104 protein-coding genes, 1 tRNA gene, 1 pseudogene and 1 riboswitch (1 of these 107 running past the window's edge) are annotated in these 112,172 nt (G+C 66.0%); of the genes and pseudogenes, 63 read left to right on the forward strand and 43 right to left on the reverse strand.

Features of this window, described 5'->3' with window-relative positions:
• Nucleotides 1–10: 10 nt before the first annotated feature.
• The 4 genes from atpD to ACV959_RS16840 form a co-directional block, all read right to left on the reverse strand.
• Entirely contained in the window at nucleotides 11–1,447 is a 1,437-nt protein-coding gene (atpD, locus tag ACV959_RS16825; protein WP_475737694.1) for a F0F1 ATP synthase subunit beta, read from the reverse strand.
• 25 nt (nucleotides 1,448–1,472) lie between these two features.
• A complete protein-coding gene (locus tag ACV959_RS16830) occupies nucleotides 1,473–2,354 on the reverse strand; it encodes a F0F1 ATP synthase subunit gamma (RefSeq protein ID WP_475737695.1) in 882 nt (293 codons plus the stop codon).
• Nucleotides 2,355–2,420: 66 nt separating this feature from the next.
• Nucleotides 2,421–3,953: a F0F1 ATP synthase subunit alpha gene (gene atpA, locus ACV959_RS16835; RefSeq protein ID WP_475737697.1), complete on the reverse strand. Its 1,533-nt coding sequence runs from the start codon at nucleotides 3,951–3,953 to the stop codon at nucleotides 2,421–2,423.
• Complete coding sequence (locus tag ACV959_RS16840; RefSeq protein WP_475737698.1) at nucleotides 3,953–4,516, reverse strand: F0F1 ATP synthase subunit delta; 564 nt, start codon at nucleotides 4,514–4,516, stop codon at nucleotides 3,953–3,955. The genes atpA and ACV959_RS16840 overlap by 1 nt, the downstream gene beginning before the upstream one ends.
• A 246-nt stretch (nucleotides 4,517–4,762) precedes the next feature.
• Between ACV959_RS16840 and ACV959_RS16845 the strand changes: the two genes are divergently transcribed.
• Complete coding sequence (locus ACV959_RS16845) at nucleotides 4,763–5,644, forward strand: S-methyl-5'-thioadenosine phosphorylase (RefSeq protein ID WP_475737699.1); 882 nt, start codon at nucleotides 4,763–4,765, stop codon at nucleotides 5,642–5,644.
• Here ACV959_RS16845 and ACV959_RS16850 read toward each other — a convergent pair.
• Entirely contained in the window at nucleotides 5,636–5,803 is a 168-nt protein-coding gene (locus ACV959_RS16850) for a hypothetical protein (protein WP_475737700.1), read from the reverse strand. The two genes, ACV959_RS16845 and ACV959_RS16850, sit on opposite strands and share 9 nt — an antisense overlap.
• Before the next feature lie 128 nt (nucleotides 5,804–5,931).
• Nucleotides 5,932–6,213, reverse strand: a complete 282-nt coding sequence (locus ACV959_RS16855) for a hypothetical protein (protein ID WP_475737701.1) — start codon at nucleotides 6,211–6,213, stop codon at nucleotides 5,932–5,934.
• A 154-nt stretch (nucleotides 6,214–6,367) separates the two neighbouring features.
• Here ACV959_RS16855 and ACV959_RS16860 point away from each other — a divergent pair, with 154 nt between their 5' ends.
• The 9 genes from ACV959_RS16860 (at nucleotide 6,368) to ACV959_RS16900 (ending at nucleotide 12,683) form a co-directional block, all read left to right on the forward strand.
• Nucleotides 6,368–6,895, forward strand: a complete 528-nt coding sequence (locus ACV959_RS16860; RefSeq protein ID WP_475737702.1) for an adenine phosphoribosyltransferase — start codon at nucleotides 6,368–6,370, stop codon at nucleotides 6,893–6,895.
• A 63-nt stretch (nucleotides 6,896–6,958) separates the two neighbouring features.
• Complete coding sequence (locus tag ACV959_RS16865; protein ID WP_475737703.1) at nucleotides 6,959–8,488, forward strand: L,D-transpeptidase family protein; 1,530 nt, start codon at nucleotides 6,959–6,961, stop codon at nucleotides 8,486–8,488.
• Between the two features lie 65 nt (nucleotides 8,489–8,553).
• Nucleotides 8,554–8,865 carry a hypothetical protein gene (locus ACV959_RS16870; RefSeq protein WP_475737704.1) on the forward strand — a complete coding sequence of 104 codons (312 nt, stop codon included), beginning with the start codon at nucleotides 8,554–8,556 and terminating at the stop codon, nucleotides 8,863–8,865.
• A 245-nt stretch (nucleotides 8,866–9,110) separates the two neighbouring features.
• Complete coding sequence (gene rplU, locus ACV959_RS16875; RefSeq protein ID WP_475737705.1) at nucleotides 9,111–9,413, forward strand: 50S ribosomal protein L21; 303 nt, start codon at nucleotides 9,111–9,113, stop codon at nucleotides 9,411–9,413.
• 57 nt (nucleotides 9,414–9,470) lie between these two features.
• Complete coding sequence (rpmA, locus tag ACV959_RS16880) at nucleotides 9,471–9,737, forward strand: 50S ribosomal protein L27 (protein ID WP_475737706.1); 267 nt, start codon at nucleotides 9,471–9,473, stop codon at nucleotides 9,735–9,737.
• Nucleotides 9,738–9,931: 194 nt separating this feature from the next.
• Complete coding sequence (locus tag ACV959_RS16885) at nucleotides 9,932–10,534, forward strand: GNAT family N-acetyltransferase (protein WP_475737707.1); 603 nt, start codon at nucleotides 9,932–9,934, stop codon at nucleotides 10,532–10,534.
• Between the two features lie 7 nt (nucleotides 10,535–10,541).
• On the forward strand, nucleotides 10,542–11,603 hold the full coding sequence (obgE, locus tag ACV959_RS16890; RefSeq protein WP_475737708.1) for a GTPase ObgE: 1,062 nt from the start codon (nucleotides 10,542–10,544) through the stop codon (nucleotides 11,601–11,603).
• A 61-nt stretch (nucleotides 11,604–11,664) separates the two neighbouring features.
• A complete protein-coding gene (locus ACV959_RS16895) occupies nucleotides 11,665–12,057 on the forward strand; it encodes a DUF2946 family protein (protein ID WP_475737709.1) in 393 nt (130 codons plus the stop codon).
• A gap of 173 nt (nucleotides 12,058–12,230) precedes the next feature.
• Nucleotides 12,231–12,683 carry a hypothetical protein gene (locus ACV959_RS16900; RefSeq protein WP_475737710.1) on the forward strand — a complete coding sequence of 151 codons (453 nt, stop codon included), beginning with the start codon at nucleotides 12,231–12,233 and terminating at the stop codon, nucleotides 12,681–12,683.
• Between the two features lie 46 nt (nucleotides 12,684–12,729).
• Here ACV959_RS16900 and ACV959_RS16905 read toward each other — a convergent pair whose 3' ends face one another.
• Nucleotides 12,730–13,392: an O-methyltransferase gene (locus ACV959_RS16905; RefSeq protein WP_475737711.1), complete on the reverse strand. Its 663-nt coding sequence runs from the start codon at nucleotides 13,390–13,392 to the stop codon at nucleotides 12,730–12,732.
• Nucleotides 13,393–13,598: 206 nt separating this feature from the next.
• On the opposite strand from ACV959_RS16905, the gene ACV959_RS16910 reads away from it, so the two are divergent.
• On the forward strand, nucleotides 13,599–13,967 hold the full coding sequence (locus tag ACV959_RS16910) for a hypothetical protein (protein WP_475737712.1): 369 nt from the start codon (nucleotides 13,599–13,601) through the stop codon (nucleotides 13,965–13,967).
• An 84-nt stretch (nucleotides 13,968–14,051) separates the two neighbouring features.
• Here ACV959_RS16910 and ACV959_RS16915 read toward each other — a convergent pair whose 3' ends face one another.
• On the reverse strand, nucleotides 14,052–15,887 hold the full coding sequence (locus ACV959_RS16915; RefSeq protein WP_475737713.1) for a M3 family oligoendopeptidase: 1,836 nt from the start codon (nucleotides 15,885–15,887) through the stop codon (nucleotides 14,052–14,054).
• Nucleotides 15,888–16,170: 283 nt separating this feature from the next.
• Between ACV959_RS16915 and ACV959_RS16920 the strand changes: the two genes are divergently transcribed.
• The 3 genes from ACV959_RS16920 to ACV959_RS16930 are packed head-to-tail and all read left to right on the forward strand — an operon-like array spanning nucleotide 16,171 to nucleotide 18,476.
• Nucleotides 16,171–17,673 (forward strand): sigma-54-dependent transcriptional regulator, encoded by a 1,503-nt coding sequence (locus tag ACV959_RS16920; protein ID WP_475737714.1) that lies wholly within the window; start codon nucleotides 16,171–16,173, stop codon nucleotides 17,671–17,673.
• 42 nt (nucleotides 17,674–17,715) lie between these two features.
• Nucleotides 17,716–18,195 carry a glutathione peroxidase gene (locus tag ACV959_RS16925; protein ID WP_475737715.1) on the forward strand — a complete coding sequence of 160 codons (480 nt, stop codon included), beginning with the start codon at nucleotides 17,716–17,718 and terminating at the stop codon, nucleotides 18,193–18,195.
• On the forward strand, nucleotides 18,192–18,476 hold the full coding sequence (locus ACV959_RS16930) for a hypothetical protein (protein WP_475737716.1): 285 nt from the start codon (nucleotides 18,192–18,194) through the stop codon (nucleotides 18,474–18,476). The genes ACV959_RS16925 and ACV959_RS16930 overlap by 4 nt, the downstream gene beginning before the upstream one ends.
• Nucleotides 18,477–18,479: 3 nt before the next feature.
• Here ACV959_RS16930 and ACV959_RS16935 read toward each other — a convergent pair whose 3' ends face one another.
• On the reverse strand, nucleotides 18,480–20,600 hold the full coding sequence (locus ACV959_RS16935; protein ID WP_475737717.1) for a carbohydrate porin: 2,121 nt from the start codon (nucleotides 20,598–20,600) through the stop codon (nucleotides 18,480–18,482).
• 234 nt (nucleotides 20,601–20,834) lie between these two features.
• Here ACV959_RS16935 and ACV959_RS16940 point away from each other — a divergent pair, with 234 nt between their 5' ends.
• The 3 genes from ACV959_RS16940 (at nucleotide 20,835) to ACV959_RS16950 (ending at nucleotide 24,250) form a co-directional block, all read left to right on the forward strand.
• Nucleotides 20,835–22,250: a circularly permuted type 2 ATP-grasp protein gene (locus tag ACV959_RS16940; protein WP_475739703.1), complete on the forward strand. Its 1,416-nt coding sequence runs from the start codon at nucleotides 20,835–20,837 to the stop codon at nucleotides 22,248–22,250.
• 131 nt (nucleotides 22,251–22,381) lie between these two features.
• Nucleotides 22,382–23,329, forward strand: a complete 948-nt coding sequence (locus tag ACV959_RS16945; protein WP_475739704.1) for an alpha-E domain-containing protein — start codon at nucleotides 22,382–22,384, stop codon at nucleotides 23,327–23,329.
• Between the two features lie 96 nt (nucleotides 23,330–23,425).
• Nucleotides 23,426–24,250, forward strand: a complete 825-nt coding sequence (locus tag ACV959_RS16950) for a transglutaminase family protein (RefSeq protein WP_475737718.1) — start codon at nucleotides 23,426–23,428, stop codon at nucleotides 24,248–24,250.
• Nucleotides 24,251–24,259: 9 nt separating this feature from the next.
• On the opposite strand, the gene ACV959_RS16955 is transcribed toward ACV959_RS16950, so the two are convergent.
• Nucleotides 24,260–24,610: a transposase gene (locus ACV959_RS16955; protein WP_475737719.1), complete on the reverse strand. Its 351-nt coding sequence runs from the start codon at nucleotides 24,608–24,610 to the stop codon at nucleotides 24,260–24,262.
• Nucleotides 24,611–24,964: 354 nt separating this feature from the next.
• Between ACV959_RS16955 and ACV959_RS16960 the strand changes: the two genes are divergently transcribed.
• The 3 genes and pseudogenes from ACV959_RS16960 (at nucleotide 24,965) to ACV959_RS16970 (ending at nucleotide 27,598) form a co-directional block, all read left to right on the forward strand.
• Nucleotides 24,965–25,039: transfer RNA gene (locus ACV959_RS16960), tRNA-Thr, on the forward strand.
• 206 nt (nucleotides 25,040–25,245) lie between these two features.
• A pseudogene (locus ACV959_RS16965) lies at nucleotides 25,246–26,514 on the forward strand (IS701 family transposase).
• A 235-nt stretch (nucleotides 26,515–26,749) separates the two neighbouring features.
• Nucleotides 26,750–27,598, forward strand: coding sequence for an ABC transporter permease (locus ACV959_RS16970; protein ID WP_475737720.1), 849 nt, complete (start codon nucleotides 26,750–26,752; stop codon nucleotides 27,596–27,598).
• Between the two features lie 114 nt (nucleotides 27,599–27,712).
• Here the strand turns inward: ACV959_RS16970 and ACV959_RS16975 are convergent, their stop codons facing one another.
• Genes ACV959_RS16975 through ACV959_RS16985 form a run of 3 tightly spaced genes read right to left on the reverse strand, consistent with a single transcriptional unit; the run spans nucleotide 27,713 to nucleotide 29,829 of the window.
• On the reverse strand, nucleotides 27,713–28,819 hold the full coding sequence (locus ACV959_RS16975) for a GSCFA domain-containing protein (protein ID WP_475737721.1): 1,107 nt from the start codon (nucleotides 28,817–28,819) through the stop codon (nucleotides 27,713–27,715).
• A gap of 12 nt (nucleotides 28,820–28,831) precedes the next feature.
• Nucleotides 28,832–29,584 (reverse strand): hypothetical protein, encoded by a 753-nt coding sequence (locus ACV959_RS16980; RefSeq protein WP_475737722.1) that lies wholly within the window; start codon nucleotides 29,582–29,584, stop codon nucleotides 28,832–28,834.
• Nucleotides 29,581–29,829 carry a hypothetical protein gene (locus tag ACV959_RS16985; protein WP_475737723.1) on the reverse strand — a complete coding sequence of 83 codons (249 nt, stop codon included), beginning with the start codon at nucleotides 29,827–29,829 and terminating at the stop codon, nucleotides 29,581–29,583. Before ACV959_RS16985 ends, ACV959_RS16980 begins: the two co-directional genes overlap by 4 nt.
• A gap of 146 nt (nucleotides 29,830–29,975) precedes the next feature.
• Between ACV959_RS16985 and ACV959_RS16990 the strand changes: the two genes are divergently transcribed.
• Together ACV959_RS16990 and ACV959_RS16995 are read left to right on the forward strand one after the other, a co-directional pair.
• Entirely contained in the window at nucleotides 29,976–31,103 is a 1,128-nt protein-coding gene (locus ACV959_RS16990) for a class I SAM-dependent methyltransferase (protein ID WP_475737724.1), read from the forward strand.
• Complete coding sequence (locus ACV959_RS16995; RefSeq protein WP_475737725.1) at nucleotides 31,100–32,089, forward strand: alginate O-acetyltransferase AlgX-related protein; 990 nt, start codon at nucleotides 31,100–31,102, stop codon at nucleotides 32,087–32,089. The genes ACV959_RS16990 and ACV959_RS16995 overlap by 4 nt, the downstream gene beginning before the upstream one ends.
• Here ACV959_RS16995 and ACV959_RS17000 read toward each other — a convergent pair.
• The 3 genes from ACV959_RS17000 to ACV959_RS17010 form a co-directional block, all read right to left on the reverse strand.
• Nucleotides 32,065–32,373, reverse strand: coding sequence for a DUF2513 domain-containing protein (locus tag ACV959_RS17000; RefSeq protein ID WP_475737726.1), 309 nt, complete (start codon nucleotides 32,371–32,373; stop codon nucleotides 32,065–32,067). The two genes, ACV959_RS16995 and ACV959_RS17000, sit on opposite strands and share 25 nt — an antisense overlap.
• Before the next feature lie 87 nt (nucleotides 32,374–32,460).
• The gene (locus ACV959_RS17005; protein ID WP_475737727.1) at nucleotides 32,461–35,598 is read right to left on the reverse strand and encodes an efflux RND transporter permease subunit; all 3,138 of its coding nucleotides are present in this window, start codon (nucleotides 35,596–35,598) and stop codon (nucleotides 32,461–32,463) included.
• Nucleotides 35,599–35,611: 13 nt separating this feature from the next.
• Nucleotides 35,612–36,769: an efflux RND transporter periplasmic adaptor subunit gene (locus ACV959_RS17010; protein WP_475737728.1), complete on the reverse strand. Its 1,158-nt coding sequence runs from the start codon at nucleotides 36,767–36,769 to the stop codon at nucleotides 35,612–35,614.
• A 357-nt stretch (nucleotides 36,770–37,126) separates the two neighbouring features.
• Here ACV959_RS17010 and ACV959_RS17015 point away from each other — a divergent pair, with 357 nt between their 5' ends.
• The 5 genes from ACV959_RS17015 (at nucleotide 37,127) to ACV959_RS17035 (ending at nucleotide 41,411) form a co-directional block, all read left to right on the forward strand.
• A complete protein-coding gene (locus ACV959_RS17015) occupies nucleotides 37,127–37,423 on the forward strand; it encodes an HdeA/HdeB family chaperone (RefSeq protein ID WP_475737729.1) in 297 nt (98 codons plus the stop codon).
• Between the two features lie 21 nt (nucleotides 37,424–37,444).
• A complete protein-coding gene (locus tag ACV959_RS17020) occupies nucleotides 37,445–37,738 on the forward strand; it encodes an HdeA/HdeB family chaperone (protein WP_475737730.1) in 294 nt (97 codons plus the stop codon).
• 118 nt (nucleotides 37,739–37,856) lie between these two features.
• The gene (locus tag ACV959_RS17025; RefSeq protein WP_475737731.1) at nucleotides 37,857–38,885 is read left to right on the forward strand and encodes an AraC family transcriptional regulator; all 1,029 of its coding nucleotides are present in this window, start codon (nucleotides 37,857–37,859) and stop codon (nucleotides 38,883–38,885) included.
• A 253-nt stretch (nucleotides 38,886–39,138) separates the two neighbouring features.
• Nucleotides 39,139–39,960: an outer membrane protein gene (locus ACV959_RS17030; protein WP_475737732.1), complete on the forward strand. Its 822-nt coding sequence runs from the start codon at nucleotides 39,139–39,141 to the stop codon at nucleotides 39,958–39,960.
• Nucleotides 39,961–40,181: 221 nt separating this feature from the next.
• Complete coding sequence (locus ACV959_RS17035) at nucleotides 40,182–41,411, forward strand: patatin-like phospholipase family protein (RefSeq protein ID WP_475737733.1); 1,230 nt, start codon at nucleotides 40,182–40,184, stop codon at nucleotides 41,409–41,411.
• A gap of 310 nt (nucleotides 41,412–41,721) precedes the next feature.
• Here the strand turns inward: ACV959_RS17035 and ACV959_RS17040 are convergent, their stop codons facing one another.
• On the reverse strand, nucleotides 41,722–43,773 hold the full coding sequence (locus ACV959_RS17040) for a methanol/ethanol family PQQ-dependent dehydrogenase (protein ID WP_475737734.1): 2,052 nt from the start codon (nucleotides 43,771–43,773) through the stop codon (nucleotides 41,722–41,724).
• Nucleotides 43,774–44,227: 454 nt separating this feature from the next.
• Here ACV959_RS17040 and ACV959_RS17045 point away from each other — a divergent pair, with 454 nt between their 5' ends.
• From ACV959_RS17045 to ACV959_RS17070, 6 genes are all read left to right on the forward strand, one after another.
• Entirely contained in the window at nucleotides 44,228–45,220 is a 993-nt protein-coding gene (locus ACV959_RS17045; RefSeq protein ID WP_475737735.1) for a helix-turn-helix domain-containing protein, read from the forward strand.
• Nucleotides 45,221–45,379: 159 nt separating this feature from the next.
• On the forward strand, nucleotides 45,380–45,778 hold the full coding sequence (locus ACV959_RS17050; RefSeq protein ID WP_475737736.1) for a hypothetical protein: 399 nt from the start codon (nucleotides 45,380–45,382) through the stop codon (nucleotides 45,776–45,778).
• 75 nt (nucleotides 45,779–45,853) lie between these two features.
• Complete coding sequence (locus tag ACV959_RS17055; protein ID WP_475737737.1) at nucleotides 45,854–48,292, forward strand: TonB-dependent receptor domain-containing protein; 2,439 nt, start codon at nucleotides 45,854–45,856, stop codon at nucleotides 48,290–48,292.
• A 27-nt stretch (nucleotides 48,293–48,319) separates the two neighbouring features.
• Complete coding sequence (locus tag ACV959_RS17060) at nucleotides 48,320–49,090, forward strand: class I SAM-dependent methyltransferase (protein WP_475737738.1); 771 nt, start codon at nucleotides 48,320–48,322, stop codon at nucleotides 49,088–49,090.
• Between the two features lie 127 nt (nucleotides 49,091–49,217).
• Nucleotides 49,218–49,889 carry a class I SAM-dependent methyltransferase gene (locus ACV959_RS17065; protein WP_475737739.1) on the forward strand — a complete coding sequence of 224 codons (672 nt, stop codon included), beginning with the start codon at nucleotides 49,218–49,220 and terminating at the stop codon, nucleotides 49,887–49,889.
• Nucleotides 49,886–51,211, forward strand: a complete 1,326-nt coding sequence (locus ACV959_RS17070; protein ID WP_475737740.1) for an APC family permease — start codon at nucleotides 49,886–49,888, stop codon at nucleotides 51,209–51,211. Before ACV959_RS17065 ends, ACV959_RS17070 begins: the two co-directional genes overlap by 4 nt.
• Here the strand turns inward: ACV959_RS17070 and ACV959_RS17075 are convergent.
• The 6 genes from ACV959_RS17075 to ACV959_RS17100 form a co-directional block, all read right to left on the reverse strand.
• Nucleotides 51,180–52,907, reverse strand: a complete 1,728-nt coding sequence (locus ACV959_RS17075; protein WP_475737741.1) for a PepSY domain-containing protein — start codon at nucleotides 52,905–52,907, stop codon at nucleotides 51,180–51,182. The genes ACV959_RS17070 and ACV959_RS17075 overlap by 32 nt on opposite strands.
• A gap of 172 nt (nucleotides 52,908–53,079) precedes the next feature.
• Complete coding sequence (locus ACV959_RS17080; RefSeq protein WP_475737742.1) at nucleotides 53,080–54,150, reverse strand: cytochrome-c peroxidase; 1,071 nt, start codon at nucleotides 54,148–54,150, stop codon at nucleotides 53,080–53,082.
• Nucleotides 54,151–54,154: 4 nt separating this feature from the next.
• On the reverse strand, nucleotides 54,155–54,877 hold the full coding sequence (locus ACV959_RS17085) for an SCO family protein (protein WP_475737743.1): 723 nt from the start codon (nucleotides 54,875–54,877) through the stop codon (nucleotides 54,155–54,157).
• Complete coding sequence (gene mtoX, locus ACV959_RS17090) at nucleotides 54,874–56,172, reverse strand: methanethiol oxidase (protein ID WP_475737744.1); 1,299 nt, start codon at nucleotides 56,170–56,172, stop codon at nucleotides 54,874–54,876. Before mtoX ends, ACV959_RS17085 begins: the two co-directional genes overlap by 4 nt.
• A gap of 28 nt (nucleotides 56,173–56,200) precedes the next feature.
• Nucleotides 56,201–56,470, reverse strand: coding sequence for a DUF4242 domain-containing protein (locus ACV959_RS17095; protein ID WP_475737745.1), 270 nt, complete (start codon nucleotides 56,468–56,470; stop codon nucleotides 56,201–56,203).
• A 69-nt stretch (nucleotides 56,471–56,539) separates the two neighbouring features.
• The gene (locus tag ACV959_RS17100) at nucleotides 56,540–57,118 is read right to left on the reverse strand and encodes a TetR/AcrR family transcriptional regulator (RefSeq protein WP_475737746.1); all 579 of its coding nucleotides are present in this window, start codon (nucleotides 57,116–57,118) and stop codon (nucleotides 56,540–56,542) included.
• Between the two features lie 195 nt (nucleotides 57,119–57,313).
• Between ACV959_RS17100 and ACV959_RS17105 the strand changes: the two genes are divergently transcribed.
• The 7 genes from ACV959_RS17105 to ACV959_RS17135 all read left to right on the forward strand — a co-directional run bounded on the left by ACV959_RS17105 (nucleotide 57,314) and on the right by ACV959_RS17135 (nucleotide 66,330).
• Nucleotides 57,314–58,483: an isovaleryl-CoA dehydrogenase gene (locus tag ACV959_RS17105; protein ID WP_475737747.1), complete on the forward strand. Its 1,170-nt coding sequence runs from the start codon at nucleotides 57,314–57,316 to the stop codon at nucleotides 58,481–58,483.
• Nucleotides 58,484–58,519: 36 nt separating this feature from the next.
• Entirely contained in the window at nucleotides 58,520–60,127 is a 1,608-nt protein-coding gene (locus tag ACV959_RS17110; RefSeq protein WP_475737748.1) for a carboxyl transferase domain-containing protein, read from the forward strand.
• 6 nt (nucleotides 60,128–60,133) lie between these two features.
• Nucleotides 60,134–60,925 (forward strand): enoyl-CoA hydratase-related protein, encoded by a 792-nt coding sequence (locus ACV959_RS17115; RefSeq protein ID WP_475737749.1) that lies wholly within the window; start codon nucleotides 60,134–60,136, stop codon nucleotides 60,923–60,925.
• A 1-nt stretch (nucleotide 60,926) separates the two neighbouring features.
• Nucleotides 60,927–62,909, forward strand: a complete 1,983-nt coding sequence (locus tag ACV959_RS17120) for an acetyl/propionyl/methylcrotonyl-CoA carboxylase subunit alpha (RefSeq protein WP_475737750.1) — start codon at nucleotides 60,927–60,929, stop codon at nucleotides 62,907–62,909.
• Nucleotides 62,906–63,868: a hydroxymethylglutaryl-CoA lyase gene (locus tag ACV959_RS17125; protein ID WP_475737751.1), complete on the forward strand. Its 963-nt coding sequence runs from the start codon at nucleotides 62,906–62,908 to the stop codon at nucleotides 63,866–63,868. The genes ACV959_RS17120 and ACV959_RS17125 overlap by 4 nt, the downstream gene beginning before the upstream one ends.
• 26 nt (nucleotides 63,869–63,894) lie before the next feature.
• The gene (locus tag ACV959_RS17130; RefSeq protein WP_475739705.1) at nucleotides 63,895–65,034 is read left to right on the forward strand and encodes an acyl-CoA dehydrogenase family protein; all 1,140 of its coding nucleotides are present in this window, start codon (nucleotides 63,895–63,897) and stop codon (nucleotides 65,032–65,034) included.
• A 105-nt stretch (nucleotides 65,035–65,139) separates the two neighbouring features.
• Nucleotides 65,140–66,330, forward strand: coding sequence for an acetyl-CoA C-acyltransferase (locus ACV959_RS17135; protein ID WP_475737752.1), 1,191 nt, complete (start codon nucleotides 65,140–65,142; stop codon nucleotides 66,328–66,330).
• Between the two features lie 17 nt (nucleotides 66,331–66,347).
• Here the strand turns inward: ACV959_RS17135 and ACV959_RS17140 are convergent, their stop codons facing one another.
• Nucleotides 66,348–67,451: a Glu/Leu/Phe/Val family dehydrogenase gene (locus ACV959_RS17140; protein WP_475737753.1), complete on the reverse strand. Its 1,104-nt coding sequence runs from the start codon at nucleotides 67,449–67,451 to the stop codon at nucleotides 66,348–66,350.
• A 209-nt stretch (nucleotides 67,452–67,660) separates the two neighbouring features.
• Here ACV959_RS17140 and pdhA point away from each other — a divergent pair, with 209 nt between their 5' ends.
• Genes pdhA through ACV959_RS17155 form a run of 3 tightly spaced genes read left to right on the forward strand, consistent with a single transcriptional unit; the run spans nucleotide 67,661 to nucleotide 70,822 of the window.
• A complete protein-coding gene (pdhA, locus tag ACV959_RS17145) occupies nucleotides 67,661–68,752 on the forward strand; it encodes a pyruvate dehydrogenase (acetyl-transferring) E1 component subunit alpha (RefSeq protein ID WP_475737754.1) in 1,092 nt (363 codons plus the stop codon).
• On the forward strand, nucleotides 68,745–69,725 hold the full coding sequence (locus ACV959_RS17150; protein WP_475737755.1) for an alpha-ketoacid dehydrogenase subunit beta: 981 nt from the start codon (nucleotides 68,745–68,747) through the stop codon (nucleotides 69,723–69,725). Before pdhA ends, ACV959_RS17150 begins: the two co-directional genes overlap by 8 nt.
• Nucleotides 69,722–70,822, forward strand: a complete 1,101-nt coding sequence (locus ACV959_RS17155; protein ID WP_475737756.1) for a dihydrolipoamide acetyltransferase family protein — start codon at nucleotides 69,722–69,724, stop codon at nucleotides 70,820–70,822. The genes ACV959_RS17150 and ACV959_RS17155 overlap by 4 nt, the downstream gene beginning before the upstream one ends.
• A gap of 112 nt (nucleotides 70,823–70,934) precedes the next feature.
• Here ACV959_RS17155 and ACV959_RS17160 read toward each other — a convergent pair whose 3' ends face one another.
• From ACV959_RS17160 to ACV959_RS17180, 5 genes are all read right to left on the reverse strand, one after another.
• Nucleotides 70,935–73,823, reverse strand: coding sequence for a hypothetical protein (locus tag ACV959_RS17160; RefSeq protein ID WP_475737757.1), 2,889 nt, complete (start codon nucleotides 73,821–73,823; stop codon nucleotides 70,935–70,937).
• A 210-nt stretch (nucleotides 73,824–74,033) separates the two neighbouring features.
• Nucleotides 74,034–74,972 (reverse strand): hypothetical protein, encoded by a 939-nt coding sequence (locus tag ACV959_RS17165; protein ID WP_475737758.1) that lies wholly within the window; start codon nucleotides 74,970–74,972, stop codon nucleotides 74,034–74,036.
• A 74-nt stretch (nucleotides 74,973–75,046) separates the two neighbouring features.
• Nucleotides 75,047–75,280, reverse strand: a complete 234-nt coding sequence (locus tag ACV959_RS17170) for a hypothetical protein (protein ID WP_475737759.1) — start codon at nucleotides 75,278–75,280, stop codon at nucleotides 75,047–75,049.
• Between the two features lie 447 nt (nucleotides 75,281–75,727).
• The gene (locus ACV959_RS17175; protein WP_475737760.1) at nucleotides 75,728–76,012 is read right to left on the reverse strand and encodes a hypothetical protein; all 285 of its coding nucleotides are present in this window, start codon (nucleotides 76,010–76,012) and stop codon (nucleotides 75,728–75,730) included.
• Nucleotides 76,013–76,073: 61 nt separating this feature from the next.
• Nucleotides 76,074–76,352, reverse strand: a complete 279-nt coding sequence (locus ACV959_RS17180; RefSeq protein ID WP_475737761.1) for a hypothetical protein — start codon at nucleotides 76,350–76,352, stop codon at nucleotides 76,074–76,076.
• A gap of 238 nt (nucleotides 76,353–76,590) precedes the next feature.
• On the opposite strand from ACV959_RS17180, the gene ACV959_RS17185 reads away from it, so the two are divergent.
• On the forward strand, nucleotides 76,591–76,836 hold the full coding sequence (locus tag ACV959_RS17185) for a hypothetical protein (protein ID WP_475737762.1): 246 nt from the start codon (nucleotides 76,591–76,593) through the stop codon (nucleotides 76,834–76,836).
• 39 nt (nucleotides 76,837–76,875) lie between these two features.
• On the opposite strand, the gene ACV959_RS17190 is transcribed toward ACV959_RS17185, so the two are convergent.
• Both ACV959_RS17190 and ACV959_RS17195 read right to left on the reverse strand, forming a co-directional pair.
• Complete coding sequence (locus ACV959_RS17190; RefSeq protein WP_475737763.1) at nucleotides 76,876–80,760, reverse strand: translocation/assembly module TamB domain-containing protein; 3,885 nt, start codon at nucleotides 80,758–80,760, stop codon at nucleotides 76,876–76,878.
• Nucleotides 80,757–82,691 (reverse strand): autotransporter assembly complex protein TamA, encoded by a 1,935-nt coding sequence (locus ACV959_RS17195; RefSeq protein ID WP_475737764.1) that lies wholly within the window; start codon nucleotides 82,689–82,691, stop codon nucleotides 80,757–80,759. The genes ACV959_RS17190 and ACV959_RS17195 overlap by 4 nt, the downstream gene beginning before the upstream one ends.
• A gap of 435 nt (nucleotides 82,692–83,126) precedes the next feature.
• Here ACV959_RS17195 and ACV959_RS17200 point away from each other — a divergent pair, with 435 nt between their 5' ends.
• Entirely contained in the window at nucleotides 83,127–83,735 is a 609-nt protein-coding gene (locus ACV959_RS17200; RefSeq protein ID WP_475737765.1) for a PilZ domain-containing protein, read from the forward strand.
• A gap of 69 nt (nucleotides 83,736–83,804) precedes the next feature.
• On the opposite strand, the gene ACV959_RS17205 is transcribed toward ACV959_RS17200, so the two are convergent.
• From ACV959_RS17205 to ACV959_RS17225, 5 genes are read right to left on the reverse strand one after another with little or no spacing between them, the layout of a single operon-like run.
• Nucleotides 83,805–84,713, reverse strand: a complete 909-nt coding sequence (locus ACV959_RS17205) for an SDR family NAD(P)-dependent oxidoreductase (protein WP_475737766.1) — start codon at nucleotides 84,711–84,713, stop codon at nucleotides 83,805–83,807.
• A gap of 10 nt (nucleotides 84,714–84,723) precedes the next feature.
• Nucleotides 84,724–86,118 (reverse strand): thiamine phosphate synthase, encoded by a 1,395-nt coding sequence (locus ACV959_RS17210; protein ID WP_475737767.1) that lies wholly within the window; start codon nucleotides 86,116–86,118, stop codon nucleotides 84,724–84,726.
• 28 nt (nucleotides 86,119–86,146) lie between these two features.
• Nucleotides 86,147–86,953, reverse strand: a complete 807-nt coding sequence (locus ACV959_RS17215) for a thiazole synthase (protein ID WP_475737768.1) — start codon at nucleotides 86,951–86,953, stop codon at nucleotides 86,147–86,149.
• Nucleotides 86,950–87,147, reverse strand: coding sequence for a sulfur carrier protein ThiS (thiS, locus tag ACV959_RS17220; protein WP_475737769.1), 198 nt, complete (start codon nucleotides 87,145–87,147; stop codon nucleotides 86,950–86,952). Before thiS ends, ACV959_RS17215 begins: the two co-directional genes overlap by 4 nt.
• A complete protein-coding gene (locus tag ACV959_RS17225) occupies nucleotides 87,116–88,126 on the reverse strand; it encodes an FAD-dependent oxidoreductase (RefSeq protein WP_475737770.1) in 1,011 nt (336 codons plus the stop codon). Before ACV959_RS17225 ends, thiS begins: the two co-directional genes overlap by 32 nt.
• A 312-nt stretch (nucleotides 88,127–88,438) precedes the next feature.
• Here ACV959_RS17225 and ACV959_RS17230 point away from each other — a divergent pair, with 312 nt between their 5' ends.
• A complete protein-coding gene (locus ACV959_RS17230) occupies nucleotides 88,439–89,005 on the forward strand; it encodes a hypothetical protein (RefSeq protein ID WP_475737771.1) in 567 nt (188 codons plus the stop codon).
• Between the two features lie 136 nt (nucleotides 89,006–89,141).
• Here ACV959_RS17230 and ACV959_RS17235 read toward each other — a convergent pair whose 3' ends face one another.
• From ACV959_RS17235 to ACV959_RS17245, 3 genes are all read right to left on the reverse strand, one after another.
• The gene (locus tag ACV959_RS17235; protein ID WP_475737772.1) at nucleotides 89,142–90,386 is read right to left on the reverse strand and encodes a phospholipase effector Tle1 domain-containing protein; all 1,245 of its coding nucleotides are present in this window, start codon (nucleotides 90,384–90,386) and stop codon (nucleotides 89,142–89,144) included.
• A 246-nt stretch (nucleotides 90,387–90,632) separates the two neighbouring features.
• Entirely contained in the window at nucleotides 90,633–91,016 is a 384-nt protein-coding gene (locus tag ACV959_RS17240; protein WP_475737773.1) for a cell division protein ZapA, read from the reverse strand.
• A gap of 2 nt (nucleotides 91,017–91,018) precedes the next feature.
• Nucleotides 91,019–91,318: a DUF4164 family protein gene (locus tag ACV959_RS17245; protein ID WP_475737774.1), complete on the reverse strand. Its 300-nt coding sequence runs from the start codon at nucleotides 91,316–91,318 to the stop codon at nucleotides 91,019–91,021.
• Nucleotides 91,319–91,597: 279 nt separating this feature from the next.
• Here ACV959_RS17245 and gap point away from each other — a divergent pair, with 279 nt between their 5' ends.
• The 5 genes from gap to hspQ all read left to right on the forward strand — a co-directional run bounded on the left by gap (nucleotide 91,598) and on the right by hspQ (nucleotide 94,938).
• Nucleotides 91,598–92,605 (forward strand): type I glyceraldehyde-3-phosphate dehydrogenase, encoded by a 1,008-nt coding sequence (gene gap / locus ACV959_RS17250; protein WP_475737775.1) that lies wholly within the window; start codon nucleotides 91,598–91,600, stop codon nucleotides 92,603–92,605.
• Nucleotides 92,606–92,623: 18 nt separating this feature from the next.
• Nucleotides 92,624–92,947 (forward strand): hypothetical protein, encoded by a 324-nt coding sequence (locus tag ACV959_RS17255; RefSeq protein WP_475737776.1) that lies wholly within the window; start codon nucleotides 92,624–92,626, stop codon nucleotides 92,945–92,947.
• Nucleotides 92,948–92,996: 49 nt separating this feature from the next.
• Entirely contained in the window at nucleotides 92,997–93,323 is a 327-nt protein-coding gene (locus ACV959_RS17260; RefSeq protein WP_475737777.1) for a hypothetical protein, read from the forward strand.
• On the forward strand, nucleotides 93,320–94,513 hold the full coding sequence (locus tag ACV959_RS17265) for a phosphoglycerate kinase (RefSeq protein ID WP_475737778.1): 1,194 nt from the start codon (nucleotides 93,320–93,322) through the stop codon (nucleotides 94,511–94,513). The genes ACV959_RS17260 and ACV959_RS17265 overlap by 4 nt, the downstream gene beginning before the upstream one ends.
• A 92-nt stretch (nucleotides 94,514–94,605) precedes the next feature.
• Entirely contained in the window at nucleotides 94,606–94,938 is a 333-nt protein-coding gene (hspQ, locus tag ACV959_RS17270) for a heat shock protein HspQ (protein WP_475737779.1), read from the forward strand.
• A gap of 128 nt (nucleotides 94,939–95,066) precedes the next feature.
• Here hspQ and ACV959_RS17275 read toward each other — a convergent pair whose 3' ends face one another.
• Complete coding sequence (locus tag ACV959_RS17275; RefSeq protein WP_475737780.1) at nucleotides 95,067–95,783, reverse strand: invasion associated locus B family protein; 717 nt, start codon at nucleotides 95,781–95,783, stop codon at nucleotides 95,067–95,069.
• A 324-nt stretch (nucleotides 95,784–96,107) separates the two neighbouring features.
• Here ACV959_RS17275 and ACV959_RS17280 point away from each other — a divergent pair, with 324 nt between their 5' ends.
• The 8 genes from ACV959_RS17280 (at nucleotide 96,108) to ACV959_RS17315 (ending at nucleotide 103,938) form a co-directional block, all read left to right on the forward strand.
• Nucleotides 96,108–97,952, forward strand: a complete 1,845-nt coding sequence (locus ACV959_RS17280) for an extracellular solute-binding protein (RefSeq protein ID WP_475737781.1) — start codon at nucleotides 96,108–96,110, stop codon at nucleotides 97,950–97,952.
• Complete coding sequence (locus ACV959_RS17285) at nucleotides 97,949–99,010, forward strand: AMP-dependent synthetase (RefSeq protein ID WP_475737782.1); 1,062 nt, start codon at nucleotides 97,949–97,951, stop codon at nucleotides 99,008–99,010. The genes ACV959_RS17280 and ACV959_RS17285 overlap by 4 nt, the downstream gene beginning before the upstream one ends.
• Nucleotides 99,011–99,084: 74 nt before the next feature.
• Nucleotides 99,085–100,071 carry an SPFH domain-containing protein gene (locus ACV959_RS17290; protein WP_475737783.1) on the forward strand — a complete coding sequence of 329 codons (987 nt, stop codon included), beginning with the start codon at nucleotides 99,085–99,087 and terminating at the stop codon, nucleotides 100,069–100,071.
• A gap of 51 nt (nucleotides 100,072–100,122) precedes the next feature.
• Complete coding sequence (locus ACV959_RS17295; protein WP_475737784.1) at nucleotides 100,123–100,608, forward strand: NfeD family protein; 486 nt, start codon at nucleotides 100,123–100,125, stop codon at nucleotides 100,606–100,608.
• A 34-nt stretch (nucleotides 100,609–100,642) separates the two neighbouring features.
• Nucleotides 100,643–102,460: a DNA mismatch repair endonuclease MutL gene (mutL, locus tag ACV959_RS17300; RefSeq protein WP_475737785.1), complete on the forward strand. Its 1,818-nt coding sequence runs from the start codon at nucleotides 100,643–100,645 to the stop codon at nucleotides 102,458–102,460.
• 71 nt (nucleotides 102,461–102,531) lie between these two features.
• Nucleotides 102,532–103,083 (forward strand): peptide-methionine (R)-S-oxide reductase MsrB, encoded by a 552-nt coding sequence (msrB, locus tag ACV959_RS17305; RefSeq protein WP_475737786.1) that lies wholly within the window; start codon nucleotides 102,532–102,534, stop codon nucleotides 103,081–103,083.
• 10 nt (nucleotides 103,084–103,093) lie between these two features.
• Complete coding sequence (gene msrA / locus ACV959_RS17310) at nucleotides 103,094–103,777, forward strand: peptide-methionine (S)-S-oxide reductase MsrA (protein ID WP_475737787.1); 684 nt, start codon at nucleotides 103,094–103,096, stop codon at nucleotides 103,775–103,777.
• Nucleotides 103,774–103,938, forward strand: coding sequence for a hypothetical protein (locus tag ACV959_RS17315; protein ID WP_475737788.1), 165 nt, complete (start codon nucleotides 103,774–103,776; stop codon nucleotides 103,936–103,938). The genes msrA and ACV959_RS17315 overlap by 4 nt, the downstream gene beginning before the upstream one ends.
• A gap of 17 nt (nucleotides 103,939–103,955) precedes the next feature.
• Here the strand turns inward: ACV959_RS17315 and ACV959_RS17320 are convergent, their stop codons facing one another.
• Nucleotides 103,956–105,989 carry a hypothetical protein gene (locus ACV959_RS17320; protein WP_475737789.1) on the reverse strand — a complete coding sequence of 678 codons (2,034 nt, stop codon included), beginning with the start codon at nucleotides 105,987–105,989 and terminating at the stop codon, nucleotides 103,956–103,958.
• 158 nt (nucleotides 105,990–106,147) lie between these two features.
• A riboswitch (glycine riboswitch) is annotated at nucleotides 106,148–106,237 on the forward strand.
• 180 nt (nucleotides 106,238–106,417) lie between these two features.
• Between ACV959_RS17320 and gcvT the strand changes: the two genes are divergently transcribed.
• The 4 genes from gcvT to gcvPB are packed head-to-tail and all read left to right on the forward strand — an operon-like array spanning nucleotide 106,418 to nucleotide 110,825.
• Nucleotides 106,418–107,551: a glycine cleavage system aminomethyltransferase GcvT gene (gene gcvT, locus ACV959_RS17325; RefSeq protein ID WP_475737790.1), complete on the forward strand. Its 1,134-nt coding sequence runs from the start codon at nucleotides 106,418–106,420 to the stop codon at nucleotides 107,549–107,551.
• 10 nt (nucleotides 107,552–107,561) lie between these two features.
• Entirely contained in the window at nucleotides 107,562–107,936 is a 375-nt protein-coding gene (gene gcvH / locus ACV959_RS17330) for a glycine cleavage system protein GcvH (RefSeq protein WP_475737791.1), read from the forward strand.
• Between the two features lie 22 nt (nucleotides 107,937–107,958).
• Nucleotides 107,959–109,299 (forward strand): aminomethyl-transferring glycine dehydrogenase subunit GcvPA, encoded by a 1,341-nt coding sequence (gcvPA, locus tag ACV959_RS17335; RefSeq protein WP_475737792.1) that lies wholly within the window; start codon nucleotides 107,959–107,961, stop codon nucleotides 109,297–109,299.
• Nucleotides 109,299–110,825, forward strand: a complete 1,527-nt coding sequence (gcvPB, locus tag ACV959_RS17340) for an aminomethyl-transferring glycine dehydrogenase subunit GcvPB (RefSeq protein ID WP_475737793.1) — start codon at nucleotides 109,299–109,301, stop codon at nucleotides 110,823–110,825. The genes gcvPA and gcvPB overlap by 1 nt, the downstream gene beginning before the upstream one ends.
• 58 nt (nucleotides 110,826–110,883) lie before the next feature.
• Here gcvPB and ACV959_RS17345 read toward each other — a convergent pair whose 3' ends face one another.
• Both ACV959_RS17345 and ACV959_RS17350 read right to left on the reverse strand, forming a co-directional pair.
• Complete coding sequence (locus tag ACV959_RS17345; protein ID WP_475737794.1) at nucleotides 110,884–111,951, reverse strand: cytochrome-c peroxidase; 1,068 nt, start codon at nucleotides 111,949–111,951, stop codon at nucleotides 110,884–110,886.
• A 67-nt stretch (nucleotides 111,952–112,018) separates the two neighbouring features.
• Nucleotides 112,019–112,172, reverse strand: the end of a protein-coding gene (locus ACV959_RS17350) for a S24 family peptidase (RefSeq protein WP_475737795.1). Its footprint extends 488 nt past the window's final position; the window shows 154 of its 642 coding nt (coding positions 489–642); its start codon lies beyond the right edge, outside the window — the gene reads right to left on this strand; the stop codon is at nucleotides 112,019–112,021.

Consider the following 112,172-nt stretch of genomic DNA (forward strand, 5'->3'; position numbering starts at 1 on the left):
TTTCATTGGCTCAGGCCGCTTCCTTGGCGAGCTTGGCGGCCTTTTCGATCGCCTCCTCGATGGAGCCCACCATATAGAAGGCGGCCTCCGGAAGATGATCGTATTCGCCCTCGACGAGTCCCTTGAAGCCCTTGATCGTATCGGAAAGGGCGACCAGCTTGCCCGGCGAGCCGGTGAAGACTTCGGCGACGTGGAAGGGCTGCGACAGGAAGCGCTCGATCTTGCGGGCGCGGGCGACGACCAGCTTGTCCTCTTCGGAGAGCTCGTCCATGCCGAGGATCGCGATGATGTCCTGCAGCGACTTGTAGCGCTGAAGGGTCGACTGCACCTTGCGGGCGACTTCATAATGCTCCTCGCCGACAATCGCCGGCGACAGCATGCGCGAGGTCGAGTCGAGCGGGTCGACGGCCGGATAGATGCCCTTTTCCGCGATCGAGCGCGACAGAACGGTCGTGGCGTCGAGATGGGCGAAGGAGGTGGCGGGCGCCGGGTCGGTCAGGTCGTCGGCCGGCACGTAAATAGCCTGCACAGAGGTGATCGAGCCCTTGGTGGTGGTGGTGATGCGCTCCTGCAGCGCGCCCATGTCGGTCGCGAGCGTCGGCTGATAACCCACGGCCGAGGGAATGCGGCCGAGAAGCGCCGACACTTCCGAGCCCGCCTGGGTGAAGCGGAAGATGTTGTCGACGAAGAAGAGCACGTCCTGGCCCTGGTCGCGGAAGTGCTCGGCGACGGTCAGGCCCGTCAGGGCGACGCGCGCGCGGGCGCCCGGCGGCTCGTTCATCTGGCCGTAGACAAGCGCGGCCTTGGAGCCAGCCGCGGAGCCGTTGACGGGCTTCTTGTTGACGCCGCCCTCGATCATCTCGTGATAGAGGTCGTTGCCCTCGCGGGTGCGCTCGCCGACGCCGGCGAAGACGGAGTAGCCGCCGTGGGCCTTGGCGACGTTGTTGATGAGCTCCATGATGAGCACGGTCTTGCCGACGCCCGCGCCGCCGAACAGGCCGATCTTGCCGCCCTTGGCGTAAGGCGCGAGGAGGTCGACGACCTTGATGCCGGTCTCGAGGATTTGCGCCTCGGTGGCCTGCTCCGAATAGGACGGGGCGGGCTGGTGAATGGCGCGCCGGTTGGCGGTGACGAGCGGGCCGGCTTCGTCGACCGGCTCGCCGATGACGTTGATGATGCGGCCGAGGCACTCGTCGCCGACCGGAACCGAGATCGGCGCGCCGGTGTCGAATACTTCCTGGCCGCGGGTCAGGCCCTCGGACGTGTCCATGGCGATGGTGCGCACGGAATTCTCGCCGAGATGCTGGGCGACTTCGAGAACAAGGCGCTGGCCTTGGTTCGTGGTCTCAAGCGCGTTGAGGATCTCGGGCAGGTGGCCGTCGAACTTCACGTCGACGACGGCGCCGATGACTTGGGTGATGCGGCCCGTGGGCTTGTTGGCGGCCATTTTACGTCCTCGTCTATTTTAACGATCAGAGCGCTTCGGCGCCCGAGATGATTTCGATGAGTTCCTTGGTGATCATCGCCTGGCGCGACCGGTTGTAGAGGGTCGTCTGCTTGCGGATCATGTCGCCGGCGTTGCGCGTGGCGTTGTCCATCGCGCTCATGCGCGCGCCCTGTTCGGAGGCGGCGTTTTCGAGCAGCGCGCGGAACACCTGCACCGAGATGTTGCGCGGCAGGAGATCGGAAAGGATCTCGTCCTGGCCCGGCTCGTATTCGTAGGACGGCTGCGGACCTTCCTGCGCTGGCGCGTTCTCATTCGCGGCGATCTGCGCCGGGATGAGTTGCTGCGCCGTCGGGATCTGCGCGATCACCGACTTGAACTTCGAGAAGAACAGCGTGGCGACGTCGAACTCGCCCGCTTCGAACATGGCGATGACCTTCTTGCCGATCTCGTCCGCGTTCTCGAAGCCGATCGTCTTCAGGCCGCGCAGCTCGATGAGCTCCACGATCTCTTTCTCGTATTGGCGTCGAAGCTGGTCATAGCCCTTCTTGCCGACGCAGAGAATTTTCACCGTCTTGCCCTGGCCCTGAAGGCGCTGGGCGTGATCGCGGGCGAGTCGAACGATCGAGGAGTTGAATGCGCCGCAAAGGCCGCGCTCGGCCGTGGCGACGACGAGGAGATGCACGTCGTCCTTGCCATTGCCCGAAAGCAGCTGCGGACCGCCGGTGGAGACGCCGGCGGCGAGATTGGCGAGCACGGATTCCATGCGCTCTGCGTAGGGACGCGCGGCCTCGGCCGCTGTCTGCGCGCGGCGCAGCTTCGCCGCAGCGACCATCTGCATGGCCTTGGTGATCTTCTGCGTCGCCTTGACGGAAGAAATCCGGTTTCGAAGATCCTTCAACGAGGGCATGAGCGTGCTTCTTGTCTGGAGGCCGTCGCGCGCCCGCTAATGGGCGCGCGAACCGTCAGCATCGGATCAGGCGAAGGACTTCGCGAAGGTCTCGACGACGTTCTTGAGCTTCGCTTCCGTCTCGGCGGGAAGATCCTTTGTCGAACGGATGCTCTCGAGAATGTCGCCGTGCTGCGAGCGCAGCAGGGCCAAAAGGCCGTCCTCGAAGGCGCGGACGCGGTTGACCGGCAGCGGATCGAGATAGCCGTTGACGCCGGCGTAGATCACGCAGGTCTGCTCTTCCATCTTCAGCGGCGAGAACTGCGGCTGCTTCAGGAGCTCGGTGAGGCGCGCGCCGCGGTTCAGCAGACGCTGCGTCACCGCATCGAGGTCGGAGCCGAACTGGGCGAAGGCCGCCATTTCGCGGTACTGGGCGAGCTCGCCCTTGATCTTGCCCGCGACCTTCTTCGTGGCCTTGGTCTGCGCGGACGAGCCGACGCGCGACACGGAGAGGCCGACGTTCACGGCCGGACGGATGCCTTGATAGAAGAGGTCCGTCTCAAGGAAGATCTGGCCGTCGGTGATCGAAATCACGTTCGTCGGAATGTAGGCCGACACGTCGTTGGCCTGCGTCTCGATGACCGGCAGAGCCGTCAGCGAACCGGCGCCGCGATCGTCATTGAGCTTGGCCGCGCGCTCCAGAAGACGGGAGTGCAGGTAGAAGACGTCGCCCGGATAGGCTTCGCGGCCCGGCGGACGGCGCAGCAGCAGAGACATCTGGCGGTAGGCGACGGCCTGCTTGGACAGATCGTCATAAATGATGACGGCGTGCATGCCATTGTCGCGGAAATATTCGCCCATGGCGCAGCCGGCGAAGGGCGCAAGGAACTGCATCGGGGCCGGGTCCGAGGCGGTCGCCGCGACGATGATCGAATATTCGAGCGCGCCGCGCTCTTCGAGCACCTTCACGAACTGGGCGACGGTGGAGCGCTTCTGGCCGACGGCGACGTAGACGCAATAGAGCTTCTGACTCTCCGGCGCGCCTTCGACGTTGAGCGGCTTCTGATTGAGGATCGTGTCGAGCGCGATCGCGGTCTTGCCGGTCTGACGGTCGCCGATGATCAGCTCGCGCTGGCCGCGGCCGATCGGGATGAGCGCGTCGACGGCCTTGAGGCCGGTCGCCATCGGCTCGTGCACCGACTTGCGCGGAATGATGCCGGGCGCCTTGACGTCGACGCGGGCGCGCTGCGTCGCCTTGATCGGACCCTTGCCGTCGATCGGATTGCCAAGCGCGTCGACGACGCGGCCGAGAAGCTCCTTGCCGACCGGAACGTCGACGATGGCGCCGGTGCGCTTGACCGTCTGGCCTTCCTTGATGTCGCGGTCGGAGCCGAAAATGACGATGCCGACGTTGTCGCTTTCGAGGTTCAGCGCCATGCCGCGGACGCCGTTCTCGAACTCCACGGTCTCGCCGGCCTGGACGTTGTCGAGGCCGTAGACGCGGGCGATGCCGTCGCCGACGGACAGAACCTGGCCGACCTCGGTGACCTCGGCCTCATTGCCGAAGTTGGCGATCTCGTTCTTGAGGATCGCGGAAATTTCTGCGGCGCGGATATCCATCAGCCGACCTCTTTCATGCGTGTGCGGATTGAGTTGAGCTTGGTGCGGACGCTAGCGTCGACCATGCGCGAGCCGAGTTTGACGATGATGCCGCCGACGATGGCGGGATCCGTCCTGACGTTGAGGCTGATCGACTTGCCGCCGGTGACGCCAGCGAGCGCCTGACGCAACGCCGACTCATGGTCGGGACGCAGCGGGGCGGCGACGGTCACGTCGGCGCGCACGAGGCCCTTCGCCTTGTCGTGGAGCGCCTGATAGGCGGCGATCATGTCGGGAAGAACGAAAAGGCGGCGCTTGGAGGCGACGAGACGAATGAAATTCGCCGCAATGCCGGTAATCTGCGCCTTGTTTAAAATGGCGTCGAGCGCCTTGACCTGCTCTTGCGCCGTGAAGACGGGGCTCCTCACCAGGCGCTTGAGGTCCGCGCTCTCGTTGACGAGACTCTGGAACGCGGCGAGGGCCGCGGCGACCTCGTCGGCGGCGCTCTTTTCGGACGCCAGTTCGTAGAGGGCGGAGGCGTAGCGTCCTGCGACGCCGGAAGGCGAAACCCCGTCTTGAGCCACTTGGATCGCTCGTCAAAATGCGCATCGTTCGAAGCGCCGCCCGCGACGCTAGCGCGCATTCGCGGCAGATAACGGTTAGCTTCGAGCGACGGATGCTGTAGGAACAAGGAACAGGAGCGGCAGCGCCCCAGTCCCGAGGCGTGCGGTCCCTAACACAGCAGATTTTGCGGCGCAACCCGTCATGGCGCCGCGCGGCGCGCGAATTTCGAGCGACGGCTGCGACATTTCATGAAGGAGAAACCGCCCATGACCAAAGCTGTCGTCGGAATCATCGGCGGCTCAGGCGTTTACGATCTCCCCAGCGCCGTCGACGTCCGGCGCGAGCGCGTCGCGACGCCGTGGGGCGATCCGTCGGACGAGTTCGTCATCGGCGAGATCGGCGGCGTCCGGGCGGTGTTCCTGCCGCGGCACGGACGCGGGCACAGGCTCTCGCCGTCGACGATCAACTACCGCGCCAATATCGACGCCATGAAGCGCCTCGGCGTCACGGACATCATCTCCGTCTCTGCCTGCGGTTCTTTCAAATCGCAGTTTTTTCCTGGCCTTTTCGTGCTCGTCGACCAGTTCGTCGATCGCACCTTCGCGCGGCAATCCTCTTTCTTCGGAGACGGCTGCGTGGCGCATGTCTCCATGGCGCATCCGATCGCGCCGAAGCTCTCCGCGCGCATCGCGAAGGCCGCGCGCGACGAGGGAATCGAGATCGCCGTCGGCGGAACATACGTCTGCATGGAGGGGCCGCAGTTCTCCACCTACGCCGAATCGCTGCACTACAAGGCCTGCGGCTTCGATCTCATCGGGATGACGGCAATGCCGGAGGCGAAACTCGCGCGCGAGGCGGAGATCTCCTACGCCACGGTCGCCATGGTCACGGATTTCGACTGCTGGCATCCCGAGCACGACCATGTGGACGTGGCGTCGGTGATCGAGATCGTGCGCAAGAACTCGGCCGCCGCCGCGCGTCTGATCGCGCGCGTGCTGAGGGATTTTCCGCCCGAACACGAACCCTGCCCCGTGGGCTCGGACCGCGCGCTCGACAACGCGATCCTCACGGCGCCCGACGCCCGCGACCCGGAATTGATGAAGAAGCTGGACGCGGTGATGGGGCGGCTGAACGCCCGGTCAGGCTGACCGGACCCCGCCCGGCGGGCAGACGCCGGCGGTTTCGACGGCCGGTTGGAGAGCCGCTTCCGTGACAGCCGGCGCGGCCTCCTCGACGGCGAGCGCGGACGACAAAAGGGTGACGAGCGCAAGCAGGCGCAGAAGGGGGAAGAGAAAAAGCGTTTTCATGCGCGCATTACCGCCCCGCCCTGCTTTCGAAAATCTTAGGGAAGGCGGTTGCGGAAAATTAATCGGGACTCACGCCTAACGGGGCGTTTCGGGCGCTGGGCCCCGCCGGCGGCGCGCAATCGCGCGGCTCAGTAATACCACCAGCCGTTCCGCCACTGGCCCTGCAAACGCAAGGGCGGCGCAGGGCGGCGGACGCCGGCGCCGCCGCCGTAATAATCTCCCGAATAGCTACAGCCGATGCAGCCCCCATAGCCCGGGAACCCCGGCGGCGACGGCGGGAATGGCGGGAACGGCGGCCGCCCCCCGGGGCCTGGGGGAACCGGCGGGACGACGCGCCAGGCGCCGGATTCGTCCGCGCGCGCGGCCATTGCGAGCAGAACGCCCGACAGCAGGCAGATGCGAAAAATCATCGGCGTCATCCCCGGATCGGCGTCATCCCCGGACGGCGGCGGCCGCCTTATCGACGCCGAGTCTCGGCGGCCGGGATTGTCCGAAACTGACGCGGCGCGAGCCGGCCCGAGTTGTGCTATGAGCGCGCATCGCCACGAAGTTCACAGGGGTCCAATGCCGCTTCGCTCCGCCATCCGCACTATTCCGGACTATCCCAAGAAAGGCATTCTCTTCCGCGATATCACCACGCTGCTCGGCGACGCCAAGGCGTTTCGCAAGGCGGTGGACGAGCTGGTGCAGCCCTGGGCGGGGACCAAGATCGATAAGATCGCGGGCATGGAGGCGCGCGGCTTCATCCTCGGCGGGGCCGTCGCCCATCAGCTCTCGGCGGGCTTCATCCCGATCCGCAAGAAGGGCAAATTGCCGCACAAGACCGTGTCGGTCTCCTATGCGCTGGAATATGGGACGGACGAGATGGAGATGCATGTCGACGCCGTCGCGCCGGGCGAGCGGGTGATCCTCGTCGACGACCTGATCGCAACGGGCGGGACGGCCGAGGGCGCGATCAAGCTCCTCCAGAAGATGGGCGCGAAAGTGGCCGCCGCCTGTTTCGTCATCGATCTGCCGGACCTCGGGGGCGCGAGGAAGATCGAGGCGCTCGGCGTGCCGGTGCGCGCCCTCGTTTCCTTCGAAGGCCATTAAATCGGCGAAGTTCGAGTCGAATTTGCAAAGCCGACGGCCTGTTCCGGGTTCGACGCATCTCCAATGTCGCTTCGTCCTTCTCATTTCCTGTTCGTCGCCGTCGCCCTCGCCGCACTCGGGGGCGGCGTCGCATTTCTGCGCTTCATGCCCGGCGCGGGCGGACGGCAGGCCGGCCCCGCCACCGGCAAGGTCGCGACGGTGCGGGCCGGGCATCCGGCCGGCGGCGCCATCGTGCCGGGTCTTCGCCGCGCGGCGGCGCCGTCCGTCGTCCCGGCCCCTCCCGCCGCGCTGGCGCGCCAGGCGCCCCCGCCCGCGATGCTCGCGCAACAGCCGCTGACGACGTCGGGGCCCGGGCCCGCCGCGGCCGCGCCGGAACAACAAGCAATGGGGCTGGAGGGCGTCGTGTCCTTCCCGCCGCAGCCCGCGGCCGCGCCCGCCCCGCCGGCCCGTCCGACGGAAATGGACGCAGCCGACGCGCGCGTCCCCCTGCCGCCGTCGCGGCCGGCCGATCTCGACAAGCTTGCCACGCTCGCGACGCCGGCGGAGCCGCCGGCTCCGGCGCCACAGCCTGCGCCCCCCGCGGCGGGCCCGGCGGCGCCCGCCTCGCTGTCGCCGTCCGCCGGATCGACTTGGTCGATCCCGCAAATGCCCTGGCATCAGCCAGTCGGCGCGTCGCCGACCGCCCCGGAGGCCGCGCCCCAGACGGCGGAGGCCACCCCCGCGCCGGTCACGCCGGTCTATGTCGACGAGCCGCTGCCGCCGTCGCGGCCGGCCGATCTCGACAAGCTTGCCGCGCTCTCCGCCCGCCAGCCGCAACCCGAGCAGGCTCCGGCGGCTCCGCCCGCCGAAGCAGCGGCCGGCGCCGCCGCGCCGCAAGGCCAGCAGGTCGCCCGGCTGCCGGAGCCCACGCTGCGGCCGGCGCCCGACGACGCCTTTCAGGCCCCGCCGCCAAAATTCGGCATGGGCGATCCCGTTTTCGTACGCATTTTCAAACAGGAAGGGCAGCTCGAGCTGTGGCTGAAAAAGAACGGCCGCTACGCGCTCTACAAGACGTTCCCGATCTGCAAATGGTCCGGCAGGCTGGGACCGAAGCTCAAGGAGGCCGACTACCAATCGCCGGAAGGCTTCTACAGCGTCTCCGCCAAGCAGTTGAACCCGCACTCGAACTATTATCGCGCGTTCAACGTCGGCTATCCCAACGCCTTCGACCGTCAGAACGGCCGCACGGGCGGCCTCGTGATGGTGCATGGCGCCTGCAAGTCGGTCGGCTGCTTCGCCATGACGGACAAGGGCATCGAGGAGATTTACGGCTTCGTCGAGGCCGCGCTGAAGGCCGGCCAGAAGGAGGTCCCCGTTCATATTTTCCCCTTCCGCATGACCGAGCACAATCTCACGCGGGAGGTCGGCGGCGGATGGCTCGCCTTCGTCGGCGGGGGCGGCGGCAATGCGCAATGGGCGGACTTCTGGAAGAACCTCAAGCAAGGCTATGATCTTTTTGAACAGACCGGCGAACCGCCCGTCGCCTTCGCCTGCGGGGATCATTATGAATTCGGCGGGGGCTCGGCCTCCTGCCGTCGCGTCGCGGGCTGGTAGCGTTCAGCTTCGCTTAAGCCCGGCGCGGGCAGGATGCGCGGGTCCGAGCCCAGAGAGAGAACTTCATGCCGACGTTGAAAACCATCCTCGCCGCCGCCGGTTTTTCCGCCGCCCTTTTCGGCGCGGCCGGAGCGCGGGCGGGCGGCCCCAACGCGCCGCTGTGCTTCGCCCTCCAGAACAATTTCAACCAATGCATGCTGCAGCAACAGCGGCTCAACGCCCGGAACGCCTACGCCAACAGGTGGGACGACTGGGAGGGCTGGGACGATCCCTACGCCTACGAGCGGCGGCGCTGGCGTCACCAGCGCGCGGTGAACAAGCAGGCCGAATGCGCACGCTGGCTCTATGCGATCCAGCAGAATAACTGCGTGCAGTGACGCCGACGCTTCGGCCGCCCGCCCCTCGATCTGGGCCGCCATTGACAATTGCGCCCCCGCCGGTTAGCTCTGTCCTTGCTTCGTCGCGGCGGCATCGCCGCGTTTTTCTTTTCGGGAAGCGAAGCGCAACCGGTCAACTGCCAAAAAGCCGGCCCGCAACGCATCGCGTAGAAAAGCCGCAGGCCTTTTCGTGTCGCGCGATGCGCAGAAAACGCGAGAGCCGGGCTCGAACACAGGAAAAAACGATGTTCGCAGTCATCAGAACCGGCGGCAAGCAATACAGCGTGTCCGCCGGAGATATCATTACCGTCATGGCGCTCGACGGCGCGCCGGGCGACAAGGTGACCTTCGACGAGGTGCTGATGATCGGGGGCGACTCCCCCAAGATCGGCGCTCCCACCGTCGCAGGGGCAGCGGTTTCGGGCGAGATCGTCGAACAGACGCGCAGCGCCAAGTCGATCGCCTTCAAGAAGCGCCGCCGCCAGAACTCCAAGCGCAAGCGCGGTCATCGCCAGGATTTGACGCGCGTCAAGATTCTCGCGATCTAAACATCGGAATTCGCGGCGGCCCGCAGCCGCCCTAAAGGACCAGTTCGGAGCAGGACAATGGCTCACAAAAAAGCAGGCGGTTCGTCTCGCAACGGCCGCGACTCGGACGGCCGGCGCCTCGGCGTCAAGAAGTTCGGCGGCGAAGCCGTCGTGGCCGGCAACATCATCGTGCGTCAGCGCGGCACCAAGTGGCATCCCGGCCGCAATATCGGCATGGGCAAGGACCATACGCTCTTCGCGCTCGTCGACGGCGTCGTGGAATTCAAGTCCACCCGCGGACGCTCGAGCGTATCCGTAGTTCCGGCCGCTCAGGCCGCAGAGTAAGGCGGACGGGATCGTCGACGACCCTCCGCCGGCCCTTCCCCGGCGGACTGGTCGTCTGACCCCGCGCAAGGAGCAAAAGGCTCCCTAGCGAAAGTCCGGAAATGGCCTAACTGGGCTGCCAGGGGAATGCGGCCGACGCTTTCCCCGAGTCGTCCTCGCCGGGGCCGCAGCCGGTCATTCGCTTGGAGCCTTTTATGTTTCCGGAAATTACCCACGACGACGTTTTCAGGCTGGAAACCGAGCGGATGTGGTTGCGCTGGCCCCGCATGGCCGACGTCGACGCCTTCGTCCGGCAGGCCGGCGACCCGGAAGTTGCGCAGCAGACATCCGCCATCCCGCATCCTTACGATATTCGCGACGCAGAGCAGTTCATCCGTCGCGCCCGCGCGGAGAACGAGTCGGGACAGGGCCTCGTTCTGGCGCTGGCCTTCAAGCGGCGGCCGAACGAGGCGATTGGCGTCATTGGCGCGCATGGCTCCTCCTTTCGGGGAACCGCCCGTCTCGGCTATTGGCTCGGGCGCGAGTTCTGGGGCCAAGGATTGATGACGGAGGCCGCCCGCGCTTTCGTCGACCTCATCTTTGGCGTCTCGTCGCTCGGCGAGATCGTCTGCGACGCGCTGCCGGACAATCTCGCCTCACGCCGCGTGCAGGAAAAACTCGGCTTCGCCAGTCTCGGCGCGATGGAGATAGACGCGCCCGCGCGCGGCGGGCGGGTCACGGTGGAGCGCACCCGCCTCACTCGCGGCGCGGCGCACACCGCTTTCGGGGCGCGACGCCCCAGACTGACCTCGACGTGAGCATAGAATGAAATTTCTGGATCAGGCCAGGGTCTACGTCCGTTCCGGCGACGGCGGCGCCGGTTGCGTGTCGTTCCGGCGGGAAAAATTCATCGAATTCGGCGGGCCGGACGGGGGCGACGGCGGCCGCGGCGGGGACGTCGTGGCCGAATGCGTCGACGGGCTCAACACGCTCATCGACTATCGCTACCAGCAGCATTTCAAGGCCAAGACCGGTATGCACGGCATGGGCAAGAACCGCGCCGGCGGGCGCGGCGCCGACGCCGTGCTCAAGGTGCCGGTCGGCACGCAGATCTTCGAGGAGGACGAAGAGACGCTGATCGCCGACATGACCGAGGTCGGTCAGCGCGTCGTGATCTGCAAGGGCGGCAACGGCGGCTTCGGCAACGCCCATTTCACAACGTCCACCAACCGCGCCCCGCGCCGCGCCAATCCCGGCCAGCCGGGCGAGGAGCGCACCATCGTCCTGCGGTTGAAGCTCATCGCCGACGCCGGTCTCGTCGGCCTCCCCAACGCCGGCAAATCCACTTTTCTCGCCAGCGTGACCGCGGCGAAGCCGAAAATCGCGGATTACCCCTTCACCACCCTCCACCCCGGCCTCGGCGTCGTTCGCCGCGACGGGCGGGAGTTCGTGCTTGCCGATATCCCTGGCCTGATCGAGGGCGCCCACGAGGGCCACGGCCTCGGCGACCGCTTCCTCGGCCATGTCGAGCGCTGCCGGGTGCTGCTGCACCTCGTGGACGCCACGGGCGAGCACGCGGGCAAGGACTACAAGACCGTTCGGAGCGAACTCGCCGCCTATGGCGCCGGTCTCGACGAAAAGCCGGAAATCGTGGCGCTCTCGAAGATCGACGCCGCCGATCCCGAACATCTGAGGAAGCAGCGGGACCGCCTCAAGCGCGCCATTGCGAGCGCCGGCCCGCCGCCGGAACGGCGCGGCCCGCTTCTGACGCTCTCGGCGGCCGCCAGCCTGGGCGTGACCGAAGCGCTGCGCGCCGTGGGCGCGGCCATCGACGCGTCCCTCTCGCAAGAAATCGCTGAGAAAATCCCGCAGGAGTGGCGTCCCTGAGCCGATGGCCGGGCGGATGCGCCATTGACCTTCAGGCCGGCAATGAATAATTTCCGCGGTCATGACGGCTCGGAGCGACAGGACCAGACATTTTGGCTCGGCGGCGGCGACGCTGCTCGTGGCCTATTTGCTTGTCCTGCAAGGCATCGCCGCCGGCGTCGTCACCAGCGCGCGCGGCGCGGCGCTTTTCGCCGACGCCATCTGCCTGAGCAAGAGCGCCGGGCCGCTGGAACATACGCCGGGAACGCCGATACGGCCCTCCCGTCATGCGGACGCCTGCTGCGTCTTCCATTGCGCGTCCCTCGGCGGCGCGGCGAGTCCCTCGCCGTTCGTCGGCGAAACGCCGCCGCCCCTGTCCTATGTCGAGGCGAAACTCGCCTTCGACCACGCCCTGCCGAACGCCGGGGCGGCGACCCCGCCTCTCGGCTCTCGCGCGCCCCCCGCCCTGATCTGAAGCTGGCCGCGGCCTGCGGCTCGAACGCCCGTTCCATCCTCGGGAACGGGTCTGTCCTAGTAGCGTCTCCATCGGAAGTTGAGCTTTGAGCAACAGAGCTATCGAAGGGCGTAGGCCCGCCGCAACGATCGTTCGTCGACGATCGTCTGGAGCGCATTCAGTGACGTCGGATCATGGAACAGAAATCGCAGCCGGCGCGAAAGCCGGTCAAAACGGTCGCACGCATTTCGTCACGTGAGCGCCGCTGCTCGCAGAAGGGCAAACTGACAGCCAGCGTCGAAGGCGCCATCCGCATCGGCGCCGGGACGGAGGCGGGCGCGGAAACGCCGTCGAAGCGGGTCGTTGAAGTCGTCGAGATGTATTTCGACGCGGAAGGGCGACCGATCAAGCGCAAGGGGCTCGGCGCGGCGCGCGTCGCCCGCGCCTATGACGCACAGGGAAATCAGGTCGAGGAGGCCTATTTCAACGCCGGAGGCAAACCGACCGTCCCCAAGGACGTCGGCGCGGCCCGCATCGCCTGGCGATATGACGACAGCGGCCGCCGGATCGAAGCCGCCTTCTTTGGCGCCGACGGGGCGCAGATCCATCGCCCGGCAAGCTTTCGCAAGCGCGCCGCCGAGATCTGACCCCGGCCGCCCTCCCGCGCGTCGCCGGCGCGCGGGAGAGCCGCCGCTACCTCACGGCGGCCAGCAAAAAGCCGTCCCAGCCCTTGGAGCCCACCGTCTGAATGGCGGTCGCCGACACGCGAGGCTCCGCCGCGACGCGGTCGAAGAGCTTCCGCGCCCCGAGCCCCCCATCCTCCCTCGTTTCCGGATCGGCCACCGCCCCTTCCCGCACGACATTGTCCACGACGATGAGCGCGCCCGGCCGCGAGAGCCTCAGCGCCCAGCCGAAATAAGCGGCGTTGTTCGCCTTGTCGGCGTCGATGAAGGAGAAGTCGAAAGGCCCGCCCCCTTCCGCTTCGATCGCCGGAAGGATGTCGAGCGCGGCGCCGACGCGCAGGTCGACCCTTTCGGCGAGCCCTTCCCGCGCGATGTTCCGGCGCGCGACTTCGGCATGTTTCGGGTCGCACTCGATGGTGACCACCTTGCCGCCGTCGCGCAGCGCGCGCGCCAGCCAGATCGTCGAATAGCCGCCGAGCGCGCCGATTTCGAGAATCCGCCCGGCGCCGATGGCCGACGCGAGCAGATGCAGGAATTTGCCCTGCGGCGCCGAGACGTCGATCGCCGGCAGCCCCGCCAGCGCATTCGTCTCGAGCGTCGCGTCCTGCCGCTCCGACGCGACAATCAGCCGCGCGCCGATGTAATCATCCACTGATCGCCAGTCTTTCGTCATGTCACTGTCTCCCCTCCGAGCCTGCGCTTGACGGTTTCTTCTCCAAAACCATTTGACGTCCATCGACGCTTCATGCGAAGTGCCGATGGTTCAAGCGCGCCTCGCGCGCCGGAACGAAGAAGGCTTGATGGCCGGATGTTTCGCGCCTCAGTCTTCCTGTGGCCGGCGCCGCTCCCGTCGAGCCGGGATTTATGGGAGTGAAACAGATGATCAAGCTTGTTTTGACGACGGCCGTTGCGGTCGTGGCCTTCAGCGCCTCGGCCTATGCTGCTGGTTTCTCCGTCACGGAAATCGCCGCCTCGGGCATCAAGCGCGCCAATGGCACCTGGACGCTCAAGACCGAAGGCGACAAGGTCACCGGCAAGGCCGACATGCAGCTCGACAACGGCACGGTCATCACCTACACGCTCGACGGCAAGATCGAAGGCGGCGTTTACACGGTGAACCTCAACGATCGTACCGACGGCAAGAAGGATTGCGTCTGGACCGGCACCGCGAAAGAAGGCGCCAAGGTCTATGAAGGCCCGGTCACCTGCGGCAGCGAGAAGTTCGTGATCCGCGCCGGCGTGCAATAAGCCGCTCGCAGTTTGGAAAGACCAAGCGCCGGCCTGAGGCCGGCGTTTTAATTTTGACTGCCAGGCAGCGTGGAAAGAGGCCTCTCAAGCCTCCTCCATCGCCTCCAATTCGCCGATCAGCCCCTCGATCATCTCGAGGCCGATGCTCCAGAAGGCGGGATCGCGCGCATCGAGGCCGAAGGGCCTCAGCAGCTCGTCATAGGGCTTGGCGCCCCCGGCCTCCAGCAGGGCAAAATAGCGCTCCGCGAATCCGTCATGGGCTTTCTGGTAGACGCCGTAGAGCGAATTCACGAGGCAATCGCCGAAAGCGTAGGCATAGACGTAGAACGGCGAATGGATGAAATGCGGGATGTAGGCCCAGAAGGTCTCGTATCCCGGCCCGAGCCGGATCGAGGGCCCCAGGCTGTCGCCCTGCACGCTCATCCAGATGTCGCAAATCTGATCGGCCGTGAGTTCGCCGTTGCGGCGCTCCATATGGACCCGACGCTCGAAGGCGTAGAAGGCCATTTGCCGCACGACGGTGTTGAGCATGTCCTCGACCTTGGAGGCGAGAAGCGCGCGCCGTTGCGCCGCGTCCCCGGCCTGGGCCAGCAGGGCGCGGAACGTCAGCATCTCGCCGAAAACGGACGCCGTCTCGGCAAGCGTCAGCGGCGTCGGCGCCATCAGCGCGCCCTGCCGCGCCGCGAGCACCTGATGCACGCCATGGCCGAGTTCATGCGCGAGCGTCATAACGTCGCGCGTCTTGCCCTGGAAATTGAGCAGCACGTAGGGGTGCGCCGAAGGCACCGTCGGATGCGAGAAGGCGCCCGGCGCCTTGCCCGGCCGCACCGGCGCGTCGATCCATTTCTTGTCGAAAAATTCGCCGGCGATCTGCGCCATGCGCGGCGCGAAGCCGTCGTAGGCGGACAGCACGATGCTGCGCGCCTCCTCCCACGAATAGCGCTTGCCGGGCGTCGCCGGCAGCGGGGCGCTCCGGTCCCAGTAGTCAAGGGCGTCCTTGCCGAACCACTTGGCCTTCAGCCGGTAATAACGATGCGACAGACGCGGATGCGCCTCCGTCACCGCCTTCGCCAGCGCCTCCACCACTTCGCGCTCGACCCTGTTGGAGAGGTGACGCGAATCGGCGACGTCCCGGAAGCCGCGCCAGCGATCGGAGATTTCCTTGTCCTTTGCGAGCGTATTGGTGATGAGCGAGAAAACGCGGAGATTGCTGCGCAGCGTTTCGCCGATCGCCAGCGCCGCCTCCCGCCGTTTTTCCTCCCGCGGATCCTGCATGAGGTTGAGGACCGGCTCGATCGCCAGTTCCTCGCCGCCGACCCTGAAGCGCAGCGACGCGATGGTTTCGTCGAAGAGCCGGTTCCACGCGGCCGCTCCGGAAATGTATTTCTCGTGGAACAGCTCTTCCAGCTTCTCATCGAGTTCGTAGGGCTTTTCCTTGCGGATGTCCTCGAGCCACGGCTTCCAGCGCGAAAGCGGCTCCTTCGCCGCCGCGGCCATGAGCACGGCGTCGTCGAGACGGTTGAGTTCGAGCTGGAAGAAGAGAAGCTGCGCCGAGGCGTTGGTCACCTTCTCCTGAACGTCGCCGTAGAACTTCGCACGCGCCGGATCGGTCGTGTCGCCGCTGTAAAGCAATCCGGCAAATGACATGAGTCGCCCCAGAAGATCCTGCAGCGCCTCGTAGCGGGCCACCGCTTCGCCGAGCCTAACGCTGGCGTCGGCGCTGGACGCGAGTTCTGCGAGTCGCCCGCGGTAGTCCTTGCCGAATTGGGCGACCTCTTCCGCGGCGCGGGCGAGATCGGCTTTCAGCCGCGGCGAATCGGTTCCCTCGTAAAGATCGGCGAGGTTCCACTCAGGCAAGGTCTCTGATAGCCCCGCCGCGGCCTCCGCCGGCGAAGCTGTGACAACGGAAATGAAGCGCATGGCGAAAACCATCGAGAGTTGCGGACGCCTTCGGGCGAACCCCGCTTCATATGGTCAAAGCCCAAGCGCGATCAACCCGCGCGAGATGGCCGCCGCGCGCCCCCGCCACGCTCTGCGACGATAAAAACTTTCTAAATTTCATCAGGGGTTATGCTCCATAATGACGCGTCGGAGGGCTGAAATTAACCACGCCTTTACACTGTTTCGCAACGATGAGCGCGCTGACAAAAATCGTTCCGGCTCGGGCGCTGCTGATCGGGGAACCGGAACATTCAGGATCAAGATGACCTCCATTATTCTGATTGCCGACGACGATCCGGTGCAACGCCGCCTCCTCGAAACCATGGTGCGGCGCTTCGGGTATGAGGCGGAAACGGTCGAGGGCGGCGAAGAAGCGCTCGCCCGTCTCACGAAACCCGGCGCGCCCGCCGTTTCGCTGCTCATTCTCGATCTCGTCATGCCCGATCTCGACGGGATGGGCGTGTTGACCCGGATGCGCGACGCGAAGATCGCGACGCCCGTCATCGTGCAGACGGCGCACGGCTCGATCGAAACGGTCATTTCCGCGATGCGCGCGGGCGCGCATGATTTCGTCGTGAAGCCCGTTGGCGCGGAACGGCTTCAGATTTCCATCAAGAACGCCCTGTCGGCGGACGCGCTCGCGGGCGAAATCCGGCGCATCAGCCGCCGTGCGCAGGGTCATCTCACCTTCAAGGATCTCGTCTCGCGCAGCCCCGACATGGCGCGCGTGATCCGCCTCGGCGAACGCGCGGCGAACTCCAATATTCCCGTGCTCATCGAAGGCGAATCGGGCGTCGGCAAGGAGCTCGTCGCCCGCGCGATCCAGGGCGGCTCCGACCGCAAGGGCAAGCCCTTCGTCACCGTGAACTGCGGCGCGCTGCCGGCCAATCTCGTCGAATCGATTCTTTTCGGCCACGAGAAGGGCGCGTTCACCGGCGCGACCGAAAAGCACAGCGGAAAATTTGTCGAGGCCAATGGCGGCACGCTTTTTCTCGACGAGATCGGCGAACTGCCGCTCGACATTCAGGTGAAGCTTCTGCGCGCGCTGCAAGAGGGCGAGATCGATCCCGTCGGCGCCAAGCGCCCCGTCCGCGTCGACATTCGCCTCATCTCGGCGACGAACCAGAACCTCATCGAACTCGTCAAGCGCGGACAGTTCCGCGAAGATCTCTTTTATCGGCTCAATGTCTTTCCAATCAGCATTCCGCCGCTGCGCGCGCGCCGCGAGGACATCGCCGATCTTGCGAGGCGCTTCGCCGCGCGCTTCGCCGCGGAAGAGGGTCGCAACATTCGCGGCATTTCCGCCGAGGCGCTTTCGCTTTTGACGAGCTACGACTGGCCCGGCAATGTCCGCCAACTCGAAAACACCGTATTTCGCGCCGTGGTGCTCGCCGACGGCGACGAGCTGACGGTGGCGGAATTTCCGCAAATCGCCGCGCATGTCGCAGGCTTCGACGTACGCGTGCCGCCTGTTCCCGCGACGGCGGCGCCTGCCGCGGATGCGCCGCGCGAACGCGAAATCGTGCGCGTCGAAATTCGCGATCCCAACGTCCTGCACCTGCTCGGCGCCACGGGCGAAATGCGCAAGCTCGACGAACTGGAGAGAGAGACGATCCGCTTCGCGCTGACGCATTACCGCGGACAAATGTCGGAGATCGCGCGCAGGCTCGGCATCGGCCGCTCGACGCTCTATCGCAAGATGAAGGAATATGGCCTCGAGGAAAACGGCGCGGAAGCGGGCGGCGCAGACAGTCTGGTGGCGTGACGCCGAAAATTGTGCGAGCCTCCCTGAAAAATGGAGGCGCGCATGACGACGCTTTACGACATCCAGGCGAAGACGATCGACGGCGAAACGAAATCCTTGCGGGATTATGCGGGCAAGGCGCTGCTCATCGTCAATGTCGCGAGCAAATGCGGCTTCACGCCGCAATACGCCGGGCTCGAATCGCTCCATAAAAAATATGCGGAGCGAGGGCTCGTCGTTCTCGGCTTTCCCTGCAATCAATTCGGCGCGCAGGAGCCTGGGTCCGAGAGCGAGATCGCCTCTTTCTGCTCGACGGCCTATGGCGTGACGTTTCCCATGTTCGCCAAGATCGACGTCAACGGCGACAAGGCGCATCCGCTCTACAACTTCCTGAAACAAGCGGCGCCGGGCATTCTCGGCTCCGAGGCGATCAAATGGAACTTCACGAAATTCCTCGTCGACAGGAACGGCAATGTCGTGAAGCGTTATGCGCCGACGGATACGCCGCAGTCGCTCGAAAAAGACATCGAGGCCGTGCTGTGAGCGCGTCGATCGACGTCGCGCGCGTCAGGGACGCGGATCCGCTCGAATTCGAGGTGACGGTGCGGGAAGGACAGGGCGAGACGCGCCATCGCGTCACCCTCGCGCAGGCGGATTTCGTCCGCCTCAGCGCGGGCGGCGCGGCGGAAGGCACGATCGAGGCGGCCTTCCGCTTCCTGCTCGACCGCGAGCCGAAGGAAGCGATCCTCCGCCGCTTCGACGTAAGCGTCATCTCGACTTATTTTCCGGAGTTCGAACAACGCCTGACCGATTATCTTGCGTAAGGCTCAAAAGGCCGCGCGCAGCCTCAGGCCGAAGACGTTGACCGGCCCGCGCGCGGCGTTGTGCGCGGGATTGACGAGAAGCTGATAATCGAAGGTCGCGTCGAGATCCTTGCCGAAGCCGAGCTTGTAATAGGCTTCTATGTTCTTCTCTCCGGCGTAGCTCAATGCGCCGTCGCCGATATAGACGCTCGTTCCGCCGAGCGCGAAATAACGGACGCGATCGCCGTGCAGGCCGCTCAGGGCGCCGGCGAGCCCAATTTCATCGTCCTCGCGGCCCCATGACTCGCCCGCCGCGACGAAACCCATGGAAAGCTGACGATCGACGTCCGTGTAGTCGACCGTCTCGTAGCGCCCGTCGGCCATGCTGGCGCGCAGGAAAAAGCCAAGGTTCGGCGCGATCTGCTGCTTGACGTTGATCCCGCCGCCAATCTTCACGGCGCGACGGCGCGCCGTGTCGAAACGCGGCGGAAAATCGCCGGTCAGGAAGGAGTAGTCGATCGCGTCGCCGAGCTTTGTGAGGCAACCATTGTCGCCATAGAAAAGGAGTTTGACGGCGCCCGGCTGGCCGAAAAGATCGTAGCGCGCCTCCAGTTCGCCAATTCCCATGAACTGACGGAACAGCTGCGGCTCGATGTCGAGCCCATTGGGGATGGTCGACAGCTGAAAGACGCCGCCGCGCGCCGTCCACCAGTCCTGTTTCCACTCGACCGCGAGGCCATGCGTGTATCCCCAGGAGTCGGCGGCGTAATCCAGAGCCCCCATGGAATTGAACGCGAAATTTAGAAAACCCGTCGTCGGATCGTGCGCGTAGATATTGTCGTCGAAAACGTCGCCCACGGCGAATTTGCCGAGCGTGACGATGATGCGGTCCTTGTCAACGAGGCCCGACACCTGGTTCTGCACCGATTCGAGCACCTCGCTACGCGAACCCACGTCCGGGTCGCTTCCGCGTTCTCCGCCGCTGTCGAGACCGATGATCTGGCGTAGAAAATACCGCTGGAACCGCATATAGGGCGCGGCGCGGCCGACCTTGGCGACCGCGCCGTTGACATAGGAGGCGGCGCCCACCGAATCGGCGAGTCCGTAACCCACGTCGATCTCGGGATTGAGATAGACGGCGCCGCCGTCCCAAAGCCTGAGACCCGCGAATATATTTGTCGTCGAACCGAAGTTCGCTTTCCCGCCCGACGGGAAACTGTTCGGGCCGTCATACCGGGCGGGAAAACGAGGATAACCCTGGACGACGTTCGTCGTCTGGGCGTGGATACTGTATTGCTCTTCCTTGGGCGGGCCTTGGTTCGCGCCGCCGTTCCCCGTCTGGCCGTATTGGATCGCGCCGGGGATTTGGTTCCTCTCGCCGAAGTGATAATTCACGCCAAAGCGCAGTAAGTGATTTTCGTTGCGAATGCGGGAAGCGTAAGTGAATCCCGCGCCATCGTCGAAAGTCTGCGTATTCAGCGATTGGCTCAGGAACAGATATTCCGCGCGCGCCGACCAGTCGCTGGCGAAGGCGTATTCGACGCCCGCGCCGAGGGCGAATTTCATCCGGGAGGATTGCGACCATGGAGCCGAGAAGGTCGCGCCCGCGATCGACAGCGTCGCCGGTCCTCGCGCGCCGCCCGCCGCAACGCCGCCGGTGAAATAAAAGAGCGCGCGATCGACGGCGACGCCCGCACGGCCGCGAATGGTCGCAAAGAAATTCGCGCTCGAATTGGAAAGGATCGTGAAGACCGGCGCCGGATAGGCGGGCGACGCGACATAGGCGCCGCTCGGACCGCGGCGGCCGTCGAGCAGGCCGAAATCCGTCTCGACGCCCCAGACCCACGGACCGCGACGCCAGTTGTAGCCCGCCTGCGCGCCCGCGAGCGCGCCCGGCCGCGTGACGGAGCCCGGATAGAGGTCGAACGCCGGCGAGCCGAAGCCGCTTCCCGCCTGAAGCCGCTCCCCGCCATGGAGCGGGAAACCAGCGCCGAAACTCGCGCCGACGTAAAGACCCGCCCAGTCGAAAGCCGGCGGGTCTTGCGCACAGGCAGGCGCGGCGGCGGACGCCCAGACGAGCGCCGCCGCGAAACCCCTGGCGCAGGCCTCGCCCGCGGATACGGCTTGTCGTCGCGAAGCTTTCATGACCGCGCTCTGGCGCAGGATTCGAACGAGGGACATGGCGCAGGGAGTGAACGCGCCGATTCGGCTCCGAGTAAAGGGCCAATGTGTGAATCCTGTGACGGTCTCGGCGCGCGCGGCTGGCACGCTTTTTGTGTAGCTCCTTGCGGCGTAAGGCCCCGACGCTCGCAAATATGGGCGCGGCGGCGAAGAGAGGAGCGTCGACAGTTGGACCAGCGCGTGACGCAATTCGATGAAATGAGCGGCGCAAATGGCGCGACCCGCGCTCCTTACGCCAAGCTTTCGCAATGGCTCGCCAGCGCGCCGCCGGAACTCCTCGACTCGCGGCGCGAACAAGCCGAATTGCTCTTCCGCCGCATCGGCATCACCTTCGCCGTCTATGGCGCGCAGGAGGCGACCGAACGACTGATCCCCTTCGACATCCTCCCGCGCATCATCGCGCGCAGCGAATGGAACGCGCTGGAGCGCGGCCTCGTGCAGCGCGTCACCGCGCTGAACCTTTTTCTCAAGGACATTTACGGCGCGGGCGAAATCCTGAAGGCCGGCGTCGTCCCGAGCGAGCTCGTCTACCGAAATCCCGGCTATTGCCCGGAAATGGCGGGCCGGCGCGTGCCGCACGACGTCTTCGTGCATATCGCCGGCGTCGACATCGTGCGCACGGACGATCACGGCTTCTACGTTCTGGAAGACAACGCCCGCACGCCCTCGGGCGTCTCCTACATGCTCGAGAACCGCGAAGTGATGATGCGGCTGTTCCCCGATCTCTTCTCCATGCACCGCGTGGCGCCGATCGAGGATTATCCGGACGAGCTGCTCGCGACGCTGCGCTCGGTCGCGCCGCCGCGCGCCTCGAGCGATCCGACGATCGCGCTGATGACGCCCGGCCAATACAACTCCGCCTATTACGAGCACTCCTTCCTGGCCGACAAGCTCGGCGTCGAACTCGTCGAAGGGCGCGACCTCTTCGTGAAGGACGACGTCGTCTACATGCGCACGACGGAGGGCCCGCGCCGCGTCGACGTCATCTACCGCCGCATCGACGACGACTTCCTCGATCCGCTGACCTTCCGGCCCGATTCCGCGCTCGGCGTCGCAGGACTAATGGGCGCCTACCACGCGGGCAATGTGACGCTCGCCAATGCAGTGGGCACTGGCGTCGCCGACGACAAGGCGATGTACACCTACATGCCGGACGTGATCCGCTTTTATCTCGGCGAAGAACCCCTGTTGCAGAACGTTCCCACCTGGCGCTGCCGGGAGCCGGTGGCGCTTGCTTACGTTCTCGACCATCTCGAGGATCTGGTGGTCAAGGAAGTCAACGGCTCGGGCGGCTACGGCATGCTCGTCGGCCCGCACGCGTCGAAAGCGCAGGTCGAGGAGTTCCGCGCGAAGCTGAAGGCGCATCCCGACAATTTCATCGCCCAGCCCACGCTGGCGCTCTCGACCTGCCCGATTTCGGTCGCGCAGGGAATCGCGCCGCGCCATGTCGATCTGCGTCCCTTCGTGCTCCAGGGCGCGCATGGGGTGCGCGTCGTGCCGGGCGGCCTCACCCGCGTCGCCATGACGGAGAAATCGCTCGTCGTGAACTCCAGCCAGGGCGGCGGCACCAAGGACACATGGGTCATCGACGACGCCATCATGGGGCAGGCCTGATGCTCGACGCGCTTTCTTCCTTCGAGGACTTCGACCGACGCGGCCACGCCGAGCCCGCCGCGCCTCCTTCCGCCGCTTTCGCGAGAATCGAGCAGGATATCCGGCGCGACCGCGCCAAGACGGAACGCCCCATGCTTTCAAGCACAGCCGACAATCTCTACTGGCTCGCGCGTTACATGGAGCGCGCGGATTTTCTCGCCCGCGCCATCGAGGCCTCGCGCCGCCTCGCCGCCCTGCCCCGGACCTATGGCGGCGCCGACACGGAATGGGAAAGCGTTCTCCTCTCGGCCGGCGCGGCGGCCGCCTTCGAACAGACGGGCAAGCCGGTCAACGAGGCGAGCGTGATCGAATTTCTCGCCTTCTCCCGGGAAAACCCCAGCTCGATCCGCAATTGCATCGAATTTGCGCGCGCCAACGCCCGCGCCGTGCGCACTGCGCTCACGGTGGAGATGTGGGAGGCGATCAACGGCGCCTATCTAGAAATAAAGGCGATGGAGGCCCGCCGCGGCGCCTATTCGTCGGACGAGCTCGGCCGCTTCCTCGAATTCGTGAAGCAGACTTCGCTCACCTATGACGGCGGCGCCTATCGCACCATGCTGCGCAACGACGCCTACTGGTTCTCGCGCGTCGGCCTCTTCGTGGAGCGCGCGGACAACACGGCGCGGCTCCTCGACGTGAAATACCACGTGCTGCTTCCCGAGAAGGAGGTCGTGGGCGGTTCGCTCGACTATTTCCAGTGGGCCGCGATCCTGCGCGCCGTTTCGGCGCACACGGCCTATCACTGGGTCTATCGCACCAGCATGAAGCCCTGGCTCGTCGCCGACCTGCTGATCCTACGACCGGAGATGCCGCGTTCGCTCATTTCCTGCTACGAGAGCATCGTGCGCAATCTCGACAATCTCGCCCGCGCGCATGGACGCCAGGGCGCCGCGCAACGGCAGGCGCGCAGCGTTTATGGCAGGCTCGAGACCCTGACGATGGAAAGCGTTTTCCAAGGCGGTCTACACGAATTCGTGCAGGGCTTCATAGGCGAGAACAACAGGCTCGGGACGCTGATCTCGGAGCAATATCTTTTCTAGCCGCCCGCGCCCTCCCATGACGGCATGGCGAGGGTTGGCCCCGCCGCGCGCCCCGCCCCTCGGCGCGCGGCGGCTTTCCTTTCCGATGGACCGCTCATGCGCATCCGCATCCGTCACGAAACCACCTACCGCTATCTCGAACCCGCCAAATTCGCGATTCAGCAGGTGCGGCTCAGTCCGCGCAATTACGACGGCCAGCATGTGACCGACTGGCGCATCGACGTGGACCGCGACTGCCGGCTGCTGCAAAGCGAGGACGCCTTCGGCAATATTGTGCATCGCTTCACGGCCGACGGGCCTCTGGAGTCGATCACAACGCTGGTCGAGGGCGACATCACCACCTTCGACACGGCGGGCGTCGTCTCCGGCGCGCTGGAGCGCTTTCCTCCCGCGCTCTATCTGCGGCAGACGCCGCTCACGGCGCCGAGCGCCGCCATTCTGGACTTCGCGCGCGAGACGACGGCGCCCGAGAAGGGAACGCTCGCGGCGCTTCACGCCCTGCTCGGGGCGCTATACGAAAAAACGACCTTCGACGCCGACGCGACCCATGCGGCGACGACGGCGGCGGAAGCCTTCGAACAGGGCAAGGGCGTCTGCCAGGACTTCGCCCATCTTTTCATCGCCTGCGCGCGATCCATCGGCGCGCCGGCGCGATATGTGAGCGGCTATTATCTGAGAACGGACGGCCCGGAGCAGGTCGCCGGCCACGCCTGGGCGGAGGCCTTTGTCGAGGATTTGGGCTGGGTGGGGTTCGATCCGGCGCATGGCGTCTCTCCAAGCGAACGCCATGTGCGGCTCGCCGTCGCGCTCGACTATCTGAGCGCCGCGCCGATCCGCGGCGCGCGCACCGGCGGCGGCGGCGAGTCGATGGAGGTCAAAGTTCGCGTCGCCCCGACCCAGAGCCAATCCCAAACGCAGTGACGGGCCGGTTCAGGCCGCCGCCTTGCCCGACGGCGCGTGGGTCGTCTCCTCGCCCGCCGACGCCCAGCGCAGTCCTTCGCGGCCATAGAGCAGGTCGGCCATGCCGCGGCTTTGCAACGTCTCGATGACGCGCGGCCACACGCCCTTCTGCTCCCAGCGATGGTAACGCGTATAGGTCGTGTACCATTTGCCGAATTCCGGCGGCAGGTCCCGCCAGGGCGACCCCGTGCGGGCGATCCAGAACACGGCTTCCAGGAAGAGACGGTTGTCGCGCCCGCTGCACCCCGGATCGCCGGCCTTGCCCGGCAACAACGGCGCGACAGCCGCCCAGAGTTCGTCGCTCAAAATTCGATCACCCACCCCAGCCTCCATCGACATGTCGTCCGGGCGCAGGACGGGCTTCTGGCCCGTGGAAACGAGCGCCCGCCGGTCCGAAGTCCGGCGTCGGCGCCGCCCGCGGCGGCGGCCGGTTCGGTCCAAGGCGGAAAAATCCTACCTAAGGTTGTATCAATTGGCAACGCAACCTTTACCGTGACGCAGGCCTCGCGAAAGCCTCCGCCGCGGCGCGGCGCTGGCGACAGGCAGACGGGCCGACGCGCCCCCGGGCGCCCCGGCGGGGCGCGCAGCCGTCAAGGACCGCTTGCGACTTGCGCCGCAGTGTGGCACAAGGCGCTCGTTTTCCGCAGCCGCGACGGCGCGGGGAATGAAACCGGCGCTGCAGTAGCTCAGTGGTAGAGCACTCCCTTGGTAAGGGAGAGGTCGAGAGTTCAATCCTCTCTTGCAGCACCATTATTTTCAAAGACTTGCGAAGAGCCTGGCAGGCGGCGTGGATCAAACACCCACTTAACGCCCGATTTGGCGTCCTCAAAACCCTATTTATGCACCTAGGAACCGCGTGTTATGGTCGGCGCATAGATTGAGGGCCTGATTATGGACGGGAAACTTCTTAGCATTACAGTTGCATTATATTTGGAGTTCTGACTCGATGGGACGCCATGATTCGGCAAGGGGATCATGGGATGTCGGGAGCTTCGATCGAAACGACGCTGGAGTTGTGGGCGTCGTCTCTGCGTGACGTGAAGCGTCGGATGCGGCCTCTGTTCACGCAGGAGCGCGTGGCGCGATTGGCGGAGCGCTTTCTGGACGGGTTGCTGGGCGAAGAGCGGCGCAAGACGGGCTGGATGCGCGCCGAAGCGGCGGGCGATCCGGGACCGTGGCGGCGGCAGGCAATTCTGGGTCGCGCGCGCTGGAGCGCGGATGGGCTGCGCGACATTGTGCGCGATTATGCGCTCGAAGCCTTGGCGGACGAAGATGCGGTTCTCCTTGTCGACGAGACGGGGTTTCTGAAGCAGGGTAAGGCCTCCTGCGGCGTCGCACGGCAATATACAGGCTCAGCGGGGAAGATCGCGAATTGCCAGATCGGCGTTTTCGCGTGCTGCGCCACAGAGCGCGGCCATGCGTTCATCGACCGCGAGCTTTATCCGCCCAAGAGCTGGACCGAGGATAAAGCGCGCATGGCCAAGGCGCATATTCCGCAGGAGATCGTCGACAGCGCGTCTGGCGGCTTTGCGACCAAGCCGGCGCTGGCGCTCGCTATGATCGAAAGAGCGATCAAAGCGAAGGTCCCATTCTCCTTCGTAGCGGCCGACACAGTCTAGGGCGTCGGCGATATCGAAATGGCCTTGCGGCGCGCTGGCAAAGGCTACGTGCTGGGCGTCAAATCCAACGAGCCGTTCCACTCCTGGGGCAAGTCGAAATTGATTTCGGGCGCAGCCAAAGAAATTGCGGACGGCTTGCCGGCCTCCGCCTGGCGCCGGCTCTCGACGGGCGCGGGGACGAAGGGCGAGCGCCTGCGCGACTGGGCCTATCTCGAACTCGCCGACCTCGACGCGGGCGATTACAACGATGCGCTTGCGGGCGTTTCCTGGACGCGGGGACTTCTGATCCGTCGCAAAATCGCCGACGGCGATCTTGCCTTTTTCACGACATGGGCCCCGAGCGGAACCTCAATCGAAAGGTTGACGAAAATCGAAGGCCGTCGTTGGGCGATCGAAGATAGCTTTGAAACCGCCAAGAACGAACTCGGCCTCGACCACAACGAGACGCGCTCCTGGCGCGGATGGCGCCGTCATGTTTCGCTCGTCATGCTGGCCTTCGCCATGATGGCTGCGATCCGCGCTCACGCCAATGCCGTTGCGCCGCCCCCAAAAACAATCCGCCGCACAAAGACAAGCGCGCGTCGCTTGTCGTCGAAGATTCCCTGATCCATTGGTCGATGCAGGAAATCCGCCGCTTGGCGACGCCCTTGGCGAGAAAACGCATTCGACCCGAGTTTATCATCGCCTGGTCGCTCTGGAGACGAGCCCATCAGGCCCAAGCAAGACGCTCCCATATCAAAATGCAACTGTCATGCTAGAACGCTTTCGCCATGGTCTGGCCGCGATTGTCGTTTTTGGATTTCTTTCGACCGCATGATCACCCCGGTCCGAGCGTTGTCCCATGGCGTTTTACGAGCCCTTCTCCAATCCATTTCCGACCAGACAATCCATCTGGTCGAGGCTGGATGTAGCGCGGTCCAAGGCGCGGCTTTTCGCGCATCTGGTCAGCGTCGTATTGCTGCAGGATATGCGCACCCGGTTCGGCGGAAGCTATCTTGGCTATATCATCGCGATTCTATGGCCTCTGACGCATTTAAGCGTCCTCGTCGCCGCCTATTATCTCCGGCACACGATATCGCCCATCGGCGATAGCCCGACCATTTTTGGAGCGACGGGCGCCGTTCCGTACATTCTCGTGCTTTACCCTGCGCGAATGATGGGATCGACGATGACGCAGAATTTTCAGCTGCTCAACATTCCCCTGCTTCGGCCTCTGCACATTATTGTCAGCCGTTCGATTCTCGAAACATTGAATGCGCTGGTGGTGCTTGCGCTTTTCCTCTTCGGGTTGTCGCTTGCGGATACCGCGATCGAGCCCGCTGAACCCGTAGAGGCAGCAGAAGCGATCCTCGCCGCGACCTATCTCGGCATTGGCCTTGGTTTTCTGAACCTGCTCTTCGCGCGCGTTCTTGGCGCGTTTTCGCTGATCTTTTTTAACCTTCTCATTATCGGGTCTTATCTCTTCTCCGGCGTCTATCTCCCCGTCAGCGCGATGCCGGAAAATATGCGCGACTACGTCCGTTACAATCCAATCTACATTATCGTCGAATGGATGCGGTCGGCCTATTACCTCGGCTATGAGGCGGAGCCGGTGAACAAACTGCTGGTCATCGGCGTTGCGACCGTGTGCCTCGCGATCGGGCTCGTCGGGGAGCGTTATCTGCGGGGAAAGTTCGTGAGCGCGATATAACCCTGGCGCTTCCCTTCGCGGCTTCTGCCGCCGACGTCGCCGCGCAAAATCACAACGACAGTCCGAGCCGCCTCGGCCGCGCTATGCCGCTCGGTTCGACGAAGGAGATCGGGGCTAAACCTCGCTCTCTCCGGGTCTGCTCGTCATATCGAGAGCCTCTTCATCGCACATGAGCCTCATCGCGGCGGCGATCGCTTCCGTTTCCGGCGTGTGGCCGGGCGTTACTGCTTCCCTCGCGCGGCGCAACGCTTCCTCCATGAGCGTGCGCCGAATGAAGTGGCGATCGAAAACGCGCATGACGTGGGCGACGCCCTCCGGCGTGACGCTGCGCCGGTCCGCGGCGAAATAATCCGTTCCCGAAAATCCGCCTGCGACGATTTCGTACGAGGGGAAATAGGCCGTCTGCGCCGCGCGGCGCGTAATTGCGTCGCAGGCGACCCGCAGCACGGATTTTGAATAGACCGTCGAGACCATCACATGGCGTGGTTCCGCTGTCGCGGCCAGCGGGACGGGCGATACGGTGAGAATCATGCGCGCCGACGGATTGACGCCCCGCAGCCGCTCAAGAAACGCCAGCATGTCGGAAACGACGTCGTCGACGCCGAGATTGAGAAACACGTGGCGCGTCTCGGAATAGTCTCCGCCCGCGACGCCCGGGCAGAGCGGAAAGACCGCACCGTCCTCCCGCGACGCCCAGGCCTCCGTCAGCCCGAGCGTGAAAATAAAGACGTCCAGTGTCTCGAAGGCTTCCCGCACGGCTGCGAAATGTCTTTCGCGATCGAGTTCGAGTTCGCGCTCGGAATTGAAGGCGCCGGGCTGGATTTGCGGGCGGAAGGGATCGACCGCCACGCCCGCGCCCTCGCGCCAGCAATTCTCTTTGGGCGTGAAGCGGCCATAGGCGCGGTCGAAGAGCTGAAGGAGCTGACGGCTGGTGTAGACATTTCCGTAGCGGGCTGAATAAACCCCGTAGTTGAGCGCCTCCGCGGCTTTGACGCCGATAAAGGGATGGGGCTTTTCGGCGACCAGAAAATTGCAGCCGCAGCGGTCGAGATAGCGGCCGATATGCTGGGCGAAGCAGCTCCCGGCGGTTGCGACCTTATCACGCAGCCCAAAACGGAACGGCGGCTCGGTCATCGGATCGATCGCTTCCGGCGCGACCTCCGCCACGGCGCGTCGCCAATAGGCGTGGGGCGGTAGCTTCGCGTAGGGGGTCGTTTTCATTTCCGCGCCTCGTCACGTCCGCCGCTGCGCGATGCGGATCGTCTGGTCGACCATGGCTTCGCCGAAAAGCGGGTTGGCGTGCGTGGCGTCGGCGCCCCAGGCCTCTTCCGCCAGAACGCCGGGCGGGACGATGAAACAGGCGGGCGCGGGCACGAAGGTCATGCCATGCCTGACGCAGATTTCTCGATAGAGACCGCTCTGCACGCGCCAGACCTTGTATCTGAACGTCTCGGACGACAGACGCGCCACGTCGACGGCCTTTTTGAAGAACTCCCCCGGATAGGCGACGATCCGCGCGTCCGGCAGCGGCGGCGGGGATTCCAGGCAGAAGACCGGGACCGTGACGACGCGCCGCAGAGCGTCGCAGATGCGAAAGGTTTCCGCCATTTTCTCGCGCAACGTTTCCCGCACCGCCGCCTCGGTCAGCGGCGTCGCGCCGGCCTCGAACGGAAGGTCGGGACTCTCGCCGAGGATGAAGTCGACAGGGTCGCGCGGCCGCATGATGGAGAGGGCGACATGCTCGTTCCCGTGGACCGAGAGCAGGACGCAGTCGGGACGCTCCTGCCGGAGGATGTCGACGAGCCGCGGATTGAGACGCGTTTCTACTCCCTCGCCGACGAGCGCGGGCGCGACCTCGGGGTCGTAAAGATATATAAAGCGCGAAGAAAGCGCGGCGCCCGCGACCCTGACGCCTCTGTCTTGCAGCGCGTAGCAGCCTTTCGCGACGGCGACGATGTGGCTGTGCCCAAGGCCGAGAATTTTCATTCGCCCGCGCGTCGCTCTCCGTCGCCTGTCTCGACGCCGATCGGTTCGCCCTTTTGAATCGGCCCGGAAGCCTGCCGCAAAACGCCGAGCACCCAATGCGCCCCCTCCGGCGTCCGGATGGCGCGGCCAATGAGTTCCCTGCCGCCCGCCGACATGGCGAAGGGCGCGCGAATCGCGATCATGTCGCGGCCGCGGTGGCCGTAGCGGTAGAAGACCTCGACTGGAATGGGTTCTTCGGCGGACATGACGCTCCTGCACATGGCCAAGCCGGCCGACGGCGGTCCATGACGATATAACTCCGTGGGGCGAAGGCCAAGCGCAGGCCGCGCATTTCACCGGGGCGGCGAGTCGTGCTAAGCCTTGCCCCATCCTCGAACAACGCTTCGTCATGATGAGCAATCCCTTCGAGACGGCGTCGCTTCAGGAGACGCCGACCGCCGAAACATTCGACGAGGCCTGTTATCTCGCCGCCAATCCCGACGTGGCCGAAGCGGTCAGGAGCGGCCGGCTGGCGTCGGGCCGGGCGCATTTCATGAAATTCGGGCGCGTGGAGGGGCGCCGTCAGAAAGTCTCGGAGGACGAAAACGTTACGGAGGAAAACCTCGACGAAGCGCGTTATCTCGCGGCGAATCCCGATGTCGCCGCCGCGGTGCGCGAGGGACAGTTCGTCTCCGGCCGCGCGCATTTCGAGCGTTTCGGAAAATTCGAGAACCGCCGCCAGAAGCGTCCGAGCCCGCTCGCGGCCATTCGCGCGCGAAAGCTCGCCCGGCTGCGGCCCCTCCTCCTCGATCCGCAGCGGCCGCTCGGGGCGAACGGCAAGTTTTCCTTCCTCGACGCGGAGACGCGCGCGCGCGACAATCTCGACGACGAGATTCCCGTCAGCGACAACGGCTACGACGACGAGACCGTCGCCCTCGTCGAGCGCTGCGCTGACGGGCTGATTCTCGACGTCGGCGCCGGCTTTCGTCCCGTCTACTACAGCAATGTCGTCAATCTCGAGGTGAAGGATTATCCCACGACGGACGTCATCGCAGCCGCCGACCGACTGCCGTTCCGGGACGCTTCTTTCGAAGGCGTGATTTCGATCGCCGTGCTCGAACACGTCAAGGATCCGTTCCAATGCGCGCGGGAGATCGCGCGCGTCCTGAAACCAGGCGGCTGGCTGAAATGCTGCGTGCCCTTTCTCCAGCCCCTGCACGGCTACCCGCACCATTATTTCAACATGACGCATGAAGGGCTGCGCGCCTTGTTCGAACCCCATCTCACGATCGAGCGCCAGGAAGTGAATCCGGCGACGCATCCGGTCTGGGCCATCGCCTGGCAATTGCGATCCTGGGGGGAGGGCCTTCCGCCCGCCGCGCGCAAATCCTTCATGCGCCTGCGCGTCGCCGATCTCGTGGGCTTCCCCGGCCCGATGCTGCAACAGCCCTGGGCGCGGGAGCTGCCGGTCGAGAAGCAGTTCGAACTCGCCGCCGCGACCATCCTTTTCGCGCGCAAGCCGGCCGGGCGCGCGCCATGAGCCAGGCGAGTCTCGCCGTTCACCGGGGTCAGGACGGGTGGCTTTTTCTCACGGGCGGCTCCAATTTCGTCACGACGCTTTATCAGCGCGAGGGCGGCCATCTGCCGGACGCCGCGCTCCTGCGCTGGCGCGACGCGATCCTCGCGCGTAAGGCGCGCTGCGATGCGCTCGGGACGGTCTATGCGCATGTCGTCGTGCCGGAGAAGCTCACGATCTACGGGCACAAGCAGGCGGAGCCGCTCGTCGATCCCGACCTCGCGCCGGCGCTCCGCCTCATGCAACTCTTCGAAGAAGGGCCGCGCGCGGCCGGCTATGTCGATCTCGTGGGTCCGATGCGCGCCTATCGCGACGAGACGGATCTCTACTGGCGAACGGACACGCATTGGACGCCGCTGGGCTGTCTGCTGGCCTATGAAACCCTGTGCGAGGCGCTGGGGCTCGAACAGAATCCCGAGCTGGTCCGCCGCCCTTTTCACGACGTGAAGCGGCCGATGGATCTCGGCTCGAAGCTCGAACCGCCGATCTGGGAGAAAATCCGCGAGGTCGCCTGGCTGAAGGACGCGCGCCGCATCTATCAGAACTCGGTGGTGCGCCTGCTCGAGACCCATGAATATGGGGGCGAAATTCACGTCGGCTGCCATGCGCGCTTCGAAAATCCCACGGCGCCGAACGCCCGCAAGGTCATGCTGTTCGGCGATTCCTTTTCCGGCGTCAGTCCGTTTCTGTTTACTGCGCTGATGGCCGAGACCGTGGCCGAACTTGACTTCGTCTGGTCCGCGAACGTCGACTGGAAGCTCGTCGAGCGGTCGCGTCCCGATATTCTCGTCACCGAGATCGCGGAGCGCTATATGGCTCTTCCCCCCAACGACCGCTTCAATTTGCGCGTGACGGAGTTGCGGCAGGCCATGCTCGGGCGCCGCCGCCGGTTCGAAGCGTGGTGGCGCGCGCGCCGCGCGGCGCGTCAGCGCTCCAGCAAAACGCCGTAGGCTTCCTTTACCTTGTCCCACTCGTTCGCGTCCCGCACCGCCGCGGCGAGCTGCGCGCCCCGGCGCGTCAGCTTGCGAAAGAGCCAGTCGTCGCGATAGGCGCCGGGCCCCTCGATGAAGTCGAGCTCCGCGAGAAGATCGAGCGCCGCGACGATCTCCTGGGCGCTCCTGTTCAGCGTGCGGGCGTAGTCCCCGACCGGCGCGAAGAACGCCTCCGGCGGCGATCGCTGGTCCCTTTCGAGCTCCAACAACAGGAGCCGCAACAGCTCGACGTCCCGCGCCATGTCTCCGTCGTCCCGAGTGTCGAAGCGCCGATCAGAAACCGAAACGCGGGCCTGCGCAAGTCAGGCGCGCCCGGCGTCGCGGGCGCGTCAGCGCCGGAACCTCCGCGCGAGGCCGCGCGAGAGCACGTAAAAGATCGGCGTGAAGACCAGGCCGAAGAAGGTGACGCCGAGCATTCCGCTGAAGACGGCGACGCCGAGAGACTGGCGCATCTCGGCGCCGGCGCCGTGAGAGATCGCGAGGGGCAGCACGCCAAGGATGAAGGCCAGCGAGGTCATCAGGATCGGCCGCAGGCGGGTTCGCGCCGCCTCGATCGCCGCCGCGAAACGGTCCTTGCCCTCGTCCTCGCCTTGGCGCGCGAATTCGACGATCAGAATGGCGTTCTTGGCGGCGAGGCCGATCAGAACCACGAGGCCGATCTCGACGAGAATGTTGCGATCGAGCCCGCGCAGCGCGACGCCGCTCATCGCCGCGAGGATGCACATGGGCACGATGAGAATGACGGCGAGCGGCAGGACGACGCTTTCGTAGAGCGCCGCGAGCAGCAGGAACACGAAAACCACCGCGAGGCCGAAGGCGATCATCGCCGTGTTGCCGGCGAGTTTTTCCTGAAGCGCGATCTCCGTCCACTCGAAGCCGAAGCCTTGCGGCAGGTTCTGGGCGGCGAGCGCCTCGATCATGGCGATGCCCTGACCCGACGATACGCCGCGCTCGAGATTCACCTGCACTTCTGCGGCGGGATACAAATTGTAGCGCGGCACGCGGAAGGCTCCCGTCGTGTCGCGGAAGGCGGCGATGGCGCCGAGCGGGGTCATTTCGCCCGTGGCGCTGCGCGTCTTGAGTTCCGAGAGATCGCGCAGCGTGAGACGGTGCGGATTGTCGGCCTGCGCCATCACGCGGTAGGTGCGGCCGAGGATGTTGAAGTCGTTCACGAAGACGGAGCCGAGATAGATCGACATGGTCTCGAAGACGCGCGAAATCGGCACGCCGATCATTTCGGCTTTCGTGCGATCGATGTCGGCGAAGATTTGCGGCGTGCGCGTGTTGAACAGGGTGAAGGCCTGCGAGACGCCGGGCATGCGCATGGCCGGTCCGGCGACCGACCAGGCGGCGGCTTCAAGCGCCGGCAGGCCCATGCCGCCGCGGTCCTGAACATAACCCTTGAGGCCGCCGCCCGTGCCGATGCCGGGGACGGCGGGCGGCTCCAGCACGAAGACGAAAGCCTCCTTGATCGGGGCCAGGGCGGCCCGGACGTCGTCGCGGATGGCGGTGGCGGTCAGGCCGTTTCTGTGCCGCTCCTCGAAGGATTTCAGCGTCACGAAAATGACCCCGGCGTTCGGGGCGTTGGTGAAGGTCGCGCCGTCGAAGCCGGTGAAGACGACGCTCGACTGCACGCCGGGGCGCTTCAAAATGATGTCCGCCGCCTGACGCATCACCGCATCCGTGCGGTCGAGGGAGGCGCCGGGCGGCAACTGGAAGGCGGCAATGAGATAGGCGCGGTCGAGCGTCGGCACGAGGCCCGTCGGCGTGCGGCGCAAAAGCTCCAGTCCCGCGCCGATGAGCGCGCCATAGACCGCGAGCGACACGAGCCCCATGCGCACCACGCGCGCGGTGAGCGCGCCGTAGCGCTCCGACAGGCGGTCGAAGAGATGGTTGAAGCGGTCGAAGAGGGCGCGCAACGGATAGCGCAGGGCGGCGAGACCGTGATCTTCCTCATGCGCCGCGTGCGGCTTCAGCAGGATGGCGGCGAGCGCCGGAGAGAGGGTGAGCGAGACGAAGGCCGAAATGAGCGTCGCCGAGGCGATCGTGATGGCGAACTGCTTGTAGAATGCGCCCTGAAGGCCGGTGATATAGGCGACGGGAATGAAAACGGCGCAAAGCACCAGCGCGATGGCGATCAGCGCGCCGCCGACTTCGTCCATTGTCTTGTGCGCGGCCTCCTTCGGGCTCATGCCCTGGGCGAGATAACGCTCGACATTTTCGACGACGACGATGGCGTCGTCGACGACGATGCCGATGGCGAGCACGAGGCCGAAGAGCGAGAGGGTGTTGAAGGTCAGGCCGACGAGCTTCATCACCGCGAAGCTGCCGACGAGGGAGACCGGAATGGCGACGACGGGGATGATCGCGGCGCGCCATGTCTGGAGGAAGAGGATCACGACGAAAATGACAAGAACGACCGCCTCGCCGAGCGTGCGCACGACCTCGTCGACGGACTGCTGGATGAACTCCGTCGGATTATAGACGATCGAGTAGTCGAGCCCGGTCGGAAACTGCTTCCTGGCCGCCGCCATCGCCTCCTCCACCGCGGCCGACGTCGCGAGCGCGTTGGAGCCGGGCTTCTGGAAGATGACGATGGCGGTGGCGGGATCGCGATCGAGATAGGCGTTGACCGTATAATCCTGCGCGCCGATCTCGACGCGCGCCACGTCGCGCAGCCGCACCTGTCCGTCGGCGTCCGCGCGCAGCACCACGTCGGCGAATTGCGCGGGATCGGAGAGGCGGCCGACCGTCCGCACGGAGAGTTGAAAGGCGCCCGGGGAGGCGGCTGGCGGCTGGTTGATGGCGCCGGCGGCGACCTGAAGATTGGCCGCGCGCAGGGCGGCGATCACCTCGCCCGCCGTCATGCCGCGCGCCGCCACCTTGTCGGGATCGAGCCAGACGCGCATCGAATAATCGCGCGCGCCGAAGACGCGCACGTCGCCCACGCCGTCGAGGCGCGCGAGCGAGTCCCGCAAATAGAGCGTCGCGTAATTGGAAATATATTGCTGGCTGCGCGATCCGTCGGGCGAGCGCAAATGCACCACCATCATCAGATCGGGCGAGGCCTTCTTCACCACGACGCCGAAGCGCTGCACTTCCTCGGGCAGGCGCGGCGTGGCGATGGCGACGCGATTCTGCACCAGAACCTGCGCGAGATCCACGTTGACGCCGGTCTTGAAGACGACGTTGATCGTCAGAAGCCCGTCGCCCGTCGATTGGGAGGCGATGTAAAGCATGTCGTCGACGCCGTTCACCTCCTGCTCGATGGGGGAGGCGACCGTCTGCGCAATCACTTCCGCCGAGGCGCCGGGATAGGTCGCGGCGATGGTGACGGTCGGCGGCGCGATGTCGGGATCTTCCGACACGGGCAATGAGCGCTGTGCGATCAGGCCTGCGATGGTAAGCAGCAGCGAGAGAACGGCGGCGAAGATCGGCCGTTCGATGAAGAAGTGTGGAAAGCGCATGTCGGCTTTCGAACTAGTTGGCCAGAGCGGCGATCGCGCCGTCCGTCGGCGCCACGGTCGCGCCGGGCCGGACCATCGGATTGGCGAGGCCGGCGGTGATCACGCGGTCGTTTGGATCGAGGCCGGACATCACGACGCGCAGTCCCTTGTAGAGCGGGCCGAGAATGACCGGCTTCGCCGCCACCTTGTTGTCCGGCGTGACGACGAGAACGATCTTGTTCGTCTGGTCCGAGGAGATCGCGGCGTCCGGCACGAGTAGGGCCGCGAAGTCGCCGCTGTTGACGCGCACGCGGCCGAAAGCGCCCGGCGTCAGGAAGAGATCCTTGTTGTCGAGAACGGCGCGGGCGCGGATCGTGCCCGAATGCGCATTGAGCTGGTTGTCGAGGAAGTCGATGGTTCCCGAGCGCTTCCAGTCGGTTTCGTCGGCAAGTCGCACGAAGGCCGGCGTCGGCTCCGTCTTTTGCCGTCCCGCGCCCGTGCGCGCGTAATGCAGATAATCGGATTCCGACACGTCGAATTCGAAATGGATCGGGTCGAGCTTGACGATCGTGGTCAGCAGCGTCGCGCCCGCCTGAACGAGATTGCCAGTGTCGATGCGCCGATCCGACACGCGTCCGGCGATCGGCGCGCGCACCTGCGTCCATTCCAGATTGAGCTCGGCGTTGCGCAGCGCCGCCTCGGCGCCCATCAGCTGGGCGCGGGCGGAGTCCGAGCCGCCGCGGCGCTGGTCCATGTCCCGCTTGGTGATGGCGCCGCCGCCGACGAGCGATTCGCCGCGCGCGACGTCTTTCGAGAGCATCGTCGTCTGCGCCTGCATGCGGGCGACCTCGGCTCGGGCGCTGTCGACGGCGATCTGATAGGGCCGCGGGTCGATGGTGAACAGCAGATCGCCCGCCTTGACGATCTGGCCGTCGGTGAAATGAATTTTATCGATCGCGCCGGAAACCCGCGGCCGCACTTCGACGCGCTGAACGGCGACGAAGCGGCCGGTGTATTCGTCCCAGTGGGGAACCGTCCGGGCGAGGGGCCGCGACACTGTGACGCCAGGCGCCGCCGGGGAGCCGTCCTGCGCTTCGGCGCCGCCGGGGAGGGCGGCGGCGGCCAGAACCGCAACAATTGTCGAGAAGAGCCGCGCGGTAAGCCGATTAGCGCGCTTTCGCGTCCGATCCATCTTGATGCTCGTCATGTCGGAGGGGGCGGCCGAGCCTGGGCCTCGAATTAAGTTAGAGCGCCGCGGCGGGCGCGTCCACAGCCGGCGGCGGCGAAACGGCGACTTTCCCGGCGCCGCGAACCATTTGAAAGACCGTGCGCTTTCTGCGAAGCCCAGAAAATAGCTCGTAAAAGTTTATTGCCACGTTCTGGGCAAACCTTGGACTTGTATACAATTTGTGGCAATGTCCGCCACGCGAGGGTTAATTTCCCGACTTCTACTCGCGCCAGGGTTGCATCTCTTGCCGACCGGCCCGGGCGCGTGGACGATTTTCCCGGGGCGAGCCCGGTCGCTGAAACGTTTATCGGAGGAGTGCTGATGAAGAAGCTAATATTCGCGCTGGCCGTGGCGGGCGCCCTCGCGCCGTCGCTGTCGCAGGCGCAGGTCAATATCGACATGTCGAGAGTCACCTGCAGCCAACTGCTGGCGATGCCGGCGGACGATCAGGCCGATTTCGCGGCCTTCATGAGCGGCTGGTTCGCTCAAAGGCGCGGCCGCACATTTATCGACATGGGCCTCTTCCTGAAGAATTCCGCAAGCGTGAAGGATTGGTGCGCCTCCAATCCGTCCGAGTCCGTCATGGCCGGTTTGCAACGCGCTTTCGACCAGAAATAACCAGAAGGGACGGCAACTCACATGATCCGCAAGCTCGTTTTCGTCGGCGCCGCCGCCGCCTTCGCCTTCGCCGCGCCGGCCTCGGCGCAGGTCACGATCGAAATGTCGCAAATCACCTGCAAGGATTTCGCGGGATACGACGACGCCACGAAGGATTTTATCGGGAACTGGATGAGAGGCTACTTCATGTCCTCGAGGAATCTCACCGTGATCGAGTCCCGCTATGTGAAGCGCAACACCGCGGTGATCGCGCGCTACTGCAAAAAGCGGCCGAAGTCCCCGCTGATGGAGGCGATTCAAAAAAACGCGCGTTGATTCGGAGAGCCCGGCCGCCGGTCGGGCTCTTCTTCGCCGCGGCCCGGCCGGGCTGCGCCGCAGGCGCCGCCGGATCTCCGGCGCAGAGCGAGGCCGACGCTTTTCAACCGAGAGCACAATGGACGTGCGCGCAAACGGCGTCAGATCGCCCCCCGGTTCTGTCAAAGTCCGCAGTCTTTCCGCCGTCCCCGGCGCGCTCGACGAAATGGGCGTCTCCCCCGCCGACGTGCTCGCGAGAGCGGGCATGCCTCCCACTCTCTTTTCCAACCCCGAGGAACTTGTCAGTTACGTCGCTCTGGGACGTCTCCTGCGGGGATGCGTCGAGGCGACGGGCTGCGATCATTTCGGCCTGCTCGTCGGAATGCGCCAGTCGTCTCCGGTTCTCGGGCTTGTCGGCTATGTCGCCGTGAACGCCCCCACTGTGCGGGCGGCGCTCGAAACCATCATTTCCTCGCTGAAGCTGAACGACACGGGCGGGCGTCTCGGCCTCGCCCTCGACAAGGGTTTCGCGACCCTGAGCTGGCTGGTCGCCGAGCCCCGGATCGACGCCGTCGAGCAGATCGAGGACGCGGCGATCGCCATCGCGTGCAACGTCATGCGAAGCCTGTGCGGCGATCAATGGCGTCCGACGGAAGTCTTCCTTCCGCGCAAGCGTCCGGCGAAAGGCGCGGCTCCCTATCTCAAATTCTTCAACGCGCCCGTGCGGTTCGAGACCGATCCCGCCGCGCTCGTCTTCGAAGAGACGAACCTCGATCGGACGATCGCCGGCCGCGATCCGGTTCTGCACGGGATTCTCTCGCCTTTGCTCGAAAAGGCGATGGAGCGGGACATCGAACGCAGCTTTCAGGAGGAGGTCTGCGCCATTCTGCGCGTCCAGGCGCTCAACGGCCCGCTGACGCCCGACCGGGTCGCCGCGTCGCTCGGCGTCAGCGTGAGAACGCTGTCGCGCCGCTTCGCCGCAGAGAACGTCACCTTTTCGGAACTGGCGCAGCGCGTCCGGTTCGAGGCCGCGCAACGGCTGCTGCGCACCGAAAAAAGCGTCGCCGACGTCGCCTCCGCGCTGGGTTACTCGGATCCTTCGGCCTTCATCCGGGCGTTCAAACAATTTTCGGGCCAAACCCCTGCGCGGTGGCGGCGGTCTCTGTAACTATGGTCAAGTAAAAGTAAAGAAAAGTAGACATCAGTCGTCAGCATGTCCTTCGACCCGGATGTTGTTGTTGTATTTTGGCAACAATGATAGGAAACCTATTGGATGAAGCCAGTTTTGGCTCGTGATGCCGATTTTTTGACGGTCGCTGCCGATCGGCCCCGGCGCGCCAATGATAGTTTCCCGGCGTGGAAATAACGCCGCTCGGACCCCAGGCTACCGTCCGAAACCAATGATGCGTAAGGATCCTGTCATGAAAAAGCTCGTTCTGGCGGCGGCCGTGTCGCTCGCCGCTCTCGGTTCCGCCCTCGCGGCGGACCTTCCTTCTCGGAAGGAAGCGCCGGTCTACGTTCCCCCGCCGCCTCCGCCTCCGATGTGGACCGGTTTCTACGCCGGTTTGAACATCGGCGGCAGCTGGAGCGCCAATAGCGTCAATCCGAACAGCCTCGCCCCCTACGCCAACAATGTGACCGGCGCGATCACCTTCCTCCCAGGCAATAACTCGGGCGGCAACACCGCCGGCGGCGTCAGCGGCGGCGGCCAGATCGGCTACAACTATCAGATGGGCGCCATCCTGCTCGGCGTCGAAACCGACTTCCAGGGCACGAGCATGAACTCCGGCGGCGCGAACAATTACGCCGTCTATCCCGGCGACGGCGCGGCTTTCGGCCCGCTGGGCAGCTTGTGGGTTCCGCTCACCTCGGGCGGCAATAACGGCGTCAGCCTCAACTGGTTCGGCACGGTTCGCGGCCGCGCCGGCTATCTGTTCACGCCCACCCTGCTCGCCTACGCCACGGGCGGCTTCGCCTATGCCGGCCTCTCGGCCAACGTCAACGGCTACAGCAACACCCGCACCGGTTGGACCGTCGGCGGCGGCGGCGAGTGGCTGTTCATGCCGAACTGGTCGGCCAAGGTGGAGTATCTCTACACCCAGCTTCCCGGCGGCGGCACGCAGGGCGCGTTCGGCTGGACCTGGGGAACCAACCGCATCACCCCCAGCTATCACACCGTCCGCGCGGGCGTGAATTATCACTTCAACTGGGGCTCGCCCGCTCCGGTCGTCGCGAAATACTGAGCGCGGCCGGCGGCGTTTCAGCCTCGCGCCGCCTCGCAAAGTTACGCAGAAAGCCCGGCGATCGTCGCCGGGCAATTCTTTTCATGGCGGCTCGGAGGGGGGCCGTTTGTCAAACTTCGGCGCTTGTGGTTTCTGCGCGCCAGGCCAGAAAACTGCGGCGCATTCCCAAAAAGCCTGGCGGCTCTCGCAGAATGCGCTTTGAAACAACTGAAGAGTGCGTCATGCGCCAATTGTCGACAGGTCCGTTCAAGCGCGCCGCGGCTCTCGGAACGCTGCTTGCCGGCGCGGTTCTGCTGCTCTCCGCCTGCGCCGCCGTCGGCCCGCGCGCGGTGGTTCCGCTCTCGGAGCGAAAGCATACGGTCGTTCTCGGCCTGCCCAATGCGCGCTTCTTCGTGGACGATCCGGCGGCGATGGCCGCAGAGCAGGCTCTGGCGTTGAAGCGCGAGGCGCAGTCGCTGGGGATCCCGCGCGGCGGCATGTTGCCGACGGCCTATCTCCTGTCGCTCTCGGGGGGCGGGGACAACGGCGCCTTCGGAGCCGGGTTGCTCAACGGTTGGACCGCGCACGGCGATCGTCCAAAATTCAAGCTCGTCACCGGCGTCAGCACGGGCGCGCTCATCGCGCCTTTCGCCTTCCTCGGCCCCGAATATGATTCCGCGCTCGCCGACGTCTACACGAATATCGATCCGTCCAAAGTCTATGAAAAGCGGTTCCTTCCCTATGCCGCGCTCGCAGCGGACGCGCTCTCGGACTCGGCGCCGCTTTTCGATACGATTTCCCGTCATGTCGACGCGGAGATGCTCGCGCGCATCGCCGCAGAATATGAAAAAGGCCGCCTGCTGCTGATCCAGACGACCGATCTGGACGCCGGGCGGCCGGCGATCTGGAACATCGGCGCGATCGCCGCGAGCGAACATCCGGGCGCGGCCGATCTGATCCGCCACATCCTGCTGGCGTCGGCGTCGATTCCCGCCGCCTTCCCGCCCGTGCTGTTCGACGTCGAAGCCAATGGCAAGCCTTATCAGGAATTGCATGTCGACGGCGGCGCGGTGAGTCAGGCTTTTCTCGTCCCACCGTCGCTGAACACGCGCGCGACGCTAGAACGTTCGGGCTACAAGAGGAAATCGGTCGAAGCCTATATCATCCGCAACTCGCGCCTGACGACCGAGTGGAGCGACGTCGACCGCACAACGCTGCCGATCGCGCAAAAGGCCGTGTCGACCATGATCAACTATAATGGCGTCGGCGATCTCTACCGCATGTATCTCGTGACGCAGCGCGCGGGCTCCTCCTTCAACGCCGCTTATATCGGAGAGGATTTTCAGGCGCCCCACCCGGAAGAGTTCGACCAGGGCTACATGCGCGCGCTCTATCGCTTTGCCTATGACAAGGCGGCAAGGGGCTACCCCTGGGTTCACGCGCCGCCCGGCTTTCAGCCCGGCCAGCGCTGAGAGACGGGAAGGCCCGAACAAACGATGGGCATGACACGGCAGTTCGCCAAGAGAGCGGCGGCGTCGCACGCGAACGACGCCGATCCAGGAGATTTCTGGCGGACGACCCCGTATCGGCGCGTCAGATGGAACGCCGGTCCTGCAGCGCGGGCGGGCCCGCGCGCCGTCAACTCACAGCCGGACCGGCGGAACCACGGCGGCGCAATGAAAAAAGGACGGCGAAACGTTTGTCTCGCCGTCCTTTTTTCAAGCCCTCGTTCTCTGGTTCAGAGAACTGTCCGATCGGACCGGCGGCCGTTGTCCGTCCTGTTTAGTTAGGCAGGGCGAAGACGGTCAGCACGCCGCCGAGCGCGGTGTAGTTGGCGAGCGAGGCGTAGTTGCCCACGGCGCCGAGGCCTTCGTTGGACTTGGACAGTCCGGCCGCGAGGCCGATGCCGGCCCAGCCGCCGACGCCGGACAGAACCGCGACATACTGCTTGCCGCCCGACTCATAGGTCATCACATTGCCGATGATGCCCGACGGAGTCTTGTATTTATACAGCTCCTTGCCGGTCTTCGTGTCCACCGCCTTCAGATAGCCCTCCAGCGTCCCGTAGAACGTCACGCCGCCGTCCGTCGACACCGCGCCGCCCCACGCCGAGAACTGCTCCTTGTTCGACCACACGATCTTGCCCGTCTTGGCGTCCCAGGCGATGAAATTGCCCGTGTGGTTCGTGCCGTCGCCCAGAACCTTGCCCGCCGGGAACATTTCCAGCGTCGCGCCCACATAGGGCTGGCCCGCCGTGTAGCTCACGCGGAACGGCTCATAGTCCATGCAGACGTGGTTCGTCGGAACCAGGAACAGACCCGTCGCCGCGTCATAGGACGCCGGCTGCTGGTCCTTCGAACCAAGAGCCGCCGGGCAGACGTTCTGCGTGTTCACGTCCTCGCCGTTGTGCTGCGTCGAATATTTGTCGACAACCAGCGGACGCCCATAGGTCTTCGACGACTTGTCCATGTCGACCTTGGTCGCCCAGTTGGTCGCCGGATCATATTTCTCCGCCACCAAAAGCTCGCCGTTCGTCCGGTCCAGCGTATAGGCGAAGCCGTTGCGGTCGAAGTGGACCAGCGTCTTGACCTTCTTGCCGCCCATCTCCTGGTCGGCCAGGATCATCTCGTTGATGCCGTCATAGTCCCACTCGTCGTGGGGCGTCATCTGATACAGCCATTTCACCTTGCCGGTGTCCAGGTCGCGCGCCCAGATCGTCATCGACCAGCGATTGTCGCCCGGACGCTGAACAGGGTTCCACGTCGAGGGGTTGCCAGAGCCGTAATAAACCAGGTTCAGCTCGGGATCGTAGCTATACCAGCCCCAGGTCGTGCCCCCGCCCGTCTCCCACTGATTGCCTTCCCAGGTCGTGATCCCCGAGTCCTTCTCCACCGGCTTGCCCAGATGCGTCGTCTTCCCCGGCTCGATCAGCGTGTCGGCGTCCGGGCCCATCGAATAGCCGCGCCACACCTGCTTGCCGTCCTTCACCGAATAGGCCGTAATGTGGCCGCGCACGCCGAATTCGCCGCCGGCAATGCCCACGAACACCTTGTCCTTGAACACATGCGGAGCCGCCGTCGACGTCTGGCCCTTCGACGGATCGCCGTTCTTCACCGACCAGACCACCTTGCCCGTCTTCGCGTCGAGCGCCACCAGCGTCGTGTCCGCCTGAGCCAGGAAAATCTTGCCGTCGCCATAGGCGAGGCCACGGTTCACCGTGTCGCAGCACATCACCGGAACAACCGACGGGTCCTGCTTGGGCTCATATTTCCACAAAATCTGATGCGCCGGGTCCTTCGCGTCCAGCGCATAGACAATGTTCGGGAACGGCGTGTGAAGATACATCACGTCCGTCGTAATCGTCTTGCCCGACGAATCCGTCACCTGCACATTGTTCAACACCAGCGGCGCGCCTTCATGGCCGCGCAATACCCCCGTCGAAAACTGCCACGCCGGCGCAAGCTTCCCAACATTCTCCGTCGTAATCTGCTTCAATCCAGAATGACGAAGATTCCAGTAGTCCCCCGTCGGCAAAGCCCATTGCGCGGGGTCTTTTTGCAGCGCGAGAAGTTCGTCGTCCGACGCGGCGGAGGCCGGGGCGGGGCTCGCCGGCTCGGCCGCGGGAGCCGGAGCGGCCGGCGCCGCCGCAACCTTTTCGGCGGCCGGAGCGGGCTCGGCGGCGGTCTTGGCCGGAGACGCCTCTCCGCCCTCGGCCTTCTCATGGGCCGGCGGGGCTTTCGCGCCCGGCAGGGAGGAGCCTAGATAATAAAGGCCCCCGCCGGCAAGCCAGATGACCGCCGTCGTGGCGAGCAGATTGCGCGTATCCGTCTTCATTCCTCTCCCTCCCTGTCAAACAAGCGACTTTTCCCACGCTTTGGCGAACGACCGCTCGCCTTGCGCGTTCCTTCGGCCCGAAGGGTCCGCCGTCGCAGCCTCGCGCGTTTTCGCATTAGTGGATCGGCCCCAGGATAAGCGATCCAGCAAATAAGAGCACTCGGCGCGTTGTCGCGGTCTGGCAAACCGCCGGCGGCGTCCAACCGTCGGGGGTCTACAACAGGGCGCTGCTGCGGTCGACCCGTAAGAAACGTCCGGGTTCGCCGGAGGCGCGAGACGCCGGGTCGCGCAAGAGTTGTATGAAGGAGGCGCTGCGCGCAACGCACTCGCCCGGCGTCGGCCGGAAGGATCTGGTCCATCTTCACCGAATGCGCCGGGGAGGCTATGGTCACGATCTCGGGTCAAGGAAGCCGCGCTGGTTGCGCGCATCGAGGACGGCTGGTCAGATCGAGCGATGACAAGCACCAGACTGCCGCAGCTGGCGTTCGGCGAGAGGGTCGCGCGACGCGTGGATCGCGCCAGCGACGCGGCGGCGCAATCGACCGCCACCGTCTCCTCGCTGAAAAAATATGAGCCGAAAGGCGGGGAAACCGATTTTCGCGGCAAAATTTCCAATCTTCTTCTGCGCGATCTCGCGCTTCACGCCAATGCGTCGGAGCCGGTTCGAGCGGAGATGGCGCCGTCGGACGGCCTGTTTTTCATCATGACCCTTCACGGCGTCTGCCGAACCGAGGTCGAGGGGCGAAAGTATGAAGTTGTCCCGAATCACAAGGCGTTGCTGCTCACCGAACGCCAGGTCCGCTATGGCGAATCGGAGACGCGATCGATCCTGGTCGCGCGTCTCGATCCCATGCGGCTGAGCGAAACGGCGCGCGCCATGCGCGGGGACAGGCCCGGCTCGGGGGCGCCGCGGCCTGAGGAGACATCGGCGCGCGCCATCAATTTGCGGTTCGGCGCGGTCGATCACGCCGCGTCTATGCGCTCGGTCCTCGGAGTGATCGATTCGCATCTCGACAATCCGGCCGTCCTGGACGCTTTGGGTTTGGACGATCTTCTCTATCGGCAAATCGCGCTGATGACGTGGCCCGACCTTTTTCTGGATGCGTCGGAGCGCGTTCCGAACAGTCGATCATTTTCAGTCCTGGACGACCTGTGCGAGCTGATCAGGAGTCGTTCGGGTCGCCTTCTCACGATCACGGAGATGGAGAAGTTCACGGGGCTGTCCGGCCGGACCCTCCAATACGCCTTCAACAAGCGATTTGGCTGTTCGCCGATGGAATGGCAGCGGAGAGAGCGTCTCCGCCTGGCGCATGTCAGGCTCACCGCCGGCGACGAACCGATAAACATCGCCGCCCTGTCGGCGCAGCTCGGATTTTCTTCTCCATCGAGATTTGCGCGCTATTACAAATCAATGTTTGGCGCGTGTCCGTCCGAGCGCAAACGATAGCGCCGCGTCGACAGGCGAGGGCGCGGCCGGAAAGGCCCGTCGTTTCAATGTGGCATTTCTGCAACATGCTTTTTTTGATCGTCAGCTTTTCGGAATCGGCCCATGGCCTTGCGCAAAGCGTGTTGACGCTCTCGCTCCCACTCTTTTAACAGATCGTTCATGAGGAGAATCAAACGAACAGAGGGATGGCGCGTCCTGCGCATGGCGATCGTCGCCATGTTCGCCTGTCTGTTCGTTTTCCAAAATCTCTCCAGCGCGATCGGCAACGGCGGCGCCGCGGCGGCGAGCGCGATTCAGGCGCAAGCCGATTGCGGGGCGCAGCCTGAGGAGCATCCGGTCAAGAAGGACTCCCACGCGTCGCATTGCTGCCTTGCGGGTTGCGACCGTCACAGCGGCAGGATTCTCCTTTTCATCGCCTCCGCTCTTGCGAGCGTCATAGACGAATTGACGCCGGGCGACGACGCGCATGCTGTTTACAGGACGCCGGGCGACGATCCTTTTCCGACCAGCGGATGGGCGACGTCCTGGGCTTCCAGAGCCCCTCCAGTTCTCTCCTGATCGAGCGTCGCGCGGCCGCTCGCCGCGCAAGCCGTGTCCAACCGCGCGGATGGTCTCCGCGTCAGGAGAGAACCTATGTCCCGTACCAACCTCATGCGAGGCGTTTGCCTCGCCACGATAGCGCTTTGCGTTTCGCAGGCGTATGCACAGCAGAACCTTCCGACGATCGATATCGGCGGCGCCCGGACGCAGGCGTCCGCGCCCTCGCGCGCTTCGACGCGGGGGCCGGTTGAGGCTCGAGGGGCGTCTCCCGCAGCCGCGTCGCCGCAGCCGAGAAGCCCGATTCTGCGCGCCTCGGTCTTCGACCAGCCGACAGGGCAGGCGGTCACGAATCTGAACACGCCTTTCATGAAATATATCGGCCAATCGCCGCAGTCGGGGCTTGGCGACCTGCTGCGATTCTCCCCCGGCGTCGCCGTGACGACGCTCGGCCAGGGCGGCGAAGCGATCATCTCCATCCGCGGCTCGGCCAACAACCCGAACGCGCGCGCGATCGGACGCAACTTCGCGCTGCGGGACATTGTCGTCCTGTCGGATGGTTTCCCCGTCACCTCGGCCGACGGCTTTACCCGCACCGCCGCCCTCGATCCCCACGCTTTCGGCGGCGTCGAGGTCTATCGCGGCGCGTCTTCCGCGCTTCTCGGCAATTTCGCCGTCTTTGGCGGCGTCGACTTCAAGTCCTACACGGGCGCGCAGCTCGACGGCGTGGAAATCGGCTCGGAGGGCGGCAGCTTCGGCTACGTGAAGAATTTCGTGCGCGCGGGAAAGCGCGTCACGACGCCGGCCTATGGCGAATTCGACGTCTCGCTCTTTGCGTCGGACAACCGCTCCGATGGGTTTGTTCCGCATCAGAACTCCGAGGCGCAGACGGTCAATCTCCTCGCTAAATGGGCGCCGACGGCGACGGATCGATTCACACTCAAATATATGTTCAACAATACCTTCGGCGACCAGAACGGCCCGTTCTCCCTGCTGCAGTTTTACGCTAACCCGTATCAATACGGCTACGGATGTCCGCTCGCGGCCGCTCTGAACAGCCCCTTCTGCGTCTTGCGCACCGCGCCGCGAAACGGCATTTGGGGCATACCGAACCAGCCGAACAACCCCAATGGGTTGCGCCCGCAGAGTTACGAGTCGCTTGGCATCCACGGCCACACGCAGCAGCACATCGTCGGCGCGCGCTACGAGCACGACTTCGGCCAGGGCACGACGGTGCGGGCGCAAGGCGCGTTCAACTTGCGCGAGATTCTCGCCGGCGCCCAGCCCCCGCCGGCCGGCAATTATGGCGCGCCCGTCGATCTGATGGGCGGCACGAACAATTGGGACGCGCGCCTGGACCTCACCCATCACGGGGCGATCTTCGGCATGCCCTCGCTGAGCTATCTCGGCTTCATCTACAACGAGAGCAAGCAGTCGGACATTCAGCACGCGCGCGTTCCAAACGCTTGGCATTACGGCGTGCGCGGCGCCTGGGCGGGCGAAGTCGACGCCCATACCCGCAACCTCGCCCTGCGCGCGCGACAGGAAATCGAATTCGGCCACGGCCTGACGGGCGTCGTCGGGTTCAGCTCGAACTGGAACCGGGTCTATGGCGACATTCGCGTCAACCGCTATACGGCCGCGGGCCTTTGGCAGCCGCCGACCATGTTCGCCGTCGACAACGAATATTGGAACACGGCGCCGGAAGCCTCGCTCACCTGGCGATATAGCCCCGAGTGGCAGTTCCGCGCCCGCTATGCCGTGGGGTACGGGACGCCGCCTTTCGACAGCCTGACCAATACCCCCACCGGCGCCGGGCCGAACACGGCCCTGAAGGCGCAGACCAATATGGGCGCGGACGCCTCGGTCGAATGGACGCCGAACGAAACCCTGACGGCGAACGTCACCTTCTACAACGAATGGTACCGGAACGAGAACTTCTCTCAGGTTGGGCCGGCGCCGCAGCTGCAGAACTATGTGACGAACATCCCGGCCTCGATCCACCGCGGCGTCGAGACGGCGATCGACTGGCGGCCGATCGAGGGATGGCGGTTCTTTGCGGCGCATACCTATTACAGCCACTTCTTCACGAACTTCCAGGACTCGGTCACCGGCGGCTATGTCTTCGACCGCTCGGGCAAGCGCATTCCCAACGTTCCGGCGCACACTTTGACGGCGCGGGCGGGTTATGACGTTCCGGCCGGGCAAATGAAGGGGCTAGGCGCCTATGTGGAATATGTCTTCCGCTCGGCGCATGCGCTGAACCCTTATAATACGATCTGGTCGCCCGGTTACGGCCTCGTCAATGTCAACCTGCACTATGACAGCGATTGGGGCTATGGCTGGGCCAAAAGCTTCAGCGCCTATGTCGAAGGGCGCAACCTCATCGACACGCCCTACGCGGCGGCCTCCTTCGCCATCAACGACACCGTCACCAACGGGGTCATCACGCCTGCCGGGTTGCGCGTGACGGACGGCAATATACTGCCCGGTCAGCCGCGCGCCATCGTCGCCGGCATGAAGGTCAAGTTCTGAAATTTTCGCGCCAAGGAGGAAAAGCGAATGAAAAAGACGATCTCTGGCCTCGTCCTCGCCCTGACGCTGGGCGGCGGCGCGGCCCTCGCCCAGGCGCCCGCCGAGGCGCCCTCCATGCCGAAGATGGAGCATAGCGGCATGAATCACGGCGGCATGGATCACGGCGCGATGGGCGGCCACAAAATGGGCGACCAAAAGGGCATGAGCGGCGACGGCGGCTATCATCACCGTTTCGAGGACGCCGACAAATGGGCCAAGCAGTTCGACAACCCGCGGCGCGACGAATGGCAGAAGCCCGATCAGGCGCTCGATGCGCTCAAGCTGGCGCCGAATGCGTTGGTCGCCGACATCGGCGCCGGCACGGGCTATTTCAGCGTGCGCATCGCAAAGCGCGTCCCGCAGGGCAAGGTCTACGCGGCGGACATAGAGAAGGACATGGTCCGCTATCTCGGCGAGCGCGCGAAGAAGGAAGGCCTCGCCAACATCACCCCGGTGCAGGCCGCGCCGGACAGCGCCAATTTGCCGGAATCCGTCGACGTGATCCTGCTCGTCGACGCCTATCACCACATCGGCAATCGCGTCGATTACTTCAAAAGGCTGCAGGGCTCGCTGAAGCCGGGCGGAAAGCTCGTGATCATCGACTTCCGCATGGAGAACACGGATGGTCCGCCCAAGGAGCATCGCGTGTCGATCGAGAAGGCGACCGAGGAATTGAAGGCCGCGGGTTATTCGCTCGTCGAGACGCAGGATTTCCTTCCGCGGCAATATCTCGCCGTCTTCAAGAAGAGCGGCGCCTAACGAGCTCTATGGTTCTAGAGCGACGGCGCTCTGTTGAGCTTCAGTAGCGCCGTCGGCGCGCCGTTGCCGAAAACATCCAGCCGCCCGAATTCTGGCCGCCCGGCCCCTGGCCAAGGAGCATGGCTCTATGCGCGTTCATCGCAGAACGATCCTCCTCGCTCTTGGCTCGAACCTGGTCGCATCTGCAACGCAGGCGCAGAACGAGTCGCCGTCCTGGGCGCCGGCGCGCGATTTCAAGGACACGGCGAAATGGTCGGCGGCGCTCGACAATCCGGAGCGCGACGCCTGGCAAAAGCCGGATCAGGTCATCGACGCCCTCAAATTGCCCAAGAACGCGCGCGTCGCCGACATCGGCGCCGGCACGGGCTATTTCAGCGTGCGCCTCGCCCGCCGTCTGCCGGAGGCAAAGATTTTCGCGGCCGACGCGGAGCCAAAAATGGTCGAGTTTCTGGCCGAGCGGGCGAAACGCGAGAATCTGCCCAATTTGATCGCCACGCCGGTGACGATCGTCGATCCGCAATTTCCCGAGCCGCTGGACCTTGCGCTTTTCGTCAACGCCTATGGCCAGTTCCCGGATGCGGACGCCTACTTCACGAAGCTCAAAAAACAGCTGAAGCCGGATGGCCGCGTGGCCCTCATCCTGGCCCGGCCGGACGAGCGGATGGGTCCTCCCAAGGATCGCCGTCCATCGTTTGAAAAATGCGTGGAGATCATGCAGAAAGCCGGCTTCGCGCTCGTCGCGGCGCCAGACTTTCTGCCCCGTCAGTTCATCGCCATTTTCAAGAAGAGCGCGCAATGACGCATGAACCCGCGCCGCGCGAGCGGTTGCTCGACGAGCGCGGCGCGATCGCGCTAATCGTCGCCAATACGATCGGCACGGGGGTGTTCACCACCTCCGGTTTCGCGCTCGCCGATCTCGGCGCGCCTTCCTACGTCATGGCCGCCTGGCTGATCGGAGGGCTTTACGCTCTCGCCGGGGTCGCGATCTACGCCGATCTTGCGGCGCGCTACCCGCAATCGGGCGGAGAATACGCCTTCCTCAGACATACGCTTCATCCCGCGCTGGGAACTGCCGCGGGATGGGTTTCTCTCGTCGCCGGCTTCACGTCTCCGATCGCAGCCGCGGCGCTCGGCGCTCAGCTCTATTTCGCGCGCGTCGTTTCAGCGCCGTCGACTGCGCCATGGGTCGCGTCGCTCCTGATCGTCGGCCTCGGGCTGACGCACGCCTTTGCGCCGCGCGCAGGCGTGCAATTGCAGAATGTCGCCGTCGCGATCAAGGTTCTCGCAATCGCGATCTTCATCGCCTTCGGCGCGCCCCATGTCGTGCGGGGGATCGGCGGCGCGGCGGCGCCGGGGGGCGCGCCTTTCTCGCTTCTCGCCTTCGGCGGATCCCTCGTCTGGATCTCCTACGCCTATTCGGGCTGGAACGCCGCCGTTTATGTGACCGGCGACGTCGAGGGCGGCGGCGCGGCGGTGCGCCGCGCGCTTTATGCGGGGACCGTGCTCGTCATTGCGCTCTATCTCGGCGTCAGCGCCGCGATCCTGTATAGCGCGCCCATCGACGCCCTGGCCGGGGTCGCGGAGTCCGGAGCCGTCGCGGCGCGGGCGCTCGGCGGCGTTCAGGCGGAACGGGGATTGAGCGCGCTCATCGCGCTCGCGCTCGTCACCTCGGCGTCCTCCATGCTCATCAGCGGTCCGCGCGTTTATGCGCAGATGGCGCGCGACGGCGCCTTGCCGGCGATTTTCGGCAGGCTGCATGGCGATCATCCGCGCACCGCCATACTCGCCCAGGCGGCCGTGTGTCTCGTCGTCATCTGGAGCGCCGGGCTTCGCGACCTGCTCGAATTCGTCGGCGTCACGCTCAGCCTTTCAGCGGCGGCGGTCGTCGTCGGCTGGCTGAAGCAGGAATTTGCGCGGCCGTCGCGGCCTAGGTCGACTCTTCTCGGCGCCGCGATCATCTTTCTCGCGGCGACGGCCGCCATCGCCGTCGCCGCCGTCGTCATGCGGCCAGGATCGGCGCTCGCGGCGCTGATCCTCGTCGCCTTTGGCCTTTGCGCGCATTATGCCGGCGCAAGAACGAAGCAGGAGCCTACATCCACTTCTGGCGCTGCCAGCGAATAACGCCCGTCAATGTGAGAAACACGGCGAGCGTCGCGAAGAGGTCATTCACCCAGCGCCATTCCGACCAGAACAGCATCCCCGTGTGGACGCCGCGCAGCCACATGAACATAGGAACGCCGGGCGCGTCCGGTTGCGCGGCGTCAAGCGTCTTCAGGCGATTGCCGTCGACGTCCGTCAGGACAAGACCGGCCGCGGTGCGCCACAACAGCCCGCCCTCAAAGGCGGAAACGTCGGAAGGCGCGAAAAGACGGGCGTCCATGCCGCCGCCCGCGATCATGCGCATGGGCGGGCCCGCAGGCGCGCCTTCGCCGCCGGCCCGCGCCATCGGCTTCGCGCCCATGCCGTCGGCGGGCGCGAGCGACGCCTCGTGGAAGGAAAAGTCGTCGCCGCGAATGAGGGCGGTCGTTGCATTGCCCGCCATGATCGCGACGCGGTCGCCGATTCGACGCATGCGGCTTGCGCCGCCGATGGGCCTTCCATGTCCGTCTTCCTCGCGCGCCCAGCTCTTGCCGCCATCCGCCGTGGTGAACATCCCGTACATGTTGCCGACCGAGAACGCGCCGGGCGCGTCCGGATAGCCAATGAGCGCGTCGATCCGCTCATCCCACGACGCGAGTTTGAAGGCCGGCGTCAGCATCGCCTTTGGCGTCACGATGCTACGCAGCCATCCGCCGAGTTCCCTGTCGTGATCCATTACGACGCCGGTGAGCGCGAGATAAAGCAGGATGGGCGAACAGACGATCCCGATGGTCGCGGCGTGCGTGCGATAGAGCCAGGCGGTCGTCGTGCGTTTGGCCTCCGGCGTCATGCCGCGCGCGCCGGCCTTCGCCTGCATGCGCCACCACTTGCCAAATCCCCAATAGAGAAGCCCCGTGATCGCCAGCGTGAACATCGCCAGTCCGCCCGCCTCATTGACGAGGCGCGACGTCGGGGCCTCGAAGAGGCCGCGCCCGAAATGCAGCGAGCGCAGAAATCGGTGCAGACGGATCTCCGTCGGCCGCGCCTCTTCCGGCAAGGGTGCGAGAGCGAGCGTTTCGGCCTTCGACGGCGCGTCGGGGTCGAATCGGAAGACCTTCGTCTTATCGATGACGCCGAGCATTTCCGCCGGGGCCGCGCCGCGCGAGAGCGCGGTCACCCGTTCGCCGGCGAGTCCCGCTAGCGTCGCGGTCTCGCCGCGATCGGTCGAGACGTAGAGCCCCTCGTCCGAACCGATCCAGAGCCGGCTCCAGCCGAGCGCCGGATCGGCTTCGATTGCGAATATTTGGGGGCGCGCGTCGTCCTCGAACCGCGTCGGGGTCCATGCCGCGCCGCCATCCGTCGTCCGCCAGAGGCCGCGGGGACCGGCGGCGATGCGCAACGCGCTATTTTCCGGGTCGATCTGAAGCGCGCGTATGACGTTCCGGGCCGCGTTTTGCGCGAGCTGCGACGATGTCAGCGAAGAAGGGGCGCTGGCCTGTTGCAGCCATCGCCATCCGTCGTTGCTCAGGAAAAAGCCGGTGAGCCCCAGCACGGCGAGCCAGGCTGCGCCGAACAGCCCCGCCCATTTGTGAATCGTGAAAGCCCAGCGATAGAGCGGCGAATTTCGCCCCCGCTTTCGCGTCGGACGCACATCGTTCAACGGGGACTTCCGATTTGTAGCGCGTTCCGGAATGGGGTGGTTGTCGCGCGGCAGCGCGATGCGGGGCTGTTCGTTCATAGGGCCTCCTTCGAATCTCGAAATCGAACCGCCGCTCCGCCCGCGCGCGGCTCGATCTGGAAGGATTTCCTTTTACCGCCGCGCTCGCGGATCGCATAGCGCCCGGCTGATGTCATCGCTCGGATCAGGACGCGCGCGACGACCGGCGACGGACGACGCGCGCCCTGCCGGTTCAAAGCGATTTGAGAAAAGCGACGAGCGCGGCCTTCTCGCTCTCCGAAAGGCCGAGCGGCCTGATCTTCGGATCGAGCGCGGGATTGGAGCCGCCGCCGCGATCATAGAAGTCGACGACCTCGTCGAGCGTCTTCAGGCTGCCGTCGTGCATATAGGGCCAGCTGTCCTTCACGCCGCGCAGCATGGGCGTCGCATAGGCCCAGCGGTCGGCGGGGTCGTTCGTAATCTCGAAGCGTCCGACGTCGTTGCGCGGCGCGGACTGGCCGAGGCCGATCGCCAAAAGGCTCACATCCTTGACGACGCCGGGAGACAGCTCGACCTTGATCCGTTCAGAGCCGCCGCGCTCCCGGAAGGCGACGCCGGTATTGTGGAAGGATTGATCCGTGAAGAGCGCGCTCTCGGCGCCAATCGCGTGGCAGGCGGCGCACCCGCCCTTCGTGACGAAGACGTCGTAGCCCTGCCATTCCTGCGCCGTCAGCGCCGATCTGTCGTCGCCGAACAGCGCGCGATCAACACGGCTGTCGCCCCGCAACAAGCTCGATTCATAGGCCGCGATGGCGCGGCCGAGCGTCGCCATCGTAACGCCTTCTCCGGGAAAGGCGGCGCTGAAGGCGGGGCCGTAATCGGGGTCTTTGCGAAGCCGTTCGAGGAGCGGTCCGATTCCCGTGTTTCCCATCTCGTCGGGCGCGAGGAGAGGCCCCCAGACCTGCGCGGCGAGATCGGTTTCGCGTCCGTCGTGAAAGAGGAAGCGCTTGAAAACGACGTTGTAAAGCGACGGCGCGTTGCGCCGAAGAGAGCGTCCTTCCATCCCGATGGAGAGCGCGCTCTGGTTTGATGCGAAGCCCTGCGCGGGTATGTGACACATCGCGCAGGACAGCGTGCCATTGACGGAGAGGCTGCGATCGAAGAACAGCTTTTCGCCGAGCGCCCGCATGGCGGGAGAGCCGGCGATTGCGGCCGGAACGGGCGGCAGGCCGCGCGGCGCGACGATCTCTTGCGCTTCCGCGAATCCGCGCCCTGCGAACAGGCACGCGAGGAGGAGGAAGAGATAGCCGCGCCCCGTCGCCATCGCGTCACTGCTCCTTTCGCCCGGCGCGCGCGTCAGGAAATGAGAGCGCGACCGTGAGGGCGTCGTTCAAGAGGTTTTCCGGGGTGAGAAAGGCCGTGCTGTAGATCTCGCGAACCCATCCGTCGGGGTCGATCAGGAAGACCTTCAGCATGTGATTGATCGCGCCTGTTCGCCGTCCCGCGCCATCGCGTTCGTAGTCAATGTCCTGCCCCATCGCTCGCAGGAGCGGCGAGAGACTTTCTTCGGATTTCGCCGTCAGGAAGAACCAGGGCGGCGCGCCGTCGTCTTTTTCCGCCGATTGATAGAGTTTCAGAACGGCGGGCGTATCGCGCGACGGGTCGAGGCTCACGAAGACGAGGCGCAAATTTCGCGCGAGCAACGGATCGGCCGCCGCCGCCTTTCTTGCCGCCTCGAAGGTCGACCATGCGACGGGACAACCGGCCGCGTCTTCGCAATGTCCGTAAAAAAAGCCGAGCGCCGTCACCGCGCCGGTCACGTGGCTGGACAGGTCGACCGAACGTCCGTCGCCATCGAGCAATTGCGCGTCGGGGGCGCGTTGAATGCGATGCAGCACGTAGGTTCCGGGCGCGGGCAGATTGGCGACGGCCGGGGCTGCGGATTCTGCGGCCCGAGCGGAAACCGCCGCCGTATCGCAGGCGAATATCGCCGCACAGAGCAGAACGAAGAGCGCATGCGCGCTCTTCGCTTTGTGGCCGGGCGTCGTCACGGCAATTCCGCCTTCTGCGCGCGCGCAGTAAACTTCATGTGATGCGCTCGTCCGAGTCCCTCCTTGTGGAAGTCGACCATGAAATCTTCCTTCAGCTCCTTGCCGTCCCAGGAATAGGCCTTCAGGAATTGCTCATTGTCGGCGCCCTTCTTGTCCCAGTTGGCGAGAAGCGAGGTGGTGAAATAGACGCGCTTCCCGTCCCAGCTTTGCGAGACCATGTTCACCTGCGCGCCGATTTTCTTGGAATAGACCTGCTTCGGCGCCTCGGGATTGGAGAGATCGAAGAGCCGCGCCGTGCCGTCCATGAAAGTGTTGACCCAGAGGGACGAGGCGTCCGAGGAGATCGAGATGTCAACGGGCAGCGGAATCTTCGCCGGATCGCCGATATCGGCCACGGGCTTCGCCTGCCACTGATGGTTCTCGTCCTGCTTGACGAGATAGAGCTTCGAGGTCAGCGCGCCGGCGGTGATCGCCCAATCCGCGCCGGGCTTCAGCGCCCAGCGGATTTCCAGCGGCGCGCCGGGGACCGAGAAGATCTTTTCGGGCTTCATCGCCTTCAAATCCCACAACACCATTGAGTTGCCGAAATTCTTCATCGCGGAGCCGTCCTGGATAAGCTGGGACAGATCCATCATGTAATTTGTCCAGCCCGTGAAGCTCGAGGTGAGCATCCGGTTCTGACCGGGATTGATCGCGATGTCGTAGCCGTAGCCGTCGCCGCCATTGTTCAGCGGCATGGGCGTCGTCGCGACGAGATCGCCGGCGTTGTTGTAGGTGATCAGGCCCGTCACGCCGCCGTGATCCTTCTTGTTGGACAGCGCCTGCACGAGCATGCGGCCGGGCAGGGCGTAGAACGTATGCGGGCCGACATAGCCGGTGCTCTCGGCGAGGTTGTCGATCGTCTTGACGAGCTTCGGCCTGGCGGGATCGGAGCCGACGTCGAAGATGAAGATCTTGCTGTCGTCGAGCCGGCCGGCCCAAAGATATTTGCGGTCGTCCGTGAAGCCCATGTGATGCGCCTCTCCGCGGCCGCCGACGGAAAGCGTGTGGATGACCTTGCCGTAAGTGGGCGAACCGGGAATGACGTCGATCGTCACGAGCTTGTCGGACTCGTCGCCAACCCCTTTTTCGCCGAGCGTCCAGACGTGAAGAAACTGTTCCTGACCCTTGATGAGGCCGGTCATGAACGGCGAATTGCAGGTCTCGTCGGCCCGGGCGGACGCGACGGCGCCCGTGATGGCCAAGGCGCTCAATGCGCACAGTCCCGATGCGGCGCGGTTCGTTCGGGTTTTCATTTTCTCCTCCCTCTCTTGCGTCCGTCGCCTAAACGGCGGCAGGGTCGATGATCGTTCTGATTTCGCTAATGCGGTTGACGGGGAAGCCGCCGAGCGCTGCGTGTTCGCGAATGAGGTCGGCATTGGCGGCGATGTAGATGCAGTAGAGCTTGTCGTCGGTGACGAAGCTTTCGATCCACTGGAGGTCCGGTCCGATCCTTTCGACGACCGAGCAGGACTTCTGGGACATGGCGCGCAGTTCCGAGGCCGACATCCGGCCCGCTCCGGGCGCCTCGCGTTCGATGATGTATTTCGGCATGTTCGCTCCTTTAATTCATCTAGGGCGGCATTTGATATGACCGGTCATCTTGTTTAAGGGCAAAAAAAATCACGCCCGGAAGTAGCCGTTCAGCAGCATGTCCCGGAATTGCGTGAGGGGGCGCACGGACCGTTCGATCTTCATGCGCAGCAAGGCGCCTTGCCAGAGATTCACGACGATATCCGCCATGTCCTTCGCATCCATGTCTTTGCGGAAACGCCCCTCGCGCTGGCCGCGCGCGATTCCTTCGCGAAGCTTGTCGCGATACCGATGCACGGCCTCGCGCAGGGAGGTCTGGGCCAATTCGCTCGTGTCGCCGATTTCGCCCATGAGGTTGCCGAGCAGGCAGCCGCCCTTGAAATTGCGCCGTTCCGTCTCTGCGATGAGTTCGTCGAAATAGGCGCGCAATGCGCCGTCCGCGGCGAGGTCTTTGCGTTGAAGATAGCCGTCGAGCTGCTTGATGAACGGGTCGATGTAATGTTTGACGACCGCGGCGCTGAACGCCTCCTTGCTGGGGAAGTAATTGTAAAACGACCCTTTCGGCACGCCGACGCTTTGCACGATCTCCTGCAGGCCGGTCCCGTGGTAGCCCTGATCCATGAGGAGCGAAACTCCCTGGTCGAGGAGCTTCTCCCGAAGTTCTTTCACGTCCCGTCTGCTCATATTTGCTAATATATGACCAGTCGTCTCATTTGACAAGCGCCGCCCGCGAGTCGCGCGGCGTCACTCTGCGACCAGACAAGTTTTCGTTGGCCGTTCATGTGGCGGACCGCCGCTTGAAACCCGCCTCCCAAAGGAAATATAGCCATTATGCCGCCGTTCGGCGGAGAGGAGAGAGGCGCCATGCGCCACTTTACCCCGGTCATGGACTTCGACCTTGGCGAGACGGCCGACATTCTGCGGCGCCAGGTCGAGAGGTTCGCGGCCCGCGAAATCGCGCCCCGCGCGGCGCAAATCGACGCGAATGACGCTTTTCCCGCCGATCTTTGGAAAAAGCTTGGAGAGCTCGGCGTCCTCGGCGTCACTGTCGCGGAAGAATACGGCGGCGCGGGACTCGGTTATCTCGAACATGTGGTGGCGATGGAGGAAATAAGCCGCGCCTCCGCGTCGGTCGGCCTGTCCTATGGCGCTCACTCGAATCTCTGCGTCAATCAGATTCACCGCAACGGCTCGCGGGAGCAAAAGCGCCGTTACCTTCCGGGCCTCGTCTCTGGCGACTTCGTCGGCGCGCTGGCGATGTCCGAGCCCGGCGCGGGATCGGATGTCGCCGATATGCGCCTGCGCGCGGAAAAGCGCGGCGACGCCTATGTCCTCAACGGCCGTAAAATGTGGGTGACCAACGGTCCCGACGCAGACGTCATGGTCGTTTACGCGAAGACGGATCCGGCCGCCGGCGTGCGCGGCATCACCGCTTTCATCGTCGAGAAATCATTCGAAGGCGTTCGCGCGGAGGGCAAGATTCGCAAGCTCGGCATGCGCGGGTCGAACACGGGCGAACTGGTTTTCGAGGACTGCCGCGTGCCGGTCGAGAATGTTCTCGGCCGCCCCGAGAGGGGCGCCGCCGTCCTGATGAGCGGACTGGATTACGAGCGCACGGTTCTGGCGGGCGGCCCCATCGGCATCATGCGCGCCTGCATGGACGTGATTCTTCCTTACGTTCATGAACGCAGGCAGTTCGGCCAGCCGATCGGCGAATTCGAATTGATGCAGGGCAAGCTCGCCGACATGTATACCGCGCTCGGCGCCGCGAAGGCCTATGTCTATGCTGTCGCCCGCGCATGCGATGTCGGCCGCTGCACGCGCAAGGACGCGGCTTCCGCGATCCTCTTCGCCGCCGAACGGGCGACGTGGATGGCTCTGGAGGCGATTCAGTGCCTTGGCGGCAACGGTTATACGGAAGACTATCCCGCCGGCCGCCTGCTGCGCGACGCGAAACTTTACGAGATTGGCGCCGGGACGAGCGAAATAAGACGCATGCTGATTGGGAGGGAGCTCTATCAGGAAACGGCCTGATGGCGCGGTTCCCGGACTGTCGCCGGAGGAAAAGCGATGGCGGTCATTGACGCGTCGGTCGACCCGCGCTCGGCCGATTTTGAGGTCAATCGCGCGGCTATGTCGGCGCTCGTCGCGCGCTTGCAGGCGATCTCGAACGCCATCAGAGACGGCGGCGGAGACGGGGCGCGGGCGCGGCATCTCTCTCGCGGCAAAATGCTCGCGCGTCAAAGGATCGACGCGCTGGTCGATCCGCTGTCGCCTTTCCTCGAGATCGGCCACTTCGCCGCTCACGACATGTATGAAGGCGGGCTGCCCTGCGCTGGGGTGGTAGCCGGCGTCGGACGCGTCGAGGGTCGCGAATGCATGATCGTCGCGAATGACGCCACGGTGAAGGGCGGCGCCTATTATCCCATGACGGTGAAAAAGCACCTGCGCGCGCAGGAGATCGCGGCGCAAAACAGGCTGCCCTGCATTTATCTCGTCGACTCCGGCGGCGCGAATCTGCCGATGCAGGACGAGGTCTTCCCCGATCGCGATCACTTCGGCCGCATCTTCTACAATCAGGCCCGCATGTCCGCTGACGGCGTGGCGCAGATCGCAGTGGTCATGGGATCGTGCACGGCCGGCGGGGCCTATGTGCCCGCAATGTGCGACGAGACGATCATCGTGAAAAACCAGGGAACGATCTTCCTCGGGGGACCGCCGCTGGTCGAGGCCGCGACGGGAGAAATCGTTTCGGCGGAAGAACTGGGCGGGGCCGACGTTCATTGCCGCCGTTCCGGGGTCGCCGACCATATGGCGGAGAATGACGCGCACGCGCTCGCTCTGGCGCGAAACATCGTCGCGCGTCTCCCCGCGCCGGCGGCCGCGTCCACGGGCCGCTGCGCGCCGGAGTCGCCGCGTTATGACGAAGGCGAACTGTATGGAATCTCGCCAACGGATCTTCGCAAGCAATTCGAGGTCAGGAACGTCATCGCGCGTCTCGTCGACGGCAGCGACTTCGACGAGTTCAGGGCGTTGTATGGCGCGACGCTGGTCGCCGGCTTCGCACGCATCTGGGGCTATCCGGTCGGCGTCATCGCGAACAACGGAATCCTGTTTCCGGAAAGCGCGCTGAAGGGGACGCATTTCATCGAGCTCTGCGCCCAGCGCGAGACGCCCATCGTGTTTTTGCAGAATACGACGGGCTTCATGGTCGGGAGCAGGTTTGAGGCGGCGGGCGTCGCGAAAGAGGGCGCGAAAATGGTCGCCGCCGTCGCGACGGCCGCCGTGCCGAAATTCACCGTGGTCATCGGCGGCAGTTTCGGCGCAGGCAACTACGCCATGTGCGGCCGCGCCTATTCGCCGCATTTTCTCTGGCTGTGGCCGAACGCGCGGGTCAGCGTCATGGGCGGCGCGCAGGCCGCCGCCGTGCTGTCGCGCGTCCGGCGCAAATCGATCGAAGCGCGCGGCGACGAATGGCCGGCGGACGCCGAAACGGCTTTCGCTGCGCAGATTCGCGCCCAGTATGAACGGCAGGGCGATCCCTTGTATTCGAGCGCGCGCCTTTGGGACGATGGGGTGATCGATCCGCTGGATACGCGCCGTGTCCTGGCGTTGGCGTTGGCTGCGGCCAGCGGCGCGCCGAAAGAGAAGACGCGATTCGGTCTTTTCCGCATGTGAGGCTGCATGAATCTGCTGGAGACGATCGACGACAGAGGCGTAGCGACGCTGACGCTCGACCGGCCCGAGCGACGCAACGCGCTTGACGGCGCGCTGGTCGAATCGCTTACGGCGGCGCTGCGCCGGCTCGACGCGGCGCGCGACGTCAGAGTCGTCGCGCTCACGGGAGCCGGCGAGGATTTCTGCGCGGGCGGCGACGTGAAATGGATGCTGCGGGCCGCCGCCGCGCCGCCGGAATTCAATGAAAAGGACGCACTTGCGCTGGGAGAAATGTTCCACGCGCTGGATCGGCTATCGAAGCCGACGGTTGCCGTCGTGCAGGGAGCGGCCTTCGGCGGCGGCGTCGGGCTTGTCGCCTGCTGCGACGTGGCCATTGCCGCGCAAAGCGCGAAATTCTCCCTCAGCGAAGTGAGACTGGGGCTGATCCCGGCGGTCATCGGCCCTTACGTCGTCAGGGCGATCGGGGCGCGGCAGGCGCGCGCGCTGATTCTTGGCGGGGAAATCCTTCGCGCGGATCACGCGCTGAGGATGGGGCTTGTTCACGAGGTTTCTCCGGACGGCGCGCTGGCGGAGGCGCGCGAACGCGTCGTCGGGGCGCTGCTTCTCGGCGCGCCGGAAGCGCAGGCGCAGGCGAAGCGTCTCGTCTCGCTCTGCGTCGAGCGCGCGCCGGGCGAGCCGCTGACGCGGGAGACGGCGCGGCTTCTCGCCGAGCGCCGCGCTTCAGCGGAGGGTCTCGAGGGTTTGGGCGGTTTTCTCGAAAAACGCGCCCCGAACTGGCGCGGGCGCGGGAACGGGTGAGATGTTCCGCAAAATCCTCATCGCCAATCGCGGCGAAATCGCCTGCCGGGTCATCCGGACCGCGCGACGGCTGGGGATCGCGACGGCCGCCGTTTATTCGGAGGCTGACCAGGACGCGCTTCATGTCGAAATGGCGGACGAAGCTTATTCGATCGGCCCCGCCGCCGCGCGCGAAAGCTATCTGGCGGCGGAAAAAATCATCGACGCCGCGCTGCGCAGCGGCGCCGCAGCCATTCATCCGGGCTATGGCTTTCTGTCCGAAAACGCGTCCTTCGCGGAGCGCTGCCGGGAAGCCGGCCTGATCTTCATCGGACCGCCGCCGTCCGCGATGCGGATGATGGGCGACAAGGCGCAGGCCAAGAATCTGATGGCGCGCGCGGGCGTCCCCGTCTTGCCGGGCTATCACGGCGACGCGCAGGACGCCGCGACTTTTGCTGCTGCGGCGGCGTGGATCGGCTTTCCGATTCTGGTCAAGGCGTCGGCGGGCGGCGGCGGGCGGGGCATGCGCGTCGCGCGGCGGGAGGAAGAGCTTCCGTCCGCGCTGGAAAGCGCAAGGCGCGAAGCGCTCGCCGCCTTCGGCGACGGGCGGCTGCTCCTCGAAAGACTCGTCATGCGCCCGCGTCATGTCGAAGTTCAGATTTTCGGCGACAGCCGCGGCGCCGTCGTCGCCTTCGCGGAGCGGGACTGCTCCCTTCAGCGCAATCACCAGAAAATCGTCGAGGAGACGCCGGCGCCGCGGCTGCCGCCGGCTCTTCGCAAGGCCATGCGCGCGGCCGCCCTCGCCGCAGCGGAGACGGCGGGCTACGCGGGCGCGGGAACGGTCGAATTCCTCGTCGAGAAAGACGCCTTCTATTTTCTGGAGATGAATGCGCGTCTTCAGGTCGAACATCCCGTCACCGAGATGATCTCCGGCGTCGATCTCGTGGAATGGCAGTTTCGCGTCGCGGCAGGAGAACCGCTGCCCTTACGGCAGCAGGAAATCGACGCGCGCGGCTGCGCCATGGAAGCGCGAATCTGCGCGGAAGATCCGGCGCGGGGCTTTCTTCCCGCCGCCGGCGCGCTCACTCACTTGCGGCTCCCCGAGCAGACGCCGAACCTGCGTATCGACGCGGGCGTTCGACAGGGAGACCGCGTATCGCCCTTTTACGATTCGCTCCTCGCCAAGCTCATTGTTTGGGGCGAAGACCGCGAGAGGGCGGCGGCCAGATTGCGGAACGCGCTCGAATCGGTCGAACTCGTCGGCGTCGCCTCCAATCTCGAACTGCTGCGGGAACTGTCTCGCGACGCGCGGTTCATCGCCGCCGATTACGATACGCAGGTCGTCGAGTGTCTGACCGAAGGACAGCAATTCTCCGGGCAGGCGGACGAGGGCCTGATCTTCGCGGCCGGGGCCGCCGCCCGGCTCGAGGAAGTGCGTTGCGCCCCGGGGGGCGGCGGAACCTGTTCGCCTTGGGACGCAGCGGACGGCTGGCGGATTTACGGTCGCGCCGGGCTGGAGATGTCATTCGCCTGCGACGGCCGGACGCTGTCCGGCGCCGTATTTCCGATTTCGCAGGACGTCTTCGAGATCCGAATGTCCGCGATGCGCAAGGTCGTTCGGGTCCGATGGGCGGGCGACAGGCTGAGCCTTTTTGTGGACGGCGCGCGGCGCGACGTCAGCGTCGTTCGGCGCGCGACGGGCTATGTCGTCATCTGCAAGGGACGCAATCATGTCCTTGAGCGGATCGACCCGCTCGCGCCGCCGCGGGAGGAGCAGACGAATGAAGCGGCGCTGTCGGCGCCCTTGCCGGCGCGCGTCATCCGCCTCTTCGTAAAGGCGGGCGATCATGTCCGGAAAGGCGCGCCGATCCTCGCGCTCGAGGCGATGAAAATGGAAATCACCGTGACGGCGCCGAGGGACGCGGAAATCGAGCGGATCATGTGCGACGAAGGGCAAGCCGTCGCGGAGGGCGCGCGCCTCGTCGATCTTGTGGAGGCGTCATGACCTTGCCCGCGCGCGTGAGAATCGTCGAAGTCGGGCCGCGCGACGGCCTGCAGAACGAATCCGTCGCCCTGCCGGTCGAGGCGCGCGCGCGGCTCATCGAGCTTCTCGCGCGCGCGGGGCTCGGCATCATCGAGGCCGGCAGTTTCGTCTCCGCGCGGGCGGTTCCGCAAATGGCCGGGACGGCCGATGTTCTGTCCCGCCTGCGCCTCGCGCGGCAAAAGCGTCTCTGCGTTCTCGTTCCCAATATGCAGGGGCTTCGCGCCGCGCTCGCTGCGCCGGTTGCGGAGATCGCCGTCTTCGCCGCGGCCTCGGAGAGTTTTTCGCGCCGTAACCTCAATTGCGGAATCGACGAGAGCATCGAGAGATACGCCGAGGTCGCGACGGAGGGGGGGCGCGCGGGCCTTCGCGTTCGCGGCTATGTGTCCTGCGCCCTCGGCTGTCCTTACGAAGGCGCCGTCGACAGCGCACGGGTCGTCGATGTCGCGCGCCGTCTTAATCAGCTTGGGTGCGACGAGATTTCGCTCGGCGATACGATTGGCGTCGGCGCGCCGCTCGCCGCGCGGCGGCTCGTGGAGAAGGTCGCGCGAGAAATTCCGCTCGATCGGCTCGCTGTTCATTTCCACGACACCTGCGGTCAGGCGCTCGCAAATGTCTACGCCTGTCTGGAGGCCGGCGTCGAAATCGTTGACAGCGCCGTGGCCGGACTCGGCGGATGCCCCTACGCGCCCGGCGCGACCGGCAATCTTGCGACGGAGGATCTCGTCTACATGCTGCGCGGCTGCGACGTCGAAACGGGCGTCGATCTCGACCGGCTGCTCGACGCCAGCGATTTCATATCGCGAACTCTTGGACGCGCGCCGGAAAGCCGGGTAGCCCGCGCCCATGCGGCGCGGCGCGCAGGCTTGCCGTTCCCCCGCGCCACGCCAAATCTCAGCCGACAGGATGAGGACGCGCGGTGACCAGCCATTCGCTATCGGGCCTCACAGTGGAACAACGCGCAATCTACGCCGCCGCGATGGATTTCGCGCGGGACGAACTCGCCCCCTTCGCGCTGGATTGGGACAGGGACAAATTCTTTCCGGCGGAGACCCTTCGCGCCGCCGCCGCTCTGGGCATGGCCGCGATTTGCGTTCGCGAGGAGAACGGCGGCGCGGGGCTTGGCCGCATGGATTCTGCGCTGATTTTCGAAGCTCTGGCGACGGGCTGTCCCGCTGTCGCGGCCTATCTCTCGATACACAACATGTGCGCCTGGATGATCGACGCCTATGGATCGGAGGCGCAGCGGCGACGATGGCTGCAGAAACTCGCGTCGATGGAGACGCTCACGAGCTATTGCCTGACGGAGCCGGGCTGCGGCTCGGACGCCGCCGCATTGCGCACGCGCGCCCGCCGCGACGGCGACGCTTTTGTTTTGTCGGGCGAGAAACAGTTCATCTCGGGCGCCGGGGCGGGCGGCGACGCCCATCTCTATGTCGTGATGGCGCGCACCGGCGGCAAGGGCGCCGCAGGCATTTCGGCCTTTCTCGTGGAAGGGGGGACGCCCGGGCTCTCGCTCGGCGCCAATGAGCGCAAGATGGGGTGGAACGCGCAGCCGACGCGGGCGGTCATTTTCGACGACTGCCGGATTCCGGCGGAAAATCTGCTCGGCGCCGAGGACGGCGGATTCAAAATCGCGATGGCTGCGCTCGACGGAGGCCGCCTCGCCATCGGCGCCTGTTCGCTCGGCGGCGCACAGGCCGCGCTGACGAAAACGCTGGCCTATCTCCAGACGCGAAAAGCGTTCGGCCGGCGGCTCGACGCGTTTCAGGCGTTGCAGTTTCGCCTCGCGGATATGGCGACGCAGCTGGAGGCCGCCCGCGCCCTGTTGTGGCGCGCCGCCGTCGCGCTCGACTCTCGAGCAGAAGACGCGACGGCTTTGTGCGCCATGGCGAAGCGCGTCGCCACCGACGCCGGATTCGAGGTTGTCGACAGCGCGTTGCAGCTGCATGGCGGCTACGGCTATCTCGCCGATTACGGAATCGAAAAAATCATGCGGGATTTACGCGTCCACCGAATCCTCGAGGGAACGAACGAGATCATGCGCCTGATCGTGGCGCGGCGTCTTCTGGATGACGCGGGCGCATGACGGGCGCGCGCGGCTTCCGGATTTGGTCGCGACGAGATGTGCGTCTTTCTTCTCCGTCGACGCACGCTAGTTAAAAATAGTGAATTGCGCGGAAAGGCGGATGTCATGAGCGCGGTCGATCCGGTTGTCGTCGTCGGCGCGGCGCGGACGCCGATCGGCGCGTTTCTCGGCGATTTCAAGGATACGTCTGCGCCTGAACTCGGAGCCCAGGCGATCCGGGCCGCCGTCTCGCGCGCGGGAATCGACGCCGGCGCCGTTGACGAATGCGCGATGGGTTGCGTTCTGACCGCCGGTCTCGGTCAGGCGCCCGCCCGGCAGGCCGCGCGCGGCGCCGGTCTGGGCGAAGCGGCGGGTTGCGTGACGCTCAACAAAATGTGCGGCTCCGGCATGAAGGCGATCATGTCGGCGCATGATCAGCTTCTCGCCGGAAGCGCGGACCTCGTCGTCGCAGGCGGCATGGAGAGCATGAGCAATGCGCCTTACCTGCTGGATCGCGCCCGCGCCGGATTCCGCATGGGCCACGGACGCGCGCTCGATCACATGTTTTTCGACGGACTCGAGGACGCCTATGAAAAGGGACGGCTGATGGGCGACTTTGCGGAGGATTGCGCGACCGCCTATCAGTTCACCCGCGAGATGCAGGACGAATTCGCGGCTGCGTCGCTCACGCGCGCGCAAAGGGCTGAGCGCGAGGGCGCATTCCTTGAAGAGATCGTCCCCGTGTGCGTCGGGCGCGGGAAGACGGAAGCGCAGATCTCGCGCGACGAACTGCCGCAGAAAGCGGCGGTCGAGGCGATCCCCCGGCTTCGCCCGGCCTTTCGTCCGGGCGGAACATTGACGGCGGCGAATTCCAGCGCCATTTCCGACGGCGCGGCGGCGCTCGTGCTGACGCGCGCACGGGAGGCGGAACGGCGCAAACTGGCGCCGCTCGCAAAGATCGTCTGCCATGTCACGCATGCGGGGCCGCCCGCGCAATTCCCCACGGCGCCGATCGCAGCGATCCGAAAACTCATGGCGAGGGCGCATTGGCGCCCGGAGGACGTCGATCTTTACGAAATCAACGAAGCCTTCGCCGTCGTCGTGATGGCGGCCATGCGCGAACTCGGTCTTCCGCACGAGAAAGTGAATATTCACGGCGGCGCCTGCGCGCTCGGCCATCCGATCGGCGCATCCGGCGCGCGCATCGTCGCGACGATGCTCTCGGCGCTGAAACGCTACGGTCTTCGAAAAGGGGTCGCCGCCCTGTGCATCGGCGGCGGCGAAGCGACCGCCATCGCCATCGAGCGTCTTCACTGACGGGTTCGCGCAGGAGGCTAACGCCAGCGCCTCAGACTTGTCATTTTTCGCAGGCGGTCGATGGCGAGCGCCGTCGCCGCTTCCAGCGGCGGAATGTTCAACTCCCTGGCGCGCTCGAGGATCAGACGCGTATTGCGGCCGACTTTCTCTTCGATCGCCGCGAAGGCGGTCGTCTCGACTCCGCGGCCATATTCGACGGCGGCGGCAATCACGCCGCCGGCGTTGGCGATGAAATCGGGGACGCTGACGACGCCGCGTTCGAACATGCGCCGTTCCGCCTCATTCGTCGCTGGAACATTGGCGCCCTGGACGACGAGCTTGCAGGCGAGGCGGTCGACGTTGTCGGCGCGCAGGACGTCGGGCCGCGCCGCCGGGATCCAGATGTCGCAGGGCGCGGAGACGAGCGCTTCATTGGGTATGGGAGTCGCCGACCGATAGTCGACGACGCTCTTTCCGCAACGCTTCAGCTCCGCCAGCGCCTCGATGTCGAGTCCGTCCGGGTTCAGAATGGCGCCGTTGATGTCGGCGACCCCGACGAGACGCGCGCCTTTGCGCGCGAGAAAACGGGCGGCGTGTTCGCCAACGGCGCCGAAGCCCTGAACCACGACGCGCGCGCCCTCCAGAGAGAGCCCGGCGAAAGGCGCCGCGATTTCGGCCGCAATCGATACGCCAAACCCTGTCGCGCCAATTTCGTCGAGCGGAATGCCGCCGATCTCGGCCGGCAGACCCACGGCGCGTCCGATTTCATCGTGGATCCACGCCATCGCGGTTTCATTCGTCCCCATATCCGGGCCGGGAATATATTCGGCGAGCGGCGCGATCGCCGTCGCGAAAGCGCGTATCAGCCGCTCCTTGTCGGCAGGCGGCATGCGCGGATCGCCGACGATGACGGATTTTGCGCCCCCATGCCGCAGGCCGGCGGCGGCGTTCTTCAACGTCATGGCGCGCGCGAGCCGGAAACATTCGGTCACCGTGACGTCGGGCGCCATTCGCGTCCCGCCGATGGCGGGCCCGGCCGCCACATTGTCAATGACGACGATGGCGCGCAAACCGACGGATTGCATGTGCAGGTGGACGATCTTCGCGGGTCCGAATGCGTCGCCGAGGGCGAAAAGATCCATAGATGCGTCGCTCGCCATGCATTCTAGGTTGGAAGCGCGCGGTTCGCCGTCAAGTGCGCTTCTTTCTGGGGACGATTCGTCAGGCCACGCGAGTCAGGCTCCAAAATCGGAAGGGACCAGCGTGACTTCGGCGCATGACGCGCTAGGTGCGTTTTCGTAATGGCGCTGAATTGGTCCAAGCGATGTTAGACGATGGCGAGAGCGTTCACATGGGCCTGCATACGAGCGTTGAGCTTCCGGCGGACATCCTGCGATTCCTCTCGCCCGAGGGCGAGCTTTGCGGCCCGACGCCGCCGCCTTTGAGCGACGAGACGTTGCTGACGCTTTACCGCGCGATGACGCTCACGCGCGTCTTCGACGGCAAGGCGATCGCGCTGCAGCGCACAGGGCAACTGGGCACCTTCGCCTCCGCGCTGGGTCAGGAAGCCGTCGGCGTGGGCGTCGCCGCAGCGATGGCGGAGCGGGACGTTCTCGTTCCGTCCTATCGCGACCATGGCGCGCAGTTCCTTCGCGGGATGAGCATGACCGAATGTCTGCTCTATTGGGGCGGCGACGAGCGCGGCAGCGATTTCGCCCGCGCGCGGCATGATTTCCCCAACTGCGTGCCGGTCGCGACCCAGGCGGCGCACGCCGTGGGCGCCGCTTACGCGTTCAAGCTTCGGCGCGAGGATCGCGTGGCGGTGACGTTCATCGGCGATGGCGGGACCGCGAACGGCGCTTTCTACGAAGCGCTGAACATGGCTGGCGTCTGGAACGCGCCGGTCGTCATCGTCATCAACAACAACGGCTGGGCGATCTCGACGCCGCGCGCGCTCGAGTGCGCCGCGGAGACGCTGGCCCAGAAGGGCGTCGCCGTCGGCGTCGACGGACGTCAGGTCGACGGCAACGACGTTTCCGCCGTTTATGCTATGGCGCGCGAGGCGATCGAAAAAGCGCGCGCGGGGAATGGACCCACCCTCATCGAGGCGCTGACCTACAGATTGGGAGACCACACCACCGCCGACGACGCGACCCGCTATCGCGATCCGGAAATCGTGCGGCGCGCATGGAAGCGCGAGCCGATCGCCCGTCTGCGCGCCTATCTCGTCCGCAGGGGCGCCTGGACAGCCGAGAAGGAAACGGCGCTGCTCGAGGAATGCGCGCGGGAGGTGGAGCGCGCCGTCGCCGCCTATCTCGCCGTTGAACCGCCGACCGTCGACGCGATGTTCGATCATCTCCACGCAGCGCTTCCTCGGGCGCTGGAAGCGCAACGTAGCCTCGCGCGCCGCTTCGCGTCGGGAGAAGGAGGCGGTCATGGCTGAACTGACCCTTGTGGAGGCGGTGAATCGGGCGCTCGCTTATGAAATGGCCGCCGATGAGAGCGTTTTGCTTCTCGGCGAGGACATCGGCGTGAATGGCGGCGTGTTTCGCGCGACGAACGGTTTGCAGGCGCGTTTCGGACGCGAGCGGGTGATCGATGCGCCGCTCGCGGAAGGCGCGATCGCGGGCGTCGCCATCGGCATGGCGGCGATGGGATTGAAGCCTGTGGCGGAAATTCAATTCACCGGCTTTATCTATCCGACCATGGATCAGATGGCGAACCACGCCGCCCGCTTGCGCAATCGCACGCGCGGGCGCCTGACCTGCCCCATGGTGCTGCGTTCGCCCTATGGCGCCGGCATTCACGCGCCGGAACATCACTCCGAAAGCCCCGAGGCCTTTTTCGCGCATATCCCCGGGCTGCGGGTCGTCGTTCCGTCGTCGCCGGCGCGCGCCTACGGACTTTTGCTCGCCGCGATGCGCGACCCGGATCCGGTGGTGTTTCTGGAGCCGACGCGCCTCTATCGCCTGTTCAAGCAGGAGGTCGTCGACGACGGCGAGAGTTTGCCGCTCGACGCCTGCTTCGTGTCGCGCGAGGGCGCCGATGCGACGATCGTCGCCTGGGGCGCGATGATGCGCGAGGCGCTCGCCGCGGCGGACGCGCTGGAGGCGGAAGGGATCGACGTCGAGGTCATCGACGTCGCGACCGTCAAGCCGCTCGATATGGAGACGATCCTGCGCTCCGTGGAAAAGACCGGCCGTTGCGTGATTGCGCACGAAGCGCCGCGCACGGCGGGCCTCGGCGCCGAGATCGCCGCCGAGATCGCTGAAAAGGCGCTCTACTCCCTGCTCGCGCCGGTTGCGCGCGTCACGGGCTATGACGTGGTCGTGCCGCTGTCGCGGCTCGAGAAACATTATATTCCGAATGTCGAACGGATCGTCGACGCCGTCCGCGGCGTCATGGAGGGCTCATGAAAACGTTTCGGCTCCCCGATCTCGGCGAGGGGTTGCAGGAAGCCGAGCTTGTCGAATGGCGCGTCGCGCCGGGCGACGTCGTCGCCGTCGATCAGCCGCTCGCAGCCGTCGAGACGGCGAAGGCCGTCGTCGAAATTCCATCGCCGCGCGCGGGGCGCATCGAAAGGCTGTTCGCGGGCGCGGGCGACATCATTCATGTCGGAGCGCCGCTCGTCGCCTTCGAGGGACCGGCGGAGGAAGACGCGGGAACGGTCGTTGGTTCGGTGGAGACGGGCGGCGGCGTGGTTCGCGAGGCGGCGATCGCGGTGGGGCGCGCGGGAACGGCGATCCGCGCGACGCCGGCCGTGCGCGCGCTCGCCCGCAAACTCGACGTCGATCTGTCCTTGGTGACGCCCTCGGGCGCGGACAGCCTCGTCACGCAAGATGACGTTCGGCGCGTCGCGCGCGTCCTCGCCGAGGCGGAGCCCGCGGAGCCTTTGCGCGGGGTGCGTCGCGCCATGGCGCAGAACATGGCCTTCGCGCAGGCCGAGGTCGCGCCGGCGACGCTCATGGACGACGCCGTCATCGACGCCTGGCCTCCGGGCGTGGACGTCACGATGCGCCTCATCCGCGCTTTGGTGAAGGGCTGTCAGGCGGAGCCGGCGCTCAATTGCTGGTACGAAAGCGCGACGCTGTCCCGCCGTGTGCTGAAGAAAATTGACCTCGGCATCGCCGTCGATCTGCCGGAAGGGCTCTTCGTTCCCGTCTTGCGCAATGTTGCGACGCGCGGTGTCGCGGATCTGCGGGCCGGGCTCGATCGAATGCGGGCGGACGTCGCGGCCCGGCGCATTCCGCCGGAAGAGCTGCGTGGCGCGACGATCACCCTGTCGAATTTCGGCACGATCGCGGGGCGATACGCGGCCCCTGTCGTGCTGCCGCCCACTGTCGCCATCCTCGGCGCCGGCCGTATTCGCGAAGGCGTCGTCGGGAGAGGCGGCGCGCCCGCCGTCGTCCGCATCTTGCCGCTCAGCCTGACCTTCGATCACAGAGTCGTGTCGGGTGGAGAGGCGGGGCGCTTCCTCGCCGCCGTCATGTCGGACCTGGCGCTCGCGGCCTGACGGCGGCGGCCGCTCTTTCGCGAGGGCCCGGGACGCGCGACGCGCCGCAAACGCCCCCGCCGACGGGGGCGGGCGCATTCGTTCAACGGGATCGCGAGGGGAAGTCCGCCGCTCAGAACCTCCCCGACTGCGTATAGGCGACGCCCCCCGAGACATAGGTCGCCGTCCACGAATCGCCTGCGACGTTGTGCGTGGTTCCGTTGCCGTTCATTTGCGCCGCGAAGAGGCCCGTGGTCGGGCCGATCGTCTGGCCGGGACTCAGCCGGAAGGTATATACGAGGTTTGCGCCGGCGGCGTAACTGCTGACGATTTGCCCGCCGATCGTATTATAGGCGCCGTTGTAGGCGACATCCGTGGCCGCGACGGCGATCGTCACCGTCAGCGCGGTGATCGGCGCCGTCGACGACATCATGACGTCTTCCTCGTTGAACCACGGGCTGTTGGTCGACGCCCGGCCGGTAAAGGTCGCCGGGCCGGATCCGGAAGAGGCCCCGGTGACCGTCAGCGGAAGCGATGTCGTTGCGCTCAGCGCGCCGCTCGTCCCCGTGATGGTCAGGGCGCCGGTTCCAACAGCCGCCGACGCGTTCGCGGAGAGCGTAAGCGTCGTCGACGTCGGCGAGGACGTCGGCGCGAAGCTCGCCGTGACCCCGGAGGGCAGGCCGGTCACGGCGAAGGCCACGTCGCCGGTGAATCCGCCGGCAGGGTTCACGGTGATCGTCGCCGGGCCCGAGGCGCCCTGCGCGATCGACAGACTTGCCGGATTGGCGGAGAGCGCGAAGCTCGGAGACGGCGGAGGAGGCGGAGGCGGCGGGGCCGCCCCGGTGAATGTCCCCGACCGCGTATAGGTCACGCCGCCGGACGTATAGGTCGCCGTCCAGGAATCGCCCGAGACGTCATGCGTCGCGCCGTTCCCGCTCATCTGCGCCGCGAAAGTGACGGAGCCCGGCGCAATTGTCTGGCCCGGGCTCAGCCTGAAGGAATAAACGATAGTCGCGCCGTCTGTGTGGCTGTTGACGATCTGCCCGCCGAAAGTGTTGTAGGCGCCGCTATAGGCGACGTCCGTAGCCGGAACGGTGATGGTCACGGTCAGCGCGGTGATCGGGGCCGTCGTCGAAAGGACGACGTTTTCCTCGTTGAACCATGGACTGTTGGTCGACGCCTTGCCGGCAAAGGTCGCTGGACCGGCGCCCGACGAGGCGCCGGTGATCGTCAGGGCGAGGCCCGTCGTCGCGCTCAGCGCGCCGCTCGCGCCGGCGATGGTGAAGGCGCCGACGCCGGTGGGCGCCGAGGGGCTGGCGGCGAGCGTGAGCGTCGTCGACGTCGCGGAGGACGGCGGATTGAAGCTCGCGGTGACGCCCGCGGGCAGGCCGCTCGCGGCGAAAGTCACATTGCCGCTGAACCCGCCGGCGGGAGCGACGGAAATCGTCGTCGCGCCGGAGGCGCCCTGCGCGAATGACAGGCTCGACGGATTCGCGGAGAGCGTGAAGCTCGGCGACGGCGGGGTCGCGGTTCCCGCGAGCACGATCGCCGTCAGCGAATAGGGCGGCGCCGCGATGGAAAAAGACGCGCCCTGCCCGCTGACGCTGCGCGAAGTGACGCCGCTGCTCGTCGGCGTGTAGGAATAGACCGTACCCGTCCCGCCCGGATTGAAGCCCGAGAGCGATACGCTGGCGTTGACGGTGTTGTCGCGATCCTTGTTGATCAGGAGGAGCGCCAGGCTTCCATTCGCCTGCCGGACGGCGTGCGCCGTCAACAAATTGTTGCTCGAGGAGGCGTCGACCAGCGTGTCGCCGGCCTTCCCGAGAAGCGTGGCCATCTGAAATCCGTAATAGGCCGGGAAGGGCGTATTGGCGGCGGGTTCGCCCGATTGTCCGTTCGAGAGAACGCCGTAGTCGCCATAGGTCGCCGTGCCGAAAAGGCCGGACGAATTATTCCCCCAGACGGGGCCGTTGTGCAGATCCCAAAGGTCGACGCTCGTGACGCCGTTCTCGATCCAGGAGAGCATGCTGTCGGCGACGAACATCGCATTGACGATGCTGAGCGTCTGCTTGCCCGGATTGTATGAAACCGAGTTTGTTTCGGTGACGAGAATCTGGATGGTCGCAGCGCGCGCGCCCGCATATTGGGCGAGCAGCGACTTCACCCTCGACGCCATGGCGGCGATCGAGGGAGAGCGGCCGGGCGTTCCGTTTTGGGGCGCGGCGAGCAGGTTCGCGTCCGACTCCCCGCCCGGATCCTGCGGATACCAGTGCAGGATGACGAAATCGATCGCGGAGGCGCATTGCGCCAGAACGCTCGTGTTCCAGTCGGGCGACAGGCCGTCCGGCCAATTGCCGGGGGCCGTCAGCACGGCGCCGACCTTGATCGACGGATCGACGGCCTTCATCGCGGCGGCGAATTGCGCGACATTTCTGCCATAGGTCGCCGGATCGCGCTGGGCGTGCAGATCCGTCTCCCAGGCCGCGCCGTAGATGCCGTTTCCGTAGACTTCGTTGCCGATCTCCCAATATTTGACGCCGTAGCCTTTGGTGACATTGGCGTATCGCACCCAGGAGGCCGCGAAGCTCGGGTCTCCGCCGCCATTGCCTGCGGGGTTGGAGCCGTAATTCACGGTGATGATCGGCGTCGCGCCCAGCCTGTTCGCCAGACCCATGAAGGCGTCGAAATTATTGTTGGGGTTCGCGTAGCTGCTCTGGCCGGGGACGATGGAGTTCGTTTGCCAGTTGTAGACGTCGGAGGTCGATCCGCCGGGAAAGCGCAGCGCCGCAACGCCGGCGCGCGACGCCAGACCCGGCACGGCGGCGTCGAGCAGATTTCCGTCCCACACGGCGGCGTTCAGTCCCCAGGCGGGACCGGGGATCACCGCCCGGCTGGCCGCCGCGTTCACGCTCACGGAAGCTGCGGTCTGCGCCGCGGCCGGAGCCGCCAGCCCGGTCAGGGAAATGACACCCGGCGCGGCCGCCGCCACGGCGGCGGCAATCGCGCGAACAAACTTAATCATGGGAAACTCCCCGGTATCGCAATTTCTCTGCGCCCATGCGCCGCGTGTCGCATGGGACCGTGAAAATAGCGTTGAAACGACAACTTAATTTTAATTTGCCTTCGACCGCGAAAGCGCCTCGGTCATGTCCGACGCGCCCATCCGTCGTCGCGGCCCGCTCGGTCCTTTCGCGCGCCGCCGCCGCGCGCGACCGGATCGTCGTCGCTTCTCTCAGCGAATCAAAAAGCCGGAAACGGCGTCCTCCGCTTCCATGGGGCTTTTTCGCTTCAACCAGGCGAAACCTTCGCCCCTGGAGATGACGGCGACGTCGATCGGGCCGCCCACGGTCTCCTGCTGTTCCACGGACATTCGCGCCTTGAACGCCGTCAGACTGACCAGCGCCTCCGCCATTCTGGCCAGATCGTAGCGCGACAGCGCCTCGACGGCGCTGATCAGCGGCAGCGTATATTCCTTCTGGAACTCCCGCTCGATGATTTCCCGGACATTTTTCTCGATGTCCCGAACGCTCGATTTCGTCTTTCCCGCCGTCTTCTGCGGCGGCAGGCACTTGGCGATAATTTCCGCGAGCCGATCCTTCAGGGACGGAAAAATGCCGCTGCAGAACAGGTCGATCATATCGGTCTGCGCGAAAGGAATGACGATGACGGGATGCTTGCGATTCACATGGGCCTCGTCGCTTTTCACCCACCTCAATCTGCCGGAGGCGATCGTCCCGATGTTGTAGATATATACGGAGGGAAACGGCTCGGCTTCGCCGTAGCCGGCGACGACCAGTCCGCTGAAATGGTCGGGATGGAACCATTGCTGCGTGTGCATCAATTTTGCCAGCAGTTTCAGGCCGTCGCAGATCTCTTCGGTAAGGGGCGCGTTTTGAAAAAGCTCCTTCTCCAGTTCTCGCAGGCAGTCCTCGTGGTCGGAAATCAGCTTCTCCCCGAAATCCGGCGGGAGTTGTTCGATCGAGGGAATTTCCCGAAATCCGGCGATTTCGTCCTTCACCGTGCGAAGCAGGAGCGCCCGAGCTCTTTGCGAACGGCTGCTCTTTGCGCCGTTCAACTCCTTGAGCCACATATCCCGAATGTTGGCTTTCCAGACCGACTCGACGACGCTGGCGAACCACTCCTTTTGCGCCGAAGCGGAGGGCGCCGCCACGGCGCGACTTCGTCACAGGAGACCAAAGCCGCTCCCGCGTTCCATGACAGACCAATGCAGGGCCGCGCGGACGTTCAGAGCCCGACGCCGGGCTCCAGACCCCAGGCGTGACGATCCTCGCCACAATCCGGGCGGGCGGCGAGCGAATAGTTGAGCAAGCGCTCACGCTCCAGATCGGCCTCCGCTCTCTTCAGCGCGGCCTCCTTCTCCGCGAGGTCGCGCTCGAGTTCGTGGAGACGCTGGACGACGGCGGCGGTCGCGGCCCTGGCGAAGGCCAGGTCGGTGAAAGGTGCGAATTTCGGCTTCACTGATACCTCCTCCAGCTTTCGCATCGACCGATAGGAGCCGACGAACCTGAAAAAAACGTATCGCCGACCACTCTCATTTTAAAATAGGAAGTATCGCGTCAAATTATCGCTTTTTTGGATATTAACTCGCCGTTGCGGGCCGGCGCCGGCGAGCCGCGACGGGGCGACGCCCGATATGCGGCATTGCGCCGCGTTCCACCCGTCAAGATTGTCGGACATGAACAGCAGCATTTTCGGCGCCCGAATCGCGCCAATGAAAGCGCGCCGTTCCTACGAGACATCGCCGCCTGAACGACTCGCGGCAGAACGCTTTCAACTCAATGAGAAATCACAATCGCGACCTTTCCAAGGCCGGCGCGAAATTCTCATGCAAATTTGACGCCGCTTCGCGCCGTCGACAAGCCAAGCCCCGGCGGCGCTCAAAATTACGGGTTTCCGCCGGCGCGCCTAACCCGACGTCGCCAGAAAAACTCCGACATAGGCGGCGATCATCAGAACGGAAAACAGCAGCGAAAATGCGACCCAGATCCGGAAGGTCCGGCGCTCCGCCTGGAGGCCTTTCCGCCGATATTGCGCGCGGATGTAGACTCCGATGAGGAAAATCCCGACAATACAAATGTAGAGCGAGATCAGCGCCGTAACCTGCGCGGTGTATTTTTCTGCGCTTTCCGCGTCCGGCGCGCCATTGAACACCGCCGAGAACAGGTCGCCGACGGACGCCGTGAGCTGCATGCGATCCCTTCTCCCTCGCCATGGTTTCGCGGCGCCGGCTTTCCGCGCCGCGAACGTCGCGTCAGTCGATGAAGACGCCGACCGCGTCGGAAAAACTGAACCCGGCGTCGATCACATAGTAGACGCCGATGATCGACAGCCCGAGATAGGCGAAGCGGCCTGCGTAGGGAATGAGCGTAACGACGAAAACGCAAACGAGCGCCGGCAGCCAGGAGAGTTGAAACCAGCGCATGAGCGTCACGACGCTCAGCGGGATCGCCAGCAGCGAGAAAGCGAAAAAGATCCACCCGAAGGTGAGTCCGACGGCTTTACGCAGCGGCGGCGGCAGGCGTTGCAGCATCTGACCCCCCCCTTATCGCTTTCACGACGCTGCCCTCATTATCCGACCGGCTCGAGGGCGCGTCGACAGGCGGCGCCGGACATCGCCCGGCGAAGTTTCGCCAGCGCGCGGCGGCCGTCCATTGCGTCGCCTGTGCGTCGGCGCACGAACGGCGGGATGGTTTCGGCGCACACTCCGCATATTCGCATTTCGCGAACCGTAAGGACTTCGAACGGTCCCCAATCGATGGAGTGAAATCATGTTGCGCAAGCTTACTTTCACGACCGCGCTGGCCGCCATGCTGGCGCTTCCCTCCGCCTCCTATGCGCATGGGTGGGGCGGACACTGGCACGGGGGCTGGCACGGCGGCCACGGCTACTGGGGCCATGGCCCGCACTGGGGCTGGGGCGGCGGACGCTATTGGGGCGGCCATTGGCATCCCTACGGCTCGGGCTCGTGCTGGCGTCCGGGCTTCGCCGGCGGCTGGGTCTGGGTCTGTGGCTGATCTCAGCGATCGGGCGCCGCCGCGCGGGCGGCGGCGCCCTCAATATTCATACTCGAGGCCCACGCCCATCGAGGTCTTTCCATCGACGGCGGTTTCGCTCTGAACGCGGACGCCGCGCGTGACGTCGACCCCGACGTTCACCGAGGTCTGCTCCGGCCGCGCGCCGGTGCGGACGCCGACGCTCACCCCCTCCATGATATAGCGAGAGACGCCGATCGTCGGCCCGCTCGCGCCGCCGGCGTCGAGATCGAGCGAATCAACGCCAAGCGCCCGGCGCATCTTCTCGAAAGCGTCGACGCCGGTGGCGGCCCCCGAGAATTGCGCGAGCGCGGCGGCGAGCTGCACGGCCTGGAAGGGCGTGAGCGAACCGGACGCCCTCGCGAAGAGAAGGCGCGACAACACCTCGTCCTGCGGCAGTTCCGGCGACGATGAGAAAGTGAAAACGGGCGACGCCGCGGGGCCCGAGACGCCGATCTTCGCGGTAATGTCCGCCGCCCTCGTTTCCGCCGTGAAATCCAGCGTCGGCGTGAGGCCGCCGGAGAAAGCGAGCTTCCCCCGCGTGATGTCGATGCGCTGCGTGAGCAGCTGCATCCTGCCGCGGCGCAGATCGAAGCCGCCGATGACATTGGGCTTTTGCAGCGTGCCGCCGATCTTGAGGGCGCCGCCGAACTCCGCGTCGATGCCGCGGCCGCGCACGAAGATCCGGTTCGGCGCTGAAAGCGAAAGGTCGAGCGCGGCGTCGAAAGTCGACTTCCGCGCCTCCTTCGCCTTCCGTTTACGCTCCAGCGCCAGCATTTGCGCGGCGAAGCCCCGCGCGTCGATATGGGTCGAATTGGGCAGCGGCTTCAGATTGACCGGCAGGCGATCGGGAACGTTCACGTCCATCGAGTCGAGATTGACCTTGCCGGCGACTTTCGGCGCGCGGGCGAGCGGGCCGCTGACCATGAGATCGAGGTCGCCCACCGAGGACACGATATCCGTGCTCGCGAGCTGGGCGTTGTTGGCGAAGACGTGGAGCGAGCCGGGCATGCCAGCGTCCGGCGCGACGGAAACCTTGCCTGCGACGGCGATCTGGCCGCCATTCTTCGTCTGTGCGGTGAGGCCGTTGATCGTGAGATCATGTCCGCGTCCCTCCAGCCGTCCGGCGATCCGGGCGAGGCTGATCCCGTTCAGCGGATCGTTGAAGGCGCCGTCCGCGATCGTGACCGCGCCGCCGATGACCGGATTCGCCGCCGGACCCGTGAGGCGCAGGTCGACATTGGCCTTGCCCGCCGCCGTCTGGCCGTTCGCCGCGAGCATGGTGTTGGCGAGCGCGGCGTCGATCGCGCCCTTGACGGAAAGATCGAGCGCTCCCTCGCCGAGCGGCGCCGAGCCCGTGATCTTGAGGCGGCTTGTCGCCCCCAGCGCGACGTCGGCGTCCAGCGTGGTTCTTTTGTTGGCGAGGCGGCCGCTCGCGGAAAGATCGATCGCGGGCAGGCCGTTGGCCCGCAACTGCGGCGCCGTCGCCCTGGAAACCTTCACGCGCCAGTCGCCCGAGGGCGCGGCTTTTGTCCCCGTGACGCGCGCCTCCGCGTCGAGCGTTCCGTCGAGGCCAAGCGAGGGATCGGCGATGGCGGCGACGGAGAGCGGCACGGCGCGCGCCCGGGCGGTCAGATCGAGACGGTCGCCGACCGCGCCTTCGATGTCGAGGCGCCCCGAGCCGAGCGCGACCGCCACGCCCCGGAAATCGACCGCGCCGCCCTGAACCGTGATGACCGCCGGCTGCGTGAGCGCGATCCTCCTGCCGCCGCGCTGGGCGGAAAACTGCGCGACGTCGAGGCGCGTCCGGTCGCCGGGCGTCAGCGTCGCGCGACTCGCGACATTGAAGCCGCGCGCGTCGAGCGTGAGATCGAGCGCCGCGGCGCCGTTCCCCGCGGGGCGCGCGAGAAGCCGCGCCCGGTTGACCGTCTCTCCGCCGACGCGGGCGTTGTCGACGGAAACGTCGCCGTCGAGCGCGGGGCGCCGGAAGACGTCGCGCGCGGAGAATCTCGCAGCGAGCCGTTCGACCGCGACGCCCGACGCCGCGACGCTGGCGCCCGACGCGTCGACCGAAACATTCTGCCCGCCGCCCGCCGCGTCGAGCGCCACGGTCGCATTCAGGCGGCCGCCGAGCTTCTGGAGCGCCAGCGCGGACAAATCGTCGAGATCGGGCGCGGCGACCGCGAGGCGGCCGTTCGCGAGCCCGGCGCCGTCGAGGGAAAGCGCGCCTTTCGCCGTCGCGCTTCCCACCGAAACGTCGAGGTCGTCGAGCTTCCATCCCTCGTCTGCGCGCGCCAGCGAGAGGCGGCCGCTGGCCGGCTTGCGGTCGACCACGCCGTCGAGCGTCGCGCGCGCCGTGAGCCGGCCGAGAATGTCGCGCGCCTCGCCCTCGAGCGTCAGCTTGGGGATCGGCCTGCCGTTCGCCGTCGCGTCAGCCAGCGTCGCGGAGAAAGTCGCGTCCGGCTTGTCGAGCGAGCCCGTGACGGCCGCGGCGACCGTCGCCCGGCCGGCAAGCGGCAAGCCCGCGTAGCGCAATTCGGAAATGTCGATCTTCGCGTCGACGGCGGCCTTCTCTTTCGTCGCCGATCCGTCGACGCGGGCGATCGCATGCGCGGCGCCGAGGGTGAGTTTTTCAAAGGAAACGCCCCCATCTGGAAGGGTCGCGACCTTTCCGGCCAGCGTGAGCTTTTCCCCGATGAGCCCGTCGGCGGCGGCGACGCCGGTCGCGAGCCCGGTCGCGACGCCCGCGAGCGCCGCCTCGACGCCGCCGTCGAACGGCTTGCCCGTCAGATCGGCCGACAGATCGAGCGCGCCGCGAAGAACTCGTCCCGCGAGCCGAGAGAAACGGCCAAGATCCGGCGCCGTGAGCCGCGCCTTGCCCTCGAGCGCCCCCGCCGCGTCGAGCCGCCCGGAGCCGCTGAGGTCGAAAGCCGAAGCGGCGAGCGCGAGCCGGTCGAGCGTCTTGGCGCCGTCGTCGCGCACATGCGCCGTCGCCTCGATCTTCGTCGTCTCGGCGAAAAGCGGCGCGATGCCGCGGGGCAGCACGTCCGACAGCCGGGCGGAAAGATCGAGATCGAGTCGCCGCGACGCCGCTTCCCGCGAAATCCGGCCAACGCCCTCGGCGCCAGCCTCGCCGGCTCGGGCGGCGAGCTTCGCCTCGAAGGCGTCGAGCGTTCCCGCGCCCTCGAGCGACGCCTCCACCGGCGGCAGTCCGGGGAGCTTGGCGAGGCGCGCGATGAGGCCGTCGCCCGGCTCCGACGCTGCGAATTTGATCCTGAGCCTGCCGTCTCCGGACGCATAGGCCGCGTCCGCGCCGATCGAGCCCGGCGCGTCGAGCCGCTGCGCCAGGAGCCTCAGGCTCGCCGCCGCGCCCGTGAGTTCGCCGCCCCCATTGACGGAAAGCGTCGCGGCGGCGCCGGCCACGGGCTCGGCGAGAACGAGCTTTCCCACCGACAGTTCTCCGAGCCGCACGCCGATGGGCAATCGGGGCGGAAAGGACATCCCGGCCGATGCGGAGTCCGGCTTCTTCCCCTCCGGCGTCTGCGCCGCGGGCGCCGGACGGCGCAACACCTCCACCTCGCCCGCTTCGATGCGATCGACGTCGAGCTTCATCCCGACGAGCGCAAGCCGCGACCATGACGCCGACACGCGGTCGATCCTCAGCCAGGGGCCGTTCCGGTCAGAGACGACGACGCCCGTCACGACGGGGCGCGACGACAAGATGTCGTCGATCGCGCCGATGTCGATTTTCATGTCAGGAGACGAAACGGCGTTGGAGACGAAGCTTGCAAGGGAGCGGCCGCCGGCCGCGCTGTGCAGCGAATAGACGCCGGCGCCGATCGCCAGCGCGACAAGTCCGGCGAGGCCGGCGCCGATCGTCGCCCGGCGGGAGAGCCTGCGGGTCAAAAGCTTTCTCCGATGCCGATGAAGAGCGCGAGCCGGCTGTCGACCGGCCGGGGATTGAGCGGCGTCGCGAGATCGACGCGAATGGGACCGATGCCCGTGTAATAGCGCAGGCCGATGCCGGCTGCGGCGCGCAGGGTCGAATCGAAATCCGGCCAGGGCGCCGAAAAAGCGGCGCCGACGTCGATGAAAGGCACGACGCCGATGTTCTGCGTCAGCTTGATGCGCGCCTCGCCAGACGCCTCGAACAGGCTGCGGCCGCCGGTGGGGAAGCCGAAGCCGTTCTCCGGGCTGATCGAGCGATACCGATAGCCGCGCACCGAGCCGCCGCCGCCCGCGAAGAAGCGCCGGTTGGCGGGAATGTTCTCGATGGGCGCGCCCGCGATGGAGCCCGCCGCGACGCGCCCCGCGAGAATATACCAAGCGTCTTCGTCGAGCGCGTAATAGGCGGAGGCCTGCCCTTTCGACTCAAACATGGCGACGCTGTTGGAGAAGGCGCTCACATAAGGCGCGACGCGGCCGACGACGCGCACGCCGCGCGTCGGCGCCAGCGCATTGTCGGTGCTGTCGTAGTTGCCGGAAACGGGGAAGCCGAGCAGCGTGTAATTATGGAGGCCCCAGACGTCGTAGAACTGCCCGCCCTCGACTTCGACGCCGGCCTGCACCGAGGCCGTGTCGCTGAAGCGATGGCGGATCGCGCCGTTGAAATTGCCGTAGGCCGCCCAGTAATAGACCGTGCGCTCACGGATCAGCGAGCCGTCGAGCAGCAGGTCGTTTCTCGTGCCCCAGAGCGCCGGCTTGATGAAACCGACATGCGCGACGCCGACGAGATTGCTCGCCTTCAGCTCGGGGAAGGCGAGGAAGGCCGCCGAATTGTTGTAATAGGCGAGGCCGCCTTCGAGATCGACGCGCAGCCGCTCGGCCCCGCCGAACAGATTGCGGTCCACCCAATAGCTGCGCAGCGACGGGCCGTTGATGTTGGAGAACATCGCCGAGGCGCCGATCGCGTGGCGCATCCGTTCCGTCGTCTCGACGAGGATCGGCAGATTCCCGTTCTTGTCGAGATGGGCTCCGTCCTCGACCCTCACGCCGCCGACCGACTCGATGCGCGCGACGGATCGGCGCGTCTCGGCGAGCTTTTTCGGACTGTAGGGCTCTCCCTCCTCAAGATAGATGAAGGAGCGAATGACGTCGGGGTCGATTCCGGGGGAGCCGGACAGCTCAACGGCGCCGATGCCCGCCTTGGGGCCGGGGTCGATGGTGACGGCGACGTCCATCACATGTTCGCGATGGTCGACGACCGGGCGCGTCGTCACCACTTTGGCGAGCGGATAGGACTTGTCGCGCAGGGCGTCGACCCATTCCGCCTGACGGGCGCGCACGGCGGCGGCGCGGGCGGGTTCGTCCGGACTGACCGCCAACGCCTTGCTCGAAAACAGCGCCGGATCGATCGGGGCGTTGGTGCGCGCGTCATAGACGACGACGTGACGCAATTTGAACAGGGGTCCCGGCTCGACCTCGAAGACGACCGGCGCGAGCGAGGATCCCCGGTGGCGCTCCGCCGCCGCCGCAGCAACCTCGGCGCCTTTCCCGTCGGGCGAGACGGGCGCGCCGGCGACGGTCGCGCGCACCGTAGCGTTGAAATAACCGCTCGCCCAGAGCGCGTCCGTGATGCGCGGATAATCGGCGATGACGCGGCGCGTCAGTCCGACGCCGGCGGAGGGGGAGTCGAGCCGCAGGCGCCAGCTGTTGGAGGCGTCCTTGAGCGTCTGTTCCAGCGCCCCGTCGTCGCCGAGCCCCGCGAAAGTCACGTCATAGGCGACGGCGTCGGGTTTCGGCTCCGCTTTTTCGGGCTCGCTAAAGAAACCGAAGAAATCGAAGGCGCGCGCTGGCGTCGCCCCGCCGAGGCACAAGGCGCAAAACGCCGCCGTCAATGAAATGCGCGATATTCTCACGGCGGACCCGCAATAAACCCGGTCTTCAGCATAGGCGGAAAGGGCGCAGCCGTCCAATCCGTTAAGCTTAAAGCCCCGCTCATAGTTAAGCATTTCGACCAGTTCATCGAGAGACGCTAGCTTTTCCTTTCTTTTCGTGGACTTAATCGACGCGCTGACCGCGCCGGGAACCGCAAGCGCCGCGGCGCGCGACGGAGCGTCGCCGGCCCGGCGGGCAAAAAAGCGCAACGCGCCGATTCCGATAAAATTGAACGAGAGGGCTCAAGCCTTCGAATACGGGATCGCGTCAAAAAGAGGAAGCGACCAATTATCGCGACTTTCGAGGCGCCGGCGGCTCGCTCGAAAGTCTCGGCACGGGTCCCGTCGTCCGGCGATCTCGCGGGCGAGCGGGCGAAACGACGACGGTAGACGGCTATGGGCGTGAATCTCCTGCACTCGATCAGTCATTTCGACACGGACCGCTTCCAGCGCGTGCCGCTCTCCCTGCAGGGGAGATACATGCTCCTGAAGTCGAGCGAGGAATATCCCTGCCGCACGTTCGAAATGTCGCCCGGCGACGTCTCGCTTTTCGCGCCGGTCGCGGCGGTGCCCGGCGAGAAGGTCGTGCTTTACCTCAACGAACTTGGCCGCTTCACCGGATCGGCGACCCGCGCGACGGAGCAGGGGTTCGAGATGACCCTGCAGCTCACGCCCAAGAAGCGCGACCGTCTCGCCGATCAGCTGACCTGGTACGCCAACCGCTCCACCCTCGACGTCGAGGAGCGGCGCCGGCACGATCGCGTGGTTCCGCTGATGGATCTGACGGTTCTGCGCCTCACGCGCGGCGACGAACATATCGTGCGCATCCGCAGCCTGTCCCTCTCCGGCGTCTCTATCGAGACCGACCACTTCATCCCCATGGGCGCGGAAGTGCTCATCGGCAACACGCCCGCGAAAGTCGTGCGCATTCTCGATGACGGCGTCGCCTGTGAATTCGTCAAGCATTTCCGGCCGGGCGAGATCGACGAGACGACGCGCCTCTGACGGCGCGGACCGCGGCGGACGGCGCCGGAAAAGCCGTCGGCGTTTTCGGGGCGGCGCTCAGCCGCCAAGTCATTTGCCCTCCAGCCTGCTGCGAGGCTCGGACCTCAGCCTCTCGCGCGCCTCGAAGAATCCGAGCCGCCGGGCCGTCAGCCAGTCGACCAGCCGGGAGGGCGTCAGTCCGGGCAGGGTCCAGCCCAGGAGGCGACTCGTGACGACCGGAATGCGCACGGGCGGACGCCGCGCCGTCAGCGCCCGCAGGACAGCCTTCGCGACAAGCTCGGGCCCCGGCGCGGCCCGCCCGCCCTCCACCGCCCATTTCTGCACGCGGCGCGCGGCCGGGCCGTAGATCGTTTTGTCGAAATGCGTGAAATCGGCGCTGTCGGCCTTGTCCCAGATCGGCGTCGCGATCATGCCGGGCGCGATGACGACGACGTCGATCCCATAGACCATCAGCTCGCGCCGCAAGGCGTCGGACATTCCCTCGAGCGCAAATTTAGAGGCGTTGTAGGCGCCCAAAAACGGCGTCGCGAAACGGCCGGCGACGGAGCTCATGTTGACGATGCGGCCCGGCGTCCCGCCCTGCGGCGCGCGCGCGCCGAGCAGCGGCGCGAAGGCCTGCGTCGTCTGCGCCTGACCGATGAGATTGACCTCGATCTGCCGGCGGAAGTCGTCAATCGGCAAATGCAGCAGCGGCCCCGGAACGGCGACGCCGGCGTTGTTCACGAGGCCGGCGAGCGTATCGCCCGCGAGCCAGGCCTCGACTTCCGCCGCCGCGCGCGCGACGGCGTCGCCATCCGTGACGTCGAAGATGAGCGGCGCGGCGTCGCGCCCGAATTGCGCCCGCAGGCGATCGGCGTCCTCCGTCTTGCGAACCGATCCGAAAACGAAGAAGCCGTTTTTCACGAGCGCGTCGACGCAGGCGGCGCCGATCCCGGTCGAGGCGCCGGTGACGACTACGGCGCGTTTCCCGTTCGTCATGCGAAACTCCTCAGGCCGTCGCGAGCAGGCGCGTCAAAACGTCGATCGTCGAGGCGTCAGCGCGGCCGTCGACCCGGGCGGGCCGGAAATGCCTCTGAAAAGCCGCGACCGCCGTCGCCGTCTCCTCGTCGTAAATCCCCGTTTCGGCGAGTTTGTAGCCGAAAGCCGCGAGCTGGCGCTGAAGCTGCGCGACCTTCTCGCCGGCGGCGTCCCGCTCGAGCGCCGGGCCGTCGCCCGGCGGGAGCGGCGCGAGACGCAGGCCGACGCCCGCCGCGGCCAGCCTGTCCCAGGGAAAGAACTCGCCGGGGTCGATCTTGCGGCGCGGCGCAATGTCCGAATGCGCGAGCACGCGCTGGGGCGCGATTTTTCGCCGCGCGCAAATGTCGCGCGAGAGCCCGATCACGGCGTCGATCTGTTTTTCGGGATAGGGGCGCGGGTCGATATGGCCGGGATGAACGATCTCGATTCCGATGGAGGCCGAATTCACATCGGTCTCGCCCGCCCAGCAACTTACGCCCGCGTGCCAGGCGCGGCGCGACTCCGGAACGAGCTGCAGCACGCGGCCGTCCTCCTCGACAACGTAATGCGCCGAGACTTCGGCGATGGGCGAACACAGAAGCTCCAGCGCGCTCTGCGCCGTGGGCATGCCGGTGTAATGCAGGACGAGGGCCGAGATCGGACGCGCGCGCGGCCCGTGATTGGGCGAGGGAAAGACGATCGCGCGCGCATGATCGGGCGCGAAACGCGCGACGAGTTCCGGCGCGTTGCGCCAGGGCGCGGTCGCCGTCACCCATTCGACGGTTCGCGACTCTGGGTCCGCGGCGCGCAAGACATCCGTGACCACGCAGGCGCTGTCGGCGCCGGCCGCGAGCGCGAGACAGGCGCGCGCCGGCGTCAACCCGCCGATGGCGACGAGCGGAACGCCGCCTGCGCGCTTTTTCCACGCCGCGAGCTTTTCGAGACCCTGCGGCGCGAATTTCATCTCCTTGAGCAGCGTCGGCCACACGGGGCCGAGCGCGACATAGTCGGGGGAAAACGAGAGGGCGCGCTCGAGCTCGGCGTCGTCATGGGTCGAGACGCCGAGCCGCACCCTGTGGCGGCGCAGCGCCGGAACGTCCGCCCCGGCCAGATCCTCCTGCCCGAGATGCACGAAGTCGCATCCGGCGTCGATCGCAAGGCGCCAGTAATCGTTGACGACGAGCTGCGCCCCGGCCGCGCGGCAGAGATCGCGCGCGCGGGCGATTTCCTCGCGAACCTCCGGCTCGGGGCGGTCCTTGACGCGCAATTGCACGAGCTTCACGCCGAGGGGCAGGAGCCGCGTCAGCCAGTCGGCGCGGTCGACGATGAGATAGAAGGGATCGAGGCTCGTCGAAGTCACGGGCGGCTCCTTGTCGCGCGCAGCCATAGACAACCGCCGTCCGAAGGGAAAGGCCTCAGCCGAGCGCGCCGAAAGGACGCCCGATCGCCGGCGTCGAGGGCTCGGCCATGTCGCGCGGGGTCATCGGCCTGGCGAGATGGGCGAGCCGCCCCGCCTCCGCCGCAAGACCGAAGGCGCGCGCCATGCCGACGGGGTCGCCCGCGCGCGAGACGGCCGTGTTCAGCAGCACGGCGTCATACCCCATCTCCATCACCGCGACGGCATGGGAGGGCGCCCCGAGCCCCGCATCGACGATGAGCGGAATGTCCGGGAAATGCGCGCGCAACGCCCGCAGGCCGAAGGGATTGTTGACGCCGCGCCCCGAGCCGATCGGCGCCGCCCAGGGCATGAGAACCTTGCAGCCCGCGTCCAGGAGCTTCCCGGCGACGACGAGATCGTCCGTCGTATAGGGGAACACCTCGAAACCGTCGGCGGCGAGCGCCTTCGCGGCCTCGACGAGCCCAAAGACGTCGGGCTGGAGCGTGTCCTCCTCGCCGATGACCTCGAGCTTGATCCAGCTGGTCTCGAACACCTCGCGCGCCATCTGCGCGGTCGTAATGGCTTCCTTCGCCGTGCGGCAACCCGCCGTATTGGGCAGCACGCGCGCGCCGGTCTCGCGGATCAACGACCAGAAACTCTCGCCCGCCCGGCCGCCGCCCGCCTCCCGCCGCAGCGACACGGTGACGATCTCGCAGCCCGAGGCGCGGATCGACGCGGCGAGGATCGCCGGCGAAGGATAGCGCGCCGTGCCGAGGAGCAGGCGCGACCGCAGCGCGGCGCCGTAGAGCGTCAGCGGATCGGCGATGTTCAGCGGCGCGTTCATCCCCCCTGCCTCGGCGTCACGATCTCCACCGCGTCGCCCTCCCGCAGCGGCGTCTTCCCGCGGTCCTTGTCGCGCACGAACTCCTGGTTCAGCGCGGTGCCGACCTTCTGATCCGCATAACCCAATTCGCGCAACAGCGCCTCGAGGGTGGCGGCCGCGACCTCACGCGGACGCCCGTTCACCTGAATCCGCATCCATGACCTCCGGGAAAAAGGCGCCCCGCAAAGCGGCCTCCGCCGCCCGCCGCGCCAGCGCGGGCGCAAGCAGGAAACCGTGCCTGTAGAGCCCATTGAGATAGAGGGTCCGCCCGCGTTTGATAAGGCGCGGGAGATTGTCGGGAAAAGCCGGACGCACATCCGAGCCCGTCTCGACGATTTCGGCTTCCGCGAAAGCCGGATGGATCGCGAAGACGGAATTCACCAGCTCCACGACCGAACGCGCCGTCACCCGCGCGCGCTCCTCGTTCTCGATCATGGTCGCGCCGACCATGAAGAGTCCGCCGCCCCGCGGCACGACATAGACCGGGCGGCGCGGATGCAGCATCCGCACGGGGCGCGACAGCGAAATCTCGTCGCTGCGCAAAATCAGCATCTCGCCCTTCACGCCGCGCAGCCTCGGCAGGGCGTCGCGGGCGGAAAAGCCCCGGCAGTCGATCGTCCAGTCCGGCCGGGTGTCGAGGCTCGGGGCCTCGACTCCGAAATGCTGCGCAACATTTTGCATTGCAGCAAGGCGTCCGGCGAGCGCCGCGAGGGCGGCGCGGGGATCGAGATGCGCCTCCTGGGGAAAGAACAGCGCCGCCTCGAAACGGCCCGCGAGATCCGGCTCCAGCGCGGCGACGCCCGGGGCGTCGAGCCGTTCGAAACGCTCGGTGCGGCGGGCGAAATCCGTCAGCTCGGCGCTTTCGCGCGGCGCCGCGACGACGAGACTGCCCGCGGCCGTCGCGACCGGAATCTCGCGCGTCCAGAACTCGAGCGCCTCGCGCCCGAGTTCGGCGACGAGCGGCTCGGCGCTCTCCAATTCGCACCAGGGCGCGATCATGCCGCCCGCATAGCGCGAACAGCCCTGCCCGGGCGCGGCCGCGCGCTCGACGAGCTCCACCCCGGCGCCGGCGCGCGCCAGCGCATATGCCGCGCAGAGCCCGGCGACGCCGGCGCCGATCACCCGCGCAAGCATGAGCCGCCCCTTATGGAAAGAAGATTCGACACCATCCCTCCGCCAGCACTGAACTGGATCAGGTTCTAAGGGTCGCCGCGCCAAGCGTCCCGCGACGCCTCTGCAGCCTCTCAGCCCCCCTGGCGGGACTCCCCCGGCCGGGCGAGGGTCGCGCGAAAGCGCGGTCGGCGTCAAGCGCCGCGGCGGCGCGCAATGTCGGCCTCAAGGCGGCGGTTGGGCTTGCAAGACGGGCGGCGATGGCCCAAGATCTCGCACAACAATGACGCGCGTCAAAAAATCTCAGCCGGCGCGCCAATCCGGGAGAGAAATCAGATGTTCACCAGTCTCCGCACGGCTCTGGCCGCCGCGTTCGTCGCCGGCGCCGTTGGCCTCGCCGCGCCCGCCCAGGCCGCCAAGATCGGCCCCTATTTCCCGATCCCCAACGGCTTCAACCTCACGGGCGTCGCTCGCGACTCGCTCCTGACCATTCAGGCGAGCTGGCTGAAAAACGGCCTCGACAATCTCGAAAAGGCAAAGAAGGAAACGGACGCCGCGCTCGAAAAGGCCAGGGAAGGCGCGCCGGATCAGGTCGCCGCGCTGGAGGCGAAGGCCAAGGATCTCGACAAGATGATCGAGGATACGAAAGCCGAGATCGCCATCGCCACCGACACGTCCCCTGACCATGCGGTGCAGAAAGAGCGCAAGGACAAGCTCATCGCCAACGTCAACCAGTGGATCAACGAGCTTGAGCGCATGGCGACGGAGCAGATGAAGATCGCCATCATGTCCGACGGCGGCGTGGCGATGACGGCGGAGAAGCTCAATCACCAATATTCGACCTTCGCCGACGACCTCCAGAAGGCCAAGCGCGACGCGAGCATCGAGAACTGGGGGAAATAGGGGCGGCGCACCAAAGCGGTTGGGATCGCCGCCGACACTGCTTTCTGTTTCGTCCAGCCATGAGTGGGCGGCGGCATCCTTCGCAAGAGAGCTCCGGTCGCTCGGTTAGCGGTCCGGATCTCTAACTTTTGTAAGCTCAAGAAGGCAGCAAACTTCTAACCCGATGAGGAAGAAGGCTTAGTTCTTGTTGTGACGGCTGGACAACCATTTCCGGTGCAGAGGCAGGATCATAGTGCAGAGGTCTATATTCAGCATCCGCCTTTCCACTTATAATACACCGCTTACCATATTTCTCCTTGACACTCCAGTGCACAACTTCATTTATGTTATTCTCTGTATTTTCCCTATAAAGCAATCTCCTACCTGGGGGATGGAACAAACCCTCGACGTAGTTGTAGAACTTGCTGATAGGATAATTTCTTAACGTATCATGAACCATCCCGTGGATATCGGCCAATTCGACTTCTTTTCTTACAGCATTTACATCAAATTCCAGGTTCGTATGCTCTTGGACTCTCGCGATCATCCATATTAGCGCGAGGTCGGAAAGTTGACGCTCTCGATACCCGCCGCCGACATCGCAATGTACGCCGGGAAACCAAGCTTGCTCGACAAAGAGAGCTGAATCCGGCTTGATGCCGCCTTGGGCGGTCCAGAACATGGGGATGAAAGAACGTCGCTGTTCATCTACTGCGACCGCATGGAGAGCAACCTTGACATTTTCTGGCAGTCTAGTGCTGTGCACTCCTTCCAAGAAGTAATTAGAAAATAAATTCCCGAATATCTCTAATCCCCATCCTCCTGGAACACCAAATGAACTGACTGTATCCCACACACCAATGCACGCGATTTCCCGGCTGCTATGAACGTCAATATCCAAACTTGTGTTATTTTCACCAGACTTCCACATTGTTTCAAAAGGCATCGAGCTCTGCCGCTTACGAATACCTCTTTTGTTAATAATTTCCGCAAGCGCGCGCACTCCATACGCGCCACGAGAGAATCCAAATAGATATAATTCATCCCCATCATTATAATTTTTCACAATACACTCATAAGAATCTTTGACAGACATCATCAAATCAAGTCCTGTGGCTCCATATGCAGGCCCTTTAAAATAATTGACTTCCTGAATCACGCCTTTAGATGAAACACTCGGAATTAGCGGCGCTTTTGCTATGGTAGGGCAATGAAGCAAAGCAACATTTGTTGCCCCTGGAATGTAATCAGCATCCTCAGGCCTCAGCGACTCGTCATTTAGAGTGCCATCGATCAAAATTACAATTCGCTTCTTTGCTTCTTGACCAAACGATAGACTGGTCGCGAAGGAACCCAGCGCCAGAGATGTTAATACTTTACGACGAGTGAGATTCTCAGACATGTTGCATACTCCCGTGGGCCATCCAAAAAGAATGTCAATTCGCAAAAATCATCGTGGCCAAGTTTTAAGTTTGGTCTGAATCCGCCTCTTTGGCAACCCTGAAGGATAGTCCCTAAACACTGTGATTGGACGCTTTAAGTTGCAATCCGTCCTCTTCTGACCGGCCGTGATTAACCCTGAAAAAGACGTCACCCCGAATGATCTGACAACTTTAATTTAAAAAAGCATAGACGCTCACAGACATCGTCAGACCGGAAAATCGTCGCGCGGCGCGGGTTTCTGCAGTTCGGAATTGAGCTGCTCGATCCGCCGCGCGGCGTCGTCCAGGGCGCTCGCCATGCGCTCCTCTAGCGCGGCGGCCGACTTTCGCACGGCGTCGAGTTCGGCCCGAAGCGCGGCGATGTCCATCTCTACGGCCTGCGCCCTGCCTCGCGCGTCCGTCGCCTCGTCGGCGATGGAGAGGGCGGCCATGACGACGATGCGCTGCTCGCCGATGTCGCCGAACCCCTCTTTCATCGCAAGAATCTTCCCCTCGACATAGCGAGCGAGCTGCTCCAGCCGCGCTTCCTGCCCGTCGTCGCAGGAGAGGCGGTAGGTGCGCCCGGCGATGTTCACGATGACCGCCGCCATGGCTACTCCCCGCGCGCGATGGCCGACGTCGCCGCTCCGAGCGCGGCCGCGACGCCCGCGCCGGCGCTGTCGAGACGCCGCAGCACCTCGTCGCGCGCCTTCTCCAGCGCGTTGACGCGGGCGAGCGCGGCGTCGAGTTCGAGCGCCAGACGGCCGCGATCGTCCTGCATGATGGCGAGTTCCTCCTCCAGCTCGGCGCTGGAGAGGTCGTCCTCGAGCTTCAGGGCGACGGTCCGCTCCAGCTGGTCGAGCGCCTTTTGAAGGCGCTCGAGAGCGGCGTCGAGCTTTTCGGAATGCGTCATCGCCGGGCGGCGCCCTGTTTCTCGCAGCGGAAGGGGTTGCGGCGGGCAAGCGCCGATTCGCCGCGCGCCGTTGGTAGCATGAATCGGGCGAATCCCAAGGCGCCCCGCCGAAGCCGGGCGCCGCCGCGGCGCATGCGGCGCGGCGATGCGTTGACAGGGGGGCGCGAGGTGCTATTCAACCCTCGCCTCGACACCCAAAGCCCGGCGCGCGGCGCGCAGACGCCGCCGGGCGGCAGCCGCCTTTCTCGTAAAGCGCGCGGCGACAAGGAGAATTTCCAAATGACCGTCAGAGTGGCCATCAATGGCTTCGGGCGCATCGGCCGCAACGTCCTCCGCTTCATCGTCGAAACCGGCCGCACCGACCTCGAGGTCGTCGCCATCAACGATCTGGGCCCGGTCGAGACCAACGCCCATCTGCTGCGCTATGACTCGGTGCATGGCCGCTTTCCCCATGAGGTGAAGGTCGACGGCGACACGATCGACGTCGGTCGGGGCAAGATCAAGGTCACCGCCATCAAGAACCCCGCCGAACTCCCCTACAAGGAACTCGGCGTCGACGTCGCGATGGAATGCACCGGCCTCTTCACGGCGCGCGACAAGGCGAAACTGCTGCTCGACGCGGGCGCGAAGCGCGTGCTCGTCTCGGCGCCGGGCGACGGCGCGGACCTCACGGTCGTCTATGGCGTCAACCACGACAAGCTCACGAGGGATCACCTGATCGTCTCCAACGCCTCCTGCACCACGAACTGCCTGGCGCCGGTCGCCAAGGTCCTGCACGAGGCGATCGGCATCGAGAAGGGGATCATGACCACGATCCACTCCTATACGGGCGACCAGCCGACGCTCGACACCTTCCACAAGGATCTCTACCGCGCGCGCGCGGCCGCGCTGTCCATGATCCCGACCTCGACGGGCGCCGCCAAGGCGGTGGGCCTGGTGCTGCCGGAACTCAACGGCAAGCTCGACGGCTACGCCATCCGCGTGCCGACGCCGAACGTCTCGGCCGTGGATCTGAAATTCGTCGCCAGGCGCCCGACGACGAGGGACGAGATCCACGCGGCGATCAAGGCCGCCGCGGATGGCCCGATGAGGGGCGTGCTCGCCTATACGTCCGAGAAGCTCGTCTCGATCGACTTCAACCACAATCCGGCCTCCTCGACCTTCCATCTCGACCAGACCAAGGTGATGGACGGCAATCTCGTCTCGATCCTGTCCTGGTACGACAATGAATGGGGCTTCTCCGGCCGCATGACCGATACGGCGGCGCTGATCGGCTCAATGATCTGAGATAGGCGGAGTGGCTTTATGTCTGGTGAGCAGGAAAGGGCGGAGGTTTCTCACCGAGATCTATCGATCAGCGATCTTGCGCAGGAAATCAATCGCGCCTTTCCTGATCTCAAATGCCTGAGATGCGGCGGCGAGAAATTCTTTCTGAGCCGCCAATCGGTTATGGGCGCGATCTCGCAAAAGGACGACGGCTCTGCGCGCATCGAGGGCGGACATCTGGAGACGGTTGCATTATCATGCCCTCGATGCGGCTTCGTAGAGCAACATTTGGTGAAAATCCTCGTTGAAGCACCCAAACCTATTTCCGTGGTAAAATCAGATGGCCGAGATAGTCCCCTTTGAACCCAACCGAAAGGGATCTAGCTCAGATTCCGGCGGCCCGGAGGATCCCATGCTCGAAGCACGCGTTGGCCGCCTGGAAGAGAAGATGGATCGTATCGAAGGCATCCTCGTCCGGCTGGAGCCCAAGGTAACCGAACTTCTCCAGACTGGTGCGAAACAAGCCGACCTCGTCCGTCTCCAGGTGGATGTCGCTGAAATGAAGGGCCGCCTAGCCGGCATTGAAGGCCGGATCGGGACAGTAGAGGGGCGCATCGCCGGCGTCGAGGGACGTTTCAATCAAGTTCCGACGATCTGGTCGATGCTCGGCCTCATCGGAACCCTTCTAATCGGCATCGCTGGCCTCATGTTCACAGCAGGAAAGTACTTCCACTCATGACCTCCTTCCGCACCCTCGACGACGTCGACGTCAAAGGCAAACGCGTTCTCCTGCGCGTCGATCTCAACGTGCCGATGGAGGAAGGGCGCGTGACCGACGCGACCCGCATCGAGCGCATCCTGCCCACGATCAACGAGCTCGCGGAGAAGGGCGGCAAGGTGATCCTGCTTTCGCATTACGGCCGACCCAAGGGCCAGCGCGTCGAGGAGGATTCGCTGCGCCACGTGCTGCCGACGCTGGAGCATTATCTCAAGCGCAAGGTCGCCTTCGCCGACGACTGCGTGGGCGAAGCGGCCGCCGCCGTGGTGTCCGCGATGGCGGACGGCGACGTGGCGCTGCTCGAAAACACGCGCTTCCATAAAGGCGAGGAGAAGAACGATCCCGCCTTCGCCGATGAAGTCGCGAAGCTAGGCGACATTTTCGTCAACGACGCCTTCTCGGCCGCCCATCGCGCCCACGCCACGACGGAAGGGCTCGCCCGCAAGCTCCCGGCCATTGCGGGCCGCACCATGCAGGCGGAGCTGGAGGCGCTCGAATCCGCGCTCACCAATCCGGCGCGCCCGGTGATGGCCGTCGTCGGCGGCGCAAAAGTGTCGACCAAGCTCGAGCTGCTCGGCAATCTCGTCTCCAGGGTCGATTACCTCGTCATCGGCGGCGGCATGGCCAATACGTTTTTGGCCGCACAGGGCAAGGCGGTCGGCAAATCGCTGTGCGAGCACGACCTCGCCGCCACGGCGCGCGACATTCTGGAAAAGGCGAAGGCCGCCAATTGCACGGTCGTTCTGCCGGTCGACGCCACCGTCGCGCAGAAATTCGAGGCGCACGCGCCCTCGCACATCGTCTCGGTCGACCATGTCGGCGCCGAGGACATGATACTCGACGTGGGCCCGAAGTCCGTCGCCCATGTCGAAAGCCTGCTCGCCAAATGCAAGACGCTGGTCTGGAACGGCCCCTTCGGCGCTTTCGAGCTGCCGCCCTTCGACGAGGGCACCAACGCCGTCGCGCAGACCGCGGCGCGACTGACCGTCGAAGGCAAGCTCCTCTCGGTCGCCGGCGGCGGCGACACGGTCGCGGCGCTCAATCAAGCGCATGCGGCGCAGGAATTTTCCTATGTCTCGACCGCCGGCGGCGCCTTTCTGGAGTGGCTCGAAGGCAAGACGCTGCCGGGCGTCGCGGCCCTGCAGGCGTGAGGGCGGGCGCAGGACCGGGACGCCGTTGACGGCGGCGATGGCCCTGCGCTACCAAATAGCTGGGTAAACACCGCGTTAAAGGCGTCGTAAGAATGCCGAGAGAGAGCATTGCAAAATTCGCGATCGGGCAGGTCGTGAAGCACCGCCGCTATCCCTTCCGCGGCGTCATCTACGACGTTGATCCCGTGTTCGCGAACACGGAGGAATGGTGGCTCTCGATCCCGGAGGAGGTGCGTCCGCGCAAGGATCAGCCGTTTTACCACCTCTTCGCCGAGAACGCCGAAACCGAATATGTCGCCTATGTGTCGGAGCAGAACCTCGTGCCCGACACCTCCGGCGAGCCTGTCCGCCATCCGCAGGTCGAGGAGACCTTCGAGCGCGACGAGGACGGCGTCTACCGCATTCGCGCGCAGCAGCGGCACTGATCTCGAAAAACCCGCCCGCGCCCTCTTCGTGCGCGCGCCTTGCGGCGTCTTAAGGAAACGCCATGGCGGTCAACAAAAAACGCCCGCGCTCCTCGCGCGGGCGTCGGGACTTTGCGCGAACGTCGCGCTTACTTCTTGGGGGCCTCCGGGACCGCGGCGCCCTTGGCCTCCAGCTTCTTGCGCTCTTCCTCGGCCTTCTTCTGCAACTCTTCCTGAAGCTTCTTCTGCTGCTCCTCAAGCACCTTCGGGTCGATCGCCGGGCCGTCGAAGGCTTTGCCGAAATTGGCGAGCGGCAGATAGAAGGTGACCTCGGCGTTGGCCTGGTTCTTGACGATGATCGTCATCTTCTCGGCCTTCTTCATGCCGTCGACCAGCGCTTTCTTGACCTTGGCCTCGGCGAAGCAGCCGTTCGGGAAGCAGATTTCGAACGCGCCCGACTCCATGTTGCCCTTGTCGACTGCAAAACGGAAGCCCGGCTTCAGCATGAGTCCCGGCGGCAACAGGAGGCGGATGATCTTGGTGTCGTCGCCCTTGGGGTCGTAGACGGCGAGCGCCAGCAGCGGCTGGGGCGCGTCGCCTTCCTTGGCGGCGGCGCCGAAATCGCGCGTCGTGTAGCAGATTTCCTTTTTGGTCGCCGGATCGGCGCCGCAGACCTTGGTCCAGTCGGGCTGCACCGCCTGCAGCGTGGCTGTGATCGGCCCCTGCGGCTGCGCCGGCTGCTGTTGGGGCTGAGCGGCGGGCGCGCCGCCGGCGGCGGGAGCCTGCTGGGCCTGCGCCGAGACGCCGGCGAGCAGGAAAGCTCCCGCCAGCGCGACCGCGGCGGACCGCGGGAAGAGGATCGACATTTCGGAAGTCCCTTTCGATTTGTCTGCTAGCCGGCGCCTTCCGGCTGCGCAAAGAATTTTTGGTCGCGACGCCGCGGGGCCGCCCGCACGTTGCGGCGCCAGAACCCAACGCCGTGGAACCCTTGCCCTCACGCTGATTCTCCTCGCCGCCGTCGAAACGCCGAGTCGATGGCGAAGCTCTTACATGGTCGCAGCGGCAAATTCCAGCGGGTCTTGGGCGAACCGAAGGCGTCAGTGGACCGGCGAGACGGAAAATTCAAAAATGCGGCGGAATGAGGCCGGCGCCCGGCTTCATGCCGCCATCGGTTCGATTATGGTTGAGACATGACGCTTTTCGCGATTCGCGCGCGCCCGGCCGGGCTTCTCCTATCCAGTCTCGCTCTCGCCGCCGGCCTGGCCGCGGCGGTCGCTGCGGCGCCGCTGCGCGCCGGCGAGCCCACCCATGGCCTCGCCGTGCATGGCGTCCCGGCGCTGCCGAGGGACTTCGACCATTTTCCTTACGCCGATCCGCAGGCGAGAAAAGGCGGCCGGCTGCGCGTAGGCCTCGCGGGAACCTTCGACAGCCTCAATCCGTTCAACCTCAAATCCGGTTCCGCCGCGCAGGGCCTCGTCGGCAACGTCTTCCAGGGTCTCATGGCGCGCTCGGCGGACGAGCCCTTCACGCTCTATCCGCTGATCGCGCAGTCGCTCGACATCGATCCGGCGCGAACGCGCGTGACCTTCCATCTCGACCCGCGCGCGCATTTTTCCGACGGCAAGCCGGTCACGTCGGCGGACGTGCTCTTTTCCTTCGACCTGCTGAAGTCGAAGGGACGGCCGCAGCAGCGCGTCGCCTACGGCCTGGTGAAATCGATCGCGGCGCCGGACGAGCATACGGTGACCTACGACCTCGCCGGCGTCGGCGACCGCGAATTGCCGCTCATTCTCGCCATCATGCCGGTGCTGCCCAAGCATGCGACGGACGTCGAGCGTTTCCCGGACGCGACGCTCGTCAAGCCCATCGGCTCGGGCCCCTACGTCATCGAGGACGCGAAGGCGGGCGCGCGCCTGCTGCTGCGGCGCGACCCGAATTATTGGGGCGCGGACGTCGCGAGCCAGCGCGGCTTCTACAATTTCGACGAGATCGACATCCAGTATTTCCGAGACGGCAATTCGCTCTTCGAGGCCTTCAAGGCAGGCCTGCTCGACTATCGCGAGGAGACGTCGACGACGCGCTGGTCCACGGGCTACGACTTCCCCGCGCTGCGCGAGGGCCGGATCGTCAAGGAAACGCTCAAGAACGACACTCCCAAGGGGCTCGAGGGCTTCGTCTTCAATACGCGCCGCCCGGTCTTTCAGGACATCCGCCTGCGCGAGGCGCTTGGCATGATGTTCGACTTCGAATGGGTGAACGCGAATCTCTACGCTGGTCTTTACACGCGCACCAAGAGTTTCTTCGACGAGTCGGAGCTGTCCTCCTCGGGGCGCCCCGCGAGCGACAAAGAGCGGCTGCTGCTTGCGCCCTATCTCAACGCCGTGCGGACGGACATCATGGAGGGCGCCTGGCGCCCGCCGGTCAGCGACGGCAGCGGGCGCGACCGCGAGATGGCGCGGCGCGCGCTCGACCTGCTGGCTTCCGCGGGCTATCGCGTCGAGGGCGACCAGCTGATGAAGGACGGCGTTCCGGTTTCCTTCGAGATCATGGTCAAGGACCGCAATCAGGAGCGGCTCGCGCTCAACTACGCCTCGTCTCTCGCCCGCATCGGCGTCGAGGCGCGCGTGCGGCTCGTCGACGAGGTGCAATATCAGCGCCGTCGCCAGAAATTCGACTTCGACATGATGATCGGCCAGTATCTGGCTTCCGCCTCGCCCGGCAACGAGCAGCGGATGCGCTGGGGTTCGGCCAGCGCGGCGCAAGAATCCTCCTTCAACCTCGCCGGCGCGTCCTCGCCCGCCATCGACGCGCTGATCGCGGCCATGCTCGCCGCGCAGACGCACGAGGATTTCGTGACCGCCGTGCGCGCCTACGACCGCGTTCTGCTCTCGGGCTTTTACGTCGTTCCCTTGTTTCACGCCTCCGAGCAATGGATCGCGCATTCGACTGACATCGAGCGCCCGCAACGCCTGCCGCGCTATGCGGCGCCGATGTTCGGCCCGACGCTCGAGAGCTGGTGGAGAAAAAATCCGTGACCGCCCGCGCCGCCCTTTCCGAAAACGAAGACGCGGCGCTTGCCCGCACGCATCCCCTGACGCAATTCGGCTTCGACGCGCTCGTCGCCGGCGCCGCGAAGCCGCGCCCCAGCGCGCGCGCCTTCCGGGACGACTGCGCCGGCGCCATAGACGACCTGAGCTACGCCGATCTCTATCAGCGCGTCGGAGCCTGTCTGACGCGGCTGCGCGGCTTCGGCTTCGCGCCGGGCGAAAAAATTCTCGTCTGCTGCCCGCCCGGAACGCAGGGTTTCGTCCTGCTCGCCGCCGCGCTCGCCGCCGGACTGGATCCCGTCCTCGCGCCCCTGCCCCTGCCCTACCGGCGACCAGCGATCCTGCGGGCGGCGAAAGCGCTCGGCGTCGCGGGCGTTTTCGCGCCCGCGCAATTCTGCGGCCTCGACTTCGAGCCTCCGCTGCTGGAGCTCGCCGCCCAGACGCCGTCGATCCGGCTCATCGGCGCCCTCGACGGCGCGCTCGACGGCGCGGCGGATTTCTCGCCCGCCATGCTGGACGCGCCGGTCTCGCCGCGCGCGCGTCTTTCGGACGAATGGGGCGCCGACCAGCGCGCGCGGATCGGGGCGCTCGACGACGGCGGCGATGTGGATTTCGCCTCCCAGGGCGCACTGCTCGGCGCGGCGCTCGATCTCGTGCGCGCGACGCGCGCGGCTGGCGACGCGCCGATCCTTTCGCTCTGCGCGCCGAGTTCGCTCGCCGCGCTGGTCGCGGGGCCTCTCGCCGCGCTTCTCGCGGGCGCGCCGCTGCATTTCCTCGCCCCGTTCAAGGCGGCGCGCTTCCTAGAAACGCTGGACGCGCTCGGGCCGGCGCGGCTCGTGGCGCCGGCCAGCGTGCTCGCGGACCTCGGCCGCGCCGGTCTGCTCGGCAATGGCGCGCTGGTTTCGGTCGCGGCCCTGCGCAACGGCGCGCCGCTCCCGAAGATCGACGCTGAGGTCGCCTGTTCGATCCTGGAGCTGGGCGTCCGCGGCGGCGCGGTGGAGATCGCCGGCGCGGCGCTTGCGCCGCCGCACGGCGGCGGCGCCTAGGGCGCAGGAAATTGCCCGGCGCGCGGCGCCAGCCCGCCGCACGGTTTCATCCATTCGTCCCGACGGAGGAATCCATGGGTTTTCCGCTTTTCGTGATCGGCGCCGTTTCGCTCGGCCTTCTGATCCTCGACCGCAATTTCGGTCTCGGCCTGCCGCTCGGCCTGTTGCACAGTCCGCTGTTCTGGTTCGTCTATGTGGCGATGCTCGCGCTGTCCACGATGGTCAAGTTCGTGCGCCAGCAGAGCGTGCTCGTGATCGAGCGGCTGGGGCGCTACAACCGCACGCTGACCGCCGGCATCAATTTCGTCTATCCCGTCGTGGAGCGCGTGGCCTATGCGTTCGATCTGCGCGAGCAGGTGATCGACGTGCCGGCGCAGGACGCCATCACCAAGGACAACGCCACCGTCACCATCGACGGGATCCTCTATTACAAGATCCTCAACGCCAAGGACGCCGCCTATGGCGCCGAGGACATCCGCCGCGCCATCGTCAATCTCGCGCAAACTTCCATGCGGTCGGCGATCGGCTCGATGGAGCTGGACAAGACCTTCGAGAACAGAAGCGAAATCAACGAGCGCGTCGTGCGCGCGGTGTCGGACGCGGCGCAACTGTGGGGCGCGCATGTGACGCGCTACGAGATCAAGGACATCAAAATGCCGGAGTCGCTGCGTCAGTCGATGGAGCGGCAGATGAAGGCCGAACGCGACAAGCGCGCGGCCGTGCTGGAGTCGGAGGGCGTGAAACAGTCCGAGATCAACCGCGCCGAGGGCGAAAAACAGGCCGCGATCCTGCGCGCCGAAGGCCAGGCCAAGGCGATCGAACTCGTGCGCCAGCAGATCACCCAATTGGGCGGCGACCAGGCCGTGCAGCTCGAAGTGGCGAAATCGGCGATCGAGCAGTACGGCCGCCTCGCCAAGGCCGGCAATTCCGTCGTGCTGATGGGCGACGGCGCCGACCCCGCCGGCTGGATCGCCAGGGCGATGGCGGTGCTGAACACCGTGAACAAGGGCGCGCCGCCGCCCGCGGCGCGCAACCCGCAGCCGTGGCGAGGACAGGAATAACCACGCCCCGCATCGCGGGGAAACGTCGCGCAAGCAAACTTCGGTGACGACATGGAGCCCGATTTTCTTTTCGATCCGGCCACGATCAGCCTGGTCGCCGGCCTCGTTCTGCTGGCGCTCGACATCGTCGTGATCGGCACGTCGCCGCTGATGTTCGTCGCGATCGGCGCGCTCCTTGCGAGCGGCGGCCTCTATGTCACCGGCGCCCGGCCGTCGCTCCTCGAAACCGCGGCGATCGCGGCGGGTTTGAGCCTCCTCGTCGCGGTTTTCGGCCGCAAGCCGCTGCAGCGCTTCCAGAACGCGGACGTGGAGGAAGACCGCAGCAGCGACCTGATCGGCCGCGAATTGACGACGACGCACGACGTCACGAAGGAGGGCGGGCGCGTGCGCTGGTCGGGGCTCGACTGGGAGGCGCGGCTGTCGCGCGACGCCCCGGTCGACCGACTCGCCCCCGGCGCCCGCGCGCGCGTGGCGGGGATCGAGAACCTGACGCTCGTGCTGGAGCCCGCGCCTCCTCGCCACGATGGAGCGCCATGACGGCGCGCGTTCGCGAGCGATATAGACCTACCCCATGCCCGTCCGCCGCCTCGATCCCATCCTCGTCGACCGCATCGCCGCCGGCGAGGTGGTGGAGCGTCCGGCCTCGGCCGTGAAGGAACTTGTCGAGAACGCGCTCGACGCGGGCGCGACGCGCATCGACGTCGCGATCGAGGAAGGCGGCCGCAAGCTCATTCGCGTCATCGACGACGGCTGCGGCATGGACGCGCAGGATCTCGCGCTCGCCGTCGAACGTCACGCCACCTCGAAAATTCCCGACGGCGACCTCACCCATATCGCCACGCTCGGCTTCCGCGGCGAGGCGCTGCCCTCGATCGGCGCCGTCGCCGATCTCGCCATCGACACGCGCGCGACAGACGCGCCGCACGGCTATTCGATCCGCGTCGAGGCGGGCGAAAAACGCGCGCTGGCTCCATCCAACTGGCCGCGCGGCACGCGGATCGAAGCGCGCGCGCTTTTCGCGGCCACGCCGGCGCGGCTGAAATTCCTGAAAACCGAACGCACCGAGACTGCGGCCGTCGTCGATGTCGTGAAGCGCCTCGCCATGGCGCATCCGCACGTGCGCTTCTCGCTTTCCGCCGACAGCGGCGCGCGCGTCGATTATCCCGCCTGCGGCGGCGACATGGCGCGCCGCGTCGCGCAGGTTCTGGGAGAGGAATTTCGCGCCAACGCTTTCAAGATCGACGCCGAACGCGAGGGGGTGCGGCTCGCCGGGCTCGCAGGCCTTCCCACCTACAATCGCGGCAACGCCCAGCTTCAATATGTCTATGTCAACGGGCGTCCGGTGCGCGACAAGCTCTTCGCCGGCGCCATTCGCGCCGCCTATCTCGATTTTCTCAGCCCGGACCGGCATCCGGTCGTCGCGCTGTTCGTCGACTGCGACCCGCGCATCGTGGACGTGAACGTGCATCCGGCGAAGGCGGAAGTGCGCTTTTCCGATCCCGGCCTCGTGCGCGGCCTCGTCGTCGGCGCGCTGAAACAGGCGCTCGCCGCGCACAGCCACCGCAGCGCCGGCGCCAACGCGCGCGCGGCGCTCGACATGCTCGCGCGCCAGGACGGCCGGCGCCAGGACGGCCAGCGCCATGACGGCCCGCGCCGCGAAACGGGCTATCGCGCGCCCGCGCCCGCCAATTGGGACGTCGCGCAATCGCCCTATGCGCCGCCGGGCTTTTCGGAACGTCCGCAGGCGGCCTTCCACACCGGCGCGCCCATGGCCCGCGCGCATGAACCCGCGACCGACGCGATCGACGACGCGCCGCTCGGCGCCGCGCGCGCGCAGCTGCACGAGACCTATATCATCGCCCAGACGCGCGACGGACTCGTGATTGTCGACCAGCACGCCGCGCATGAACGGCTCGTATACGAAAAGCTGAAGAAGCAGCGCGCGGAAACGGGGGTCGCTCGGCAAATCCTGCTCATCCCCGTCGTCGTCGATCTCGATTCGGCGCGCATGAACGCGCTCGCGCCGGCGATCGACGAACTCGCGGCGCTCGGCCTCGTCATCGAGCCCTTCGGCCCCGGCGCTGTGCTGGTGCGCGAGGCGCCCGCGATTCTGGGCGAGATCGACTGCAAGAGACTCGTCGAAGACATCGCCGATCTTCTCGCCGAAGAGGGCGACGCGCGCGGCCTGTCGCGCAAGCTCGACCATGTGCTCGCGACCTGCGCCTGCCACCATTCGGTGCGCGCCGGACGGCGTCTGAGCCCGGCGGAAATGAACGCGCTGCTGCGCGAGATGGAGACCACGCCGGGAGCGGCGCAATGCAATCACGGCCGCCCGACCTACGTGGAGCTGAAGCTCTCGGACATCGAAAAGCTGTTCGGCCGGAAATAGAGCTTGAGAGGAGGCGCCGCGCGCTTATCTAAGTCGCGTAACAACGCCGTCATTGCGCCGACTCGCCCGCGATGACGTTATGGCGGGAGCGGTTGGTGAACCGACGAACCTTCATCACGACGATCGGCGCGTTTTCCCTCGTCCCTCGCGCCGTCCGCGCCGCCGACGAGGTGGAGATCGAATCCTTCGACGCCGCGGGCAAGAGCCTCGGCGTCGCGCGCGTCGAGAAAGTGACGAAGCCGGACGCCGATTGGCGCGGGCAGCTGTCCGCCCTCGCCTATGAGGTCACGCGCCGCGAGGGCACGGAGCGGGCCTTCACCGGCCCCTATTGGGACGCGCACGACGACGGAGTCTTCCGCTGCGTCTGCTGCGATACGGCGCTCTTCGACTCGAAGACGAAATATGATTCTGGCACCGGCTGGCCGAGCTTCTTCGCGCCGATCTCGACCTTCAACGTCGTCGAACGCGCGGACAATTCCTTCGGCATGCGCCGCGTCGCCGTCTCCTGCAAGCGCTGTGACGCGCATCTCGGCCATGTCTTCGCCGATGGGCCGAAGCCCACGGGACTACGCTATTGCATGAACGGCGTCGCGCTGCGCTTCGTCGCGCGCGGACAGCGCTGAGGCGGCGGCCATGAAACGCGTCGTCCTCGCGCTCGCCGCCCTCGCCATTCTCGCGACGCCATTGCGCGCCGCCGAACCCGCCGTCGTCCTGCCGCCGCCCGCCATCGATCCCGCGCCCATGCGCGCAGGGGAACAAAAGCTCATCGTCGCGGGCGGCTGCTTCTGGGGCGTGCAGGGCGTCTTCCAGCATGTGAAAGGCGTCGCGCGCGCGGTCTCGGGCTATGCAGGGGGCGCGGCGGAAACCGCGCGTTACGACCGCGTCGCGCAAGGCGACACCGGACACGCCGAAGCGGTCGAGATCGCTTACGATCCGAAACAGGTGAGCCTCGGCCAGCTGCTGCAGATCTATTTCTCGGTCGTCCACGATCCGACGCAGATGAACCGCCAGGGCCCCGACGAAGGAACCCAGTATCGCTCGGCGATCTTCGCGGCCGATCCCTTGCAGGAGAAAGTCGCGCGCGCCTATGTCGCGCAACTGTCGGCGGCGAAAACCTTCGACGCGCCGATCGTGACGAAAATCGAGCCGCTCGCGCGTTTCTATCCCGCCGAGGCCTATCATCAGGACTATCTGATCCGTCATCCCGGGCAGCCCTACGTCGTCTATAACGATCTGCCGAAGATCGAGAACCTGAAGAAACTTTTCCCGGCGCTCTATCGCGCGGCGCCGGCGTTGACGACGCGGGTCGGGCCATGAAAGACGCACGCAAAGGAAAAGGAGCCTTCGACGACGCCCGGCCGCCGCACGCCGGCGCGACGGAAGCGATGGCGCGCGGATCGAAACGTCGCGAAGCGGTCGACAAGAAAGCGCGGCCCGCGAGCAAGGGCCGCGTTCACAAGGGCCGCACGCGACGGTGACCCGGTCGGCGCGCGCCTCACCCGCCGAATAGCCGGCGGAAAAGTCCTTTCGGCCTTTCCGGCGCGGACGCCATCGGCGCCGGCGGCGCGGTCGCGGCGGCGGTCATGCCGGCGGCGACGCGAGTTTGCGCCTCCTCCCGTTCGACGCCCGCGCGTGCGACGAGCCCCGCAAGGGCCGGCGCCGATTGGGCGGAGATCCAGCGGCCGGCGCGGCGCGCCGCGAGATATTCGGCAAGCGCCGCCGCGCTCCCGGCGTCGCGGTAACGTTCGAAATGGGCGATGGCCCGTTCGACGCCGCCTTGGTCGGCGAGTTGACGCGCGGCCGCAGCGGCGGCGCGGCGACTCTCGGCGTCCGGCGAGAGGCCGACCCGCGCGGCGCGCAGCGCGAGGACGTCTCCCTCCTGCATCATCGCACGCAGCGCCGACAATTGCGCACCGGCGTCGAGCCCCGGCGGCGCCATGCCCTCGGCCCCGCAGGACGCCGCAAAACGGGCCGCGAGCGACGGCGCGGCGCGCCCGTCGACCCGGAGCTCCGGCGAGGCCTCCACCAATGGCCCGCCGCGCGCAAGCGCGGCCGTCAGCGCCGGATCGGCGCCATAGGCCCGATAGCCGCCCGCCTGCCGCAAGAGGGCGCGCGCCGGCGCCGGAGCCGCGGCGGCGAGCGCGGCGAAGCTCGCCAGTTGCAGGGGCTCGAAGACGTCCCAGAGTCCGGCGGCCGAGAGAGACGCCGGGATGTCCGCGCGGGCCAGCGCCTCGTTGAAGCCGGCGACGAATTTCTCGCGCCGCCCTTTCAGTCCGGCGGCGCGCTCGGCAAAGGCGCGGGCGGCGGCGCCCGAGCTCGCCCGCGCGCCCGCGCCCGAGGCGCGACGCAGCATGTCGTCGAGCAGGGGATCGTCGTCGGCGAGGCGGCGCGGCGTGAGCCCGTCCGCCTCGATGCGAAAGAGCCGCGCGAAGGGCGGCCCGCCGGGGTCCGCGGGCGCGACGCCGATGTCGCCGGGCCGCGCGGCCGGCGCGACGAGCCCGACGTCGTCGCCGAGCGCCGCGCCGTAGAAGTCGATCTCGATCGTTTCGCCGAGGCCGGGCCCCGCCTTTTCGACGAGACGGCGCACCGCGACGCCATCGGCTTCCGGCGACTCCGGATCGAGAATGAGATTGAGCAGATTGGCGACCACGACCGCATCGCCCGTCTCCGCCGCGTCCGGACGCTCCTCCGGCTCGCCCGTCGCCTGCCTGATGTCGTCGAAGGTCAGCGGATCGACGGCGGGTTCGCCGGACTGCTTCTGCTCCTGCACCCAGCCGCGCAGGCGCCGCCGCTGGTTGAGCGCCATCGCCACGGAGGAGCGGCCCAGAAGCGCCGCGCTCTCCTCGAGCGAGTCCGGCACGCGCAGGCGCAGCGTCGGCCGCGGGGCGCCGTTTTCGCGCAGCCAATGCGCCATGATCGCGAAAGGCGCGTCGCGCGTGTCGGCCGACGCCTCCATATCGAGCGGAAGCGCCTCGATCAGCAAGCGGCTCTGATAGGCCGGGAAGATTCGGCGCGCCGGCGCGAGACGGGCGATCAGCGCGCCGCCCGGACTCTGCTCGAAGACGCGGGGCTGACCGAAGGCCCAGACGAGCCGCGCGCCCGCCGCCGCCGTCTGTTCGCGCGCGAGGCGCTCGACGTCGGCGCGCGCCGGAAGCGACGCGAGCCGGAAAACGGCGGGCTCTCCGCCATTCGACTCCGACAGCAGCGTCATCAGAAGACGATACTCGCCGCCCGGCGGCTGGTCGCGTTCCGAGCCGAGATAGAGCGTGACGGCCGCGCCGTCCTCGGCCGCGAGGCGAACGAAACGGTGCTCCGGGGCGACGTCGAGAAGCGCGACGCCGGCGCGCCAGCGCGCCGCGTCGATGACGTCCACGAGGGCGGCCTCGGAGTCGAAGGCTGGGTCGCGCGCCGAGACGACCGTGAGCGCCGGACGCGCCGACGGCGCCGGGGCGCGCTCCGCGCCGTCGAAACAGCCGATGGCGAGTCGCCGTCGGCCGTCCCAGAAATAGTCGAACTGCTCCTGCCACATCAGCCGCAGCGCCCGTTTATCTGACGAATTACATGCATGGCGCCGCAGCCATGCCGGGGAAAGGCGCCGAAAGAATAGCCGGGCGGGCCCTTTCGGCGCAAATGTCGCGTGGGGCGCGCTTGACGCGCCGGCGAATCGGGCACATCTTCTGACATGCAAGCTTCTTCGCGGGAGAGTTCGGCCTCCGCGCCGGCGCCGAAGGCGAAACCGCCCCGGAAACGCTCAGGCCAAAGGACCGCGAAGAAGAACGAGACTCTGGAAAGCGGCGCGGCGCCTTTGGCGCTTCGCCCACCGACGGGCGTAACCCGCAAGGCGGCTCGACTGAGCGGCGAAGCGGGGAAATCTCTCAGGTCACCGGACAGAGGGGGCGCGCAGGGAAGCGGAACGTCCGCCGCCTGCGCATCGCGCCCAAAGCCGGAGAGTCTGTCTTGACCGCTGAGCCCGACCTTCCCCATGCGCCGCTCGCGCTTTTGCCGCTCGACGGCCTGCACCGCCGCCTCGGCGCGCGGATGGCGCCCTTCGCCGGCTACGACATGCCGGTGCAATACGCTTCGGGCATCGTCGCCGAGACGCTGCACACGCGCGAGAAGGCGGGGTTGTTCGACGTGTCGCACATGGGCCAGGCGATCCTTTCGGGCGCGGGCGCCGCGCGGGCGCTGGAGAGTCTCGTCCCCGCCGATCTCGCTGGCCTCGCCCCCGGCCGCACGCGCTACACGCAGTTTCTCGGCTCCGACGGCGGCATTCTCGACGATCTGATGGTCACGCGCCTGCCGGGCGTCGAGGAGCGGCTCTTTCTCGTCGCCAACGCCGCGCGCAAGGCGGCCGATTTCGAGCTGATCCGGACGGCGCTGCCGCAAGCCGATCTCGCGGTTCTCGACCGCGCGCTGATCGCCCTTCAGGGGCCGCGCGCGGCCAGCGTCCTCGGCGCCCTCCTCCCCGGCGCCGAGGACATGCCCTTCATGAGCTGGCGCGCCTTCGACGACGGCGCATCGAGCGTCTTCGTCTCACGCAGCGGCTACACCGGCGAGGACGGCTTCGAAATTTCCCTTCGTACGGAGCGCGCGGAATCCTTCGTGACGCGCCTTCTCGAAAACGGCGACGTCGCCCCCGTCGGGCTCGGCGCGCGCGACGCGCTGCGGCTCGAGGCGGGCCTGCCGCTCTACGGCCACGATCTCGACGAGTCGACCGATCCCGTGGAGGCGGCGCTCGCGTGGTCGATCGGCAAAAGGCGGCGCGCGGAAGGCGGCTTTCCCGGCTTCGCGCGCATCGCTGCGGCCTTGCGCGACGGCCCGGCGCGGCTGCGCGTGGGGCTCCTGCCGCAATCGAAAGCGCCGGTGCGCGAAGGCGCGACGCTTTTTGCGCCAGGCGGCGAAGTCGTGGGCCATGTGACCTCCGGGGGCTTCGCGCCGACGCTGCAACGGCCGATCGCCATGGGCTATGTCGCCCGCGCCCACGCCGCGCCCGGCGCGGCTCTTGCGACGGAGCTGCGCGGGAGCCGCATCGAAGTGGCGGTCGCGCCGCTGCCTTTCGTCCCGCATCGCTATTTCAAACCGCAGAACTGAAGGAAACCGCATGAGCGCGCCGCGTTTCACCAAGGATCACGAATATGTGCGTCTCGACGGCGAGGTCGCCGTCGTCGGAATATCCGATTATGCGCAGGCGCAGCTCGGCGACATCGTCTTTGTCGACCTGCCGAAGGTCGGCAAGAAGGTCGCAAAAGGCGCCGAACTCGCCGTCATCGAGAGCGTGAAGGCGGCGAGCGAAGTTTACGCGCCGGTCTCGGGCGAAGTGATCGAGGCGAACGCCGAACTCGCCGACAAGCCCGCGCTCGTCAACGAGGCGCCGCTCGCCGGCGGCTGGCTCGTGAAGCTGCGCGTGGAGAACGCCGGCGAAATTGAAACGCTGATGGACGAAGCCGCCTATGCGGATTTCGTGAAGACGCTGTAGCGTCGAGAAAGGACGGCGAGAGATGCGCTATCATCCATTGTCCGAGGCCGACAGAGCCGCGATGCTCGCGACGATCGGCGTCGCAACGATCGAGGATCTCTACGCGGACGCCCCCGCGTCGACGCTGCTGAAAGAACCGCTCGATCTGCCGCGCCACAAGTCGGAGCTTGAGGTCGAGCGCATTTTCTCCCGCCTTTCCGCGCGCAACACGCCCGCGGGGCGCGTTCCCTTCTTCGTCGGGGCCGGCGCCTACAGGCATCATGTGCCGGCGAGCGTCGATCATCTGATCCAGCGTTCCGAATTTCTCACGAGCTATACGCCCTATCAACCGGAGATTTCGCAAGGGACATTGCAATATCTCTTCGAATTCCAGACGCAGGTCGCCCTCCTTACCGGCATGGACGTCGCGAACGCCTCGATGTACGACGGCTCGACCGCGACCGCCGAAGCCGTACTGATGGCGCACCGACTGACGAGACGGCGCAGGGCGCTCATCTCCGGCGGGCTGCATCCGCACTACGCCGATGTCGTTCGCACCGTGTCGCGGCTCGCGGAGGACGACGTTATCGACATGGCGCCCGATGTGTCCGGCGACGAGGATCTCATCGGAAGAATCGACGAAACCGTTTCCTGCGTCGTCGTGCAAACGCCGGATTTCTTCGGCAATCTGCGCGATCTGACGGCAATCGCCGACGCCTGCCATCGCCATGGCGCGCTGCTCGTCGCGGTTTTCACGGAGGCCGTGTCGCTCGGCCTGCTGACGGCGCCGGGCGCAATGGGCGCCGACATCGTCGCCGGCGAGGGACAATCCATCGGCAATGCGCTGAATTTCGGCGGCCCCTATGTCGGCCTCTTCGCGACGCGCCACGACTATCTGCGCCAGACGCCCGGTCGCCTCGCCGGCGAGAGCGTCGACGCGGACGGACGGCGCTCCTTCGTCCTCACGCTGTCGACGCGCGAGCAGCACATTCGCCGCGACAAGGCGACGTCGAACATCTGCACCAATTCGGGGCTCTGCGCGCTCGCCTTCACCATTCATCTGACGTTGCTCGGCGCGGCGGGCCTGACGCGGCTCGCGCGGCTCAACCACGCCAACGCCGTGGAGCTTGCGCAGTTGCTGGCGCGCGTTCCGAACGCGAAGGTGCTCAACGAAACCTTCTTCAACGAATTCACGCTAAAGGTGAAGGGCGACGCCGCCGCGCTCGTTGAGAAGATGGCGGAGAGAGGCGTGCTCGCCGGCGTTCCCGTCTCGCGTCTCTTGCCGAAGGCGGGTCTCGACGATCTGCTCGTCGTCGCCAGCACGGAGATCAACACGCCTGAAGATCGCGCGGCCTTCGTCGCCGCGCTGGAAGGAGCGCTGTGATGCTGGACCGCCCCGATCATCTCGACGACATCGGCGACGCGCCGGACACCTTCACCGGCAATCGCGCGCTCGACCAGGAAGAACCCCTTCTCTTCGAGATCGGCCGCGCCGACGCGACGGGCGTCGACGTCGACGAACCGCCGACCGTCGAAACCCGCCTCGGCGGGCTCGCGCGGAAGGACGCCATCGGCCTTCCCGGCCTCACCGAGCCGGAGGCCATGCGTCATTACGTGCGCCTGTCGCGCAAGAATTATTCGATCGACGCGGGCCTTTATCCGCTCGGCTCCTGCACGATGAAACACAATCCGCGCCTCAACGAGAAGATCGCGCGCTTCGAGGGTTTCGCGGACGTTCATCCTTTGCAGCCGCAATCCACGGCGCAGGGCGCGCTGGAGCTGATGCAAACGCTCGGCGACTGGCTCATGACGCTCACCGGCATGCACGCCGTGGCCCTGTCGCCAAAGGCCGGCGCGCACGGCGAATTGTGCGGCATGATGGCGATCAAATCCGCGATCGCGGCAAGAGGCGAAGGCGCGACGCGCAATGTCGTGCTCATTCCCCAATCCGCGCACGGCACCAATCCGGCGACCGCGGCGCTGCTCGGCTTCTCCGTGCGCGTCGTGCCGGCCGCGGCGGATGGAACGGTGCGCGTCGAGGCGGCGCGCGAGGCGCTCGGTCCCGACGTCGCCGCGATCATGCTCACGAACCCCAACACCTGCGGTCTGTTCGAGCGCGAGATCGTCGAAATCGCGGAGGCGCTGCACGAGGCAGGCGCCTATTTTTACTGCGACGGCGCGAATTTCAACGCCATCGCGGGCGTCGCCCGGCCCGGCGATTTCGGCGTCGACGCCATGCACATCAATCTGCACAAGACCTTCTCGACGCCCCATGGCGGCGGCGGGCCGGGCGCCGGCCCGGTCGTGCTCTCCGAACGTCTCGCGCCTTTCGCGCCCGTGCCCTTCATCCGCAGATCGGGCGATCGGCTCGAACTTGTCGAACATGCGGAAGGGACGCAAAGCTTCGGCCGCATGACGGCGTTCCACGGACAGATGGGCATGTTCGTGCGCGCGCTCGCCTACATGTTCGCGCATGGCGCCGACGGCCTGGCGCAGGCGTCGAAGGACGCCGTGCTGTCGGCGAATTACATCCGCGCCTCGTTGCGCGACGTGATGACTCAGCCCTTCGGCGACCGCGTCTGCATGCATGAAGTTCTGTTCGACGACGCCTGGCTGAAAGGCTCCGGCGTGTCGACGCTCGATTTCGCCAAGGCGATGATCGACGAGGGCTATCATCCGATGACGATGTATTTCCCGCTCGTCGTGCATGGCGCCATGCTAATCGAGCCGACGGAATCCGAGTCGAAAGCCTCGCTTGATCTCTTCATCGCGACGCTGCGCGATCTGGCGAAAAGCGCGAAAGCGGGCGACACGGCGCGCTTCACGCAGGCGCCGCGCCATGCGCCGCGACGGCGCGTCGACGAGACGCTCGCGGCGAGAAAGCCCGTGTTGCGCTGGAGCGAGACGTAAGAAAAAAGGGGCGGGCTCTTTCGAACCCGCCCCTCGTTTTTCATTGCCGGGCCGCGCCTCATTGCGTGCGCGGCGGCAGGACCGGCAGGACGATCTCGGGCTGCTTGCCGGTGAGCGACTTCAGGAAGGCGACGATCTTCGCCGTTTCGTCGCTCGTGAGCTTCGCGCCGAGCTGGGCTTCCGCCATTACCGTCACGGCCTTGTCCAGATCGAAGGTCGAGCCCGAGTGAAAATAGGGCGCGGTCAGCTCGACATTGCGCAGCGACGGCGTCTTGAAGGCATAGCGGTCGGCGTTCGACCGGGTGACGGCGTAGCGGCCGACGTCCTCCGCCGGCAGATGCTCGGGCGCGGGGCTGGCGACGACGCCGAATTTGGCGTAGCTCGCGCCGCCAATGTTGATTCCGTTGTGGCAGCTCGCACAGCCCTTGTCGACGAAGAGCTTCAGGCCCGCCTTCTGCTCGTCCGTCAGCGCAGCGTCGTCGCCCGTCAGCCAGCGGTCGAAGGGCGCGTCGGGCGTGATCAGCGTGGCCTCGAACAGGGCGATGGCGCGGCCGATATTGTCGTAGACCATCGGATCGGCGTCCTGGGGGAAGGCCTTCCTGAATGCCTCGACATAGCCGGGGATCGCCTTGAGCTGCTCGATCTCGCGCCGTTTCGTCGCGGCGAGTTCGGTCGGGTTGATCGCCATCGGGCCGCCGCGCGTTTTCAGCATGGCCTTGGGGTTGGCCATGACGGAATTCACCACCTGGTCCTTCAGGTCGGAAGCACGGCCGTCCCAATACTGCGACTTGTTGAAGACGGCGTTGAGCACCGTCTGCACCTCGCGCCCGGCCAGCCGGGCGTTGTGGCCGCCCGAGAGCGCGCCGCCGTCGACGCCGCCCATGCTCAGATTGTGGCAGGTGGCGCAGGAGAGATCGCGGTTGTCGGAGAGGCGCGGTTCAAAGAAGAGCATCTTGCCGAGCGCGAGCTTTTCGGGCGTAGACGGATTGTCGGGCAGCGCCGGGGCGGTTTTCGGAATGGGTTCGAACAGGCCCTTCGCCTGGTCTCGCAGAGCGTCCGCCGCCAGAGTGGTGCCCGCGCCAAGCGACAGGAACATGAAAAGAGAACCGATCAGGGATTGACGCATGTTTTGACCCACGTTCGGAAATGGCGGCCAGGAGATTCGATTTATAGCACAGCTCTTGGGCGGCGCCTCACTGGCTCGCCCATAAAATGCGCGCGATCCAGCTCACCTCCTCGCGCGGAATGACGCGGTCGGGATAGGCGGGATTGATCGAGCGCAATTCGACCGTGCGCGCCGTTTGGCGCTTGAGCTCCTTGGCCATGATCTCCCCGTCGGTCGTCTTG

This window comes from Methylocystis sp. Se48 (genome assembly GCF_056269425.1).

Coding starts and splice junctions, on each gene's coding strand:
- atpD (WP_475737694.1), bottom strand. CDS start 1,447: ATGGCCGCCAACAAGCCCACGGGCCGCATCACCCAAGTCATCGGCGCC.
- ACV959_RS16830 (WP_475737695.1), bottom strand. CDS start 2,354: ATGCCCTCGTTGAAGGATCTTCGAAACCGGATTTCTTCCGTCAAGGCG.
- atpA (WP_475737697.1), bottom strand. CDS start 3,953: ATGGATATCCGCGCCGCAGAAATTTCCGCGATCCTCAAGAACGAGATC.
- ACV959_RS16845 (WP_475737699.1), top strand. CDS start 4,763: ATGACCAAAGCTGTCGTCGGAATCATCGGCGGCTCAGGCGTTTACGAT.
- ACV959_RS16850 (WP_475737700.1), bottom strand. CDS start 5,803: ATGAAAACGCTTTTTCTCTTCCCCCTTCTGCGCCTGCTTGCGCTCGTC.
- ACV959_RS16855 (WP_475737701.1), bottom strand. CDS start 6,213: ATGATTTTTCGCATCTGCCTGCTGTCGGGCGTTCTGCTCGCAATGGCC.
- ACV959_RS16860 (WP_475737702.1), top strand. CDS start 6,368: ATGCCGCTTCGCTCCGCCATCCGCACTATTCCGGACTATCCCAAGAAA.
- ACV959_RS16865 (WP_475737703.1), top strand. CDS start 6,959: ATGTCGCTTCGTCCTTCTCATTTCCTGTTCGTCGCCGTCGCCCTCGCC.
- ACV959_RS16870 (WP_475737704.1), top strand. CDS start 8,554: ATGCCGACGTTGAAAACCATCCTCGCCGCCGCCGGTTTTTCCGCCGCC.
- rplU (WP_475737705.1), top strand. CDS start 9,111: ATGTTCGCAGTCATCAGAACCGGCGGCAAGCAATACAGCGTGTCCGCC.
- rpmA (WP_475737706.1), top strand. CDS start 9,471: ATGGCTCACAAAAAAGCAGGCGGTTCGTCTCGCAACGGCCGCGACTCG.
- ACV959_RS16885 (WP_475737707.1), top strand. CDS start 9,932: ATGTTTCCGGAAATTACCCACGACGACGTTTTCAGGCTGGAAACCGAG.
- obgE (WP_475737708.1), top strand. CDS start 10,542: ATGAAATTTCTGGATCAGGCCAGGGTCTACGTCCGTTCCGGCGACGGC.
- ACV959_RS16895 (WP_475737709.1), top strand. CDS start 11,665: ATGACGGCTCGGAGCGACAGGACCAGACATTTTGGCTCGGCGGCGGCG.
- ACV959_RS16900 (WP_475737710.1), top strand. CDS start 12,231: ATGGAACAGAAATCGCAGCCGGCGCGAAAGCCGGTCAAAACGGTCGCA.
- ACV959_RS16905 (WP_475737711.1), bottom strand. CDS start 13,392: ATGACGAAAGACTGGCGATCAGTGGATGATTACATCGGCGCGCGGCTG.
- ACV959_RS16910 (WP_475737712.1), top strand. CDS start 13,599: ATGATCAAGCTTGTTTTGACGACGGCCGTTGCGGTCGTGGCCTTCAGC.
- ACV959_RS16915 (WP_475737713.1), bottom strand. CDS start 15,887: ATGCGCTTCATTTCCGTTGTCACAGCTTCGCCGGCGGAGGCCGCGGCG.
- ACV959_RS16920 (WP_475737714.1), top strand. CDS start 16,171: ATGACCTCCATTATTCTGATTGCCGACGACGATCCGGTGCAACGCCGC.
- ACV959_RS16925 (WP_475737715.1), top strand. CDS start 17,716: ATGACGACGCTTTACGACATCCAGGCGAAGACGATCGACGGCGAAACG.
- ACV959_RS16935 (WP_475737717.1), bottom strand. CDS start 20,600: ATGAAAGCTTCGCGACGACAAGCCGTATCCGCGGGCGAGGCCTGCGCC.
- ACV959_RS16940 (WP_475739703.1), top strand. CDS start 20,835: ATGAGCGGCGCAAATGGCGCGACCCGCGCTCCTTACGCCAAGCTTTCG.
- ACV959_RS16945 (WP_475739704.1), top strand. CDS start 22,382: ATGCTTTCAAGCACAGCCGACAATCTCTACTGGCTCGCGCGTTACATG.
- ACV959_RS16950 (WP_475737718.1), top strand. CDS start 23,426: ATGCGCATCCGCATCCGTCACGAAACCACCTACCGCTATCTCGAACCC.
- ACV959_RS16970 (WP_475737720.1), top strand. CDS start 26,750: ATGGCGTTTTACGAGCCCTTCTCCAATCCATTTCCGACCAGACAATCC.
- ACV959_RS16975 (WP_475737721.1), bottom strand. CDS start 28,819: ATGAAAACGACCCCCTACGCGAAGCTACCGCCCCACGCCTATTGGCGA.
- ACV959_RS16980 (WP_475737722.1), bottom strand. CDS start 29,584: ATGAAAATTCTCGGCCTTGGGCACAGCCACATCGTCGCCGTCGCGAAA.
- ACV959_RS16985 (WP_475737723.1), bottom strand. CDS start 29,829: ATGTCCGCCGAAGAACCCATTCCAGTCGAGGTCTTCTACCGCTACGGC.
- ACV959_RS16990 (WP_475737724.1), top strand. CDS start 29,976: ATGAGCAATCCCTTCGAGACGGCGTCGCTTCAGGAGACGCCGACCGCC.
- ACV959_RS16995 (WP_475737725.1), top strand. CDS start 31,100: ATGAGCCAGGCGAGTCTCGCCGTTCACCGGGGTCAGGACGGGTGGCTT.
- ACV959_RS17000 (WP_475737726.1), bottom strand. CDS start 32,373: ATGGCGCGGGACGTCGAGCTGTTGCGGCTCCTGTTGTTGGAGCTCGAA.
- ACV959_RS17005 (WP_475737727.1), bottom strand. CDS start 35,598: ATGCGCTTTCCACACTTCTTCATCGAACGGCCGATCTTCGCCGCCGTT.
- ACV959_RS17010 (WP_475737728.1), bottom strand. CDS start 36,769: ATGGATCGGACGCGAAAGCGCGCTAATCGGCTTACCGCGCGGCTCTTC.
- ACV959_RS17015 (WP_475737729.1), top strand. CDS start 37,127: ATGAAGAAGCTAATATTCGCGCTGGCCGTGGCGGGCGCCCTCGCGCCG.
- ACV959_RS17020 (WP_475737730.1), top strand. CDS start 37,445: ATGATCCGCAAGCTCGTTTTCGTCGGCGCCGCCGCCGCCTTCGCCTTC.
- ACV959_RS17025 (WP_475737731.1), top strand. CDS start 37,857: ATGGACGTGCGCGCAAACGGCGTCAGATCGCCCCCCGGTTCTGTCAAA.
- ACV959_RS17030 (WP_475737732.1), top strand. CDS start 39,139: ATGAAAAAGCTCGTTCTGGCGGCGGCCGTGTCGCTCGCCGCTCTCGGT.
- ACV959_RS17035 (WP_475737733.1), top strand. CDS start 40,182: ATGCGCCAATTGTCGACAGGTCCGTTCAAGCGCGCCGCGGCTCTCGGA.
- ACV959_RS17040 (WP_475737734.1), bottom strand. CDS start 43,773: ATGAAGACGGATACGCGCAATCTGCTCGCCACGACGGCGGTCATCTGG.
- ACV959_RS17045 (WP_475737735.1), top strand. CDS start 44,228: ATGACAAGCACCAGACTGCCGCAGCTGGCGTTCGGCGAGAGGGTCGCG.
- ACV959_RS17050 (WP_475737736.1), top strand. CDS start 45,380: ATGAGGAGAATCAAACGAACAGAGGGATGGCGCGTCCTGCGCATGGCG.
- ACV959_RS17055 (WP_475737737.1), top strand. CDS start 45,854: ATGTCCCGTACCAACCTCATGCGAGGCGTTTGCCTCGCCACGATAGCG.
- ACV959_RS17060 (WP_475737738.1), top strand. CDS start 48,320: ATGAAAAAGACGATCTCTGGCCTCGTCCTCGCCCTGACGCTGGGCGGC.
- ACV959_RS17065 (WP_475737739.1), top strand. CDS start 49,218: ATGCGCGTTCATCGCAGAACGATCCTCCTCGCTCTTGGCTCGAACCTG.
- ACV959_RS17070 (WP_475737740.1), top strand. CDS start 49,886: ATGACGCATGAACCCGCGCCGCGCGAGCGGTTGCTCGACGAGCGCGGC.
- ACV959_RS17075 (WP_475737741.1), bottom strand. CDS start 52,907: ATGAACGAACAGCCCCGCATCGCGCTGCCGCGCGACAACCACCCCATT.
- ACV959_RS17080 (WP_475737742.1), bottom strand. CDS start 54,150: ATGGCGACGGGGCGCGGCTATCTCTTCCTCCTCCTCGCGTGCCTGTTC.
- mtoX (WP_475737744.1), bottom strand. CDS start 56,172: ATGAAAACCCGAACGAACCGCGCCGCATCGGGACTGTGCGCATTGAGC.
- ACV959_RS17095 (WP_475737745.1), bottom strand. CDS start 56,470: ATGCCGAAATACATCATCGAACGCGAGGCGCCCGGAGCGGGCCGGATG.
- ACV959_RS17105 (WP_475737747.1), top strand. CDS start 57,314: ATGCGCCACTTTACCCCGGTCATGGACTTCGACCTTGGCGAGACGGCC.
- ACV959_RS17110 (WP_475737748.1), top strand. CDS start 58,520: ATGGCGGTCATTGACGCGTCGGTCGACCCGCGCTCGGCCGATTTTGAG.
- ACV959_RS17115 (WP_475737749.1), top strand. CDS start 60,134: ATGAATCTGCTGGAGACGATCGACGACAGAGGCGTAGCGACGCTGACG.
- ACV959_RS17120 (WP_475737750.1), top strand. CDS start 60,927: ATGTTCCGCAAAATCCTCATCGCCAATCGCGGCGAAATCGCCTGCCGG.
- ACV959_RS17125 (WP_475737751.1), top strand. CDS start 62,906: ATGACCTTGCCCGCGCGCGTGAGAATCGTCGAAGTCGGGCCGCGCGAC.
- ACV959_RS17135 (WP_475737752.1), top strand. CDS start 65,140: ATGAGCGCGGTCGATCCGGTTGTCGTCGTCGGCGCGGCGCGGACGCCG.
- ACV959_RS17140 (WP_475737753.1), bottom strand. CDS start 67,451: ATGGATCTTTTCGCCCTCGGCGACGCATTCGGACCCGCGAAGATCGTC.
- pdhA (WP_475737754.1), top strand. CDS start 67,661: ATGGGCCTGCATACGAGCGTTGAGCTTCCGGCGGACATCCTGCGATTC.
- ACV959_RS17150 (WP_475737755.1), top strand. CDS start 68,745: ATGGCTGAACTGACCCTTGTGGAGGCGGTGAATCGGGCGCTCGCTTAT.
- ACV959_RS17155 (WP_475737756.1), top strand. CDS start 69,722: ATGAAAACGTTTCGGCTCCCCGATCTCGGCGAGGGGTTGCAGGAAGCC.
- ACV959_RS17160 (WP_475737757.1), bottom strand. CDS start 73,823: ATGATTAAGTTTGTTCGCGCGATTGCCGCCGCCGTGGCGGCGGCCGCG.
- ACV959_RS17175 (WP_475737760.1), bottom strand. CDS start 76,012: ATGCAGCTCACGGCGTCCGTCGGCGACCTGTTCTCGGCGGTGTTCAAT.
- ACV959_RS17180 (WP_475737761.1), bottom strand. CDS start 76,352: ATGCTGCAACGCCTGCCGCCGCCGCTGCGTAAAGCCGTCGGACTCACC.
- ACV959_RS17185 (WP_475737762.1), top strand. CDS start 76,591: ATGTTGCGCAAGCTTACTTTCACGACCGCGCTGGCCGCCATGCTGGCG.
- ACV959_RS17200 (WP_475737765.1), top strand. CDS start 83,127: ATGGGCGTGAATCTCCTGCACTCGATCAGTCATTTCGACACGGACCGC.
- ACV959_RS17205 (WP_475737766.1), bottom strand. CDS start 84,713: ATGACGAACGGGAAACGCGCCGTAGTCGTCACCGGCGCCTCGACCGGG.
- ACV959_RS17210 (WP_475737767.1), bottom strand. CDS start 86,118: ATGGCTGCGCGCGACAAGGAGCCGCCCGTGACTTCGACGAGCCTCGAT.
- ACV959_RS17215 (WP_475737768.1), bottom strand. CDS start 86,953: ATGAACGCGCCGCTGAACATCGCCGATCCGCTGACGCTCTACGGCGCC.
- thiS (WP_475737769.1), bottom strand. CDS start 87,147: ATGCGGATTCAGGTGAACGGGCGTCCGCGTGAGGTCGCGGCCGCCACC.
- ACV959_RS17225 (WP_475737770.1), bottom strand. CDS start 88,126: ATGCTTGCGCGGGTGATCGGCGCCGGCGTCGCCGGGCTCTGCGCGGCA.
- ACV959_RS17230 (WP_475737771.1), top strand. CDS start 88,439: ATGTTCACCAGTCTCCGCACGGCTCTGGCCGCCGCGTTCGTCGCCGGC.
- ACV959_RS17235 (WP_475737772.1), bottom strand. CDS start 90,386: ATGTCTGAGAATCTCACTCGTCGTAAAGTATTAACATCTCTGGCGCTG.
- ACV959_RS17240 (WP_475737773.1), bottom strand. CDS start 91,016: ATGGCGGCGGTCATCGTGAACATCGCCGGGCGCACCTACCGCCTCTCC.
- ACV959_RS17245 (WP_475737774.1), bottom strand. CDS start 91,318: ATGACGCATTCCGAAAAGCTCGACGCCGCTCTCGAGCGCCTTCAAAAG.
- gap (WP_475737775.1), top strand. CDS start 91,598: ATGACCGTCAGAGTGGCCATCAATGGCTTCGGGCGCATCGGCCGCAAC.
- ACV959_RS17255 (WP_475737776.1), top strand. CDS start 92,624: ATGTCTGGTGAGCAGGAAAGGGCGGAGGTTTCTCACCGAGATCTATCG.
- ACV959_RS17260 (WP_475737777.1), top strand. CDS start 92,997: ATGCTCGAAGCACGCGTTGGCCGCCTGGAAGAGAAGATGGATCGTATC.
- ACV959_RS17265 (WP_475737778.1), top strand. CDS start 93,320: ATGACCTCCTTCCGCACCCTCGACGACGTCGACGTCAAAGGCAAACGC.
- hspQ (WP_475737779.1), top strand. CDS start 94,606: ATGCCGAGAGAGAGCATTGCAAAATTCGCGATCGGGCAGGTCGTGAAG.
- ACV959_RS17275 (WP_475737780.1), bottom strand. CDS start 95,783: ATGTCGATCCTCTTCCCGCGGTCCGCCGCGGTCGCGCTGGCGGGAGCT.
- ACV959_RS17280 (WP_475737781.1), top strand. CDS start 96,108: ATGACGCTTTTCGCGATTCGCGCGCGCCCGGCCGGGCTTCTCCTATCC.
- ACV959_RS17290 (WP_475737783.1), top strand. CDS start 99,085: ATGGGTTTTCCGCTTTTCGTGATCGGCGCCGTTTCGCTCGGCCTTCTG.
- ACV959_RS17295 (WP_475737784.1), top strand. CDS start 100,123: ATGGAGCCCGATTTTCTTTTCGATCCGGCCACGATCAGCCTGGTCGCC.
- mutL (WP_475737785.1), top strand. CDS start 100,643: ATGCCCGTCCGCCGCCTCGATCCCATCCTCGTCGACCGCATCGCCGCC.
- msrB (WP_475737786.1), top strand. CDS start 102,532: ATGACGTTATGGCGGGAGCGGTTGGTGAACCGACGAACCTTCATCACG.
- msrA (WP_475737787.1), top strand. CDS start 103,094: ATGAAACGCGTCGTCCTCGCGCTCGCCGCCCTCGCCATTCTCGCGACG.
- ACV959_RS17315 (WP_475737788.1), top strand. CDS start 103,774: ATGAAAGACGCACGCAAAGGAAAAGGAGCCTTCGACGACGCCCGGCCG.
- ACV959_RS17320 (WP_475737789.1), bottom strand. CDS start 105,989: ATGTGGCAGGAGCAGTTCGACTATTTCTGGGACGGCCGACGGCGACTC.
- gcvH (WP_475737791.1), top strand. CDS start 107,562: ATGAGCGCGCCGCGTTTCACCAAGGATCACGAATATGTGCGTCTCGAC.
- gcvPA (WP_475737792.1), top strand. CDS start 107,959: ATGCGCTATCATCCATTGTCCGAGGCCGACAGAGCCGCGATGCTCGCG.
- gcvPB (WP_475737793.1), top strand. CDS start 109,299: ATGCTGGACCGCCCCGATCATCTCGACGACATCGGCGACGCGCCGGAC.
- ACV959_RS17345 (WP_475737794.1), bottom strand. CDS start 111,951: ATGCGTCAATCCCTGATCGGTTCTCTTTTCATGTTCCTGTCGCTTGGC.